The following is a 115,343-nucleotide window of genomic DNA, read 5'->3' as shown; positions in this document are numbered from 1 at the left end:
GCACCGCTCGGCATCGTCGGCACGTCGCCACCCAGGCACGAGTCGCTCGCAGTTCGAACACTTGGTGCTGCCGAAGTAGCGACATATCGCTGGCATTCGCACACTCCATCTTCGCTTTGCCGTCTTCGCTCTTTCGTTCGGAGTGATTCCGATGATGGCTGCGGCACAGTCGACCGGTAACGCTGCCGTCCTCTGCCTTGCATGCCGCATAAGCATTTCGATGTCCTTCGGCGTGGAATGCGTACGTCTCGGCCCCAACGCCCAGTGATGTCGGCGTGTCTACCTCGGCGCGTCGACATCCCGAGACGGCACGTCGCCTCGGGCATCCGGCGACGACCGCCCCTGTCTCCGCCGCAGCCACCACCACCCCCCCGCGCCTAACGCCACCAGCACCACCGCGATCGGTGCCTCGAACCTTCGCACCTCGCCCACCACCAGCACCGCCGCCTCACCGAAAGCCCACCCCAGCCCGGCCAGCAGCGCCGCCCACACCACCGAGGCGATCGCCGTCCCGGTGAGGAAGATCCACGGCGGGACGTGGGCCGCTCCGCAAGCCAGCGGGAGGGCGATGCGCCCGCCGAAGACGAAGCGGGCGATGAAGGTGCTGCGCCACGGATTCCACCGCATCGCGCTCAGCACCTTGCGCACCAGCGGGGGCGAGTTCCGCAGCTTGAGCCGCACCCACGCCGCGCGCCATCGCCCCACGAAGTACAGCACCGCCGAGAGGAAGAAGACGCCGGTCGCGCACGCCAGCACGACCCCCGCCAGCTGCACATGCCCCTGTTCCGCCGCGAACCCCCCCAGCAGCGGCGCCAGCTCCTCGGTCAGGATCGACGAGATCCCGAGCGTGAGATACGCCCACCCCTCGCCCATGGTCTCGAGCGAGAGCGAAGCGACGAGGGCGAAGGGCGACGGGTGCATGGTTGGGCGACGCCGACGCCATGGGCGGGCGCGATCAAGATCAGGAGGCCGGCGTCATGACGCCGGAAGGGTGAATGCGACGCGTTGGCCCAACCGTTCCATTCAGGGCGTGACGCCCCAGGACCGGTTTGGGGTCCGGGAAGGATAACGCGACGCGCCCCCCTCCGGTTGCCCCGCCCGGGGAAGGAAATGCCCCCGGCCGCACCGCGCGGCCGGGGGCACCCCCGTCTCCCCTCTCCCGTCCCCCGTCTCTCGCCTCAATCCCCGGCCGCCGTCGCCACCCCCTCCGGCACCGGGTGCTCCGCCGTCTTCTGCGACACCCCGAAGCCGAAGCGGCGCGCCAGCGCGGTCCGCATCTGGTCCAGGATCTCGTAGAAGGTCGGGATGGCGACGAGCGTGAGCATCGTCGAGGTGATCACGCCGCCGATCACCGCGATCCCCAGCGGGGCCCGGAACTGCGACCCCTCCCCCCGCCCGAGCGCGACCGGGAGCATGCCGGCAATGAGGGCGAACGTCGTCATCAGGATGGGACGCAACCGGATGGCCCCCGCCTCGATGAGCGCCTCGCGCAACCGCATCCCGCGCCGCTCGCGCGCCCACTTGGCGAAGTCGATCAGGAGGATCGCGTTCTTGGCCACGATCCCCATCAGCAGGATGACGCCGATGAGCGACATCAGGTTGATGGTGTTCCCGGTGATCGCCAGCCCCAGCATCACCCCGATCATCGACAGCGGGAGCGACATCATGATGGCCAGCGGGTCGAGGAACGACCCGAACTGCATCACGAGGATGAGGTACATCAGCAGGAGGGCGGTCCCGAGGGCGAGGAAGATCTGCCCGAAGACCTCGTTCTGCTGCTGCGCCTCGGCCCCGAGGGTGATGCGGACGGATGGATCCAACCGCAACGCCGCGATGGCCCGCTGCGCGTCGTTGGTCACCTCGCCCTGCGAGCGCCCGGCGACGTTGAACTCCACGTTCACCACGCGGTCGCGGTCCAGGTGGTTGATGACCGCCGGCCCCACACCGCTCTCGATCCGCGCCACCTGCCCGAGCGGGAGGGTGCTGGGGACGCCGTTGCGCCCCTGCACCACCAGCGGGAGCTGGCGCAGGTCCTGGGCACGGCGCCGCGCCTCGGGGGCGAGTCGCACCACCACGTCGCGCATCTCGCCGCTCGGGTCCTCCCAGTCGCCGGCGTCGATCCCGGCAAACGCCGGGCGCAGCGCCTGCGCCACCTGTCCCACGGTGATCCCCAGCGACCCCGCCAGTCCGCGGTCCAGCTCGACGTTGAGCTCGGGCTTCTGTCCCTTGGACGAGAGCCCCACGTCCACCGCGTTCGGCACCTGGCGCACCGCCGCCAGCGCCCGCTCCGACGCCTCGGCCAGCTTCTGCGCATCGTTGGAGCGCATCTCGATGGCCACCTGCTTGCGCCCTCCACCCCAGTCGGTCGGGAAGACGGCGATCGTCGCCCCGCCCACCTGCGTGAGCTCCTCGCGGAGCATCGTCGTGAAGGCGTCCACGCTCTGCGTGCGCTCGTCCTTGGGCACCATCTTCACGTAGATGCTCGCCACGTCGACCGCCGAGCTGCCGTCGGCGCCGAGCGACGACATCGAGTAGCGCACCAGTTCCTTGTGGCGCGCGATGATGCGGATGACCTCCTCCGCCTTGAGCCGCGTGTAGTCGAGGTTCGATCCCGGCGGGGTCTCGACCTTGACGTTGAACTCGGCGTTGTCGTCGGAGGGGAAGAAGGCCACTCCCACCAGCGTCCGGTTCCCGATCTTGATGGCCGGCATGGCCAGCGCGAAGACGAACGTCCCGAGCGAGATGGCCACCATCGACTTGCGGTGGTCGAGCGCCCAGGCGATGACCTGCCGGTAGCGCCCCGACAGCGCGTTGAACCAGTCGTTGAACCGGTCCAGCGCCTTCGTGATCACGCTCTTCTGGTGCTCCTCCAGGTGCGGGTCGGGCCAGTAGGCCGACAGCATCGGGTCGAGCGAGAACGAGACGAAGAGCGAGACGAGCACCGAGCAGGCGATGGTGAGGGCGAACGGCTGGAACCACTGCCCGCCCACTCCCGGCATGAAGGCGATGGGGACGAAGACGGCGAGGATCGAGAAGGTCGTCGCCGCCACCGCGAGCCCGATCTCGTCGGTCCCCTCGCGCGCGGCGGTGTAGTGATCCTTCCCCATCTCCACGTGCCGCACGATGTTCTCGCGCACCACGATCGCGTCGTCGATCAGGATGCCGATGGCCAGCGAGAGCCCGAGGAGCGACATGGTCTCGAGCTTGAAGCCGAGGGCCCACACCGCGATGAACGACGCCAGCACCGACACCGGGAGGGCGAGTCCCGTGATGACGGTCGACCGCCAGGAGTTCAGGAAGAGGAAGACGACGAGCACCGTGAGGAGCGCTCCCTCGACGAGGGTCTCCTGCACGTTGCGCACCGAGTTGGTGACGTTGTGGCCGGAGTTCTTGATGACGTCGATCGTCGTCCCGGCGGGGAGCGTCTTCTCGATCTGCTCCACGCGGGCCAGGATCTGCGACGCCACGTCGGTGGTGCTGTACCCCTTCGACTTCTTGACGTTGATCCCGACCGACTCGCGGATGCGCCCGGTGCTGTCGGCATAGAGCGCCAGCGTGCGCTGCTCCTCGGTCCCGTCCTTCACCGAGGCCACCTGCCCCAGGCGGATGAGCTGCCCGTTGCGCTCGGCGACCACGATGTTCTCGAACTCCTGCGGCGACTGGAGGCGTCCCTTGAGGCGGATGGAGCGCTCATCCAGCGCCCCCTTCACGCTCCCCACCGGCGCCGCCAGGTTTTGCAGCTGCAGCGCCTGCACCACCTGCGACACCCCCACCCCCGCCGCCTGCAACGCCTCGGGCCGGAGCTCGACCGTCAGCTCGCGCTCCAGCTTGCCCGGGACCGTCACCTCCGCCACCCCGGCAATCGACCGCAGCTCGCGCGTGATCCCGGGGTCGGCCAGGCGCGTCAGCTCCGCCGGCGACAGCGTCGACGAGTTGAGCGACAGGACCACGATGGGGAGGTCGGTGTCGTTGAACTTCTTGATGATCGGCTCCTCGAGCTCCGTCGGGAGGTCCTGGCGGATCCCCGAGATGGCGTCGCGAATGTCCTGCGTCGCCTCCGTCAACGGCTTGTCGAAGTTGAACTCCACCATGATGAAGCCGAAGCCGTCCTCGGCACGCCCGTTCACGTGCTTGACGCCGGCAATCGCCGAGATCGCCTCCTCGATGGGGTCGAGAATCTCGCTCTCGACGCCATCGGGCGACGCCCCGGGATACACGAGCCCCACCGTCACCACGGGGGGGGCGACGTCGGGGAACTCGTCGGTCTGCAGCTTGAAGAGGGCGACCAGCCCGAACGCGACCAGCGTCACCATCGCCACGACGGTGATCATCGGCCGCTTGATCGCGAAATCCGAGATGAACATGGGTGGTGTCGCCTAGTTGCTGGTCTTCGCCGAGTCGTTCGGTGCGCCCACGCGCACCGGCGTCCCCGGGGTGATCCCCTGCGCGGCGCCGACGAGGAGCGTGTCTCCGGCGGCGACCCCCTTCAGCACTTCGTACTTCTCGCTGGCCTCGTCCTTGAGGCCCAGCTCGATCTCGACCTTCTCGGCCACGCCGCCCTTGAGGCGGAGCACCCAGGGGCGCACCCCGCGGACGTCGACCGCGCTCGCCGCCACCACCGGCGCGTCGTGCGACTCGGCCTGCGTGCGCCCTTCGGCGAAGAGCCCGGCCACCAGGGCGCTTCGCTCGTTAGGGATCGAGACCACGATGCGGACCTGTCCCGTGGTCGGGTCAGCCGCCGGATTGATCCTCGAGACCCTGCCCGCGAATGTCTTGCCGGGGTAGCCCGTGACCGTGAAGGTGGCCGGCGCCCCGATCTTCACGCTCGCCAGCTGCGCGGCGGGGACGCTGGCCTCGAGCCGCATGCTGCGCGGGTCGATGACGGTGTAGAGCGCCGTCCCCGGCTGCACCACGTCGCCCGCCGAGACGGAGCGCACGCTCACCACCCCGGCGAACGGGGCGCGGACCTGCGCGTCGTCGAGCTGCTTCTGCGCCAGCGTGAGGCGCGCCTTGGCGTCGTCGAGTTGCGCCTGCGCGGCCGCATTGGCGCGCCGCGCCCCCTCGAGGTCGCGATCGGCGATGGCGCCGGCCTCGGCCAGCTTCTCGGCGCGCCCCAGCTCGCGGGCCGCGATGTCGGCGGCGGTCTGCGCCGTCGTGACCCCGGAGCGCGCCCCGAGGAACTGGTCGCGCAGGGTGCGGTCGTCGATGCGCGCGAGGAGGGTTCCCGCGCCCACCCGGCTCCCCTGGTCGGCGTGCGTGGAGAGGACGGAGCCCGACACCTGCGCACGCACCGTGGCCTCGCGCTCGGCCGCCAGCGCCCCGGAGATGGCGGGGCCGGTGGCGATGCGTTCGACGGCGACCACGGCGACGTTCTCCGCGCTGACGGTGGTGGCCGCCGGGGCGGCCGCCTCGCTCTTGGCCCTGGCGTCCGCCTCGCTTCCCCCGCACGCGGCGGCGAGGAGAAGCGCCCCGATCGCGGGCACACGCTGCGTGAACTGCTTCGATATGACTGACATGGGAGGAATTGGCTCCGCGATTTATTGAGGGACCTGGGAAGTCGATGCCTGCTGCGTGGTGATGCGCGTGCCCTGCGGTGCGCTGCCGCCCATGCCGCCGCCCAGCCCGCCGCCGGTGACGCCCGGGGCGGCGAAGCCGCCTCCCGTGGCGGCACCGCCGAGCGCGCCGCCGCCGCCTAACGGGAGGTCCTGGAGCAACGCCAGCCGCATGCGCGCCACCTGCAGGTTGCGCGCGGCCTGCGCCCGGTTGATGCGGGCCTGCTCGAGGTTGAGCCGCGACTCGGAAAGCTCGATCTGCGTCGAGATCCCCTCGCGGTAGCGGACGTCGGCGATGGTGTAGGCGCGGGCGGCCTGCTCGACCGTCCCCGCGCTGGCCGCCAGCGCGGCCTCCGCCTGCTGCAACTGGGCGAGGGTCTGCTGCGCGTCGAGCGCCGCCAGCTCGCGCGCCTGGTCCAGGCGGGCGCGCGATTCCTCGACGCCGGCCCGCGCCACCAGCTCGCCGCCGCGGATGCGCCCGCCGGCGAACAGCGGGAAGCTCGCGCCTAACGAGACGGTCCAGTTGTTGAGCCAGTTGCCCCACGCCGGCGGGGCGCCGCGCCCGAACGCCACCCGGCTGTACGCCGACGAGACGCTGATGCTCGGCACCCACTCGCGGCTGGCGATGGTCAGCTGCGCCTCCTGCGCCAGCAGCGCCTGGTCGAGCTGGCGCACCGCGGCGCGGCTGGAGACGCTGGTGTCGGCCTCGCCCGCCAGCGCCGACGGCGCCACGTTGGCGGCCGAGCGCAGCGTGGCCGGCTCGGCCGGCTCGTCGATCCCGCTCGTCAGCTGCAGCCGCTCGCCCTGCGGCAGGTTGAGGAGCTGCTTGAGGCGCAGGTACGCGAGGTCGCGGTCGGTGCGGCGCTGCAGCACCACCGGGACCTGGTTGTCGCGCGTCACCCGCGCCCGCAGCAGCTCGAACTCCGACTGGTTCCCCACCTGCCGGGCCAGCGTGGTCTGCCGCAGCGTCCCCTCGGTCCACACCAGCGACGACTCGGCGATCGCCACCAGCCGCTCGGCCAGGACCGCGTCGTAGTACGCCTGCGTGACGTCGAGGGCCAGCTGCGCCTTCTGCGAGGTGAGCTCGATCTCCGCCGAGCGGCGCCCCGCGCTCGCGGCGCGGTTCTGCGCCTGCACGCGCCCGCCGGACCAGAGCGTCATGGAGCCGGTGGCTGCCAGCTGGTACTGGTTCTGGGCGCCGAAGCCGACCTTGGAGAAGTCGATCCCCCCGCTCGACGAGCAGCGCGAGAAGAGCTCGAGCCCGGCGATGCGCGCGGCATCCGCCGCCCCCGCAGGGGCGAGGTAGCGCGAGCAGGGCTGGAAGTACGTCACCGTGTCGTGCGGGGGGACGGGGGGCACGGTGGGGGGCGGCGCGGGCGAGCTGCCATCGGAGAGCGCCGAGAACTGCGTGGCGAGGGTCCGCGTGTAGCCAATCGAGCCGTTGACCTGCGGGAGGTACTGGGCGCGCGCTTGCAGCTGCTGGCCGCGGGCGCGCATCACGCCGGCCCCGGCGATGCGCAGCGCCTCGCTTTGCGCCTGTGACAGCCGCAACGCGTCTTCGAGCGACAGGGGGCGAGCCGCCTGGCCCGCGGCGCGGCCGGACACCGCCATCAGCGCCGCCGCCAGGGCAACGCCCAGGTGCAAGGACTTCATGGAATCGGGAAGGATGGAGTCGAGTCGCATCTCACGCCGCCTCGCCGGCCGAGGGCGCGCCGGTGGCGCGGACGGACGCGAGGGGCGACGGCATCGGAACACCGAGGGCACGCACGAAGGTGCGGACGTAGCGCACCGGCGCCTCGTGCTCGGGCTGGGGAAAGACACCCGGGACGATCTCGCGCCCCATGGCATCGGAGAACAACGCATTGAACAGGAAGGAGCACGCCGCCACCACGTCGCCCCCCTCGCCCTCGGGGTGGCGCTCGACGAGCCGGGTGGCGTACTGCACCAGCTCGTTGAAGTGGGGCGTCTGCCCGCGACAGAGGTGCGGCCCCATCTCGGGGTGCTCGTCGAGATCCGCCATCGTCTGGCGGATCATCGATCGATGCTGTCGCAGGGCGTGCAGGTGCGCCTGGCACCACGCCGTGAGTTCGTGCTCCACATCGCCGGGCTCCTCGGGGAGAGTGACGTGCCCCATCGGATCCTGGCAGGTGACCGCTTCCGCGATCAGCTGCGCCTTGGAGCCGAAGAGGCGAAAGAGCGTCACTTCATTGACTCCCGCCTCGTCGGCAATTCGTCGGGTCGTTGCTCCCCGGAAGCCAAGTTCGGCGTAGACCCGACTCGCGGCCTGGAGGAGCTTTTCTCGGTTATCCATCGGCATAATCGGCGAGAATTAGTCGGCGCTAACCGGATGTGCAAGCAAGCACTTGCATGTAACGGATCGCGGGATGCGGTAGTTTCGGAAGTTTCCGACGCGGCTGGCTCGCACGAGTCTGCGGCGATTCACCGCCGGGCGTATCGGTCGAATGACCCATACGGCGCGCGACTCCCGAGGCGCCGGCGCGCCGGGGCAGGATCGGGGGGGGTCCGGGAGCGCGGTGGGCGCGCTGGGGGCGCGGGGTAGGCGCGCGGTGGGACGCGATGCGACGCGATGCGACGCGGTGCGACGCGGTGCGACGCGGTGCGACGCGGTGCGACGCGGTGCGACGCGGTGCGATCACGGATGGCGACAGCGTATACATCCGTTTGTCGAAATAGCACAACTGCAAGACGCACAATTACTTGCGCGCAACTAACGCCTGCTTGAACTTCGACCAGTGATGCCGCGGCGTCGCACTACTGCCGGCTCAAGGGCGGCGCCCGCATGGCGCTCGCTCGGCGTCCGCACGGCGCCCGCGCCGGGATCATCGCTCGCTGCGTGGGATCACCAACCGCTCCGCCGTATGAGTCGCCGAAAACGCCACCACCTTGTTGTCCACCAACCCGGCCCGGCGCCCGGCAGCAAAGACGTCGACGTCCCGCAACGTCGCCTCCTTCCCCTTTCGGTGCACCACCCAGATGGCCCCATTGGGCACCAGCACCGCACGAAGCGCCGCCAGGCGAGCCAGCTCGTCCGTCGACTCGGCCCCCAGCAGGATGACGTCGGACGGCGTCGCCGGCTGCGTCGCGTAGCGCCCCACACGCCGCTCCAGCTGCTGGAGAAAGTCTCCATCGGTGACGCCGAGGACCACGACCGTCATCCCCTCCTTCACCCCGAGCTTGTCCATGAGCGACCGCGGGTTGCGGATCCGGGCGAGCCAGGTCATCGCCATCCCGGTGGCCAGGTGCAGGCGCACCGGCCCTGCCTCGTATTCGAGCACGAGCGCATCCCCCTGCACCTCCACGCGCAACACCTCGGTCAGGGCGAGCGTGATTCGCTGCGTCCGGCCGCGAAAGGCGATATGGTCGGTCTCGAGCAGGGCCTTGCCCGCGACCTTCCGGCGATCGCGCTCGAGGGTGCAGTTGGTCTCGAGACCCATGATGTCGAGAAGACGAGAAGACGAGAAGACGAGAACGCGGGGAATCATGGGGCGGGCGCGGGCGGTTCGGAACCTCCTCGCGGCAGTGGCATAGCACGCTCGACGAGTCGCGTTAGCTTCCGGGACTTCGGCCTCCCCCTCGTGAACCAACTGAGAGAACGCGTTCAGGCAGCTGTCGGAAGCGGGTACCGCATCGAGCGCGAGCTGGGAGGCGGCGGGATGAGCCGTGTCTTCCTCGCCACCGAGGTGGCCCTCGACCGCTCGGTCGTCATCAAGGTTCTCGCCCCGGAGCTGATCAACGAGGTGATGGCCGCCCGGTTCCGCCGGGAGTTCCAGGTCACGGCCGTCCTCGGACAGCACCCGCACATCCTCCCCGTCCTCTCCACCGGGACGAACCAGGGGCTCCTCTACTACACCACCCCGTACATCGAGGGGGAGTCGCTGCGCCTCCGGATGCAGCGCGAGGGGAAGCTCCCGATCGAGGAGGTCGTGCGCATCCTCTCCGAGCTCGCCAGCGCCCTCGCGTTCGCCCACGAGAAGGGGATCGTCCACCGCGACCTCAAGCCGGAGAACGTCCTCCTCTCCAACGGTCACGCCATCCTGGCCGACTTCGGGATCTCGTCGGTCCTGAGCGGCCCGCGTACCCCCCCGCCCGGCGGCGAGGGGGTGCGCCTCACCGAACTCGGGATGGCGGTGGGGACGCCGGGCTACATGTCGCCCGAACAGGCGGCGGGCGACTCGCAGATCGATGGGCGTTCGGACCTGTACTCGCTGGCCGTGATCGGCTACGAGATGCTGGCCGGCACCCCCCCCTTCGTGGGCGACTCCGCGCTGGCGGTCATGAGCGCCCACCTGAACGCCACGCCGAAGGCGGTCGAGGCGCTGCGTCCCGACACGCCGCCGCCGCTGGCCGCCGCGTTAGGCAGGGCGCTGCGCAAGGACCCCGCCCACCGCTTCCAGTCGGCAGACGAATTCCGCGCCGCGCTGGGGGGGACCACCTCGGGGGCCGCGGTGGCGCCGCCACGCGCGCGGCGCCGGTGGGGCGCGATCGCGGCCGGCGCGGCGTTGCTCCTGGCGGGAGGAACCTGGCTCGCCTTCCGCCGCCACGAGCGGCTCGAACGCTTTCCCAACCTCGTCGCCGTCGCCCCGTTCGAGGCCATCGGCCCCGAACTCGAGGTCTGGCGCGAAGGGCTGGTCGACCTGATCTCCACCAACCTCGACGGCGCGGGCCCCCTGCGGGCGGTCGCCCCGTCGGTCGTCATGCGCCGGGCCCCCGCGCGCACGGACCGCAGCGGCGCCCGCCTCCTCGCCGAGCGGACGCACGCCGGCATCGTCGTCTATGGGAGCCTCATCGCCTCGGGGAAGGACTCGGTGCGCGTCACCGCGACCATCCTCGAGACCACCACCGGCCGATCGACCGACGTGCAGCTGCGCGACGAGGCCTCGCGCATGGATCGCCTGGCCGATTCGCTCTCCGTCGCCATCCTCCGCGAGCTGGGGAGCACGCGCGCCATCGGCGCGACCCGCCTCGCCTCGCTCGGCTCGTCCTCCCTCCCCGCCCTCAAGGCCTACCTGCAGGGCGAGCAGTTCTATCGGCGCAGCGACTGGGACTCCGCCGCCTTCCACTACCAGCGCGCCGTCGCCCTCGACTCGACCTTCGCCCCGGCCCTGCGCCACCTCAGCAATGCGCTCAGCTGGAAGCTGACGCCGGGAGTGGAGGTGTCGCACGAGGGGTACCAGTACGCTCTGCGTGCCGGGGCGCTCAACCACGGGCTCGCCCCGCGCGAGAGCGTCCTCGTCGCCGCCGACTCGATCTTCGCCGCCCTGATGCTGTGGAAGCCGGGCGACCCGCTGCCGACCCGGACGCGTCTCGTCAGGCGCGTGACGGCGCTGCTCGACGAGGGGGTCCGCCGCTTTCCCGACGACCCGGAGATGTGGTTCAAGTTCGGCGACGTGCACCATCACTTCGCACGCTTCACCTTCCCGTCGCGCAGCTCCATGCGCACGGCGCGTGAGGCATTCGAGCGAGCCATCGCCCTCGACTCCGCCTTCGCCCCCGCCTACATCCACCAGCTCGAGCTGGCGGCCAACGACCAGGACCTGGCCGCCGTGCGCGCGTCGGCCGCCGCCTACCTCGCCCTCGACCCGCACGACGTGCAGGGGCAAGGGGTCCGCCTGATGCAACGCCTCCTCGCCCCCGATCGCCCCTCGGGCGACGAGGCCGACTCGCTGGTGGCCAGGGCCTCGCCGGAGGTGCTGCAGGCCGCCTTCAGCATCGTGGTCCCGGTGATGGACTCGGCCGAGACCCAGGTGGCGATGGCGCGCGCCCTCGTGGCGTCGGTGCGCGCCGGCCGGATTCCCCAGGAGCTCGCCCGCGGCATCTCGGCGACCTACGTCAGGGCGCTCCTGCTGCGCGGGCACGTGGCGGGCGCGCTGGCGCTGGCGGACAGCGGCGAGTCGATCCCGTTCCTCGAAGCCGCCTTCCTGCGCGTCATCCCCCCCGACAGCGCGGGGCGCATCTTCGATCGCTGGTTCGCCGATTCCCTGGCGGCGCGCCGCGTCGCGGCCGGCGCGGTGTACTGGTCGCTGGGGGGCGACAGCGCACGCTTCCGCCGCGCGGTGCAGCTGGCGGCCAGCAACCGGCTCCCCGGCGTCCCCGCGGCGCTCGTCCCGGGGTGGCAGGCCCTCGCCCGCGGCGACACCGCCGCCGCCATCGCCGCGCTCACGCTCCCGGATTCCAGCTGCACCTCGTGGTGCTGGCAGGCGCGCCTCCCCCTCGCGATGCTCCTCTCGAGCACGCGGCGCGACCGGGAAGCGGCCGCGGTCCTCGACCAGGACTTCCTGGCCTGGCCCTCGCTCCGGGTGATGTGGATGCTGGAGCGCGGGCGCGTGAACGAACGGCTGGGCGTGCGGCCCAAGGCCATCGATGCCTACCTCTACGTGGCGAACGCGTGGCGGAACGCCGACCCGCTGTTGCAGCCGTACGTCGAGGAGGCCCGGCGCGCCCTGTCGCGCCTGAACACCGACCCCACGCGTAGCTGACGCCCGGGTCCGCGCGTTGCGCCTGCGCGATCGCGGTCCCCGCGGTGCAGGATTCACCTGACGTCGCTGGCTCGCTTCTCCCGACTTGTGGGCGCCCCTCTGCCGCGTGCATGATGCCGCCATGACGCCGCGCGACCTCCGACGGCGCGTGTTGCGGCCGCTGGTGGCCGCGCTCGCGATGCTGGCAACCCTCCACGGGTTGTCGGGGATGTCGTGCCCGCACGTCGCCGCCGCCGCGCATGATGCGTCGCGCGGTGCGAGCGCCGCTCCATCGCACGCCGAGGCGAACCACGCCGAGGCGAACCACGCCGGGGCGAACCACGCCGAGAGGGGGCACCACGGCGCATCGGCCGCACACGCCACCGACACGGACGAGCACGAGGGCAACCCGATGCCGGGGTGCCAGTGCCCCGGTGCCTGCCTGTGCACCCCGCTCGCCGTCGCCGCCTTCGTCCCGCGCGAAGCATGGACGGCGGATCCCGTGCACGAGACGGCGTCGCGGCCGGTCGAGGTCGTGGTCCCGGCGACGCGCATCACCTGGCGCCTCCCTCCCGCCACCGCACCACCCATCCTCCTGGCCGCCGCCTGACGACGACGCCGGCATGGGGCCGGCGTCTCCCGTGCCTTCCAGGAGACTTCATGTTGCCGCTGATTCCTCGCGGGCTCGCCCCCGCGCGTGGGGGCGTGTGCTCCCGCATTCCTGCCGCTTTCCTCGCCCTCGCCACCCTCTCCATTGCGCCCGCGCTCGTCCCGCTCGGGGCGCAGCCGCTCGAACGCCGGTCGGGCACCGTCGTCGCGGCCGATTCCCGCCTCCCGCTCGCCGGCGTCCTGGTGGGAAGCGGGGGATTCCACGTCTACTCCGATTCCGCCGGCCGCTTCGCCGTTCGCGTCGCCGACGACACCGCCCTGGTCACCTTCCAGCGGCTCGGCTACCGCACCCTGTCGGTGGCGGCGCACGCCCTGCCGCCGGTCGTGACGCTGTCGCCGCGCCCGACCATGCTCGATGTCATCACCGTCGCCGCGGCCTCGCCCCACGACCTGGGCGAGGGATCGGCGTTAGGCACGGCGCTCATCCGGCGCGCGGCGGTGGGCGAGCGGGGCGGCTCGTCGCTCGCCGAGCGCCTGGAGGGGGTGGAGGGGCTCTCCCTGCAGCGGATGGGGGAATGGGGGTCGCGCGCCCTGCTGCGCGGACTCGGGGGCGAGCGGGTGACGGTGATGGTCGACGGGGCCCGCGTGAATCGCGCCTGCACCTTCGGGATGGACCAGGGGCTCGCGACCATCGACCCGTCGACCGTCGATCGCGTGGAGGTCCTGGCCGGCCCGGGCTCCACGCTGTACGGATCGGGGAACATCGGCGGGGTGATCAACGTCGTCACGCGCCGCCCCGCGCGCGGCGACGGGTGGTCGGGGGAATTCCGCGCCGGCGGGGCATCGGCGGCGCCAGGGGCCTCGTTAGGCTCCACCGTCGCCCTGCGCCAGGCACGCCTCGACGCCACCCTGTCGCTCGACGTGGCCGACTACGCCGACTATCGCTCGCCCGAGGGGCGCGTGGACGGCTCGGCCTATCGCGACGGGACGGCGGCGCTCACCGTCGGCGTCGCGCCCACCGCGGCGCAGCGCCTCGCGCTGGCGGCATCGTCGTACCAGGGGCGCGACATCGGCTGGCCGGCGATGGCGGGGACGACGATCCCCAGCGAGGGGAGACACTCCGTGGCCCTCGATTACGGGTGGCAGGCGGGGCGCCGCCGCCTCGACGCCGTGTCGGCGCGCGCCTACCTGCAGCGCCTCGACCACCACATGACCATCGACATGACGATGCCGATGACGATGCCCAACGGGATGCCCACCTCGATGCGGTCGCAGACGGATGCCCGTTCGCACTCCGTCACGTCCGGTGCCCGCGCGCAGCTCCGACTCGTCCCCCTCGCGCGCAGCCGCGTGGATCTCGGCGTCGACGTGACGCAGTGGGACGCCGAGGCGACGCGCTGGAACGAGTCGCGCCGGGTGAACTCGTCAGGCGGGACGATCGGGACGCCCACGTCCTTCGTCTTCCGCACCTGGCCCGGAGTCCGGGTCGTGGACGCCGGGGCGTTCGGCCAGGGAGAGTACTCCCTCTCGCGCGCCCTCATCGCGAGCGCGGGCGTGCGCGTCGACCGCGCGTCGCGCCAGGCCGATGGGGAGCGTTCCGCGCGCGACTGGATCACCACCGGCAACCTGGGAGCGCGCCTCGACCTGGGCGGGGGATTCGACGCCCGCACCTCGTTGGGGTGGGGCTACCGCGTCGCCGATCCCACCGAGCTCTATGGGATCGCCCTCCGTCCCGACGGGTTCGTCTATCGTGGCACTCCCACGCTCGCCCCGGAAACGAACCGCAACCTCGAGGCAACGCTCGGCTACCGCGCCCCGCGCCTGCTGGAGGGCTTCTCGGCCTCCGTCACCGCCTTCCGCAACGACCTCCATGACCTCATCGCCCCCAGGCTGGCCGCCGGCGATTCCGTCAGCGGCAAGCCGGTGCGCGAGTACGCCAACATCAGCGAGGCCCGGTTGCAGGGCCTCACCGCGGCGAGCGACCTCGGCGTCGGTGCCGGGGTGCGGGTGCGAGGGGCGATGACGTGGGTGCGCGGCGAGAACCGCGTGACCTCGACCCCCCTGGCGGCCACCCCGCCGCTCGAGGGGACGCTCGCCGTCCGCTTCGTCCCCGGCGTGTCCAGGCGCTGGGTGGAGCTGGAGGGGCGCGCCGCCGGCCGGCAGGAGCGCATCGCACGGGAGGCCGGCGAGAAGGTGGCGCCGGGGTACGGCGTCGTGAACGTGCGCGGCGGCTTCGAGGTGGCGTCGGTCGGCGTCGTGGCGGGCGTGGAGAATGTGCTGGACCGTGCCTACCGCGCCCACGTCGACCCGCAACTCCTTGTGCGTCCCGGGCGCAACGTGTACGTGCGGCTGGTGCGCAGCTTCTGACGGGATCCCGCCGCTCCCCTGCACCCCGGTGACGGGGGGCGGCCGGCGGGGAGCGCGGCGCGGCGGGGCGTCACGCCCCGCGAGTCGCGCCCCCCACGCGGCGTCCCGGGAGTGCCACCGCCCATCGGTGCAAGTCATCTTTGGTCCCATGATCCCCGCCCCCCGCGTCGTGCGCTTCGCCGTCCGGCTCCTCCGCGTCGTCCCCATCGCCCCGGTGCGATGGGTGGCGCGCGCGGCGGGAGCGGTGGCGTTCACCGTGGCGCGGGGGCGGCGCGCGACGCTGCTCGAGAACCAGGCCCACCTCTCGCCTAACGTGTCCCCGGCCGCGCGGCGGCGCCTGGCGCGGCGCACGTTGATGAACCTCCTCGACGCGGCGGTGGACCTGTTCCGCGTCCCCTCCATGCGTCCCGGCGAGCTCGCGGCGCTCGTGGCGGTGAGCGGGCGCGAGCACCTCGACGCCGCCCGTGCCCGCGGCAAGGGTGTGGTGGTGGTCACCCCCCACCTCGGGCCGTACGAGCTGGGGGGAGCCTGGCTGGCGGTGATGGGGTATCCCGTGCATGCCATGGTCGAGGAGATCGATCCCGAGACGAATGCCGCGCTCGCCCTCTACCGCGAGGCGACGGGGATGAAGCTCATCTCCCGCAGCCGCGGGGTGCGCGGCGCGTTGCGGCTGTTGCACGAGGGCCAGCTGGTCCTCCTCGTCGCCGACCGGGTGGTGGGGGAGGGAGGCGAGGGAGTGCCTGTCTTTCTTGGCGACGGGGTGCGGGCGGTCCCGACGGGCCCCGCCACGCTCGCGCTGGCCACCGGCGCCCCGATCGTGGTCGGGCACATTGCACGGGCCACATCGGGGAAGGCCCGCTACCTTGTCCAGCTGGAACCCCCGATCATCGCCGAAGGCACGGGCCACGCGTCGCGCGACCGCGAGGCGCTCACACGACGCGTGGCCGAGCGGCTGGCGGCGGCCGTGCTCGCACACCCGGATCAATGGTACGTCTTCCAACCCAAGTGGCTGCCGCGTGACGCCCTCGCCTGACGCTGACATCGTCGCGGCGTTGCCGCGCGATGCGTCCCCTGCGCGCCCGGCGCCGGTGCCATCCTCCGCCGAGTCGCCGTCGCTCCACACGGTGCTGCGCAAGCCGCGGTTTGGCTTCCTGGTGGCCGGTCAGACCGTGTCGCAGCTGGGTGACAAGCTGCATCACATGGCGCTGATCGCCCTGGTCGGCGCCAGCGCCACGGGAAACCGCGGGGGGCTCGACCTCGCGGCGCTCTCGGTCGTGTTCACGGCACCGGTGATCCTCTTCGGCCCCATCGCGGGGGCCCTGGTCGACCGGTGGAGCAAGCGCGCCACGATGATCGCCTGTGACGCGTTGCGCGCGCTTCTGGTGACGATCATCCCATGGCTCTTCGCGGCAACCGGGAGCCTCTGGCCGGTGTATGCGGTCGCGTTCGTCGTCTTCCTGCTCGGCGTCTTCTTCAACGCGGCCAAGATGGCGCTCATCCCCGAGCTGGTCCCGCGCGAGCAACTCCTCGCCGCCAATGCGGCGCTCACCTTCGTGGGACGTTTCGCGACGGTGCTGGGGATCGTGGGCGGGGGGGTCATCATCGGGCTCGCCTTCTGGGGCCGCTTCGGGTGGAGCGACTTCGCGGCCGGCTTCTACCTCGATGGCGCGTCGTACCTGGTGTCGGTCCTGACGCTGCTCGCCATCGTCCTTCAGGGTCGCGGCGTCGCCGACCGCCCTGCCGCGATCCCCGTCCCCCCTGATCTCGTCGTGAAACGGGGGCTTTCGACCATCGTAGGGGACGTGGGGCGGACGCTGGGCGTGGTGTGGCGCGACCGTACCATGCGCTTCACGTTCACCTCGCTGGCCTCCCTGGCCCTGTTCGCGAGCACCGTCTACGTCGCGATGACCTATTCGGTCCAGACCGTCCTCGGACGCGGGACGAAGGGGGTCGGCTACCTTGGGGGGACGCTGGGCGCGGGGATGATCGTGGGCTCGCTCCTGGTGGGGACGATCGGGAGCCGGTGGGACAAGCGCCAGACGATCATGGTGGGGAGCGCGGTCATCGGCTTCCTGATGATCCTCGGCGGGGTTTTCTTCTCGTTCGCGATGTTCGTGCCGGTCGCGTTCGTCGGCGGGGCCCTCCTGGCGCCCGTGATGGTCTCGCAGGACACGCTGTTGCACGAGGGGGCGCCGCCAGCTGCACGGGCGCTCATCTTCTCCACCAAGGACCTCATCCTGGGAGGGGCATTCATGCTCTCGGCGCTCGCGGTTGGCGGGACGATCTACGTGCTCGGCCGCCTCGGCGTCGACGAACCGTATCGCCTGTCGCTGTCCGCGGTTGGGCTGGCGATCCTCGTCACCGGCGTCGCCGGGACGCTCTCGCTGGTCGCCGAAAAGCGTGGCGCCCGCAGCGGCTGAGCTCGGCAACGACTCGCGCATTCGACGCGTCCCCCCTATCCTCCTGACCGCATGCGGATCATCCAGGTCTCACCCTACAGCTGGGATGCCCCCGGGGGCGTGCAGATCCACATCCGCCAGCTGACCCGGCACCTCCAGGAGCGCGGGCACGAGGTCCTCGTGCTGGCGCCGGGCGACGTCCCCGGACATCGGGGTGACACCCTGATCGTCGGTGGGACGTTCACCGTCTGGTCGAACGGGTCACTCGCCAAGATCTCCCTCGCCCCGCGCACACTCGCGCGGCTGTCGCGCGCCATGCGCGACTTCGCCCCGCACGTGGTGCACGTCCACGAGCCCTTCGCCCCAGCCATCGGCCTCAAGGCGGTGATGGCATCACCGGCGCCGGTGGTGGGGACCTTCCATTCGTACTTCGCGCGCGAGACGCTGGAGGGGCGGGTCTACACCGCGATCGCCCCCCTCCTGCGCCCGGTCTGGCGGCGCGTCGACCGGCGCATTGCCGTGAGCCAGGCCGCGCGCCACTCCGCCAAGGGGCGGCTCGGCAAGGGCGACGTCACGATCCTGCCTAACGGCGTGGAGGTCGAGCGCTTCGCGCAGGCCACCCCGGCGCACGACGTCCCCGCCGGCCGCAAGCTCCTCTTCGTCGGCCGCCTCGAGCCGCGCAAGGGGCTCCCCTTCGCCATGCGCGCCTTCGCCCAGCTGGCCAGCCGCTATCCCGACCTCAGCCTCATCGTGGTGGGCGACGGACCGGAGCGCGACGCCATCAACCAGCTGCCGCCGGACGTGCGCCGGCGGGTGCACCTCAAGGGAAAGGTCTCGTACGAAGCGCTCCCGACCTACCACCGCGCCGCCGACGTGTTCATCTCCCCGGCCACCGGCGCCGAGTCGTTCGGGATCGTGCTGGTGGAGGCGATGGCCGCCGGGCTCCCGGTGGTGGCGAGCAACATTCCCGGCTACCGCGAGGTGGCGCGCGATGGGCGCGAGTCGCTCCTCGTGAAGCCGTCCGACGCCGACGCCCTCGCCGAGGGGATCGCGCACCTCCTCGACCACCCCGCCGAGGCGGCGAGGCTGGGAGCCAGCGGGGCCCTGCGGGCGCTGGATTACGGCTGGGACCAGATCATCGGTCGCCTGGAGGGGGTGTACGAGTCGCTGGCGGGAGTGCCACGGCGCGAGGCGCTCCCGGTCGCCGTCTAGGCGGCAGGCGCCGTCTGGGCGGCAGGCGCCGCGACGACGGCCGCGCGAACTCAGCGACCGACGGCGGCGGCGAGCATCGTCTGCAGTCGCTCGGTCATGACGTCCCAGGTCCAGGCGTCGTGCACCCACTGGGCGCCGCGGCGCCCCATGGACTCGGCGCGCCCCTGGTCGATGAGGAGCGGGGCGATGGCCTCCGCGATTGCATCTGGCGACTCGGGGTCCACCACGACGCCGGTCTCGCCGTCCCGGACCGCCTCGGGGGCGCCCCCGGAGTCGCCGACGACGACCGGGCGCCCCACCGCCTGCCCCTGCAGGAAGACCGCTCCCAGCGCCTCGATGTCGAGCCCCATCCGCCGCGCGCGGCAGGGCATGGCGAAGACGTTGCCGGCGCGGAAGTAGGCCGGAAGCTCGGCGTACGGGACGGCGCCGGCGAAGGTCACCGCCCCCTCCACGCCCGTCGCGCGCGCCAGCGCGCGCAGCGACCGGTCGTAGGGGCCGCTCCCGACGATGAGCAGGCGCACCCCGGGGACGGCGCGCGCCAGCCGGGGCATCGCCCGGATGAGCATGTCCTGTCCCTTGCGGGGCACCAGGCGCGAGACGCAGCAGACGACGGGGGTGTCGCCTAACGAGTGACGGGCGCGGACGGCGGCGTCGCCGACCCCCGGGTGGAACGCCGCGGTATCGATGCCCGAGGGGAGGAGCCCCATGCGCCCCGTCCAGCCGAAGGCCCGCTCGAGCCGGTGCCGGGCCCAGTCGCTGACCGCGGTCAGGAGCGAGGCCCGGTGCCCGATGTGGCGCAGCACCCCGGGGACGAGCGCCCCGGTGAGCTCGAGCCCGTGGGCAAAGCCGCCGTAGGGAATGTCGAGCTTGCGCCTGACGGCGGGCCCCATGTGCCCGAGCGGCCACACCGCGCCGAACAGCACGACGTCGGGACGCCGCGCGCGCAGCAGCGCATGCAGCTGGCGGCGAACGCCCGGCGTGGGGAGCATCATCTCCGTCGGCAGCCGGACCACCTCCTGCGGGAAGTCCCGGTCGTGCCCGGCCGCCCCGCGGTACGTCGACGCCAGGACCGTCACGTCGCCCGGGGGAAGGCGGCGGACGAGCTGCGCGACGTAGTCGTTGATCCCCCCGATGCGCGGGGGAAAGTCGTTGGTGACGACGAAGACCTTCACGCGCGCGTCAGCCGGCGAGGTTCGCGTTGACGTACGCCGCCTCCCCCGTCACCTCCCGCACCACCGCGGGCGCCAGCCACGAGGGGAGGTCGGGGACCACCTCGGCCGACGGCAACTCGACCTCGGCCAGCACCAGGTCGCGGTCGGTGAACTCGTCGATCTCCCACTGCAGCGCGCCGTCGCTCACCACGTGGCGGCGCTTGGTCACGCGCCGCCCCTCGGTCAGCGGCCAGAGCGCCTCGAAGGTCAGGGCCCCGCACTCCTCCTCGACCTCGGTGCGGGCCACGCCGCTCCCCACCTTGATCGTGCGGAAGTAGCGCTCCTCTCCCTCGTCGCGCACGCGGCGGACCCGCTCCACCAGCCGGGTGCCCGGCAGGTATCCCTGCGCGATCTCCTTGACCCGCGCCCCGGGGAGGACTTCGGGGAGGGCGTCCAGCAGGTACTTCCGCTCGATCTCCACACCGCTCCTCGCGCGGGCGTCGAGGGCGTCGGCGATTGCTTCCACCCCCGCGACCAGCGGATCCAGCGCCGCGCCGGCAAAGTCGCGCTCCACCACCCGGAAGGCCTCGAGGGCACGCTCCTGCACGTGGCCGATCATCGCAACGACGCCGGGACGCGGGCTCCGCTTGCGCGGAGGAACCACCGGCGAGCCCGCCACGGCGGGCGGCGGCGCCACGAGCGCCGCCGTCTCCTCGCGCGCGGCCCGCTCCAGGGCGCTGGCCATCACCTGCTGCCAGGCGTGCGCATCGTGGAAGTCGCCTAACGCGTCCTGCAGCGCCTTGAGGCGCTCGAGGGTCTCCTTCCCCCCCTCCACGTGCGGGACGATCGGCTCCAGCTGGTACCGGAGCCGCTTCCCGGCGATGCGCGCCCGGTGGGCGGCCTCCACGTCGTGCGGGGCCCGCACGAGCTCGAGCCGGCGCCGCAGCGTCGACAGCTGCGCGCGCAGCGTCGCCGCCATGGACCCGGCGAAGCGGGTCACCTGCGCCCCGTCGTGCACGTGCATGCGCAGGCGGTAGCGCGGAAGCCGCGCCTCGAGCAGCTCGCGGGCCCGCTCGAAGTCGCGCGACACCTCGGCCAGGACCTCGACATCGGCCGCCGCCTTCCGCTGCGCCAGGCGCTGCAGGAGCCAGACCGCCCCCACCCGCTGGCGCGACGTCAGCTTGGTCCGCTCCCCCTCCAGCCACCCGGCCAGCACCTCGGCGTCGCGGCTCTCGTTGGTGGCGCGCGCCAGCCGGCGCAACCACTTCTGCGCCCGTCGAGGGGACGAATCACCGAGGACGTCGCCCTGGGTGCGCAGCCAGCTGCGCAGGCGCCGGATCGCCACCCGGAAGTCGTGCAGGGCCTCGGGGTCGTCGGGCGGCGAGAGGCGCTCGCGCTGCGCCGCTGCATCGTCGAGGAGGGCCAGCGCCACCAGGCGCACCGCCCGCCCCTCGTGCTCGTCCAGCAGCTCGTCGGGAAAGGACGCCACCGCGGCTACCCTGCCAGGTCGCGCAGCTGCGCCGGGGTCAGGAGCCAGTGCAGCCTCGCCTTCCCCGCCGCCGGCTTGCGATCGAACTCGAGGAGCGCCACCCCGCCCTTCTTGAAGACCACCACCGGCTCGTCGCTCCCGGCAAGGGACCACAGCACCAGCGACGACACGTGCGGGTCGTGCCCGACCACGGCGACCGTTGCATCTGCCGGCTGCCTGGACAGCCAGGCGAGCAGCTCGCGCGGGTGGTGGTCGGGGCGCAGCGCCTCGACCACCTCCACGTCGGGAATGCGATACTCGTCGGCCACGATGCGCGCCGTCTGCTGCGCGCGCACCAGCGGGCTCGAGGCCAGGACCTCGATGTGCGTGGCCGCGTGGCGCAGCCCCTTGGCGTTGCGCCGCATGCGCCGCTTCCCGAACGGCGTCAGCGGGCGGTCGTCGTCGTGGCCACCGGCGGCCGCGTGCGCCTCGCGCTCCTCGGCGATGGCGTGTCGGATGACGAGCAGTTGCATGGTCGCTCTCCGTTGCGTTACGGCTTGGGCGCCGCCGGCGGCTTGCGCGTCACGATCACGAAGTCGGCGCGCCCGGCATGCTCGGCCGGCGACGCCGTCGCCGGGTCGTCGACCGGGATCGCCGTCAGCACCACCGTCCGGGCCCCGGGATCCCGCCGGGAGACACGCGCCGCCGTCCCGAGACCGAAGTCGCTGTGGAAGGCGCCATCGACATGGAGGACGACCGCGCCCGGATGCCGCGCGCGCGCCGCCACGATCGACTCCGCCATCGCCTCGTCCTTCACGCACTGCGCCTCGTAGAAGCGGTCGGTCATGGCGTGCATCGCCGCCGAGTCGGCGGCATTCGGCGGCCCACCGCCGGCGCCGTGCCCCTTCATGGTCTCGGCGAAGCGCGCGTAGTACGCGTCATGCGGGCACAGGTTCTCGCGCGCGGCGAAGGCGCGCTCGCCGGCGGCCAGGGTGTCGAGGACGGCCAGCCCCTTGCGGCTGACGGCACTGGCGATGCGGCGCGGGACGTTCGACGCCACCACCGGCCACCCGCGCGCGCGCGCCAGCTCCACGAGGGCCCGGTAGTCGGTCGTGTACCGCTCCCACGGGCGCGACCGGGCCAGGAAGTCCGCTTCGGAGATCCGCCCCGCCAGGTAGTCGTCGAGGATGGCCTGGACGTCCCGCTCGAACATCTCGAGGGAGAGCACGACCGGGCGCCCCCCATTCCCCAGCCCGGCGAGAACGGCGAGCTCGGCGCGGTGCGTCGCCGGGTCGTCGTGCTGCTCGCCGAAGAAGACGACGTCGGCCCGGGCGGCCGCGCGCAGCATCGCCTCGAACGAGACGTCGCGCCGGGCGGCCGAGGCGTAGAACCGGCTCTCGGAAACGGGGGCAGGGGCCACGTTAGGCGCCGGCGGGCGGGCACAGGCGCCGGCCAGGGCGGCAACGACCACGAGGGCGGCGCGAGGCGCGCGAACAGGCATGGACGAGGAGTCGGAAGGAGTGAACGCACGCCAGGGCCAGGCGCGCGACGGCAGTCTCGCGCCGCAACCCGGCGCGGTCAATCGGGTCAATGCCCACCGGCCAGGAGCGCCGTCAGGAGCAGCCCGCCCAGCGCGAAGGCGTAGTTCCACTTCCCCCGCCCCGGCGCGCCGTTGCCGCGCCGGGACACGAGGATGGCCGCCGAAAGATACAGGAAGTTCCCGGCCGCGAAGGGGACCAGGAAGGTCCCGAACCGCTCGGCGTCGGCCCCGATGAGGAGGGCCGAGACCGCCCCGAGGAGGGCGAGCACCCCGGTGGCGGCGTTCACCAGGATCGCGCGGCGCGGCGACATCCCCCCGTCCACGCAGAGGGCAAAGGTGCCCAGCTCGCGCGGGAGCTCGTGCAGCGCGATCGCCAATCCGGCGAAGACTCCTAACGACGGATCGGCGATGAAGGCGGTGGCGACGAGCGCCCCGTCGATCGTGTTGTGCAACGCGTCACTGGCGATCCCGAGCGGCATCAGGTGGCTCGGGTGCCCGTGCGGATCGTGCACGTCGAGCGGGGCGCCGGCCACCGGGCGCTCGAGGGCGTGGATCGCGCGCTCCATGAGCGCGAGCGCGACGACGCCGAGGGCGACCAGGGCGACCACCCGCACCGGGGAGTCGTCCGCCAGCGCCTCGGGGACCAGGTGGAAGAGCGCCGCGCCGAGGAGCGCCCCGGCGGCGATGAAGATGAGGCGCGGAATCCAGGTGGCGGTCGTCGCCGGGCGCGAGGCGAGCCACCAGGTGGCCGCCAGCGGGATGGCACTGGCGACGCCGACGGCCACGAGGCTGGTGAGCCAGATGGTGGGGCTGCCGATCATGCCACGCACCCCACGCACCGCCCGTACAGCACCACCTCGTGCCCGTCGACCGAGAAGCCCATCGGGGCAAGCGCCGCCAGGTCACCCGGGCACCCCTCAACCTCGAAGACGCGCTCACACACGCGGCAGCGGAAGTGATGGTGGTGATGCGCGTGGGCGAGCTCGTAGCGCGGCGTATCGCCCGGGAGCTCGACAGTGACCACCTCTCCCGCTTCGATCAGCGACCGGAGGGCGCGATAGACCGTGGCGAGCCCGATCGCCGGGACGTCGCGGGCGGCGGCGTCCCGGACCTCCTGGGCGCGCATCGGCATGCCATGCGCCTCGAGGGCGCGTCGCACTGCCGCGCGCTGGCGCGTGTTCCGTTCGGAGGCCATCGTCCATAATGATAATGGATTCTCAACTCTCCGCGAGGGTGGAAGAATCATCCCCTCCTGCGGGGCTCGACAGGGCGGGCGGCGACCGTACCGTAGTATGGGTGAGCCTTCGCCTCCCCCACTCTCCGCTGCAGGGCATATGAGACAGTCCGCCGACGTCGTGACCGGCTGGTCTGCGCGCGTCCGAGCGCTCGCCCATGCGCGAAGATCCGTGCGCGAATGCGTGCGCGGAGGCGCGCGCGGATGTGTGCGCGGGCGTCGCGCCAGGATGGCATGTCTCTGCGTGGCGCTGCTTGCGTGCGACCGGGGGACGGAGATCGCGCCGCCGCCGCCGGACGTGGTGGAGGACATCGACGAGGGGAGCCAGCCCCTGCCGGCATCGGTGGTGGAGTCCCAAGTGCGCTACGAGCTCGCCCCGGCGCTCTCGGCACTGGAGCGTGCGGTGCCGAGGAGCTTCGGCGACATCGAGCAGCGCCTCCCCGTGGCGAGCAACCGGCGCGTCCACGTGGCATACGCCGCGCGGCGGTCGCCGTTCACCATCACGGTGGACTCGTCGCGGGTGACGATCGGCAGCGTGGTGGAATACGAGGGGCGCGGGTGGTACAAGCCGCCGATCGGTCCCGAGGTCAGCGCGGCCTGCGGGACGGGGGACGTCGAGAAGCCGAGGGCGCGGGTGCGGCTGCAGACGACGATCCACCTGTTGGAGACGTGGTCGCTGGAGGCACGTACGCGGGTGACGCGGGTGGAGCCCTACAGCGCGATCGGGCGCGACAAGTGCGCCGTCACCATCTTCCGCATCGACGTGACCGACCGGGTGATGCGAGCCACGCGCGACGTGCTGGAGCGCCAGGTGCGGACGCTGGACCAGGCGCTGGCGGGGGTCAACACGCGTGCGCGATTCGAGCACTGGTGGCGCGACATCTCGCGCCCCATCCGGTTGGGCGACTCGATCTACCTCACCATCCGCCCCCGCCGAGTGCAATTGGGGCGGGTGACGGTCGACTCGGGCTTCGCGGTGGCGCACGTGCGGCTCGAGGCGGCGCCGCGGATCGTGACGGGGAACCGTCCGAACGACTTCGCCCTCTTCACGCCGCTCCCCCCGCTGGTGACCGGCCCCCTCGAGGGACGCGGGCTGCGGGTCTCGCTCGAGGCGCGCTTCGGCTACGACGTGGCCACCGACCTGCTGCGCAAGGCGCTGGTGGGGCGCACCTTCGCGCGCGGCACCCGGGCCATCCGCATCCGCGACGTCTCGCTGGCGGGGATCGGGGGCGGGCGTGTCGCGTTAGGCGTGCGCTTCGACGGGGCGGCGCGCGGGCTGGTGTACCTCACCGGGACGCCGCGCTACGACAACGCGGCGGACCAGCTGCTGATCCCCGACCTCGACTACGACCTGCACACGTCGTCGCTCCTGGTGAAGGGGTTCGCCTTCCTGAGTGACGACCGGTTGCGGGAGCTCCTGCGACAGAATGCGCGCTTCCCGGTGCACGGCCAGCTGGACCGGCTGCGGCAGCTGGCCGTGAAGGGGATGAACCGTGACCTGGCGGAGGGGGTGGCGCTCGCCGCGACGCTGGACCGGGTGGAGAACGTGGGGGTGCGGGCCACGCGCGACGCGCTGCTGGCCCGGGCCGACGCCGGCGGGTCGTTGCAGCTGCAAATCGCGCGGCCGGTGGCGGTGGCCGGCGCCGCCCCCCCTCGCCAGGCGCAAGGAGGGGTGCGCTGACGAGAAACGCCCGCGGGCCGGATGGGCGCGCGGGCGTCTCGATGTCCATGGCACTGGGGCGGCTGGATTCGAACCAGCGACCTCCTGATTAACAGTCAGGCGCTCTGCCAACTAAGCTACACCCCAATCGTCCCTCGCCCGCGTCACGAACGGCGCCGGCGGCGGGAGGCGAAAGATGGCCCCGAACGCAGGGGAAAATCAACTCGGCGCCGCGCGGGCGCACCACGCGGCAGCCCGCCCGTAACGCGCGGGCACCGGCTCCCCGCGTGGCGCACCTGGATGAGATTTTCTTCAGCCGCGGATCGGCGTCGTCACGCGGCGGCGCGAAGCGCACCCACGCGCCCGAACGCGCCCATCCGCGCACCCGCTTCGCCGCGCACCCACCCTCACGCCCCCTCCGCCATCCGCGGCGCGAAGTGCTTGCGGAACTTGGCGAGCTTGGGGGCGATCACGAAGGCGCAGTAGGGCTGCGTGGTGTGCTGCCGATAGTAGTTCCGGTGATAGTCCTCTGCCGGGTAGAACACGGGGAGCGACTCCACCCCGGTCAGGATCGGGGCATCGAAGACCTGCTCGTCGGTCAGCTCCCGGACGATCTCGCGCGCCACCGCCGCCTGCTCGTCGTCGTGCGTGAAGATCACGGAGCGGTACTGCGGTCCGATGTCGTCGCCCTGGCGGTTGGGCGTGGTGGGATCGTGGATGGCGAAGAAGACCTCCAGGAGGGTGCGGTACGACACGCGCGCGGGGTCGTAGGTGAGCTGCACGACCTCGGCGTGCCCGGTCTCCTTGCCGCACACCTGCTCGTAGGTGGGGTTGGGAACGTGCCCCCCGGCATAGCCGGGGGCGATCGCGGTCACGCCGTCCACCTCCTGGTACACGGCCTCCAGGCACCAGAAACAGCCACCGCCTAACGTCGCCTTCCGGGTCGCGTGCGTCACCCTCATCCTCCGTCGCTCGGGTCGTCTGATGGAAGAATACCGAAACGCGCGCGATTGCTCCCGGATTACGGTTCCCTCACGAGGGCGGGAGTCGCACGGCCCGGCCCGGCGCGCGAGGCATGGGAGCGGGAGGGTGCCCCCCTTAGCTTTCGGCCATGACTTCGACCCCACGCGGCCGGGCCGCTCGCCGGCCGGCCTGGTACCTCCTCCCCCGGCCGCACGCCCGCGCGGGCGCGCGGTTCGGCGCCCACTTGGGCGCCCTTGCGACCGCCCTCCTGATCGCCCTGGCGGCCAGCGCCGCCCCCGCCGGGGCGCAGATGATCCAGCGCATGCTGGTGAAGCTGGGCGACAAGACGGTCGCCCTCGACGGCGTGGGCTATCCGCGCGGCAATCCGGCGGCCGACGTCTGGGTCGTCGAGTTCGCCGACTTCGGCTGCCGCTACTGCGAGAAGTTCTGGCGCGAGACGCTCCCGGTCTTCGACTCGCTCTACGTCGACCGGGGGCGCGTGTACTGGAAGTTCGTCCCCTTCACGATCGGGAGCTTCCCGCACTCGACGGAGGCGGCCGAGGCGGCGATCTGCGCGGCGGAACAGGGGAAGTTCTTCCCCATGCACGACATCCTGTACGACAAGCGCACGGAGTGGATGAAGGCTGCGGACGTACGTCGCCAGATGGCGACGTACGCCGCCCGCATCAGGCTCGACGCCGCGCGCTACGAGCGGTGCGTGAAGGGGCCAGGCGTGAAGGAGCAGCTGCGCCGCAACAACGCCCTCGCGCAATCGATGTACGTGCGCGGGACGCCGACCTTCTTCATCAACGGCGAAGTGGTCCCCGGAGCGCTCCCCACCGACCTGTTCGTGAAGGGGATGGACGCCGTCCTCAAGGCATACGGCGGCAAGGGCGGGCGCTGACGGCGACGCCACGTCGACGCTATGGCGCGACGCTATGGCGCGGCGCTACGGCGCCGCCCCCTTCAGCTTGCGGTCGAAGTAGGACGCGATGGCCGCGTTGACGCGCCGCTGGTTGGCGTGGCGCATCCAGTGGTGCGTGTCGTCGACGATCACGATCTCCTCGTAGTCCACCCCCTTCGCCGCCAGGCGCTGCACGAGGTCGACGGTCTGCGAGAAGCGGACGTTGCGGTCGTCGTCGCCATGGATGAGGAGGACGGGCGAGGTCCACGTGCCGACGCTCGAGACGGGAGAGGACTGCCACGCCACCTCGGCGGCCCGATCGCGATCGGTGGGTTCGAAGCGCGTGGCCCCCGCCGTCGCGGCGGCAAGCGCGGCCCCCGCCCCCGAGGTCGGGGCCGCCATGTTGTGGACGCCGTGGATGTCGACCCCGGCCGCGAAGAGGTCGGAGTTCCTGCCTAACGCGAGCGCGGTCAGGTAACCGCCGTACGAGCCGCCGTAGATCCCGACCTTCGCCGGGTCCACCTGCGGGAGGGTGCGCAGGTACAGCGCCGCCGCCTTCACGTCGAGGTACTCGCTGGCCCCCCGCGCCCCGGCGTTGGGGGGCTGGTGGAACTCGTAGCCGTACCCGATGCCCAGCCGGTAGTTGATCGAGAGGACCACGTACCCCTGCGAGGCGAGGTACTGGTTCATCGCGTAGGCGTTGGTGTAGTAGTCGGAGTAGTGCCATCCCAGCAGCATCTGCCGCGGCGGGCCGCCGTGCACGTAGACGATGGCCGGGCGGCGTTTCCCGCTCGCGCCCCCGGCGTCGAACAGGGTGGCGTGGACCACGACGCCATCCTCGGCGTTGTAGCTGACGGCCCTGGGGGTCACCAGCCGCGCCGCCGGGAAGTCGGCGGGAATGCGGTCGCCGGGAAGCGCGCGCGCCCGGCCGCCACCCAGCGGCACCAGCATCGGAATGGGGGGACGCTGGGCGGTGGCGCCGAGGAAGGCGACCGTCGCCCCGTCGCGCAGCAGGACCGGGGTCCACTCCACCCCGCTCCCCGGGGTCAGCACGCGCGGCGCGGCCCGGTCCACGGGGACGGTGACCACGTGCCGCCGGTGCAGGTCGTCGCCCGAGGGACCGGTGTTGGCCGAGAACACCAGCGTCCGTCCGTCAGGGGCAAGCCGGACGTGCTCGACCATGAAGTCGCCCGGGGTGAGCAGCAGCGGCGCCCCGCCCCCCTCGGCGATCGAGTACAGGTGCGGCCACCCGTCCATGTACGAGGCGAAGACGATGCGCCCCCCCGCCGCCCAGTGCAGGTTCACCCCACCGTGGGTGTTGGGGACGGAGCCGCGCAGCGTCTTCGGCGACGTCCAGAGCACGCGCCCCTGGCCGGTGCCCGCATCGGCGGTCCACAAGGCCCACTCCGTGGGACGTTGCTCCAGGACGTTCTGCGCCGGGCCACCGGCCCCCGGCCGCCGCACGAAGACCAGCCGCGTCCCGTCGGGCGACCAGCGGGGCGAGCCGTCGCGGTTGGTCGACGGCGCGACGTAGGTGATCGGCGTGTCGGGACCGTTGTAGATGCCGATGAACGCGTGGTCGCCACGCCCCGAGACGAAGGCCAGCCGGCTGCCGTCGGGGGACCAGGTGGGGGAGCCGTTGTTTCCCCGCGCCGTGAAGAGGCGCCGCGCGGGCGCCGAGCCGTCGAGCGGGACCACCCAGAGCTGGCTCTGCCGCTCGAAGGCCACCACGTCGGAGCGGGGCGAGACCACGGGGGCATCCCCCTCGCCTAACGACTTCGGCTCCCCGCCCTCGAACGGGATGCTCCAGAGCTGCACGGTCACCGGCGAGGGCATCGCCAGCGGGTTCACGGGCAGGGCGTCGTCGAAGTTGGAGCCATGGTCACCGCCGCGGACGTACACCACGTACCGGCCGTCGGGAGAGAGCTGGACCGACGTCAGCTCCTGCCCGTCGTCCTGCGTGTAGTTGGTGAGGCGACGCGGCGTGTACGCCGGCCCCTCGGCCACGTACACGTTGCGCACCCCCGACTCGTTGAGCGTCCAGGCGATGCGATCGGCCTGCGCCGCGGCCCCCAGCTCGCCGGGAAAGGGGTAGCTCGTCACCTGGTCGAGCGTGAAGCCGCCAGCTGCAGCGGCGGGACGCTGGGCGGCGAGCGGCGCGGCGCCGAGCGGGAGCGCAGCGATGGCGCACGCGAGGACGAGGTGACGCATGCAGATCCCCCTGGCTGGAGAGAATGACGACCGTTCGGATACGGTGCAGGCGCGCCCGGCGTTGCGGAAGCCGGGGCCCGCCGGCACCGCCCCCCAGGGTGCGCCGCGGGCACGCCGGCGCCATCACCCCCGCGATGCCCCGGCACCGCGAGCGGGCGCCTCCCCGCGGTCGCCCCCGTCAGCGCGCGTTAGGCGCCGGCTCGTCCAGCAGGCGGCGCACCGCCAGCTCGAGCGTGGCGGGGGCGAGCGGTCCGATGACCTCGTGGCGCACCACGCCGCCACGGTCCAGCAGGAACGACGTCGGATAGCCGCGCACCCCGCCGAAGGCCGCCTCCACGGTGGGACCGACGATGGCGACCGGATACGTCACCCCGCGCTCGCGCACGTAGTCGCGCACGACCTGCTCGCCCCCGCGGTCGACGCTCAGCCCAAGCAGGACGAGCCCCTCGCCGCGGTGGCGCTCGTACATCGCTTGCAGCGCCGGCATTTCCATGCGGCAGGGACCGCACCACGTCGCCCAGAAGTTGACGAGCACGACCTTCCCGCGCAGCTCGGCGGGCGACAGCGCTTCGCCGGTGAGCGTGGCGACCTCGTACGACGGCGATCGCCTTCCCCCGGACTCGACCCCGACCACCGCCCCCAGGTGCGGGAGGAGGCGCGGCGCGAGCCACAGGAGGATCGCGATCGTCGCGAGGTTCCACGGCGACAGCCAACGGCGCCAGCCGGAGTACTGATTCTCCATGGCCGAAGGATAACGGGGGACGAGACGCCCGAGGGGCCACCCGCACAGGCGGATGGCCCCTCGATCGCTGCCGCGATGGCGTCAACCGTTCGCGAAGAGGTTACCGCGCGGCCGGCTCCTCGCCCTCCGGGCGCGGGGGGAGCGGCGCGCGCGGGCGGCGGCCGGGGCGCGCGTCGTCACGGAAGCCGCGTGGCCCCATCCCGTCACGAGGGGCGACGCCACCGCGCTGCGCTCGCCCGTCGCGCATCTCCGACACGTTCCGGTCGAGGAGCTTCTGCTGGTCCGGCGTCAGCACGGCGCGCAGCTCCGACACCGGAGAGCGCTGCGAGCGCAGGGAATCCAGCCTCGTGCGGGCGGCCTGCAGCCGGGCGGTGGCAGCGTCGAGCGCCTTCTGGTCGCCGTTGATGCGCGCCAGCTGCACGTCGGCGCGCGCCGACGTCATCTCGACGATGAGGGGCTTGGCGGCGACGAGGTGACGGGCGCGGGAGCTCCGCAGTGCCTTCTCCTGATCGGGGGAGAGCGTGATCCCGCGGAGGAGGGCCATGCGGGCGCCACCGCGCCGCATTCCCGCCCTCATGCCGGGAGCCCCCTGTTCAAAGCCACGCCCCGCCCCGCGGCCTGGCCCCTGGACGCGCATCGCCCCCGGGGAACGGCCGGCCCGGTCGCCCGGGCGCGGGGCGACGCCACGGTTCATGCGGGCTCCGTCGCGCAGCATCGGGCGGCGCGCCGTGTCCTGACGCGTGGTGTCGGTGGCCTGCGCGGCGACGGACGTCGTGGCCAGAACGGTCAACGCCGCCGACACGGCGGCCAGGTATCGAGTAGTGCGAAGCATGGTCCCTCCTGAGACAGTCGCGCGCCCCTACCGCTGCGCCGACGGGTTGTAATCCCTCACACCCGGTTTGATGCCGAGCCCGCCCCGATGTTAAGGGAAGCAGGGGCCGCACCCGGGGGACGATGACGCGGCTGGCGCGCGCGACGCGCCGACTCGGCACCGGTGCATTGACAGCGCGGGCGATGGTCGCCACGCTGGAGCGTCACATGCGCCCCTTCTTCCTCGCCCTCCTCCTCCTGCTGCATGGACTCGCCCACGCGGGGGCGGGGATCTGGGCGGCCGGACGTGCGCCAGCGTGGCTGGTGACGCCGCTCTGGCTGGTGGCCATGCCGGGCTTCATGGCGGCGGCGCTCGCGATCTTCGGCATGGAGCGCCTGCGCCGACGCGCCGAAGGGGTGACGCTGGCGGCAACGCTCGCCTCGGCGGCGTTGTTGCGGCTGGCGGGAGTCGCGGCCTGGTCGCTCATCGGCCTCATGATCGGGCTCGCCTTCTGCGGGCTGGTGCGATGGTGGGCGCGCCGTGCCCACCCCGAGATCCGCACCCCGACGCTCACCACCGGCGGCCATCCGGTCGTTCCCGAGGTGCCGAGCCTGCGCGAGCGCGTGGGGACGCGCCTGGGGTGGGCGCTACTCGGGTACACGGCGCTGCTGATCGTCCTGCGCCCGTGGTACCAGGCGTGGGGGACGACGGCGGCCGAGCGCGCGTCCCCGGTCACGCGGCTCGCCGGGGCGGGAGCGATGCGCTATCGCGCCGACCACGCGGTGACCGTGCGCGCGCCCGCGGAGCGCGTCTGGCCGTGGGTCGCGCAGATCGGGGTGGATCGCGCCGGCTTCTACAGCTACGGCTGGCTCGAGCGCGCGTTAGGCATCCCGGTGCGGGACACCGACTCACTCGTCTCCGCGTGGCAGGAACGCGCGGTGGGCGACCTGGTACGCGGTGCGCCGCCCGGCTTCCTGGGGGGGCGCTTCGGACGCGACCTGGGGTGGCGCATCACCCGTTGGGACCCGCCGCGGGTGATGGTGCTGGAGCACTGGGGGGTGTTCGTGGTGGAGCCGACCGACAGCACCACGTCGCGCCTCCGCGTCCACACGCGAGGCACGGGGATGCCTTCGGTACGGGCCATCCCCCTCGCCCCGCTGGGCTTCTACCTGTTCGAACCGGCGCACTTCATCATGGAACGGGGGATGCTGCTTGGCATCAAGGCGCGCGCGGAGCGCGGATACCACGCGCCATCTCACACGTAGTCGATGGCGCGCCGGCCCCCGGCGCCGGCCAGCATCCATCGACCGCTTGCGTGACGGCGACTAGTACCGCCAGCTGCGCACGTCGGCGCCGGGCGGCGCCGTCCGCAGCATGCGTTCCACGGCCCACGGGAGGACCATCTGCGGGTAGCGCAGGCGCGAGTAGGCGTTGGCGCGCGCGTGGTCCCCGTTCCAGCAATGCTCGTCGCGGTCGCCGTAGTCCACCACCGCCTCGGCCTCCGGTTTCGTCCGCAGGAAGCTCTCCACCTCGTAGACGGCGTTGTTGAGGTAGTAGTTGTCCATGTCGCCCACATACAGGCGGAGCTTGCCGCGGAGCTTGGGGCCCAGGGTGGCCCAGTCGCGCTGGAGGATGTGCGAGAGGTCGTAGTGCTCCTTCCAGTACGCCGCGGTCACGGGGTCGATCTTCCCCGTCAGGCGATCCCAGATGCGGCGGGGGTACCCATCGTCGCCCACGGGGGAGTAGACGCTCTCCCACACGTCCCACTGGTCGCCCGAGCGCCCCCTGGTGCCTAACAAGTACTCGTAGCGATTCATCTCCTCGAGCGTCGCATCCACGTGCCCCAGCCAGTTGCGGTGACCGGGGCGCGGGGTGCGCTTCCAGCGCGAGCCGATGTAGTAGGCGTTGGTGTCGCTGTAGATGTTGACGACGGTGTAGTGCCGGAAGTCGATGGGATCGGGGCAGGCGATCCAGGCGCCGTTGTACTCGTCGGGATAGAACATCTGCACGGCCATCGACTCCCAGCCGCCGGTCGAGCCGCCGAAGACGAAGCGCGCCCACCCCTGGCCGATGCCGCGGAAGCGACGTTCGATCTCGGGGATCAGCTCGTACTGGATGGCATCGCCATAGGGCCCGTTGTTGGCGGAGTTGACGGCGTAGGAATCGTCGTAGAACGGGGTGGCGTGCTGGAGCTGGACCAGGAGGACGCGGGGGAAGCCGGGGCCGGTCCACTCCTTGAAGAACTGGTAGGAGTAGTCCTGCTGGATGCGGTTGTAGCCGACGAGCGAGAAGCGCTCGCTGTAGTCCGGTGCGAGGTTGGGGTCGGGCGGGACCTCGCGCCAGTTGTCGGGGACCGTGGAGAAGTGTCCGTGGTTGATGACCAGCGGGTAGCGCGCGTCGGGGTGCGACTCGAACCCGTCGGGGAGGGTGACGAAGGCGGCGAGGTACATGTCGCGCCCCCAGAAGCGCGACAGGCGCTCGCTACGGATGCGGACGTGCTTGACGTACCGGGTCTCCTGGAAGGGCGGGATGGGCGGGATGACCTGGTCGATCACGAGGCGCAACGCCTCGCCGCGCGCCGGGTCGACCGCGACGGTGCGCGGGACCGAGAACAGGTTCCCGGGCTTGGCGTTCCAGCGTTGTCCCTCCCCCTGGTCGGGCGGGAGCGAGACCACCTTCCCGTCGCTCCGCCTGAACGTCTCGTAGCGGTTGAGGATGGCCTGCACGCGGTAGCTCCCGCGCGGGAGTGCGCCTAACGACGCGAGCGGGAAGCCGAAGGCGGCGGCGTCGATGGTGCGGGTTTCCCCGGGCTTCCAGCCGGTGACGTCGACGGCGAAGGCCGGCTGGGTATTGGCGCCGTACCCCACCTGGAAGCGCGGCTCGGCGCTGGAATCCGCCGAGAAGACGACGAGCAGTCGGCCGTCGAGCCCGGCCGCCCCCGCGGGGATGCCGCCGGGGATCGTCGCCGGGAGCGAGACGACGACGCGGAGGCGCGCCAGCGGCTGCGCCCTGGCCGGCGTCGCGGCGGCGGCGAGGAACGCGGTGAGCGCGCCGAGCAGGCCGAACGTGGCGGAGATGGCGCGCGCGCGCAGGGCGCGCGTGCTGCGCACGCTGCGCATGCTGCGCGGAATCGCTCCCACGCGCGCGGGGTGAAAGAGCCGCATGACGGGTCCTCGGTGTGAGATCGGGCCGCGGCAACGTGCACCACTCCCGTCCGGGCGTCAAATCGCCCCGCCACCGGGGCGGCGGGACCGGGCGGCGAGCGCATCCGCGCCCCGCCCGTCAGTCGCGTCCGTCGCCCGCGGGGCGGGTGGAGATGCGGACGCCGGCCGAGAGAATCCGCCCCTCGGTCGGGGCCCACGGTGCCACGGCCCAACGTCCGTCAGCCGCACGCGACGGGAGGACGACCGGATCCCACCTCCCCAGGCGGCGGTCGGTCAGGTTCTCGACGTTGAAGAAGAGCTTGTAGCGTCCCACACGCTGCGTGGCGAGGAAGCCGACCGCGACATACGGACGCCCCTCCGCGCGGTAAGGGTTGTCCTCGAGCGCCTGACGCCCCGTGTAGAAGCCCTCCAGCGCGACCCACGTCCCGCGCGCCGGGTCCTCCCACGTCGCGTCGACCCCCCAGGTGTGACGTGGCGCGTACGGCGCCTCCCGGCGCGATGCCCCGGTCGCCAGCTGCGGCTCGCGCGCGTCGGTGTAGGTATACAGGGCCGTGAGGAAGATCGGGGCCAGGTCGTAGACAGCGTACGTCTCGATGCCGCGCGACGTCGCGTTCGCCGTCGCATTCGCCAGCCCGATCGCCCCTGCTCCCGGCGTCGCCACCACCGGGTGCCGCACGCGCGACGCGAAGATCGTGGCATTGAGCTCGACCGCCTGCACCCGGCCGTTGAGGTCCACCGAACCGTAGGTCGCCGACTCCGCGCGCAGGGCATCGAAGCCGCGCACGCCACGGACACCGACGGCGTCGGTCTCCTCCACGAAGGGGGTGGGCGCGTAGTACCCTCGCGTGGCGGAGGCCCGCAGCGACCAGCTGCCGCCGAACGAGTAGAGGAGCGACGCGCGCGGCGAGAGCTGCGTCCCATAACGCGAGTGGTGATCGGCGCGGGCGCTGGCCGTCAGGGCCAGCGGGGTCGCCAGGTGCCAGGTGTCCTGCGCGAACACGGACGTGGTCACGAAGGTGAAGTCGAGGGAGCCGCGCTCGTCGACCTGCGCCGCGTCGCGCTGCACGGCCCCCCCCGCCACCACGTCGTGGCGCCCGAGGTTCGAGGAGAGCGACAGCTCCCCGAAGGCCGTCGAGCGCAGCACGTGCTCGGGCTCCGTGCCGAACGTGCGGGCCTTGCGGTCGACATTCGCGGCCCCCCTCAGCTGCAACAACGTGCGCGACCCGATGAGCCGCTGCGCCACCGCGCCGGCATCGCCTCGGCGGGTGTCGGCCGACTCTCCGTACGCGGTCCCGTCGGGGGCGCGCTGGCCGGTGACGAACCCTCCCTCGCGATCCTCCGCCGTCGCGCCGACCGTCACGAAGAGCGAACTCCCATCTTTCCCTTCGCGGAAGAGGCGGGGGCGCGCTTCCACGCGACGATATCCCGGGAGGTCGGCCCATCCGTCGCCATCGACGTCGGTGCGCGCCTGGGTGTGCGCTCCAGCCACTGCGGTCACCCCGAACCGATCGTTCACGCGACGCGAGAACCACCCGAGCGCATTGCTCCCGTCCCGGCTGGTGGCCTGGACGAGGAGGTCGCCCTCGTGCCCCGGACGCTTGGAGACGAGGTTGATGGTCCCCCCCAGGGCCGACGCACCATACAGCGCCGAGGCCGGCCCCTTGATGACCTCGATCTGGCGAAGGTCGGCCGGGGGGAGTTGCAGGAGGTCCAGCCCTCCCCCGCTCGTCCCGCCATACAGGGGGAGGCCATCCGCCAGGAGCAACGTGTAGCGCGGCCGCAGCCCCTGCATGCGCACCGCCGTCGCACCGCTCCCCGCCGACGTCTGCTGCACCCGGATCCCGGCCATCTCCGAAAGGAAGCCGCGCAGGTCGTTGGGGCGCATCTCGGTCTTCTCGGCGACGTCGTCACCCCCCAGGACCTCGATGCGGGTCGGCTCGCGCTCGATGCGCTTGGCCCCGCGCGCCGAGGTCACGACCACCCCCTGCAACTCTTCGGCGGCCGGCGCGAGGGCAAACGAGATCGACGTGTCGCGTCCCGCCACGAGCGTCAGGAGCGTCGAGTCGGGCCGGTAGCCGAGCAACGTCACGCGAACGGTCACCATGCCGGCGGGGAGGGTGAGGCGCGCCAACCCTGCCGGGTTGGTCGCCGCGCCACGCGCCGCAGCGCCGCGCGGCCCCGCGCGCACCACGGCGTTCTCCAGCGGGACCCCGTCGCCGGTGACGCGCACGGTGAGGATCGCCGTCCCTTGCTGCGCGAGTGCCCGACGGGCCGACCAGGGCATCGCGAGGACGAGGATGGCAACGGCGGAGACGACGAATGGACGAGGCATGGACCCTGGACGGTGTGGCTGACGGATCGGGGCCCCTCCCCCGTCCCCCCGCTCGTGAATGCTACCGGCGGCGGTGGAACTCGAGGATATTGGGAAACGCTAAGGTTCGCCTCGCCCCGCGTCTCGCCCCGCGTCTCGCCCTGCGTTCGGGACGCCTCCGCTGCGGCGCGCGATACCGCGCCGCAGCACGCGCGCCGCATCACGCGCGCAGCCGCGCGCAGGAGAGCGCACGCAGCACCGCGCGCCGCCTTCCGTCGGGGTGGTTACCTTCCCGCGTCGCAGCACCGCGCCATGGCGGCGCGTTAAGGACGCGAACGCGCCGTCTCCATCTCCCCAGATTCCCGCAATGCGCTTGCCCTTTCCGACTCCCGGAGTCGCCCTGACCCCGGGCGCCGTGCTGTGCCTGCTCGTCGCCGCCCCGCTCGTGGCGCAGGAGATCACCCCTCCCCGCGCCAATCGTGCGCTCGTGGCCCCGCGCGTGGGGCGCGCCCACGTCATCACCAAGGCACCGGTGATCGACGGGCGGCTGGACGACGCCGAATGGCGGGACGGCGAGCCGTTCCGGGGGTTCGTGCAACGCGAGCAGAGCGAGGGGGCGCCGGTGTCCGAGCGCACGGAGATTCGCCTCCTCACCGATGGCGAGGCGCTGTACGTGGGCGCCTGGCTCTACGACCGCGAGCCGTCGGGGATCGTCCCCGGCGAGAAGATCCGCGACGTGACGCTGACCAACAGCGACTACATCGCGATCATGCTCGACACGTACCAGGACAAGCAGAACGGCTTCCTCTTCGCCACGACGCCGGCGGGGATCGAGTACGACGGGCAGATCGTGCGCGAGGGTGAGGGGGGCGGGGTGATGCAGACGGGGCAGAACCGGGCCCAGGCCGGCGCGATGGGCGGGTTCAACCTCAACTGGGATGGCAGCTGGCGGGTGGCGACGTCGCGCGACTCGGCGGGGTGGTATGCGGAGTTCCGGATCCCGTTCTCGACGCTGCGCTACGGCGGGGCGTCGGTGCAATCGTGGGGGCTCAACATCGCCCGCATGATCCGCCGCAAGAACGAGGAATCGTTCTGGTCGTTCATCCCCCGGCACTTCAACCTGTACCGGATGTCGATGGCGGGGACGCTGGAGGAGATTGCCGTCCCGGTGCGGAAGGTCGCCACCATCACGCCGTACGTCCTCGGATCGGCGACGCGCGACTTCGTGACGCAGTCGGAGGCGAAGTTTCCGGCCGAGTGGGGGGCCGACATCAAGTACGGCCTCACGCCGAGCCTGACGCTCGACCTCACCTACAACACCGACTTCGCGCAGGTGGAGGTGGACGAGCAGCGGACCAACCTCACGCGCTTCCCGATCTTCTTCCCGGAAAAGCGTCCCTTCTTCCTGGAGAACGCGGGCGTCTTCTCGGCCGGGACGCCGCAGGCGGTCGACCTCTTCTTCAGCCGGCGCATCGGGATCGACAACGGGACGCCGGTGCCCATCATCGGCGGCGGGCGCCTGACGGGGCGCGTGGGGAGTACGACGGTGGGGGCGATGCAGATCTTCACCGACGACGCGCCGGGGGGGACGCAGGCCGGGCAGTCGTACACCGTGCTGCGCGCGGTGCGCGAGGTGTCGCGCCGCTCGCGCGTCGGGGTGATGGGGGTGCAGCGGATGACCACCGACAGCTCCGCCAGCTACAATCGCACCGTGGCGGTGGACGGGCGCCTGGGGCTCGGCGACGCGTGGACCGTGGACTGGTGGGGGGCGGCCACGAAGACGCCCGGGCGCACCGGGAACGACCTGGGTTACAGCGCGCGCGCCGCGTACACCACGCGCGACTGGAACAACAGCCTCCGCTACCTGGAGGTGGGCGGCGACTTCAATCCCGAGGTCGGCTTCATGAGCCGCCCGGCGGGCTATCGCTTCTACGACATCAGCTTCATGCGCTACGTGCGCAAGCCGGAGTGGGCCTGGTTCCGGCAGTGGAACCCGCACACGAGCTATCGCGGCTACTACGGCATGGACGACTTCTACCAGAGCGGGCAGTTCCACATCGACCTGAGCGAGATCGAGTTCTCGTCGGGGGCGCGCTTCGGACCGGAGCTCAACGTCTACCACGAAGGGCTGCAACAGGACTTCGCGATCGCCGACAATGTGATCCTCAAGCCGGGCGGCTACGACTGGGCGTCGGTGGGACTCGACTGGTCCACCGATCCCAGCAAGGACCTCTCGATGGTGTTGCGCGGTGACTTCGGGCCGTTCTACACCGGGACGCGCAACGGCGGGTCGGTGACCGTGACGGCGCGCAAGGGGGCGACGATCTCGTCGTCGCTGCTGCTCGACTACCAGGACGTGACGCTCGACGAGGGGGCGTTCACGCGGTCGCTGGTGGGGCTCAAGGCGGCCTACTTCTTCACGCCGCGCATCTTCATCCAGACGCTGACGCAGTTCAACAACCAGCAGCAGGTCTGGACCGCCAACGCCCGCTTCGGCTGGCTGAACACCGCCGGGACCGGGCTATTCGTCGTGTTCAACGATGGCGAGCAGGCCGACTCGTTCTTCAGCTGGCAGCGGCCGCGCTCCCGATCGCTGGTGGTGAAGTACACCAAGCAGTTCGGGACGGGGGGGTAGGATTGGAGACGGGAGACGGGAGACGGGGGTGGTGGCCAGGGTGCGCGACGCGCGTGTCGGCTGGCAGCCGCCGGGCCGTCAGGGGCAAGACGAACGGCGCCGTGAGGCGCCGTTCGCACGTCCGGTCTCCCGATTTCCTATCCCCCTTGCGTGGCAATGATGGACGCCGCGGCGGGCGTCCCCGGCGCGGCGCGCAGCACCGCCGGTTCGGTCGCGCTCGCGTCCTCGTCGGCGCGCGTCGGGCGCCGCAGGCGCCCGCCGAAGTCGTCGAAGTACGTGTAGATCACCGGGGTCACGTACAGCGTCACCAGCTGCGAAAAGGCGAGCCCGCCCACCACCGCGATCCCCAGCGGGCGGCGCGACTCCGCGCCGGCGCCGTGCCCCAGGGCGATGGGGAGCGTCCCGACCAGCGCTGCCATGGTCGTCATGCTGATGGGGCGGAAGCGCACCATGCACGCCTCGAAGATCGCGTCGAAGGCGCTCTTCCCCCGCGTGTGCTCGGCCTCCTGCGCGAAGTCGATCATCATGATGGCGTTCTTCTTCACGAGGCCCACCAGGAGGATCACGCCGACCCAGGCGTAGATGCTCAGCTCCGTGCGCGTCAGGAGCAAGGCGATGAAGGCGCCGAAGGCGGCGAACGGAATGCCGGAGAGGATCGTGATGGGGTGGATGAACGACTCGTAGAGGATCCCCAGCACGACATAGATGACGAAGATGGCGACGATGAAGAGGAGCCCGAGCCCGCGCTGCGTGTCCTGGAAGGCCTGCGCCGCGCCGGCGAAGCCGGTGCTGATCCCTTCCGGGAGGAGCTCCCGCGCGGCCGCCTCGACCTCGCTGACGGCCTCCCCTAACGACGCCCCCTCGCGGAGGTTGAACGAAAGCGTGACCGACGGGATCTGCCCCGTGTGGTTCACCAGCTGCGGCCCGATGCCCCGCTCGGTGCGCGTCACCGTGGACAGCGGCACGAGGACGCCGCTCTTCGACCGCACGTACAGCAGGTCGAGCGCGCTCAGGTCGGTCTGGAACTCGGGCAACAGCTCGAGGATGACCCAGTACTGGTTGTTCGGGGTGTAGATGGTGGAGACCTGCCGCGAGCCGTACGCGTTGTACAGCGCCTGCTCGATCTGCTCGGCGGTGACGCCGAGGCGCGAGGCCCGGTCGCGATCGATGGCGACGGTCGCCTGCGGGTTGCGGATCTGCAGATCGGTGGAGATGTCGGTGAGGGCGGGGAGGGTGCGCATCTTCGCCTCCATCGCCTGAGCTGCGGGATAGAGCGCATCGAGGTCGGCCCCCTGCAGCGTGTACTGGTACAGCGACTTGGCGGCCCGCCCGCCGAGCTGGATGATGGGCGTGTTCTGCCAGTAGGCCGAGATGCCCGGAATGTCGGCGGTCTCCTTCGAGATCATGCGAACCAGTTCGTCGGCGCTGGGACGCTCGTCCCGCGGCTTGAGGCGGAGGGTGAGCCGCCCCTGGTTCACCAGCCCCGTGGTGTTGCCCGAGCCGGTCCCGAGGTTCGAGAGGACCGCCTCGACGTACGGGTTCTTCCGCACGCGCTCGGCCACCTGCTTCTGGTGCGCGACCATCTCGGCGAACGAGGTCCCCTGCGCGGCCTCGGTGGAGGCACGAATCATCCCGGTGTCCTCGGTGGGGATGAATCCCTTGGGGACGATGCGGAAGAGCGCGACGGTCGCGACCAGGGTGGCGAACGAGAAGGCCATCACGGCGGGGCGATGGTGCATCGCCCAGCGCAGCGTGCGCTCGTAGAAGCCGAGGACCTTCTGGTAGCCGCGCTCGAAGGCATCGAAGAGCCGGTTGTGGATCTCCTGCTCGCCGTGGTGCCCCCCCTTCAGGAAGCGCGCGCACAGCATCGGGGTGAGCGTGAGCGAGACGAAGCCCGAGACGAGGATCGCGGCGGCGATCGTCACGGCGAACTCGTGGAACAGGCGCCCGACGATCCCGCTCATGAAGAGGAGCGGGATGAAGACGGCGGTGAGCGAGATCGTCATCGACAGGATGGTGAAGCCGATCTCCTTTGCGCCGTCGAGCGCGGCTTGCAGCGGCGGCTTCCCCATCTCCATGTGCCGGACGATGTTCTCCAGCATGACGATGGCATCGTCGACCACGAAGCCCACGGCCAGGGTGAGCGCCATGAGCGAGAGGTTGTCGAGACTGTAGTTCAGGCTCCACATCACCGCGAACGTCCCCACCAGCGACATCGGGAGGGCCAGCGACGGGATGACGGTCGCGGGAAGGTTGCGCAGGAAGAGGAAGATCACCATCACGACGAGCGTGAGGGTGAGGACGAGCGTGAACTTCACGTCGGCGACGGAGGCGCGAATCCCCGCCGACCGATCGAAGAACGTCTCGATCTCGACCGATGCCGGGAGCTGGGCGCGAAGTGCCGGGAGGAGCGCGTTGACGCGCTCGGCCACGGCCACCGTGTTGGTTCCCGGCTGCTTCTGCACCGCAAGGGTGATGGAGCGGGTGTCGTTGAACCAGGCGGCGACGCGGTTGTTCTCGACGTCGTCCTTCACGTGCCCCAGGTCGCGCAGGCGCACGGGGTTGCCGCTGCGGTACGCGACGATGAGGTTGGCGAACTGGGCCGCGTTCTCGAGCTGGCCGTCGGCCTTCACCGTCCAGGCGCGATTGGGGCCCCAGAGCACGCCGGTGGGGAGGTTCACGTTCCCCTGTGAGACGGCGCTGGCCACCTCGTCGATCCCGATGCCGCGCGACGCCAGCGCGCGAGGATCGACCTGGATGCGGGCGGCATACTTCTGCGTCCCGTACACCGTCACCTGCGCCACGCCGCTGATGGTCGAGATGCGTTGCCCCAGCAGCGTCTGCCCGTACTCGTCCAGCGTCGACAGCGGCAACGACTTCGAGCGAAGGTTGAGGTACAGGAACGGCTGGTCGGCCGGGTTGGTCTTCTGCAGCGACGGAGGGACGATTCCCGGCGGGAGTTGGCGCAGCGTCTTGGAGATGGCCGCCTGGACGTCCTGGGCGGCGGCGTCGATGTCGCGGTCGAGCGTGAACTGGATGGTGATGCTCGTCCCGCCCAGCGACGACGAGCTCACCATGTTGTCGATCCCGGCGATGGTCGTGAACTGCTTTTCCAGCGGCGTGGCCACGGCGGAGGCCATCGTCTCGGGGCTGGCCCCCGGGAGCGACGCGCTCACGGTGATGGTGGGGTAGTCGACGTTGGGGAGGTCGCTGACCGGCAGCTGCCGGTACGACATCGTCCCGAACACGAGGATCGCGACCATGACCAGCGTGGTCATGACCGGGCGCCGGATGAAGAGCGCCGTGAAGTTCATGACGCCCCGCCCGTTTCGCCCTTGATGTCGACCGTGGCCCCCGGGGCCAGCTTCCCCTGCCCATCGGTCACGACGCGCTCGCCGGCGTCGAGCCCCTGCGCGATGACGGTGAGGTCGCCGATCTGCCGGCCGGGGGTCACCGGCTTCATCACCGCCTTCCGTTCGCCATCCACGACGAACACGAAGGCGCCGTCCTGCCCGACCTGCACCGCCTGGCTCGGGACGAGGACCGCCCCCGCTTCGCGGAACAGCTCCAGCTCGACCTGCACGAACTGCCCCGGCCACAGGCGGCGATCGTCGTTGGCGAGGCGCCCCTTGAGCACGACCGTCCCCGTGGTGGTGTCCACCTCGTTGTCGAGGAAGCTGAGCGATCCCTCCACCGGGGCATCCGGCTTCGCATCGTTTGGGGCATGGCGCACGCGCACCGGGAGCGCGCGCTTGGCGGCGTAGCGTTGCACCAGCGGGAACGCGCGCTCCGGGACCGAGAAGCGGACGAGAATGGGACGGATCTGGTTGATGACCACCAGCGGGGGCGCGGCGCCGGGGCGCACGAGGTTTCCCTCGCGCACCAGGAGGGCGCCGGTCTTGCCCGCGATGGGGGCGCGGACCGTCGCGTTGTCGAGGTTGAACGTCGCGTTGGCCACCGCCGCGCGATCGGCCTCGACGACGGCGGCCAGCGCGGTCGCGTTCGCCGCGGCCTGGTCGGCCTGGGCGCGCGTGACGTAATCCTTCTGCACGAGGGCGGCGAAGCGCGCGGAGTCGCGCCGCGCGTTCTCCGCCTGCGCCACGTCCCGCGCGAGCACCGCCTCCGCCTGCCGCAACGCCGCCTCGTACGGGCGCGGGTCGATGGTGAAGAGCAGCTGCCCGGCCTGCACCTCGTCGCCCTCGCGGAAGTGCACCCGCAGCAGGACGCCGCCCACCTGCGACTGCACCGCTACCGCCTGCATCGGCTCGACCACCCCGTTCGCCGACACGAGGTACGGCGCCTCGCCGCGCGTCGACGCGGCGACGGTCACCGGCACCGGCGGTTTGGGGGGAGCCGCGGGCTTGCTGCATGCTCCCACCGCGCCGAGCAGCAGCGCGTGGGCCATGGCGTGACGCAGGAACGTCGTTTCACGGAGCGCGGGGAACATCATCGCGGCAATCCACCGGTTGAGTCGGGCGAGAAGCGCAGGGAGCTCGCTCCCGCGGGAGTGAGGGCGCCCGCATCGCGCGCCAGCTGCGCGAGGACGGAGAACCAGGTCCAGCGCGCCGTCACTGCCTGCGCGCGCGCGTCGGCGAGCGCCTGCTGCGCGGCGAGGACATCGAGCATGCTCCCGACCCCCTCGGCGTAGCGACCGCGTGCCACCTCTTCGGACTGCGTCGCGCTGGCGAGGAGGCGGGCGGCCGTGGCCACGCGCTGCGACGCGGTGCGCAGCGTGTGGTACGAGGTGTACACCTGCGCCGCCGCCTGCAACCGCGCCTGCTCCGCGCGCGCCAGCGCGGCGGCGGCGTTCTCGCGGGCGACGACGACGTCGTACTGCCGCGCCAGCCCGCTGAAGAGCGGGATGGAGAGGCCAAGGGTGAGGGCGTACGTCTGCCCCTCGAGCGCCGGAGCGTTGGAGAGGCTACGCCCGGCGGAGCTCCCCATCGTGAGGCTGGGAAGCGTCGCGGAACGCGCCACCCGCACCTGCGCCTCGCCCTGGCGTGCCAGGGCCCGCGCGGCGGCGAGGTCGGGGCGTTCGCGCTCGGCGCGGGCGATGAGCGAGTCGACCGACTCGGCCAGCGCGCCTAACGGGACCGGGCTGCTGTCGGCCGCCACCTCGAACGGGCGGTTGGCCTCGAACCCCATCGACGCCGCCAGCGTGGCGCGCGCGCCCTGCAGCGCGCCGTCGGCCCCCTGCAGCGCGAGCTCGGCCTGTGCGAGCGCGGTCCTGGCCTGCAGCACGTCGGCGATGGTGGCGAGCCCCACCTCGTGGCGGCGGTCGGCCGCCGCCAGGTTCTGCCGAGCGGTGGCGACGTTGGCCTGCGCCGCGGCGAGCCCGCCGCGCGCCGCCTGATACGTGAAGTACGCCTGCTGCGTCGCGAGCATGACGTTCTGCACCTGGGCATTGTGCGTGAAGTCGGCCGCGAAGAGCCCTTCACGCGCGGCCGCCGACGTCCCCCCTCGCGCCCCGAAGTCGAACAGGAGGTACTGCAGGGCGACCGACGGCACCCAGGTAGTCCGGTTGGCGGGGAGTCGCGCCGGGTTGGCCGAGATGGCGCGCGATGGTCCTCCGTTCACGTCGGCGGTGACCGTCGGGAACCAGCGCCCCCTGGCCGAACCGTAGGCGGCGGCCGCGGCACGTGCCTGCGCCCAGCTGGTGCGCGTGACCGGCGAGTTCCCGAGGGCAAGGTCCACGACGTCGGCCAGGGTGAGCTCGTGCATGCGGAGGGCCACATCGGACGGGACGCCCCCCGCGCGACTGGCCTGCGCCCGCTCGGCGGCGGTGAGGGGGGAGGCCGCCTCCGCCGGCGGCGACCACGTGCGCCCGGGGGCAGGGCTCGTACTCGGGACGCCGGACACCGAATGCGGAGGAGCCGACGCGCATCCTCCCAGCAACACCATCCCTGCCAGGGCGAGACGGGCGGGCGCCGCACGGCATCTCCCCGGTGCCGGGGCGCCGAGGCGTACGGTGCTGCCCTGCACGGCGCCCGGATGCGCGGCGCGCCTGGTGGAGCCTACAGATCGGAAGGGGTGCTGCATGGAGTACGGTTGGATCGGAAGGCTGCTCCTCCACCAACCGCATGCACGTCCCGGCCTGGAGGGCCCTTCCTGCTACGCGGTCTGCAAAGTGAGCGTTGCGACTCGGCATCATGCCCGCACGCGCAGGCGGACACAACGGATCCGATGAAAAGCCGCGGCAAAGATGAAAAGTGCGGGAGGCGCCGCCGGCGCCCCCCGCCCTCCCATCTCCCGTCTCCCACGTTCCGTCCCTACTCCGACACCGGCTTTTGCTCCTTCAGCGGCTTCTTCTCTCCCTCCTTCACGTACACGTCGAGCCAGGCCGTCCAGCGCGCCCACTGGTCGAGGAGCGTCTCCCTGGTGGCCGGGCCGTGGTCCTCGTATGGGTACATGTACAGCGACGCCGTCTTCCCCAGCCCTTCGAGGGCGTGGAGCATCCGCTCCGACGAGATCGGCGCCGTCCCCACGTTCTGGTCCTCGATGCTGTGGTACATCAGGAGGGCGCCGGTGAGCTGGTCGGCCTTGAAGAAGGGCGACATCTCGAGGTAGGTCTGCTGCCCCTCCCAGAAGTCGCGCCGCTCGCTCTGGAAGCCACTCGGCGTCAGCGTGCGGTTGTACATCCCGTCGCCGGCAATCCCCGCCTTGAAGTACGGCGTGTGCACCAGCGCGTTGACCGTGGTGAAGGCGCCGTAGCTGTGGCCGCCGATGGCGAGCTTGGTACGGTCGATCCACCCCTGCCGGTCGAGTTCGTCGATGACGGCGGCGAGGTTCTTCTGCAGGTCGGTGACGTAGTTGTCGTTCATCCGCCCCTGGCTCCCGATCACCGGCGGGGAGAAGTTGGCCACCAGGTACCCCTGGGTGACGAGGTATTCGATGGTCCGCGGCCCCGCCTGCGGGAAGCGATTGATGTTCTCGGTGCGTAGGGTCCGGTCGTAGCCCGACTGGTCGGTGAACTCGTACGGGTACAGCCAGAGCATCGCCGGGAGCCGGGTGCCGGCACGGTAATCCTGCGGCAGCGTCACGTTCACCATGAAGGTGATCCCGTCGGCGCGGGTGACCTGCACGCGCTTGCGGATCGCGTTGGTGAACTCCGGGGTGAGGTCGGTATTGCGGGTCAGCGGGGTCAGCGTGCCGCGGGCGATGTCGCGCACGTAGGTGTTGGGGACCATCGTCGGCGACTCGCGGGTGATGACCGCCCTGGTGAAGTCGTCGTCGAGCGACGCGGTGACCGACTCGTACACGTCGGCCGCCCCCTCGAACAGGCGGGTCTTGTTCCCGGTCCTGATCTCGACCTTGTCGACGAAGCCACGCGGGGCCTGCGACTGCCAGTCCTTGAAGTGGCGGGTTCCCTCGAAGAAGGCGTATGCGCCGTCGCTCGAGATCATCGCCACGTCGCCGCCCAGCTTGCCGCGACGCACCATGAGGTCGCCGGGATTCTGGTAGAAGGTGAGGGAGTCGGCGCCCGTCCCCCCGCGCCCGCCGCCGAAGAAGCCACCGCGGCGCCCCACGCTCGCGGTGAGCCCGCGCAGGCGCCAGAGCGTGTAGCGCTTCCCGGGCTCGTCGAAGTACGTGGCGTACACGTGGCCGAAGCCGTTGGCGTTCTCGGCGATGAAGGCCAGCTTCGCGTCCTCGGCGAAGAGGACGCCGGCCATGCGCGTGTCGCTCTCGTGGAGGAGCTTCTCGCTCCCCGCGGTGAACGGCGGGGCCCAGGCGAAGAGCCGGTCCTTGCGCCGCGCGTTCGCCTGCGGGCCTCCTCGGGGGGCGTCGGCCGTGTCGGCGCCGTTGGTGCGCGCCGGTGCCGGGTCCTGCTTGAGGAAGTAGAGGCCGCCGCCGTTAGGCAGCCACCCGAAGTTCCGCCGCGCCGTGTCCGACGCCTCGGAAGCGGTCGGCCCGTCGGCGACCGGCGTGTCGCCCTCGCGCAGCGCGCGCGTGACGAGCGTGGCCACCACCGCCCCCGAGGCATCCCACAGCTCCTCGCGCTGGGCGAAGTTGTTGTACTGCACGATGTACGAGAACGGCTTCTCCAGCTTCGTGACGCGGAAGTACTTCCCGTCGCCCGACGGATCGACGGCGGCGATCATCGCCGGCGCGCCGAGCCGGTTCACCGCTCCCGACTTGACGTCGATCGTGGCCAGCTGCCCGGTGACGTAGTACTCCATCTGGTCCTTCTCGAACTGGTCGCGCAGGAGCGAGGCATAGGTGCGCGTCTTGTTCTTCTGCGCGTCCGTCAGGCGCACGAGGGGGCCGGTCTCGATGGGCGGGCGCTTCGGCTCCGCCTTGCGCCCGTCGGGGATGAGGACCGCGGCCACCCTGGCCCCGTTGGCGGTCCAGTCCACGGTGGTCACCAGCGTCGCGAGCAGCGGGGCCGCCGTCAGCTGCCGCGCCTTTCCCGTGGCGACGTCGGCCACGTACAGCCGCGTGGCATCGGGGAAGAGGGCCAGGAAGGCGATGCGCGACCCGTCGGGCGACCACGCGGGCGAGGCGATCGTCGCGCCGCGCGGCGCCTCGATGGTCGTCGTCTTCCCGCTCGCCGCCTCGACCACGGCGATGGCCGCCGCCCCCCGGTTGGTGAGGGCGCGCGCGCGGTTCGCCTGGTAATCCACCTGCAACCCGGCGAAGTAGTAATGCGGCTTCCCGAACAGCTGCACCGAGGGGAGCCCATCGGACACCAGGCGCATGAAGTGCGTCCGGTCGGGGCTCAGGTCGGTCAGCGGCGTCTGGTTCTGCCGCGGAGCGGTGACGAGCTTCGCGATCGACGGCGGCGGGGTGACGTACGTCTCCTTGGCCAGCACCTCGCGGGGGTGCCAGGACTGGTCCCCTCCCTGCTGCGCAGCGACGGCGAGGGGCGCCGCCAGGGTGAGGAGTGCGGCGGCGGCGCGCCGACGGAGGAAACGAACGGGCGAGTGGGGCATGGTGGCTCCGGTCTGGCAGTGACGGGCGAGAGGACACGCCTCGGGGGGGCGCACCCGGCAGATTATACGCGCCGGCGGGGGAAAGCGCGGCGGGAGGACGGCGAAGTGCACTGCGTCGCAGGCGAAGGGTCATGCGAAGGGTGGCGCGAGGGGCGGAGCGAGGGGCGAAGCGAGGGGTGGCGCGACGCGTGGCACACGGGATGGCGCGAGAGATGGGGCCGGGGATGGCGCAAGGGGGGTGGAGCGAGGTGCGAAGGTGCGCCAGGCGCGATGGTCCGGGGCGATGACCGACTAACTTTGGTGGATGTCCTCTGTCGCTCCCGCCGACCTCGCCGCGCAGGTCGCCCGCCGGCGAACCTTCGCCATCATCAGCCACCCCGACGCCGGAAAGACGACGCTCACCGAGAAGCTCCTGCTCTACGGTGGGGCGATCCACCTGGCCGGCTCGGTCAAGTCGCGCCGCGCCGAGCGTCACGCTACCTCGGACTGGATGAAGCTGGAGCAGGAGCGCGGGATCTCCGTCACCTCGAGCGTGATGCAGTTCGAGTACGAGGGGTTCGCGGTCAACCTGCTCGACACGCCGGGGCACGAGGACTTCTCGGAGGACACCTTCCGTACGCTCGTCGCCGCCGACAGCGCCGTCATGCTCCTCGACAACCGCAAGGGGGTGGAAGAGCGGACGCGCCAGCTGTTCGAGGTCTGCAAGAAGCGCCGGACCCCGATCTTCACCTTCGTGAACAAGTGCGACCGGGTGGGCGAGGATTCGCTCAAGCTGGTGAGCGACGTCGAGAGTGACCTCGGGATCCGGTGCCACCCCGTCACCTGGCCGATCTTCGACGGGAACGCCTTCGTCGGGGTGTACGATCGGCGTCGCGACCGGATCCACCTGTTCGGCAAGGACGAGCACCACGGGGCGACGCGTGCCGTCGAACGCGTCCTCTCGCTCCATGGCGAGTCGACGCGCGAGGCGTTGGGCGATACCCCTTACGCGCAACTCCTGCACGACATCGAGTTGCTGGACGCCGCCGGCCACCCGTTCGACCGTGACGCCATTCTGCAGGGCGAGCTCTCCCCCGTCTTCTTCGGGAGCGCGCTGACCAACTTCGGCGTGGAGCCGTTCCTGCGGGAGTTCTTGGAGCTCTCCCCTCCTCCGCTCCCTCGCGAGAGCAGCGAGGGCCCGATCGAGCCCACCGACCGGCGCTTCACCGGTTTTGTCTTCAAGATCCAGGCGAACATGGACCCGCGGCACCGCGACCGCGTGGCCTTCGTGCGCGTCTGCTCCGGACACTTCGCGGCCGGGATGGAGGTGGGGCTCGTGCGCACCGGGAAGCGCTTGCGGCTGTCGGCCCCGCAGCAGTTCATGGCGCGCGAGCGCACGGCGGTGGAAGAAGCGTGGCCCGGCGACGTGATCGGCGTGATCGACCGCGGGAACCTGCGCATCGGCGACACGCTGGCCGAGGAAGGGACGCTCGAGTTCAAGGGCATCCCGCGCTTCCCCCCCGAGCACTTCGCCCGCGTGATCCTCATCGACCCCATGAAGCGCAAGCAGCTCGACGCCGGGCTGCGGCAGCTCACGGAGGAAGGGGCGGCGCAAGTCTTCTTCACCTCCCCCACCGAGGTGTCCGGCCCCACGCCGCTGATCGGAGCAGTGGGGATGCTGCAGTTCGACGTCATGCTCCACCGGCTCGAACACGAGTACGGCGTGCGCTGCCGGCTGGAGAAGATCGCCGGACGATATCCGCGCTGGGTGACGGGTCCCAAGGAGGCGATCCAGCGCGTGGGGAGCGAGCGCGGCCGCACGATCCTCTACGACGCCGCCGGCAATCCGCTCGTCCTGTTCGAGGACTCCTGGGGGATGCGATGGGCGCTGGAGCGGGAGTCGTCGGTGACGTTTTTCGAGACACCGAGGTAGGAGAAGACGAGAAGACGAGAAGACGAGAAGACGAGAGTGGGAAGTCTCACCCTCGCGTAGCGCTTTGGACGACTGCGCCGCGGCGTGCAGCGGTCCAGTTTGTATAGGCGACAGTGCCGTTGGCGCACCACCGCTCACCTGTGGGGGGCGGCGCGGCGGCGAGAGAGTGAACCCCTTCCACCATGAGGAGCGCATGAAGACCATCCTCGTCCCGATCGACGGCTCCAGCCTGTCCGAGACCGCGCTCCCCATCGCCTTCGCCATCGCCCGACGGCGTGGTGCGGCAGGGGTCGAGACTGTCACCGTCAGCGCGCCGGCGCTGGATCCGCTCCGGATCGGTAGTGCCCCGGTGCGCGACACGCGCCTGGACCACGACCGGCTGGCCTGGGACAAGGCGCTGGTCGAGTCACTGGGCGAACGCCTGGCGGCGATGTCGGGTGGCATGCCGACCAGGGCCACGTTGCTCGAAGGCGACGCGGCCGAGCGCATCGCGGCACAGCTCAAGGGGGGCGACTACGAACTGGTGGTCATGACGACGCACGGCCGTTCGGGGGCGAGCCGCATGTGGCTCGGGAGCGTCGCCGATCGGCTGGTCCGCATGTCGCCCGTCCCGGTCCTCCTCCTCCGCGACCTGTCGAGCGCGACCCCGCTCGAGGAGGAGGCGTTATTCGGCGACGTCCTCATCCCGATCGCCTCGTACGAGGAGTTCGACGAGAGCGAGGTGATCCTCTCGGACGCGCTGGCACTCGCCGGTGACCAGGCCACGTACCACCTGCTCACCGTCGTCTCGCAGGCGCATCTGCTCCCTCCCCCCTCGGCGCTCGACGTCGCGACGGCGTCGGCGGCCGCGCGGGCGTACGCGCCATCGCCCGACCTGCTCGACGCCACGCGCGACGCGGCGACGCGGAGCTTGCACGAAGTGGCGAGGCGCCTGCGCGAGCGCGGCGTGCGCGTCACGACCCACGTGGTGGTGCACGACAGCCCCGCCGGGGGGATCCTGGAGTACGCGCATGCCATCGACGCACGGCTCATCGCGATGGCATCGCACGGGCGTGGCCCCGCGCGCCGGGCGCTCCTGGGGAGCGTGACCGACAAGGTCGTGCGGGGAGCCGCCGTCCCCGTGCTCGTGTACGTGCCGTAGGCCACATTGGAGCCAGCGCTCGTGACCCGCGCCCTGCGCGACATCTAATCGAGGAATGCCGACATGATCGTTTGCGGAACCGACCTTTCGTCCCATGCAGTGGCGGCGGCGACCGTCGCCGCCCAGCTGGCCATGCGCAACGGGACTTCCCTGGAGCTCATCTGCGCCAGCGGGCGGCGCGCACCGGCACTGGGCGAGTCCGAGTTTCCGCCGCAGCCCATCCCCGTGGGTGAGCTGACGGCGAGCTCGCTCCAGGCGGAAGTCGACCGGCTGCGTGCGCTCGGCGTCTCGGTCACGGGGCACCTCGACCCGTCCGTCCCCGATTTCGCGATCGCGCGCCGGGCCGAGGGCGACGATGTCGAGCTCGTGGTGCTGGGCGCCGTGGGGCGCTCCCGGCTCGAGCGGCTGATCCTGGGGAGCGTATCGGAGCGGGTGGCGATGCAGTCCACCAAGCCCGTGCTCGTGGTTCGCGACGAGGCGCCCTGGCGCGCCTGGGCGGCGGACGAGCGCCCGCTGCGCGTCCTGGTCGCCTTCGATGTCGGCCCCTCGGCGGCGGCGGCGCTCACCTGGGCCAGCGACTTCGCCCGCGCCGGGAACATGCAGCTGACGGTGTGCTGGGTCGTCCACCCCGGGCTCGAGAACCGGCGCTTCGGCGCCGAGGGCGAGGGGGGAGGGGTCGAGCTGCTCCCGAAGACGCGGGCGGGGCTCTGGTACGAGCTCCAGCGGCTGGCCGGGGTGCACGGCGCGCTGCCGACGATGGAGTTGCACCTGGAGCCCAACATCGGGCGCGTCGACGCCGCGCTGGTGCAGCTGGCGCGCACGCAGGGGCACGACCTCATCGTCGTCGGGTCCAACCAGCGCCGCGGCTTCGACCGCCTGTGGAAGGGGTCGGTGTCGCGCGGCGTGCTGCACGACGCGCCGATGAGCGTAGTGGTGGTGCCGGCGCGCGCACCGCTCGATACCGCCGCCTGAATCGCTCGCCCCGACTGGCGCACGCGGGGCCAAGGGGTTGCGACGGTGAGGTGCAGTGTATATATCTCTGCGCAGAGCTATCGGCCGCTTGCGATCCAGACCCGCCGACACCACCATGCCCGACGCTATCGATCGCGCCCTCGACCTGAAACTGTGGACCGTGCTGGTGCGCGCGCACGCGGCGGTGGAGGCGCACGCGTACGCCGACCTCGCTCGGCGGCAGTTCACGCCGGGCGAGTTCGGCGTACTCGAGGCGCTGTACCACAAGGGACCGATGCTCATCGGTGAGGTACAGCGACGGGTGCTCAAGTCCAGCGGAGGCCTCTCCTTCGTCCTCGACAAGCTGGAAGGGCGCGCGCTCATCGAGCGGCGTCCGGTACCGGATGATGCACGTGCCCGCCTGGTCCTCCTCACCAGGGCCGGGCGTCAGCTCATCGCCGCGGCCTTTCCCGCGCACGCGGCCGTGATCTCGCGTGCACTCAGCGGACTCTCACTCGAGCAGAAGGAGGAGGCGGTCCGCCTGCTTCGCACGCTGGGGCACGCAGCCGCGGCGCTTGCCATCGAGCCGCCCGCGCGCGCCTCGTAGGCCGTTTTTTTTCCCGATTTATCTTTGCACAGAGATTATTCCCATGTCACCTGCCCAGTCACCACGCCTCACCCTCCCTGTCGGCAGCGCGAGCCAATATGCCGCCGCCGGCACGTCTCCACATGGTGCGGAACCGGCGAGGGTGACCATCCTGTTCGCCACCGATCCCATCTGCTCGCATTGCTGGGCCATGGAGCCGGCGTGGCGCCGCTTCCTGTATCACTTCGGCGAGCTGATCGAAGTGCGCCACGTGTACGGTGGGCTGCTCCCCTCTTGGAACGGATTTCGCGACCTCGGGGCGGGGATCGCGAGCCCTGCCGATGTTGCGCCGCACTGGGACGAGGTCGTCGCCCGCTATCGCCAGCCCATCGACTCGTCGGTGTGGTTGCGCGACCCGCTGCACAGCTCCTATCCGCCCACCCTCGCCGCGCTCGCCGTACGTTCCCTGGCGCCAGCCCTCGAGGATCGATACCTAAGGCGGATCCGCGAGGCGCTCTTTCTGGAAGGACGCAACATCGCGCGACCGTCGGAGCTGCGCGGATACGCCGTCGAGATCGGGGTCGATGGTGACGCCTTCCACGAGGCGTTCGAATCGCTCGAGATCCAGCGCAGCTTCAGTGAGGACCGGGCGCAGCTCCGCACCCTGGGTATTGCAGGCTTTCCGACGTTGATGGTCGACGCTCCCCAGGCAGAGCGGGCGTGGGTGCTGCGCGGGACGCAGCCATATCATCGCCTGGAGCGCGCACTGCAAGCCGTCCTGGGAGAGCTTCCGCCGCAGCGGCCGATGACACCGGCAACGGTCCTCGCGGAGTATGGCTCGGGCACCACACGCGAATTTGCGGAAGTCCTGGAGCAACCCGAGGCGGAGGTCGAGTTGTTGCTGGCGGCGGCGGGAGGAGTGCGAGAGCCGATCGCCGGGAGTGCCCGCTGGCACGTGCCACGGGAGCGAGCGTGGTAGGGGCGATCTGGTGCGCCTGCCTCGCGTGGCGACTCGGGAAGGGGCGCTGCGCTCGCTAGGGCTCCACACCGACGCGGTCCGCTGAATCCCGATGCAGGAGACGGGCGCGCCACGCGGGATCGAGGCAAACCGCCGCAGCGCGCGCACGGCGAAGGTCGCATCCTGGGACAGCGCGTCTCGCCTGACGCCTCACCCTCGGCGGCGCCCGACACGGCGGTCGACGGCGGCGAGCTCGGCCCGTGCCGCCTCGATCTCACCGAACTCGAGCTCGGCGGTCCGACGCGCGCCCGCCTCAGAGGAACCGCCGCTCAGGAGGTCGGCGATCCGACGCTCTAGGTGAAACCGGATTTCTGCATTGAAGCACCCGGCGCGCAGCGGAAGGAAGCTGATAGCACTTCGCGCGGCGACGGTTTTCCGAGTAGCCCCACTCGCTCTCGACCAGCCCCCGCTCCGCCAGGCGATACAGCGCGAGGTAGAGCGCGCGATCCTCCACCACCAGCGTCTCGTCGGAGGTTTCGCGAATCCGGCGGGCGATGCTGCAACCGTGGCGCGGCCCCCCACTCAGCGTCTTCAAGACGAACGCGTCGAGCGTGCACTTCACGAGGTCCATCTCGGCGTCTTTCGTGGCCGCTCCACAGCGTGACTCTGGAGAACGCGGCCGCCCCCTTGGTGGGTCGTCAACGACACGGCCCCCGACACCAGGCAAGCGAGTTACCCCCCTGCCACGGAGCGGCACGACCTGATACGTCTGTCGGCGTGGTCAGCGCAGCTGCAGCCGCGCGAGGTGCACCATCGGCACCTCACCCCAGTCCACGATCGCCACCGCATCACCGGCGATGGCGGACGGGTAATACCACGACGTCGGTCCCGTGAAGCGCGCGATGCGTTCACACGACTCAGTGACGAAATCCCAATATTGTCGCCCCTCCCGCCCCGTCATCACGGGCACGATGTACGTCGGCGTGCGCTCACCCGGGATGAGAAGGATCCCCGCGACGTGCTTCCATGCGCTCACGTTGCGCACGCCCATGGTGATCCCTCGGGCGAATACGAATTGCGCCGGGTCGTCGGTAGGGTCCGGGTCCATGACGCACCGTCGCCGCTCACGCCCGCGCGCGTCGTAGAAGCGCAGGCGGTAGGGGGACTGGTCGGCGAAGACGAAGCCGCCGTCGCGCCACGGAGCGACGAATCCGGCGAGGAACGAGGTCTGGAAGCCGAGCAACTCCGGGCGGCTGGGGGTCGGGACATACCGGTCCAGGAGCGTGCCATCCAGCGCAAGCGCGTGCACGCCGAACTTCTCCCCGGGGCCGAACCCGGAGGCGAGCAGCCGGTCGGCGGTGGAGTCGTAGATAAGACGGCGAATCGCGAGATGAGGCGGGAAGCGAATCGTCCGCACATAGCGGAGGGCGGCGTCGTAGACGAGCCCTCGTCGATGTCCGGCGTCAAAGACGACGAGGCTGTCGCCGCGGATGTTCGCCACGTACGCGGGCGCGCGCACTTCGCCCGGACCGTCGCCCTTGCGTGCCATGCTCTGCCGGTACCGTCCATCCGGGCCGAAGAGGAGCACCGCCGGGATGGACGGGTCGAGAACAACGAGGGAGCCGTCGCGGCGGATCGCCACCTGGGCGATGCGGCCGAAGGCATCCCACTCCCCGTGCTCGGACCCGATCGAGCGGATCGGGATGAGTGAGATAGCGCGGTCGGCCGTCCGGCGGATCGTGGTCGGCTGCACCGGCGTCCCGGGTCGCGTCTGTGCCAAGCCGACGAACGGCCGCGCGGCGACCACCAGGCAGACGACAACGGACAGCCTGCATGCGGGCGGGATTTCCATGGGCGGGAGGACCAAAGTGCCTGCCATGGGCGCCACGGTGTCGTGAGTACCCATTCCCCGGATGTTCTCCGTGGTCGCTACAGTGCGAATCCTGGCGGCGGGAGTCAAGCCGGCCCGGGTCCGAAATCGTCAGTGCTTGCGTCCGCCGTTCGCCATGCAGCGCTGCGCGGACTTGGAGCGCTGGTTTCATCTCGCTGACCCTCCGACGCGACACACCGTCGGAAAACAACAAGCCACTCTCCCCGAGCGAGATCCCGTTGCACTGCCAATCACCGAAGACGGGTGCCCGATCTCGCCGCGGAAAGGATATTTCCCCTAACTTGCAGCCGCCGCAATCGCAGCGGACTCGTCAGCATCGTCTACTGGACAACAATTGCCGGGCGCCGCTCCGCACGACCAGCGAAGGAGCGGCCTCACGACCGCCGCGCGCTCTTCCGGGAGGGCGGCTCAGAGACGATGACGCATGCATCTTACAGATCGGCGATGACGAGCCATTCGATCGCTCGATCGCTACCACATTCGAGTTCGCCCGCAGGACTCCGGCGGCGCGGCCATGAGCACAGACGACATTGGAGCCGATGCGGGGGGCGCGGAGGCGGTGCCGGCGCCCGAGGCCCCGTACCCAGCCCCCGACCTGACGCGTGAGTACCGGACGGCCGACATCACCGTGCAGTGGTACGCCTCACGCTGCATTCACAGCGGGTACTGCGCGCGGGCGCTCCACGCGGTGTTCGACCCCAGGCGCCGCCCATGGATTGATCCGACGGCCGCGTCACCCGACGACATCGCCACGACAGTGCTACGCTGCCCGTCTGGTGCGCTCCACTTCGTCCGGCACGACGCCGGCGCGCAGGAACAGCCCGACCGGCCGACGACGCTGACGCCGATCCGGAACGGGCCGCTCTACGCACGCGGCGACATCGAGATTCGCGCGCTCGACGGCTCCGTGCTGCGTCGCGACACCCGCGTGTCGCTGTGCCGGTGCGCGCTCAGCCGTCAGGTGCCGTTCTGCGACAATTCTTGCCGGACCTCCAACTGGCGTGAGCCGGTCGGGGCGCAGAACGGCCCCAACGGCACTCCCGACCCGGCTCCGCCGATCAACGACCGACGATAGCCGGGGGAGTATCCGCCTGGACTCACACCGTGGTGTACCCTCCGTCGACCAGGTAGTACCCGCCGGTCATGAACGAGGCTTCCGCCGAGAGGAGAAAGCAGACGAGTGGCGCCACCTCATCCGGCTGGCCGAGGCGGCCCAACGGGTGCTTTCCCACGAGCGCCGCCTTGTGCTCCGGCGGGAGCCCCGCGAGCAACGGCGTCTCGATGTAGGCCGGCCCGACGCTGTTGATCCGCAGCCCCTGCGGTCCGTACTCGGCGGCCGCGTTCCGCGTCAGCCCCACCACGCCGTGCTTTGCAGCCGTGTAAGCCGCGTTGCCGATGGCGGCCACGGCGCCATGAATCGACGCCATGTTGACGATCGCGGATTCGCGTGCCCCCGCCCGCAGCATGGCGGGAATCTGGTATCGCATCCCGTACAGCACGCCGTTCAGGTTGATGTCGATGACGCGGTCCCAATCGGCGAGATCGACCTCGCCCGCCGGCGCCTGCGCACCGCCAATTCCCGCGTTGTTGACGGCATAGTGCAGCGCGCCGTAGGTCTTGACCGCAAAGTCCACGACCTTCTCCGAGTCGGACGCGCGCGCGGTGTCGTGCTGGATCGCGCTTGCCGTACCGCCCGCGCTGGTGATCTCGCGCGCCACGCGCTCGGCCGCGTCGAGCTTGATGTCGGACAGCACGACCTTCACGTTCTCCTTCGCGAACCGCTTGCCGATCGCCTCGCCGAGGCCGGAGCCTCCGCCGGTGACGATCGCGACCTTTCCGGAAAGTCCTTTCATCGTGAGCTCCCTCGTGTGTGGGGGTAACCATGATCGGCGAAGCGGATGTTCTCAGGGCCGCTGCAGGCCAAGGCCCGGCGGGCATCGTCGAGTCGAATGTCCGGCGACTGCCCACGGCCCCAGCGAACACCCACCCGGGAATGAACGCTTCATCCCGCGGCGGTGATCCCTCGCGGTCCATCGCCACGCCGCCGGCGAAAGAAGCAGGCACGTCGCCTCACACCAGCGCCTGGTCGTGACGCGACGCGCCTTCGCTTCGTTCGCGGTATCTATCGGGCCAGATAGCCGCCGTCGATGTTGTAGTAGGCGCCGGTGATGAACGACGCCCGCTCGGAGGCGAGGAAGAGGACGAGTTCGGCAACTTCGTGTGCCTCACCCAAACGGTTCATCGGGTGGAGCGCGGCGAGCGCCTGCATCTCGCTGTCCGCGGTGGCGCCGCTGGTGTCCATCACCGCTCGCTTGCCGAGCAATGGGGTCTTGATGAACCCGGGCCCGACGGCGTTGACACGGATGCCATGCGCACCGTACTCGACCGCTGCGGTCTTGGTGAGGCCAACGACGCCGTGCTTCGCGGCAGAGTAGCCGCTGGCGTGAGCAAGACCGACCGTGCCGGCGATCGATGCCATGTTCACGATCGCGCCGCCACCGGCGGCCAGCATCGCGGGGATCTGGAAGTGCATCCCGTAGAATATGCCCGACAGGTTGGTGGCGATGATCCTGTCCCACTGATCGATAGGGTACTCGCCCACTGGCGCAGTGGGGCCACCGATTCCGGCGTTGTTCACGGCGATGTCGAGTCGGCCGAACTGCGTCACCGCGATGTCGACGAGGGCCTTGGCCGCGTCGGGCTTCGAGACGTCGGTCTTGGCGACTCGCCCGCTACCGCCTCGCTCCTGGATCTGTCGCAGCACGCGCCCTGCACCGTCAGTGTCGACGTCCGCGAGCACCACGGTCGCACCGTTCTTCGCGAACGCAAGGGAAATGGCCTCGCCGAGACCCGAGCCGGCGCCAGTGACGATTGCAATCTTGCCGTCGAGCATGATGCATCTCCTTGATGAAGTGAGTGGGCGCACGCTGTCGAGTGGGTGGAACCCGATCAACTGCCCTTCGGCATCACGAGCTTCCAGCCGCTCATGAATCCCGTGCCGAGGCGACCCTGCAGCGTGATGCCGAGCAGCCCCAGCGCCTCGAGCTGCCGCGCGCGCTCCAGGGCGCCGACGTCGATCGGGATCATGCCGCCGCCGCGAACCAGATCGGCCACCTTGCTCTTTGCGCCGTCGTCGTCGCCCGCGATGAGAACATCGAGCGGCATCCCAGCGACCTCGCCGGCAACGAGCGTCCCGGCAAAGGTGGTGTTGAAGGCCTTGACGAGCTTCGCGCTGCTGGGCAGCACGGCCCGGATCGTCTCAGCCGCGGAGGTTGACGGCGACGTGACGAGGGCGTCGTACGTGGCGTTCAGCGGATTCGAGATGTCGACGACGACCTTGTCGTCGAGTGCCTTGCGGAGTTCGCGGGCGATTTCGAGAGTTCCGTCGTACGGGGTCGCAAGGATCACGACGTGGCTCTCTCGCACAGCGTCCGCCGCGCCTGCGGCGACCGCCACGTTGGTCCCCGGCACAGCGCCCTGCAGCTGCACGGCAAGTGTGCGTGCCGCATCCGGTGATTGGTCGAAGAGCGTGACGTCGTTGCCGCCGGCGATGAGTCGTGTCGCGATGCCGCGGCCCATGCTGCCGGTGCCGATGATGAGGACCTGCATGAGAGGTACTCCTGTGGAAGGGATGGTCGAGCGAGGCGCGGGGCGCGACGATCAGGCGGCGTTACGGAGCGGCCGCGATTCCCGGGACCCGCCGTTCGGGCGGCGCGCGACGAGCACGTCCGCCGCGTAGCGGCCGCCGCCGGTGATGGCCAGTGTGGCAGCGACCGACGCGAGCGTGAGCACGAACTCGATGCCGTTCGGCGCGAAGAATCCCGCCGTGAGGTGCACCATGAAGAGCGCGCCGAGCATCGTGACCGCCAGGCCAAGGCCGACAAGGCGCGTCAGGAGCCCCGCGATGAGCGCGAGTCCACCGAAGAACTCCAGGAGCGCGACGAGCGGGCCGGTGACGCTCGGAAGCGGAACGCCCATCTGGCCGAACGCGCCGACGACGCCGGAGAGGCCGATGACGAAGAGCTTCTGACCGCCGTGGGCGGCGAAGACTATCCCCGCCACGACGCGGAGCAGGAGGAGACCAAAGTCGAGCCTGCGAGTAGCGGTAAGCTGAAGCGGACGCATGATGGGATTTCTGGTATGGGGGATGGCCATGAAGAGATGGCCGAGAGAGGATGAACGTGATGCGTTAATAAGTGTTATCACACCAAGAAGGCCGAAACCGCCTCCCGCCGAAGGACAGCATCGCTGTGTGCTTCCGCGGCTTGTCGCGGAGAACGCGAGCGACAACAGGATAATATGTGTTATAACATTCAATGTCAAGACACTGACATGGGGCAAATATCAGGTGTCTCGGTCACATCGGCCCGAGGACGCCGAATCCGCAGCGGGCCGACCTGCCACCGCTCGCCAGCACCTACAGCCTGGCACGCCGGAGCAGCTGTGCGTTGATGGCGACGATGATCGTCGAGAGCGACATGAGCACGGCGCCCATGGCGGGGGTGAGCAGGATGCCCCAAGGCGCAAGTACACCAGCCGCGAGCGGGATCGCCACGATGTTGTAGCCGGCCGCCCACCACAGGTTCTGCACCATCTTCCGGTAGCTCACGCGCGACAGATTGATGATCCGCGGCACGTCGCGCGGGTCACTCCGCACCAGTACGATGTCGCCTGCTTCCACGGCGACGTCAGTGCCCGCACCGACGGCAATGCCCACCGCCGCGGTCACCAGTGCGGGGGCATCGTTCACCCCATCGCCGACCATGGCCACGCGCTTGCCTTGCCGCTGCAGCCGGTCGATGTGCCCCGCCTTGTCCTCGGGCAGCACCTGCGAGAAGACGGTGTCGATGCCAAGTTCGTGACCGACAGCCTCCGCCACGGCCCTCGCATCGCCGGTCATCATCGCCACCTCGATGCCGGCCTCGTGAAGTTGCCGGATCGCGTCCGCGGATTCTGGACGCACGGCGTCGGCCACGGCGAAGGCCGCGAGCGCTCGTGCACCCTCAACGAGGTAGATCACGCCCTGGCCGCGCCCCGCCGCCTCGCTCGCGAATTGCGCCAGATCGGGCGACGGCGTGACCCCCAGCTTGGCCAGCAGGTTCGGACCGCCCGCTGCCAACTGCCGCCCTGCGACCGTAGCGCGCACCCCATGGCCGGGAATCGCCTCGAATCCGGTCGATGCAGGAATCGTGAGCCCTGCCTCCTGGGCGCTCGTCACGATGGCGCGCGCGACCGGATGCTCAGCATCGCGCTCGACGCCTGCGGCAAGTCGGAGGGCCTCGCGCTCGTCCACGCCCGGTGCAGCGCGGGTGGCGACAACCCGGTGCTGGCCAAGTGTGAGGGTGCCGGTCTTGTCGAAGACGACGGTGGTCAGGTTACGCGCGTCCTCCAGCCCGCGGCGGTTGCGCACCAGCAGTCCGCCGCGCGCGCCGAGCGTCGTCGAGATTGCGAGGACGAGCGGGACCGCGAGGCCAAGCGCGTGCGGGCAGGCAATGACGAGCACTGTTACAAGCCGCTCGACGGCCGTGGCAGCCGTGGCACCCGCGAGGAGCCATGCGACGAGCGTCACCGCGCCGGCGCCGAGCGCGACCCACGTCAGTCCGCTGGCAGCCCGGTCGGCGAGCGCCTGCGCTCTAGAGCGCGATGCCTGCGCCTGCTGTACGAGCCGCATGATGCCAGCGAGAGCCGTTCGCTCGCCGGTGCCTCTGACTTCCACCCGGAGCGAACCGGCGCCGTTCACGGTGCCGGCAATGACCGCCTCACCAGGCGTCTTGTGCACGGGCGCCGACTCTCCCGTGATCATGGCCTCGTTCACACTGCTCTGCCCTGCGCGCACCACGCCATCTGCCGGGATGCTCGCGCCCGGTCGCACAAGGACCGTGTCGCCAATCCGGAGATCGTCGACGGCGACCTCTTCGAACTGCTCATCGGCGCCTTCGCCGTGCACGCGCGTTGCGACGTCGGGGAGAAGCTTGGCCAGTTCGCCAAGCGCCCCCTGCGCCTGACTGATCGAGCGCATTTCCATCCAATGGCCGAGCAGCATGATGGTGACGAGCGTCGCCAGCTCTTCCCACAACGGCATTCCGGGAAAGCCGAGAAGGACGGCGGCGCTGAACGCGAAGGCGACCGTGATCGCGAGCGCGATGAGCGTCATCATGCCCGGCAGCCGGTCGCGGATCTCGCGCGCGGCACCCTGGAGAAAGGGCCGGCCGCCGTAGAGGAACACCGCCGTGCCGAACAGCGGCGGGATGTACCGCGCCCCCGGAACGCTCGGCGCGGTGTAGCCCAGCGCATTCTGGAGCATGTGCCCCCAGGCGAGCGTGGGGAGCGTCAGCACGAGCGACAGCCAGAACTTGTCGCGGAACATCGCCACCGAATGGCCGGCGTGCGCGTCGTGCGCGTCGTGCGCGTCGTGCGCGTCGTGCGCGTCGTGCGCGTCGTGCGCGTCGTGCGCGTCGTGCGCGTCGTGCGTATGCCGTGCATGCGCGCCTGGATCGCCCATACCTCGTCCCTCTGGAAGGTGATGACCTCGCTGGAAGCGCTGCGGGCCGCCTGTCGCCGCGCCCGTCAGTGCCATCGAAGGGCGGACGCCGACGCCTCGCTGCCAGAGGGAAGACCAGGGGAGCTCGCTGTACTCGAGCGCCGAGGGGCCGGCGGTCCCCCCCGGGCGTCCGTTGCGTCTCCCATTATCCGCCGAGGCCAATCTGCTGCAGGAACCCTCCGAGGTCGTAGAAGAGATTCTCCTCGATGATCTGCCCGTCCTCCCCCCAGCGTGCGACGGTGCAGAACTCCACGTCGAATCGCTTGCCCGTCGGCGGGATGTCCTTGCCATCCGGACCCCGCATCGGCCCGCGGAAGGTGCCGGTGAATCGTGCGATGGAGCAGGTCCACTCACCCGACGCGAAGAACACGCGATAGGGCCGATTCTCGAGCTGCTGGTCGGGGAACGCGCGGAAGAAGTCACGCGCTTCCTGATTGTGCGCTTCGATGCCGTGCGTCGGCGGCTTGCCCGGCCAGGAGACCACCACGTCGCGGCGGTGTCGCGCCTCGAAGATTCTCAGGTCCTGCGCGTTCCACGCATCGTCGAGCGTCTGCATGAGCTCCATGTTGCGAGTCGCGTATGTGTCTCGCCCTGCTGACGTGGCGCCCATATTCCCTCCAGCGGTGAATCGACCGGATCGTGCGCGATGCCCTCGTGCCGCGCTGCGTACCGGCCGGCGTCGGCTCGTCGCTCATGACGACGCGTCGGCGGGCGCCGAGCCGCTCGCACGTGGGATCGCCGTGTACACGCGCGTGATGTAGCTGTGGAACTCGTTCATGTAACTCGCGAGGAAGTCTCGCGTCGACACTACCGTGACCTCGCCGTCGTCGGTGACGAGGTTCGGGGTGAACTCGATGTACGCCTCGATGGCGTTGAACATCGGCGAGTTGCAGAAGGCCATGATGCTGCGGACGTGCTGCTGGCCAACCGCCGTGCCGATCTTGCCTGGCGAGGCGCCGATCACCGCGGACGGCTTGCGCGCGAAGGAGTTCGCGCCCCACGGTCGGCTCGCCCAGTCGATGGCGTTCTTCAGTGCCCCGGGGATCGAGCGATTGTACTCCGGCGTCACGAAGAGCACCGCGTCCACGGCGGCGATGGCGTCCTTGAGTGCCCGCCCTTCCGGCGGATAGTTCGCGTCGTAGTCGTACGAGTACAGCGGCAGGTTGCCGATGGGGATCTCGCGGAGCGTCAGCTCTGGCGGCGCGAGCCGCGTGAGGGCTGTCGCAAGCTTCCGGTTGATCGACGCCTTCGCGAGGCTGCCGACGAAGAAGCCCACGGTGAATGCGGTCATGGCGATCTCCTGTCGATGGGAGCTGCGCGGCGGCGCTCGTGCGCGACCTGCAACGGAGAATGGCACGTCACGCGCGAGCGCGCGAGCACTCTCTGCCGTTGAGCACCCCCCTCGTCGGTGCCACCCCCGACAACGTGTGATGTCCGGTCGCCGCCCGAGCATGTGGATGAGTCTCCCGAGGCTTACGCCCGATCCATGACGATTCGGGTACGGGTACTGCGGTCGGCCGGATGTGCCCAACGGAGATCTCGCGCTTCTCGCCTCACGCTACATCACGGTCGCCAGGTGTGGATGACGACGAGGTTGTCCACTGCGACGTAGCAGGCCGAGGGTCGAGTACCAGGATGTGTCAAGTTCGCGTTCTGGGTGGCGAGCACCAGGACGTTAGGCAGCCTCCCGACGTCCGACTACCATCGGAGAGCCGCATCTTGGCGGGCGTCTCCGAGGCGGCCCGCGAACACCTTCTTGGCTGCGTGCGGCGCCAACCCCACTGGTGGGCAGTGTCACCCAGAATATGGACGGCGGCCGTGTCGACTTCGAGGCCGAATCCGCGCCGGCCCCCGAACTACACACATCGCCGCACACGACCGCCCTTCGTCGACGACAATATCGATGAGAAGACGGGCTCTCGTCTTCCCGTCTTCTCGTCTTCTCGTCTTCCCGTCTTCTCCTATCTCACCAACTTCCGGTATGCGATCCGGTGCGGCTGGTCCGCATCCGGCCCCTTTCGCTTCTTGAGATCCTCGATGTACGCCCCGTAGTTCCCCTCGAACCACACCACCTCCGAGTTCCCCTCGAACGCCAGGATGTGCGTGGCGACGCGGTCCAGGAACCACCGGTCGTGGGAGATGATCACCGCACAGCCGGCAAAGTCGAGGAGCGCATCTTCCAGCGCACGCAGCGTATCGACGTCGAGGTCGTTGGTGGGCTCGTCGAGGAGGAGGAGGTTGCCGCCCGTCATCAGCGTCTTCGCCAGGTGCAAGCGGTTGCGCTCCCCCCCGGACATGTTGGCCACCAGCTTCTGCTGGTCGCTCCCCTTGAAGCCGAACGACCCGACGTAGGCCCGCGAGTTCATCTCCCGCTTCCCCACGGGGATCATCTCGCGCCCACCGGAAATCTCGTCCCACACGGTGCGTGCCCCGTCCAGCGTGCGCGTCTGGTCGCCGTACGAGATCTGCACCGTGTCGCCGACCTTGAGCGTCCCCTCGTCCGGCGTCTCGCCTCCCGTGATCATCCGGAAGAGCGTCGTCTTCCCCGCCCCGTTGGGGCCGATGATCCCGACGATCCCGCCGCGCGGGAGCGAAAAGCTGAGGTTCTCGAACAGGAGCTTTTCGCCGAACGACTTCTTCAGCTTGTCGGCGATGACGACGTCGTTGCCCAGCCGCGGCGCCGGCGGGATGACGATCTCGTGCTGCGTCACCCGCTCCTGCGCCGCCTCGCTCGCCAGCTCCTCGTAGGCCTGGATGCGCGCCTTGTTCTTGGCCTGCCGCGCCCGCGGCGCCATGCGCACCCACTCCAGCTCGCGCTCCAGCGTCTTCTGGCGCACGCTGGCCGTCTTCTCCTCCTGCGCCAGGCGCGACTTCTTCTGCTCCAGCCAGCTGGTGTAGTTCCCCTCGTACGGGTAGCCGCTCCCGCGGTCGAGCTCGAGGATCCACTTGGCCACGTTGTCCAGGAAGTAGCGATCGTGGGTGATGGCTACCACGGTCCCGGGGAAGTCGGCCAGGAAGTGCTCCAGCCACGCCACGCTCTCGGCGTCCAGGTGGTTCGTCGGCTCGTCGAGGAGGAGCATGTCGGGCTGCTCCAGCAACACGCGACAGAGCGCGACGCGACGCTTCTCACCCCCCGACAGCGTCGTGACGTCGGCATCGGCCGGCGGGAGGCGCAACGCGTCCATCGCCACCTCGATCTTGTTGTCGAGGTTCCACAGGTCCAGGTGGTCGATCTTGTCCTGCACCCTGGCCTGCTCGTCGAGGAGCTTCTGCATCGCCTCGTCGCTCATCGGCTCGGCGAACTGCATCGAGATCTCGTTGAAGCGATTGAGCAGGTCGCGCTGCTCCTTGACCGCCAGTTCGACGTTCCCCTGCACGGTGAGCGTGGGGTCGAGCTGGGGCTCCTGCGGCAGGTAGCCGATCCGGGTCCCCTGCGCCGCCCACGCCTCGCCGTTCCAGTCCTTGTCCACCCCCGCCATGATGCGAAGGAGCGACGACTTGCCGGCCCCGTTGCTGCCGAGGACGCCGATCTTGGCCCCGGGGTAGAAGGAGAGCCAGATGTCGTTCAGGATCACGCGCGACGGAGGGACGACCTTCGTCAGCGCCTTCATGACGTAGATGAACTGTGGGGCCATGTCGTGAGGCGGGAGGCGGGAGGCGGGAGACGGGAGTGCGCGCGAATCGCGCGCGACGTCACCGAGGGGAATCTAATGGAACGGGGGAGAGGGAGGCGGCGCGGCACAAGCGCACCCTTGCATCTGGTGGCGCCACGGGCCAAATAGCGATGTCTGTGGGCAGGTTTTCACGTCCGCATCCATTCACGAAGGGGTACCATGACCGATCCGGCTGGCGACCGGGAGCGCTTCGCGCTCGTCGATCGCATGACGGCACTCTTCGCCTCCGGCCCGGACGAGGCGACGATCATGCGAGGGGTCGTCGACCTCTTCGTCCCTGAGTACGCGTCGTGGGCGTCGTTCGACGTGCTGGACGAGGGCGAGATGAAGCGCGTCGCGGTCGCCTCGATCGACTTCCCCGGCCACGACGGCTCGCGCTGGGAGTCGGCGCTGGCGCCGGCCGACCTCTTCGGGGGGAGCGATCGCTTCCTGCAGGCGGACGCGGCGCAGGTGATCCACGTCGACTCCCGCGAGGCGCTCCCTGCCTTGCCGGAGGGGGTGGACGCGACACACTACCACCCCCTCCTCCCGCTCTCCGTGATCTTCGCGCCGCTCCGGGCGCACGGCGAACGGCTCGGCCTCCTGCAGGTCCTGGCCACGCACGGCCGTCGGCGGTACGTGGAGTCGGACCTGACCGTGGTGGGGGGCGTCGCGCAGCGCGCCGCCTTCGCGATCATCAATGGCCGCCTGATCGCGCAACTGCGCCGCGAGCTCGACCAGCGGACACAGCTCATCGCGCGGCTCGGGGAGTCGGAATCACGATTCCGCAACCTGTTCGCGGCGAGCCCCATCGCCATGTGGGTGCACGACGCCGAGACGCTGCGCATCCTCGCGGTGAATGCGGCAGCCGTCGAGCAGTATGGGTGGAGCGAGGACGCCCTGCTGCAGATGAGCGCGCGCGACCTCGAGCCCCCGGAGGGGCTGCCGGAGGCGCTGCAGCTGGCCCGATCCCAGTCCGGCCTGTCGCACACGGACCGAGTGGCGCAGCACTGGCGCGCGGATGGAACGCGGCTCCTGGTGGAGGTCCGCACCCACGAGGTGGAGATCGGGGGTCGCGGCGCCGTCATCGTCCAGTCGCTCGATGTCACCGATCGGGTCCAGGCGTTCACCGCACTTCGCGCGGCATCGGACCGCCAGCGCCTGGTCTCCCGCGTGACGAAGGAGGCGCTCTGGGAGTGGCGGCCGCGGACGGGGGAGCTGGAGTGGAACCCCGCCTTCTCGGAGCTCTTCCGCTTCGCCCCCAGTGACGCCACGCAGTCGCCCGACTGGCTGATGTCGCGCGTCCACCCGGACGACCGGATGGCATGCGCGGCGGTGCTCTCCGACGCACTCCAGGCCAGGCGCGAGGAGTGCAGGCGCCGCTTCCGCTTCAAGCGCGGCGACGGAAGCGAGGCGCTCGTCGACGATCGCATCGTCATCGCCTATGACGATGAGGGCCCGGCGCGCGTCGTCGGGTCGCTGACCGACATCACCGCACAGCAGAAGCAGGAGGAGCAGCTGGCGGTGGCGCAGCGGCTCGAGGCGATCGGCCGGCTGGCGGGAGGGGTGGCGCACGACTTCAACAACGTCCTCACCGCCATCCACGGCTTCGCCACCTTCGCCCTCGAGGACCTGCCGAGCGACAGCCGGTCGCGCGAGGACCTGGGCGAGATCCTGCAAGCCATCGACCGGGCGGCCACCCTCACCCGCCACCTCCTCGCCTTCTCGCGCCGCCAGGTGCTGCAGCCGCAACTGGTCGAGGTGAACGACTCGCTTCGCGCCTTGCAGAAGATGCTGGCCCGCGTGCTGGGCGAGGACGTCGACCTGCAGACCTTCCTGGCGCCGCAACTCCCGCTGGTCCTCGTCGATCCGGGACAGCTCGAGCAGGTGATCCTGAACCTCGTGGTGAACGCGCGCGATGCGATGCCCGAGGGCGGGCTCCTCACCATCGAGACGTCGATCGCCGTCCTGGACGACGACCACCGCGCGCCGGCAGGCGAATTCGTCGTCATCGCCGTCACCGACACCGGGATCGGGATGGATCCGCACACGCTCGAACACGTCTTCGAGCCGTTCTTCTCCACCAAGGACCGCGACAAGGGGACCGGACTCGGGCTGGCGACGAGCTACGGGATCATCCAGCAGTCGGGCGGGCACATATCGGTCTACAGCGAGGTCGGGCGGGGGAGCACGTTCAAGCTCTTTCTCCCCCGCGCCGTGGAGGAAGGAGTGGTGGCGGCATCGATCGCCGCCGATGCCACGGCGCCGCTCGCGGGCCACGAGACGGTGCTCCTGGTGGAGGATGACGAACGGGTCCGCCGAGTGTCGGTGACCGCGCTCATGCGGCATGGATACATCGTCATCGAGGCGCGGGCCGCGGAGCCGGCGCTGGCGACCTTCCGCGAGGGGGTCCACGCGATCGACGCCGTCGTCACCGACATCGTGTTGCCGCGGATGAACGGGGCGCAGCTGGCGAAGGAGCTGCGCGCCATCCGCCCGGAGCTCCCCATCCTCTTCGTCTCCGGCTTCACGGAGAATGCCTTCACTCGCTCGGGCGACATGCAACCCGGGATCGAGCTGCTGGAGAAGCCGTTCGCCCCCGAGGCCCTGGTGCGACGGGTGCGCACGATGCTCGACCGGCGGCGATGGGGGGACGGGAGCGGCGGGGTGTAGCGACGTCGCCACTTCGCCCCTTCCCGCCGCCGGGGCGGCGCCGCATGATGACGCACCCAACCGCGCCGCCCCCGCCATGCCGAATCCCCCCCTGTCCCGCCGCGACTTCAGCCGTGTCGCCGTCGCCGCCGTCGCCACCGGTGCCCTCCCGCGGGCGCTGCTCGGCGGCGCCTCTCCCGCCTCCCGGCTCCCAGCGCCCGTCTCGCCCTGGCGCTGGCCGGGCTACGACGACGCCATCGTCATCGACATGCTGGCCACCCCGGGGCCGTTCAACGTCCCCGACTGGCTCAAGGGACCGCTCACCCGCGCCATGATCGAGAACGCGCGCCGCTCGGGGATCACGGCGGTCAACTCGACGGTGAGCGCCACGGGCGATGCCAGCACGGCCTTCGAGGCGACGGTGGCCAACATCGCATCCTGGGAGTACGAGCTGCAACGCTCGCCCGACGTCTTCACGAAGGTCCGCACGGTCGCCGACATCCGCCGGGCCAAGGCCGAGCGCAAGCTCGGGGCGATCCTCGGCTTCCAGGACACCACGCCCATCTGGGACCGGCCCGAGCGCCTCGAGATGTTCCATCGCCTTGGCGTGCGCATCGTGCAGCTGACGTACAATGGCCCCAACCTGGTCGGCGACGGGTGCCTCGTGCCGAAGGACGGAGGGCTCAAGCCGTATGGGCGCGACCTGGTCGCGCGCATGAACGAGATGGGGATTCTCGTCGACATCAGCCACACGGGGTGGGAGACCACGCGCCAGGCGATCGTCGCCTCGCGCCGCCCCATCGCCGCCACGCACTCCGGGGCGGCCGCCGTGACCAACGTCCCCCGCAACAAGCCGGACGACGTCCTTCGCGCGCTCGCCGACAAGGGGGGGGTGGTGGGCGTCTTCATGATGCCCTTCCTGCGCGAGCGCGGGCAGCCGACGGCCGACGACTTCGTGCGCCACGTGACCCACTGCGTGAACGTGTGCGGCGAGGATCACGTGGGCGTGGGGAGCGACAACTCGATCACGCCGCTCGACCTCACCCCCGAGTTCCGGAAGGTCCACGCCGACTTCGTGGAAGCGCGGCGCAAGGCGGGGATCTCGGCGCCGGGCGAGGATGCCAACGTCTTCAACTACGTCCCCGACTTCAACTCGCCGCGTCGCATGGAGCTCGTGGCCGACGCTCTGGCCGGGGCAGGACACCCCGCGGCGCGGATCGAGAAGATCCTCGGCGGCAACTGGATGCGATTGTTGGGCGAGGTATGGCGATGACGTGCACGGCGGAACCGCGCGACGGGCGATGAGGTTCACCCCGTATGGATTTCGCCTCCATCACCGACCGCCTGTCCGGCTCCCCCGCGACCGCCCTCCCGCTCCTCTTCCTGGCCGGGGTGCTGACGTCGCTCACGCCGTGCATCTACCCGATGATCCCGATCACGGCGGCGATCGTGGGGGGCGAGGCGGTGGAAGGCTCGGGCACGCGCCGGGCGCGGCTCCGCCCATTCCTCCTGACGCTCACCTACGTCGTCGGGCTCGCCCTCGTGTATGCCGGGTTGGGCCTCTTTGCCGGGATGTCGGGGACGATGTTCGGGCGCGTGAGCACCAACCCGTGGCTCTACTTCGCGATGGCCAACGTCCTCGTCCTGGCCGCGCTCTCCATGCTCGACGTGCTCCCGGTGCGACTCCCCGCCTGGGTGACGCAGCGGGCGGCGACGGCCGGAAACGGCGGGCGTTTCGGTGGCGCCTTCGCGATGGGCGCCATGTCGGGGCTGGTCGCCGCGCCCTGCTCGGCGCCGGTGATGATCGCGGTCCTGACCTGGGTCACCGAAACGAAAAGCGCCCTTCTGGGGTTCATCTATCTGTTCACCTTCTCGCTCGGGATGTGCGCGCTTCTGGTGGTCGTCGGCGTGTCGTCGGGATCGCTGTCGCGCCTCCCCAGGGCGGGGATGTGGATGGTGCGGGTGAAGAAGCTCTTCGGCATCGTGATGCTCGGCGTGGCCGAGTACTACCTCGTGAAGATGGGGCAGTTGTTGATATGATCGCTCGAGTCCTGCGCTCGTTCGTGACCGGAAGCGCGTCCATGGCCCGACGCTCGCGCGTGCTCGTGGCCGCCGCCGTGATGGGCGTCGTGGCCGCTGGCGCCCCTGCGCCGGTGCACGCCCAGCACGCCATCGACCTCCCGCTGGGCGCGACGCTCCCGGACCTCAAGGTCGAGACGCTCGACGGCAAGCCCGCCTCGCTCGCCCCCTACATCGGGAAAACGCCGCTCCTCATCGAGGTGTGGGCGACCTGGTGCGAGAACTGCAAGGCGCTGGAGCCGCGGATCATCGCCGCCAAGAAGAAGTACGGGGGGCAGGTCAAGTTCGTGGGGCTCGCGGTTTCGTTCAACCAGTCGCCGCAGCGCGTGAAGCTCCACATGGAGAAGCACGGCTTCGACGTGGAGACGTTCTACGACCGCAAGGGAGAGGCCGACGCCGTGTACGGGGTGAAGGCCACGTCCACCGTGATCGTGGTGAACAAGGCCGGGAAGATCGTCTACGCCGGCGCCGGGGGCGACCAGGACATCGAGGGGGCAATCCGGAAGGCGTTGTAGGCCAGGAGACGGGAGACGGGAGGCGAGTCGGATTCAGGCTCTCCCATCTCTGCGCGCCCCCAGACGCTCCCACCGCAGCTCCATCACTCCGCCTGCGACGCTCGCGTACGTGTGACGCGTCACGCGTTGGCGATGTCCAGCGCGATCCGATCGATGCCGTCCAGCAGGCGCTGCAGGTGTCCCTCGGTGGTGCGGGGGTTGATGATCGTCACGCGGAGGACGCGCCGGCCGTCGAGGACGGTCGAGGTGATCCACCCCTCGCCGGAGGCGTTGTACCGCTCGCGGGTCAGGCGATTGAGTTCGTCGAGGGCGGTGGCGTCATCGGCGGCGGCCTCTCCCCGGCCCATGGCCGCCGCGGCGCCCGAGGCGCGGGGATTGGCGCCGAGATGGCGGAAGCAGAGGATGTTCGTCTCCGGCAGGTGCAACGCCTCGAAGCGCGGGTGGGCCATCACCATGGCGTGGAATGCCGAGGTCAGCGCGCAGAGATGGTCGTAGAAGCCCGCGATCCCGCTGGCCCCGTATCGGAGGATCGCCGCCCACACCTTGAGGACATCGGCGCGGCGCGAGCACTGCAGCGAGCGCGGCCCCAGGTCGTACGACGGTTCGTCCTCGCACAGGTGAAACAGGTACGGCGCCTGCTGGGCGAAGGCCCCGTCGAGCGCGGATGCGTCGCGCAGCAGCACCATCCCGGCAGACAACGGGACGAGCATCATCTTGTGAGGATCCCAGGCCAGCGAGTCGGCGCGCTCGATGCCACGCAGGCGGGCACGGTGCGACTCGGAGAAGAGCGCCGACCCGCCGTGCGCCGCGTCGACGTGGAACCACGTGCCGTGCCCGGCGCAGGCGTCGGCGACGGTTTCGAGGTCGTCGAACGCCCCGGTCGCCGTGCTCCCCGCGGTCGCGACGACCGCAAGCACCGCCCGTCCCTCGTCCTTCTGGCGCTGCAGCATCCCGGCCACCTGGCGTGCATCCATGCGGTAGCCGTCGGACGGGACCGTGAGGAGGTTGCGCACGCCGAGTCCCATGACGCCGACCGCGCGGCTGACGGCGTAGTGCGCGTGGGCGCCGCAGAGCACGACCGGTGGGGCCGCCCCCACGCCGGTGGCCCATGCCTCGGGCATCAGGCGTCCGCGGGCGGCGAGGAGGGCGGTGAGGGTCGCCTCGGTCCCGCCGGAGGTGAAGGCGCCGCCGCTCCGCTCGCCGAGCCCGGCCAGCTGGCACATCCAGCGGATCACCTGCCGCTCCACGTGGGTCGAGGCGGGTGACATCTCGCGCACCGCCTGCGAGTTGTTGAGCGCGGCGATGACGGCCTCGGTCCACGCGGCAACGGGGAGCGGGGGAGAGACCTGGTGCCCCGCGTACATGGGGTGCGAGAGACGGTTGGCCTCGGCGATGACGTCGTCGCGCAGGCGCTGGGCGACGACGTCCAGCGGGAGGCCGAGGGAGGGGAGCGGCTCGTCGAAGCGCGCCGCCACGTCGCGAGGCGGCGTCCCCCGCGAGACCGCCCCCTCGCCGCCCCCCGCTCGCGCGAGGTAATCGACCGCCAGTTGCACGATGGTCTGCGCCGCCTCGCCGGTGGCATCGGCGCGCAGCGACTCCAGCAGTTCGTCCCTGGTCATCAACAGGCCCTCGGGGTGCCTAACGACATCCGGTGAGCGGGAGCTCGAAGAGGTGGCGTGGCGGGAGCGGCTCGTCGGTGAGCGAGCAGCGGATGTGGTCCACCACCAGTGGCTGTTCCACGCGCACGGCCAGCAGCTCGCGCCGTTGCTGCGCGGTGAGGGTGCGGAAGAACGAGAGGGTGACGTGCGGGGTGAAGGCGAACCGCGCGGGCTGGAAGGCCAGGCCGCTCGCCGAAATACGATCGTGCAGCTCGCGCAGGGGGCCGTGGTGGTCCACGGGGAGGACGATGATGTCGGTCTGCATGAAGCGGATCGGCGCCTTGAACTCGAGCTCCATCGGGGCCGTCTCGCCGGCGACGCGTTCCATCACCTCGCGGAGCCGCTCGCGAGGGGTCGACGGCTCGATGGGGCCCACCCCCGACGATCCGGCCAGGGTGAGGTGGGGGGGGAGATAGTTGGCGAGCTTGGGGTCGTACCGCTGCTGGAGGGCGTGGATACGATCGCCGGCCACTCCGCGGGCATCGACCACGACGAAGATACCGGGGCCTCGTCGCCACTTGTCGGAGAGTTCTGCGTCGATCGAGGAGGACACGCGGGGCAATCGGGGAGTCAGGTTCGGGCGCTACCCCACGAATGATATCGCCCGTGCGCACCCGGTACAGCGAACCGTCGCTCCCGACGTCACCTCCCGCGCGCGTCAGCGCCGCGCCACACGTACGCGCTCCAGGCCGGCCGACCAGCCGACGTGGGGGGGCGCGAGCAACCAGTCGAGCGCCCGCAACACGTAGCCCGACCCCAGCAAGGTGGATTTGAGCGAGTGTCCCGAGAACGGAACGACCCAGCGTCGCGCCATCACGCCGCCAGCCGCAAGCAGCGCAGGATCGGCGTCCGCCAGCTTGTCACGCTCCCCCCGCACGATCGCCACCCGCGCGCGCGAGCGGAGCAGCGCCACCTGCTCCGCCACCGAGAAGCTCCCCGGGCCCGAGGGCTCCGAGGTCATGAGGAGGTCGGACGCCGAGATCTCGAGATGGCTGCGGTTCCCCGGTGACATCGCCAGCACGCCGACCAATCCGTCCAGCGGGAGGTGCGCCGCGGTCCAGAGCGCCAACTCGCTCCCGATCGAGTGGCCGGCCAGCACGAGAGGGATGGCCGGCGCACCGGCCGTCCCCGCACCACCTTCCCGTGCCAGCTCCCGTCGCGCCGCCGCGATGTACCGCGCCAGCCGAACCGCGGCGACCGAATCGCGCACCGTCGGCTCGTCGGGGAGCGATGCGAGGAAGTGCCGGATGTCGAACCCCGCCACGGCATACTGCTCGCGACTGAGCGACCAGGCCAACTGCTGGTGTGGGCCCCAGAATCCCACGTCGTTGCCGAAGAAGAAGACGATCGCACGCGGTGGCCGAGTGCTGTCGGCCGCCGGATAGAGTCTCGCGGGCGCGTCGCGCAGCGCCGCATCGTGAGGGGCGAGGCCGGGGTGTGGAGCCCCGCACCCCGCGAGGGACGCCAGCGCCATCGCACCGATCCACGCGATCGCGCCGACCGTCGCCAACGGGCGCGGCCGAGACAGCAGGAGGTTCGCTTCAGGAGGTGGTCGCAACGGCTACACACGGTGCCTGGTACGCCATGCAAGTTGTGGGCGGCAGGCTGTCGCGCCCGTTAATGCGGGAGCCGACCCCGATGCCGATGCGAAGCTGCAGCCCTGGGGGCATCTTCCCTTCCCTCGCCCCCGCACTCGCCCGTATTCACCGTCTGGTAGCGCGCTCGACCACCGACCGCCTCCAGCGTGACCCATCGACCAATGTCCCTCACCGCCGCTCGCGACCGCCTTCTCGCCCTCCCCCATCTGGCCCTGGGGGCACTACCTACCCCCGTGGACGAGGCTCCGCGACTGCGTGATGCGATCGGGATGGGCGCGCGCCTCGTCATCAAGCGCGACGACGCCCTCCCCTTCGGCTTTGGTGGCAACAAGGTCCGCAAGCTGGGCCTCGTCGCCGCCCGGGCCCAGCGCGATGGTGTCGACACCCTCATCACCTGCGGCGGCGTGCAGTCCAATCACTGCCGCGCCACGGCGGCCACCGCCGCCAGGCTCGGGATGGCGTGCCACATCGTCGCCAACGGTACCCCACCCGACCGCCTCACGGGGAACGCCCTCCTCGACGCCCTCCTCGGCGCGCACGTCCACTACGTCGCGCAGCGCACCGATCGCAATCCCGCCATGGACGCGCTGGCCGGGCGGCTGCGCGCCGAGGGGCGCACGCCGCTCGTCATCCCGTTAGGCGCCTCGACCCCGCTCGGGGGGCTGGGGCTCGCCCTCGGCATCGGGGAAGTCGTGCGCCAGGGCATCGTCCCCGACTACATCATCCACGCCACCTCGTCGGGGGGGACGCAGGCGGGGCTCATCGCCGGGTGTGCCCTGTTCGAGGTGCCGACGCGGATCATCGGGATCAGCGCCGACGACACGGTGGATGAGATCCGGCACGTCGTCACCTCCATCTGCCACGGCATGGAAGGGCTGCTCGAGCTCCCGGCGGGCGCGCTCGGCGCCGAGTCGCGCTTCGAGGCCGACGACGCGTTCATCGGCGAGGGATACGGGATCCCGACCGAAGCGTCGCGCGAGGCGCAGGCGCTCGCCGCCCGCACCGAGGCGATCTTCCTGGACCACTGGTACACGGCCAAGGCGATGGCCGGCCTCATCGCCTACGCGCGCGCCGGTCGCTTCAAGGATGGGCAGACCGTGATGTTCTGGCACACGGGGGGGCAGGTGGGGCTCTTTGCTTAGGGGCAGAAGACGAGAAGACGAGAAGACGAGAAGACGAGAAGACGAGAAGACGAGAAGACGAGAGCGCCCGGCGCACGCCTGGCGTGCGTGGGGCGCTTCCCGTCTGCCGTGACGCGGGTGCTTGCTTCCTCTCCTACCTTCGTGGGCCGGGGTTGGCGGCGCGGAACCTGGATTCGGGGGCGATGTCGAGCTTCAGCTCGGCGGGGGCTCCCTTGGCGTCGAGGATGAAGCTCACGGTCGCCTTGGTCGGGACCGGCGCCGCCATCGAGGCGCGGAAGGTGTCGTAGTGCCAGTGCTCCATGGCGCCGCCCACGCGCCCGAACTGGAAGCTCAGCGCGCCATCCTTCTCGGTGATGACGATGTCACCGTAGAGCGAGTCGGTGTAGGTTCCCGCGTACTTCGCGAGCTCGAGTGACGGCCTTGTTCCCGGGACGCGTGCCTTCCGCTGCGCCTCCTCGGCGGCCCGGGCGGCCTCGCGCATCGGTTGCACGATCTTCAGGTACTCGGCATTCCAGTCGCGCGGCGTGTCGCGCGTGAACAGGTCGAAGACGCGGGGGAAGATCGACAGCGGCGCCGGCGAGCCGTTCATGTTCGTGAGGACCACGACGCCCAGGTTCTCGTCGGGGAGCATGGCCACCATGGCCGACATCCCGTCGATGTTGCCGCCGTGGTGCACCGCCAGCCGCCCGTCGAAGTCCTGGAGGAACCACCCCATCCCGTACGACGACAGCCTGGCCCCCGGGGCGAGGTAGCTGGCGGTGGGTCCCTGCAGGCGGATGTGGATGTTGGGGAGCCACATCTCGCCGTGGTTGCGGGCGGAGATGAGCTGCTTCCCGGCGTACTTCCCGCGCCCCAGCTGCAACCGCAGCCACTGCGCCATGTCGCGCACGTTGGAGTTGATCGACCCTGCCGGGGCGATGTTGTCGATGTCCTTCCAGGGGAGGGTGACGACCGTGTCGTTGACCTCGGCGTGCGGCGTCGCCACGTTCGCGGCCCCGGCCAGCGCGCGGATCGAGGTGGACGACGACGTCATTCCCAGCGGGGCGAAGATCCTCGTCTGCACCAGGGCGTCCCACGAGGCCCCGCCGGCCGCGGCCGCCGCCTCGCCGGCCGCCAGGTACATCAGGTTCTGGTAGCCGAATTGCGCCCGGAATCCCCAGCTGGGCTCGAGGTAGCGCACGCGCCGCAGGATCTCGTCGCGGGGGAAGCCGCTGATGTACCAGGCGAAGTCGCCGCGCGCGAGGCCGCTCCGATGCGACAGGGCGTCGCGGATGGTGAGGTCGCGCGATGCGTACCGGTCGTACAGCTGCAACCCGGGGAGGTAGGCCGTCACCCTCTCGTCCCACTTCATCTTCCCGTCGTCCACCGCCATGGCCACCAGCGCCGCCGTGAAGGCCTTGGACGAGGAGCCGATGGCGAAGAGGGTGTTCTGGTCGACCGGCTCCGCCCTGCCCACGGTGCGGGTCCCGTACCCCTTGGCGTAGATCACGGAATCGTCCTTCACGATCGCCAGGGCGAGCCCCGGGACCTTCCACTCCCTCATCGTCGCGGCCACGTAGGCGTCGAGCTGCGACAGCCGAGCGGCATTGCCCTTGGCCTGCTGGGCATGGGCGGGGAGCGCAAGGGCGGGGAGCGCGAGGGTGAGGGCGAGGGCCGCCGCCCCGGCGGCGCCGAACCGTGCACGGCGGGGGAAGGGACGAGTCGAATGCGGCATGATGGGCATGCTCCGGGGGGTCGGGGCGCGGCGCGTGAACGTCGCGTCGCGCCCCGCGGGTGGAGGGGGGGAATGCCTAACGCTTTCCCGGCCCGTACAGCACGTGGCCGGCGCGCGCCGTGGTGTGCGTCCCGCGGTCGATCGTCACCTGGCCGTTGACCAGGACGTACTCGATCCCCGTGGGATAGGCGATCGGGTCGTCGTAGGTGGCCCGATCGTCGAGCGTCTCGAGGTTGAAGATCGTGACGTCGGCCCAGTTCCCCTCCTTGATGGAACCGCGGGCGGCCAGGCGCATCCGCGTGGCCGGCCACGACGTCTGCTTGCGAACGGCTTCCTCGAGCGACAGGACCTTGCGGTCGCGCGCGTAGCGCGAGAGGACGCGCACCGCGTTGCCGTACATGCGCGGGTGCGGCAGTCCCGTCTGGTCCACGCTCCCAGCGGCGAGCTGGGCCCCCGCGTCGCTCCCGATGCTCGTCCACGGGAAGCGGAGCGCGGTCTCGATGTCCTGCTCGCTCATCATGTGGTAGATCGCCATGACGCGCCCGTTCCCCTGGGCCACCAGGTCCCACGCCGCGTCGGCCGGTTCCTTCCCCATCTCCCGCGCGATCTGGGTGAGCGTCTTCCGCTCGTACTTCGCGTTGGCCGGGTTCCGCGCGTTCACCAGCACCACGCCATCCCAGCCGCCGGCCGCCTCCACGATGTTCCACCATCCGGGGGATCCGGTCTGCAGCTCGCGCTTGAGGCGCTCGCGGATCGCGGGGTCGGCGAGGCGCTTGAGCAGCGAATCGCGTCCGCCGTCGGCGGCCCACGACGGGATCGTGGCCTCGAGCCCCGTGCCACCGGCCGTGTAGACATACAAATCGGCGGCAACATCCACGTTGCGCGCGCGGGCGGCCTCCACCACCTGGCGCACGCTGTCCATCAGCACCCCCCACCCGGGGCGATACGCCACCTTGAGGTGGAAGACCTCGCCGGGGAGCCCCCCTTCCTCGGCGATGCGCACCAGCTCGCGCACCGACTGCACCACTTCCGCGCCCTCACCGCGGATATGGCTCGCGTAGACGCCGCCGTACTTCGCCGCGACCTTCGCCAGCTCGACCAGTTCCTCGGTGGTGCTGTAGGAACTGGGTGGGTAGATGAGCGCCGTGGTCATCCCCATCGCCCCGGCGCGCATCGCCGTGTCCATGCTGGCGCGCATCCGGTCCAACTCGGCGGGGGTGGGGGCGCGGTTGAAGGCGCCGATCACCGCCGAGCGGGCCTGGGTCGCGCTGTAGTAGCTCCCGAAGTTGATGCTGATCCCCTGTCGTTCGAGGGTGGCGAAGTACTCCGGGATGCGCGACGCGCCGACGGGGAATCCGCCCTCGCCGCCGATCGCCGTCGTCACCCCCATGCGCAGCTTGTTCTCGGCCAGCCCGTTGCGCGGGAGGACCCCGCCCGACTGGTCCATCATGTCGATCCACCCTGGGGAGACGTAGAGCCCGCGGGCGTCGATCTCGCGCACGCCTTGTCCGTCGATCTTCCCGATGCGGGCGAACTTGCCGTCGCGGATACCGACGTCGGCCAGGATCCACGGGTTCCCCATCCCGTCGAGGACGCGCCCGTTGCGGATGACCACGTCGTACTCGGCGCCCCCCAGGCGGACGCGGCCGTCAGGCGCATCGCGCGAGGCCTGGGCGACCACCGCGGGGGACGGGGCGGGGGCCGGGCTCGCGCCGCGGCAGCCCCCGGCGGCGAGGGCGAGGGCGAGCGAGAGGGGAGGGGCGATGCGTCCGGGGCGTGCCGTGACGCGGCGAGTCGGGAGGTGCGCGGTGGTGGGCATGCGATAATTGTATACAAATCCGTCCACGCCCGGCAACCGCCGGCGTCCGGTCACCACTGCCCGCGTTCACCCACGCTGGTGATCACGTTCCCCAGCCGTTCGGCGGCGTTGCGCCAGTTGGTCTGGACCGCGTGCTGCGCGACGTCCGCGTTGCCGCCCTTGATGGCGCGGATGATCGCCGCGTGCTCGCCGACCGATGGGGAGAGGTCGCGCGCGAGGAGACTCACGTAGATGCGCTCGTAGCGCTCGGCCTGCGGCTTGACCGCCTCGTACAGGGCGAGGAGGCGCGGCCCGGCGGCCGCCTCCACGTACGTGCGGTGGAAGCGTTCGTCCAGCTCCCACAGCCGGTTGTGGTTGTGCTGCTTCGCCTCCGCCGCCTTGCGGAACTGCTCGTTGATGGCGGTGAGCTCGGCGACCAGCTTCTCGCGATCGGCCACCGGGCGCTGGGCCGCGATGCGGGCGGCCAGCCCTTCCACCTCGGCGACGATGGAGAAGAGCTCGCGCTCGTCCTCGCGCGTGAGGGGGGCGACGGTGGGGCGCGACTGCTGCAACGCGGGCGAGTCGACGATGTACCCCTCCTGCTGCAGGCGCTGGAGTGCGCCGCGGACGGGCGTGCGGCTCACCCCCAGCCGCTGCGCCACGTCGGTCTCGACGATACGGGTCCCCGGCGCCAGCTGGCCACGGACGATGAGCTCACGGAGCTTGCGGTAGACGATCTCGGGGCGTGCGGCGCGCGAGGGCGCGCCAGTCTTCGCTACTCGCTTCACGATTCCTCCCGTCGGGGAAAACTTGCCCTTCCCACTTCCCGAAAATTGTATACAATTCCGTGCTGTGCAACCGCTCGTCCCGCATCGCGACGAGTCCCGAACCTGGGCGGTTCCCACGACTTCACGCTCCGCCGCGCCTCCGCATGATCGATCCGCTCGAGAACATCAGCATTCGCGACCTCCGTACCCTCGAGGAATATGTCGAGTGCTGCGAGATTCAGGAGGAGACCTGGGGGCGCGGATTCTCGGAGCGCGTCCCGGCGGCCATCCTGCGCGTCTCGCAGAAGGTGGGGGGAGTCACGGCCGGCGCCTTCGACGGCAACGGGCGCATGGTCGGCTTCGTCTTCGGCCTCACGGGGCTCAGGAACGGGAAGCCGGCGCACTGGTCGGACATGCTCGCCGTCCGCGTCGAGGCGCGCGGGCGCCACATCGGCGATCGGCTCAAGCACTACCAGCGGCAGCAGGTGCAGGCGCTCGGCGTGGAGGTCATGCTCTGGACCGCCGACCCGCTGGTCGCCCGCAACGCGCACTTCAACATCAACCGCCTCGGCGCCCGCCCGGTGGAGTACGTGGACAACATGTACGGCATCACCGGGAGCACGCTCCACGGCGCGCTCCCCACCGACCGGCTGGTCTACGGGTGGCAGCTGTCGGCAGACTCCCGCCCCGCCCCCGGGGCCGATGTCGAGCGCCCGGGGGACTCCGCGCTCCCCATGGCGAACCCGCTCGCCCCCGACGGCCTCCCTTCCTTCGCGCACACCGGGAGCGCGGACGGCGCCCGCGTCCAGGTGCCGCACGACCACGGCGAGGTGCAGGACCAGTCCGACGACGCGGCCCTCCGCTGGCGCCTGAGCGTGCGCGAGTCCTTCCACACGCTGCTGACGCGCGGCCTCGCCGTCACGCGCTTCGTCCGCCCCACGGGCGGTGCGTCGCCGTACTACGTGTTCACGCGCCAGGCCTGATCCCCGCGCCATCCTCTCCCGTCTCCCGTCTTCCGTCTCGACTCCATGCTCCGCCTCACCGGCATCACCCTCCGCGAGATCCGCCTCCCGCTTCGCGAACCCTTCCAGATCTCGTCGGGGACGATGAGCGAGCGGCGCATCCTCCTCCTCGAGCTGCGCGACGCCGACGGCGCCACCGCCTGGAGCGAGTGCGTGGCCGACGACACACCAAACTACACCTCCGAGACGACCGACACCGCCTGGCTGGCGATCACCAAGTGGGTCGCCCCCCGCGTCCTCTTCCGCGAGTTCGGCGGGCCGGGCGCGGTGCACGCCGCGCTGGAGCAGGACTTCCGCGGGCACAACATGGCCAAGGGCGCGGTCGAGATGGGGATGTGGGGGGTGGAGGCGGAGCGCCTCGGGATCCCCCTCGCCACGCTCATCGGCGGGACGCGCCCGGAGATCCCGGTCGGCATATCGTTAGGTATCCAGCCCTCGCCCGCGCACCTGGTCGAGAAGGCGCGGGCCGCCCTCGCCGAGGGGTACCGCAAGATCAAGATCAAGATCAAGCCCGGCAAGGACGTGGACTACGTGCGGGCCGTGCGCGAGGCCTTCCCCGACGCCCCGCTGATGGCCGACGCCAACAACGCATACACGCTCGACGACATCGAGACGTTCGTGGCCATGGACGACCTCGACCTCATGATGTTCGAGCAGCCGCTCGACTGGGAGGACCTCGTCCGCCACGCAGAGCTGCAGCGGCGGCTCCGCACGCCGGTCTGCCTCGACGAGTCCATCACCACGCTCGCGCGCGCGCAGGACATGGTCACCCTGGGCTCGGGGCGGATCATCAACATCAAGCCGGGGCGCGTCGGCGGCTTCTCGTCGTCGATCGCCATCCACGACTTCTGCGAGGCGAACGGGATCCCGGTCTGGTGCGGGGGGATGCTCGAGAGCGGGATCGGGCGCGCGTACAACGTCGCCCTCGCCTCGCTCCCCAACTTCCAGAAGCCGGGGGACGTGAGCCCCAGCGCGCGCTACTGGGCGCGCGACGTGGTCACCCCCGAGTGGACGATGACCGCCGACGGGACGGTCCAGGTCCCGCTCGGGCGCCCGGGGCTCGGCGTCACGGTCGACACCGACCGCATCGACGACCTCACGGTGCGGCTGGAGCGGCTGGGTGAATAGCGCGCCGGGGGACGGCGCCCCGGCGGCGGGCCAGTCGGGCACCGGGCATATCGACGTCCCCGCCGCCGCCCTCGCACGCTTCACGGACGACGAGGTCGCGCGCCTCCTCGTCCTCCGCCGCGAGCTGCACCGCCACCCCGAGCTGTCGTGGCAGGAGCAGGCCACCGCCGACCGCCTGGCGGCGGCCGTTGAAACGTTAGGCGGCGAGGTGGCGCGGGTGGCGGGCACCGGGGTGGTGGCCCGCTTCCGCGGGCGCGACCCGAAGGGCCCCGTGGTCGCCGTCCGCGGCGACATCGACGCCCTCCCCATCCAGGAGGAGACGGGACTCGCCTACGCCTCGACCGTTCCCGGGGTGATGCACGCCTGCGGGCACGACGTGCACGCCACCTGGGCCATCGGGGCCGCGATGGACCTCGTCCGTCGCCCCGCGCGGGGCGACGTGCTCGTGGTGTTGCAGCCGGCGGAGGAGGTGGGGGCGGGCGCCCCCGCCATCCTCGCCAGCGGCGCCCTCGACGGCGTGGCGGCCATCTTCGGCGGCCACGTGGACCGGCGCTTCGCCGTCGGCCAGGTCGTCGCCGAGCCCGGCCCCCTCGCCGCCTCGGCCGACACCTTCACCATCACCCTCACCGGGCGCGGGGCCCATGGGGCACGGCCGCACGAGTCGGCCGACCCGGTGGTGGCGGCCGCTGCCGTCATCACCGCCCTCCAGACCATCGTCGCGCGCCGCCTCGACCCCGCCTTCCCCGCGGTCTGCACCGTCGGGAGCGTGCACGCCGGCGTGGCGCCCAACGTGATCCCCGAGACGGCGACGCTCACCGGGACGCTGCGGGCGATGGATCCCGCCACCCGCCGACGCCTGGGCGAGGAGCTCACGCGCCTCGCCACCGCGATCGCGGCCGCGCACGGGGTACGCGCCGACGTCGCGGTGGAGCTGGGGACCCCGCCCATCGTGAATCCGGAGCGCGAGGCCGCCTGGGCGCGCCGGGCGGCAACCGCTGTGTTGGGCGAGGGGGCGGTCGTCCCCTTCGGGATCACGAACATGGGGGGCGAGGACTTCGCCTTCTACATGGAACGCATCCCGGGGTGCTTCATGCGGATCGGGGCGCGCGAGGCGGGAGGCGAGGCGGTGGCGGCGCACTCGCCGCGCTTCCATGCCGCCGACGGGGCCATCCTCGTCGGAGCCTCCGTCCTGGCGGAGTGCGCGCGAGTGGCGAGCGAGGAACTGGCGAGCGGCCGCTAGCGGCGCCCCGCGCCCCCTGGCGCCGCGCCTAACGCTGCCAAGGCCCGAGGTCCCGCGCGATGGCCTGCAGCATCGCGGGGGGGAGGGTCAGCGCCACCCGCCGGTTCCGGTCGGCGTCGACGATCTCCATCTGGTAGGTGGCGCCGGCGTTCGCGAAGTCGGCAGGGTGGAAGACGTAGATGCCGGCGTTGGGCACCGCCTTCCGGTCGCGCCGGTATGCATCGGGATTCCCCACCGCATGGATGCGCTGGCTCTCCAGCGGGACGAGCGGCGTCCCATCCCGCGTGAGGCGCATCGAGAAGAAGTCGCCCTTCCTCGCGTCGAGCGGCTTGTCGGGGCGGGCGGGGAAGGCCGCGGCGGCAGGCGAGATGTCGAAGACGACCACCGCGCGGCGTTCATCGCGATAGTCGCGCGAGGCACGCCACTCGAGGAGTGGATCGGGGATGGACGGCGTCTTGCCCGTGGGAATGGCGAACGGGTTGTTCTCCTCGGGTGACGGGGCCGACTTGGCCAGGCGCCACGCCAGCACCGGCGGGGTCATCGCCAGGACGTCGAACCCCCCCTGCGCCACGCGATACGGCTGCAGGTCGAGCGCGCGCCCCTCGGCGGCGGCCAGGTCGGACTCGCTGAAAGGGCGCAGCGGGTAGGCGCGATACACCGTGTCGTTGGGGGCGAGGCGTGCAGCTGCCGGCGCCGCGGCGGCCACCAGGGCCCGGATGGCCGACGCCGGCACCACCCCTTGCCGACCGCGCACGCGGGCGACGACTCCCGCCACCCCCCCGGTCCGGGCGTTGAACAGCGGCGCTCCCGTGGTCGAGGACGGGAGCGTCCCCGACGTCGCCAGCGTCCCGCCACCCACGCGCGACACCACCGCCGCATGCGGCGTGACCACGGTTCGGCGTGCGACGGGAAGGACGACGAGCGAGTCGCCCGTTGCCACCGTCGTCACCGCCGTGTCGCCCCGCCCCACGTCGAGGGGGCGGCACCGCCGGCAGTGGTCGCGAGGCATGAGGAGCGCGGCAACGCCGGCGGCGCTGTCCACCCGCACGACCGTCGCCCGCACCGTGTGATCGGCGTCCACGAACAGATCCACCCGCTGGTCGCGCGGAATCAACGCAGCGGCCGTGATCAGGAGCCCCGTGGAGTCGGCCAGGAAGGCGCTCCCCTGTCCCGCGCTCGACGTGAGGGCGAGCACCCCTCGCCGCGCCTGCGCCACACGCGCCGCCGCGACCGCACTGTCGCCTGCCCCGGCGACCGCCGCCAGCGAGTCGCTGGCGGAATCCTGCGCGGCAGCCGCGAGGGAGTCGGCGGTCAGCTGCGCCTGCGAGGTGGTGCTGGGGGCCGCGTCGCCGCCTCGCGTCGCCAGCCACCCGATGGCGACGATGCCCAGCACCGCGGCGGCGGCGATGGGGACGACGCGACGACGCGCCCCGGAACCGGCCGCCGGCGCCGGGGCCAATGCGCCGGGTGGCGCGGTCTCGTGCGCCGCCTCGTGCGCGGCCTCGTAGAAGGCGTGCGGAGCGGCGGGCGTGGCTATTCGGGCCGGGGGGAGGTCCACGCCTGTTCCCTTCCCTTCGTCAGCTGCATCGCGCGACGCCGGCTCCCGCTCCCCCTCGACCGTCCCCCCTCCGGCACTGCGCGGTGACTCGGCGGAGGGCGTCGGCGGGCGCACCATCGGACGCGATTCGCTGGGGGGGGTCACCACCCCGGTCGAGGCACGAGGGACGGTCGGTGTCGGCGTCGCCCCATCGATGCTGCGCATGGCCCGTACCGGCGTCGCGGCGTCGATCACCATCCCGCCGCGGCTCGGTGTCGCCATGCGCTGAGACAGGAGGACGAGGTATTCCTGCTCCTCCTCGGTCAACGGGAGCGAGGCAATCGCCCCATCCAGCTCGGCCGCGAACTCCAGCGCGTCGGCGTGGCGCTGGGCCGGGTCGGAGTTCAGCGCCTTGTCGAACGCCGCCTGCAGCGCCGCTGGCCACGGGATCTCGGGATGCGCCTCGGCCAAGGTGCGCGGCTGGCTCGTGAAGCGCGCCACCAGGGCGTCGTTCCCCGACTTGAAGGCGCCCTGGCCGGTGAGAAGGCGGAAGGCGATGAGCGCCAGGGCATACAGGTCGGATCGCTCGTCCAGCTGGTCACCCGTCAGCTGCTCCGGGCTCATGTAGTCCGGCGTCCCGACGATCATCCCCGTGGAGGTGAACTGCTGCGTCCCACGGTTCATCGCCCGCGCGATCCCGAAGTCGACCAGCTTCACGATGTCGGTCCCCGCACGCGACCGGGCGATCATGATGTTGTCGGGCTTCAGGTCGCGATGGAGGATCCCCATCGCGTGCGCGGCCACCAGCGCTTCCGCGGTCTGGCGCACGATCTCCGCCGAGCGAACGGTGTGCAGGCGCTCTTCACGGTCCAGGATCGACGAGAGCGGCTCGCCCGGGACGAACTCCATGGCGAGGTAGATCATCCCGTCGGAGGTCTCGCCGAAGTCATAGACCTGGGCGACGTTCGGATGCGAGATCTGCGACGCGTTCTCGGCTTCGCGATGGAAGCGCGACACCGCCACCGGATCGCCCACCATCCACGTGCGCATCAGCTTGATGGCGACCTTGCGCTTGATGCGGATGTGCTCGGCCAGGTAGACCTCGCCCATCCCCCCCTCGCCCAGCCGCTCCTGCACCAGGTAGCGGTCGGCGATGACCGTTCCGAGGAGGGCGTTGGTGCCCCCGGCCGCGATCAGCGCGGCCCCGTCGACCGTGCAGAAGCGGTCGTCGGCGCCGTACGTCTTGCCGCACTGGGGGCAGGTGCGTTCCAAACTCAGAAGACGAGAAGACGAGAAGACGAGAGGGCCCCCGGGGGGCGCGGGGCTCCGCGAGGCGCCTCCCGGGAATATCCGAACCCGATTACGGGATTCCAACCAACATACTACAACACGGACCGACTCGCCGGGGACGGACGACGCTCAATCTGCCGCCGGAACCGCGGTGCGCCAGACTGGGGGAGCGGGCGTCAGCGCCCGGTCGGCGAGGGCGGATGGACGAGGCTGAGCAGGACGGGGGGAGGGCGTGGACCAACCGTGGTGCCCCCGACCAGTAGCTCGTCGCCCCCGCCCCTATCGCACCGATCCGTCCCACCCGGGGCCGCGCAGGGCCCGACCCGGCTTGGCGTTGGTGTGGCGTCCATCCCGCAGCACACGGACGCCGTTCACCCAGACCTGCTCCACCCCCCGGCTCAACTGATGCGGCTTCTCCGCCGTCGCGAGGTCGATGATCGTCGCCGGGTCGAAGACGATGACGTCGGCATACATCCCCCGGTGCAGCGAGCCCCGGTCGCGGAGCGCCAGGCGCGAGGCGACGGCGGACGACATGCGGCGCACGGCGTCCTCCAGCGTCAGGAGCTTCTGCTCGCGCACGTAGCGCCCGAGGATGCGTGGGTAGCTCCCGTAGGCGCGAGGGTGGACGATCCCGGTGGCGCTGTCCGGATCCACGCCGCCGGCATCGGTCCCGATCGAGACCCACGGCGACTTGAGCTGCATGCGCACGTTCTCCTCGGACATCGTGAAGTTGATCTTCGAGAGATCGTGCCCCTCGGCGAGGATCAGGTCGATGATGGCCTCGGCCCACGGCCGGTTCATCGCGGCGGCGATGTCGCCCAGGAACTTCCCCTCGTACGGCCGGTGCTCCGGCTTCTCGAAGCCGGCGATCATGTACGCCGACGGCCCCTCGAGCTGGCAGAGCGGCGCGCCATTCATGTCCGTCATCTCGCGCACGATGCGCGCGCGCGTGTCTGCATTTCGCAGGTTGTCGAACAACTTCCCCTCGGCAGCGGCCCAGTCGGGGAAGCACTCGCCCAGGTTGTTTCCCGAGAAGGGATACGGGTACATCGTCGCCGCCACGTCGAGGCCCGCGCCACGCGCCGAGTCGATCCTCGCGACCATCCCCGGGGCCTTGCCCCAGTTGCGACGGTTGGACGCCTTGAGGTGATAGATGTCGACGCGCACCCCTCCCTCGCGCCCGATGCGGAAGGCCTCGTCCATCGCCTCGTAGAGCGAGTCGTCCTCCGAGCGCATGTGGGTGATGTATCCCCCCTGGAAGGGGGCCATGGCCTTCGCCATCTCGACCAGCTCCCCGGTGCCGGCGTACGAGCCCGGCGGGTAGATGAGGGCGGTGGAGATCCCGAAGGCGCCGTCGCGCATGGCGTTGGCGACCACGGCGCGCATGGTGTCGACCTGCGTCGCGTCGGGCGTGCCCGGCGACTGCCCCATCACGTAGGCGCGCACGGTCGTGGCGCCCAGGTACGACCCGGCGTTGACGGAGATCCCGTTGCGCTCCATGGCCGAGAGCCAGGCCCCGAAGCCGTGCGTCCCCCGGAAGGCGCGCTGCAGCTCGGCGCGGCGGGGGGCCATCCGGTCGATCTCCTCGAGCGCCTCCACCTTGTCGTTGGAGGGGGCCGGCGTGGTCGCCTCGCCCAGGATCTCGCTGGTGACCCCTTGCGTGACCTTGGAGACGACGCGCCCGTCGCGCCACAGGAAGGGGTCCCACGAGTGCGACTGGATGTCGATGAATCCCGGCGCCACGACGCGGTGGCTGGCGTCGACGCGCTCCCTCGCCGAGGCGTGGCGCAACCCCCCGGCGATGGTGATGGCGGCGATGCGGTCGCCCGTGATGGCGAGGTCGCCGGCAAACCAGGGATTGCCGGAGCCGTCGACGATGCGCCCGTTCTCGATGATGACGTCGTAGGGGCCGCGGTCGGGGGTGAGGGCAAGGGACGGCGCCCGGCCGCACGCCATGACTGCGACAGCCAGTACGGCGATCCAGCGGGTGCCGCTCATCGTCCCTCCAGCGTGGCGGACACCCTCGCGACGTGCCCCGCCCCGCGCTCGATGGCCGCCGACAGGCGCGTGACCTCCCGCGCGGCCTCGTCCCACGACTCCTGCTCCACCGCCTCGCGCACCCCGGGGAGCGTCTTGACGCCGTAGCCCGTGTAGTAGCCCGGCGCGTACAGCAGGTGCTTGTACCAGGGGCGGCGCGGGAGGCCGGCGTCGTCGGCGAACATGCGCTCGGCATCCTTCAGCATCGCGTTGGCCCGCGCCATCGCCGAAGGTGATGCTCCGCCACGCAGCGCTGCGCCTAACGCCGCCTCGTACCTGGCCGCCGCCCGGGTGAGCGAGTCGACCGCGTTGTCGAGCGGGGCGAAGTTCAGGTGCGGCGGGAGCGACTTCGCCGACGGGAGCGCGAGGGGCGCCTTGGGGTCGTTCGTCGCCGCGAAGACACCGTCCTGCAGCTGGCGATTGTGCTCGGCGGCGCGGGCCGCCAGGTCGTCGCGCACGCCCTTGATCTCGGTCACGTAGCCGCGGAGCGTCTCGGCCAGGTTGTTGAAGCCGTACGGGAGCACGTCGGCGCTGGCCAGGCGCATCACCGCCGTCCCCACCGTCTGTGCCAGGGCGCGCCCATAGAGGTAATTGCCGTCGCTGAAGCGCTCGTACCACTGCCACGTGTCGTAGATGGAGTGGTAGATCCCGCCCCCATCCTCGCCGCCATAGCCCAGGTTGAGCGAGGCGATCCCCAGGTGCTGGATGAACGGGGTGAAGTCGGAACCCGAGCCCAACGCCTCGATGCGGAGATCGGCGCGCTCGCGCGCCTCGCGCCGTTCGGTGGCGCTCCCGTTCCGGACGAGCGCGGCCTGCGAGCGCTTCCAGACCGAGAGCCCGGTCTCCGGATCCTCGATGTCCTTCGTCACCTCATTGATGAACGACTCCAGCGAGTGCGAGCCGCCGGCGCCGAAGTAGCCACGCCCGTTGCCGTCGGTGTTGATGTACGCCACCGCCTTCTCCCTGAGCTCGGGGCCATGGTCCTCGGCCCACTCCGTCGAGCCCAGCAGCGCCGGCTCCTCGGCGTCCCATCCCGCGTAGACGATGGTGCGCCTGGGGCGCCACCCCTGCTTGTACAGCTCGCCCATGGCGCGTGCCTCCTCCAGCACGCTGATCATCCCGGCAATGGGGTCCTCGGCGCCGTTCACCCACCCGTCGTAGTGGTTCCCGCGCACCACCCACTCGTCGGGGGTCGTGCTCCCCCGGAGCGTGGCGACCACGTCATAGGCCGGGGTGAGCTTCCAGTCGTTCTGCACCACCAGGCGCACCCTGGCGGCGCTGGGGCCCAGCTTGTAGGTGAGGGGGAGCGCCCCGCGCCACGACGGGGGGGCCACCGGGCCGGCGAGGGCGGCCAGGAGTGGCTGCGCGTCCTCGTAGGAGATGGGGAGGACCGGGATCTTCATGATCGTCGCCGCGTCCTTGCGGTCGATGCGCGGCGCCCCGGGGGTGGCGCCGTGCCCCACGGTGAGCGGGTCGCCAGGCGCAACCGGCATGTCCAGGACGGAGCCGCGCTGCACGCCATCGCGCGGGCGCCACGCTCCCTTGGGATACACATCGCCCTGCGCGTAGCCGTCGTCGCGCGGGTCCGAGTAGATGAGGCACCCCACGGCGCCGTGCTCGAAGGCGACCTTCGGCTTGATCCCCCGCCATGAGCCGCCGTAGCGGGCGATCACGATCGCCCCCTTGACCGAGATCCCGTGCTTCTCGAGCTCCTCGTAGTCGGCCGGCACGCCGTAGTTGACGTAGACGAGCGGTGCGGTCACGTCGCCGTCACCGGAATAGGCGTTGTAGGTCGGGAGCTGCTCCGACGTGTACGCCGTCGAGGGGTCGTCTTTCAGTGCCGGTTCGGCGAGCCGGGCGACGTAGCGGTTGGGGCCGAGGAGCTCGAGGCGCCGCACCTTGGGCGTGGGGAAGAGGACGTCGTAGCGCTCGAGCTTCGCGTCCCACCCCCAGCTGGCGAAGAGCTCGCGCAGGTAGTCGGCATTCTCCTTCTGGTACGCCGACCCCACGTGGTGCGGGCGGGCGGAGAGCCGGCGCATGTAGGCGCGGAGGCGAGCGGTGTCGGGGAGGGCGCGGAACTTCGCCTCCCACTCCCGCTGGGTGCGGGCCGACTCGGGGGTGAAGCCGCGCAGCGCCCCTCCGTCCTGCGGCTGGGCCAGGGGGGAGAGGGCGAGGAGGGTGGCCGGGAGGAGGGTGCGGCGGACGCCGGGAAGCATGTGGAGCCTCGTGAGTTACGCCCCGCTCTCCCGGAGTGGAGGGGCAGGGACGGATCGCGAATCGGGCGGAGGATATCCGGGTTTATCGGGAGATGCGGAACTGGCAACCGAACTTGCCGGTGGTGCATTTCTTCGTCCAGAGGGGTACGATGACTGCTGCCTGCCAGCCATCACCCCCAGGATGCTGCGCACCCGCCACGGCGGGGGAGGTTCTCGTGAGGTACCACCGTCCGATCCACACCGTCTCGCGCCGGTCATCGGTTGCCGTCGCGGCGCTGTTCACGTGTTTCACGGCGAGCGCCGATGCGCAGGAAGGGGCGATCGGGACGGGGGGGGTGAAGGGGACGGTCCGGGACTCGTCAGGCACGCCCATCGAAGGGGCGCAGGTCTCCGTGGCCGGTTCGCCGATGCGCGGCGAGAGCGGGGCGGGAGGGGAGTTCGTCCTCACCAAGGCCAACGCCGGACAGCTGAAGATCCACGTCCGGCGCATCGGCTTTCGCCCCGACTCGGTGACGGTGAACGTCCTGGCCGGGGAGAGCGTCCCGGCGGAGATCCGGCTGCGGCGTTTGGCGGTGGAGCTGACCCCCGTGGTGGTCCTCGGGCGCAAGGAGCTCACCGGGCGCATGGCGGGCTTCTACCAGCGCATGTCGCGCGGCGGCGGGACCTTCATCACGCACGAGCAGGTGGAGAAACGCAACCCGATGAACATGACGGACCTGTTCCGCATGGTGCCGGGGGCGCGGGTGGAGACGCGCGGCTTCAACACGGCGGTGCGGTTCCGCGGGTCGCGGTGCGCGCCGCTCACCTGGCTGGACGGCTCGCCGCTGTACGCCGGAGAATTCGACCTCGACGCGGTGGACCCGCGCTCGTTCGAGGGGATCGAGATCTACAACGGGGCAGCAGGCGTCCCGGCCGAGTTCCAGGGGAACCGCAACCTCAGCAGCGCGTGCGGGACCATCATCCTCTGGTCGCGGCAGGGCGAGCTGCGCCCCAAGAAGCGGAAGAAGGGAGAGCCTTCGCCCGCGGCGCAGATCGCCCAGCTGGTGCAGCAGTTCTCGGTGTTCACGGCCGACCAGGTGGACCAGCAGGCGCGCGTGGACTCGTCGCAGCTGTCACGCCCCGTGTATCCCGACTCGCTGTACCAGAACCTGGTCCCGGGGCGGGTGCTGGCCGAGTTCGTAGTGGACGCGCAGGGCGACGTGAACCTGGACACGTTCAACGTGGTGACGGCGAGTCATCCGGCCTTCGCGGACGCGGTGCGCGCGTCGCTGCGCACGCAGCAGTTCGTCCCGGCGATGCGGAAGGGGATCACGGTGCAGCAGGTGGTGCAGCTGCCGTTCACGTTCGTGCCGGATTCGAGCGCGAGGCGGCACTAGGCACGTCGGGCGGAGCGGGGGCTCACCCCCCCTGCGCCGCCTCCTCGTCCTTCATCCACTGCGGGATCGCCACCGCCATCCCCATGGCGTGGTACCCCTTGTCGACGTAGATCGTCGCCCCGGTGATGGCGCTCGCCAGTGGCGAGGCCAGGAAGGCCGCCGTGTGCCCCACCTCCATCGCGCTGAGGTCGTCGGTGAGCGGGGCGTTGAGGCGGTAGTAGCTCACCATCTTCTCCACGATCCCGATCGCGCTGGCGGCACGCGAGGCGAGCGGGCCGGCCGAGATGGTGTTGACCCGCACCCCCCAGCGACGCCCGGCCTCGAACGACAGCTGCCGCGTGTCGGCCTCCAGCGCCGCCTTGGCGGTCGACATCCCGCCGCCGTAGCCGCGCACCACCCGCTCCGACGCCAGGTACGAGAGCGACAGGAACGACCCGCCCGGCGCCATGAGCGGGGCGAGCGACCGCACCATCGACGTGAGGGAGTAGGCGCTGACGCCGATGGCGGTCAGGTAGCCATTGCGCGAGGTGTCGACCAGCGCCTTCCTGACCTCGGGGCCGTTGGCCAGCGAATGGACGACGATGTCGATCCCCCCCTGCCCGAAGTCGGCGGCGACGGAGGCAGCCATCCCGGTGATCGTGAAGTCGCCGACCTCCTTGTAGCGCTTGCTCGTCCGGATGTCCTCGGGGACGTCGTCGAGCGTGTCGTACGCGGCGTCGAGCGGATAGATGCGCTCGAACTGCAGCAGCTCGCCGTTGGAGAGCCGGCGGGAGTCGTCGATCTTGCCGCGGTCCAGGAGGTTGCGGAAGATGTTGAGCGCGGGGGGCCAGGTGGCCACGCACACCGAGGCGCCAGCTTCGGCCATGGCCTTGGCGATGGCGAACCCAAAGCCGTTGTCGTCGGCGACGCCAGCCACGAGGGCGCGCTTGCCGGTGAGGTCGATGGAGAGCATGCAGGGTATATCGCCTTGTCCGGGGGGGTGTCGCAAGACGTCGCACGAACCCCCGCTCCCCAACCGGCGTGCGCGTACGGGGGGCGGGAACACGCCCCTTCTCCGGCATTCGATGCGGCGCTAAGGTGAGGGACCTCCCGTCGTCCACATGACCACACCCGCCAGGATCGCCACCCCCACTCCGCTCTCGCTCACGGCGCTCTACGAGGCCCCCCCCTCGGCGGAGCCGACGTCGGACGAGGACGTGGTCCACTTCATCGCGGTGACGGCGCGCGCCCAGGCGGCGGTGGACGAGATCCCCGCCCGCACCGAGGAGACGCTCGAGTTCCTGGCGGGCCGGTTCGGCTTCACCGCCGACTGCACGGCGACGGCGACGTCGATCTTCATGACGCTGTCCAAGGGGGCTCGCAGCTGGACGGAGGTGATCCGCGTCCGCGCCTCGTCGCCCGACTACACGCGGGCCGTGGCGCTGCACCGCGTCCTCGAGCGTGTAGTGGGGGGCGAGATCTCGCCCCGCGACGCCGCCGAGCGCCTGACGACGCTCCTGGCATGGCGCGCCAAGCCATCGGTCCTCCTCGACGTCGGGGCGGGGGCGCTCCTGACGGCATCGGCGGCGCTCCTCCTTCGGGCCGACCGCACCGAGTTGGGGCTCGTGGCCCTGCTCGGCGCCATGGTGGGGATCGTGTTGCACCTGGTGGGGGGGCGGCAGGGGCTGGCCCCCCTGGCCACGGTGATGCTGGCGGCGTTGGCCTCGGCGGCGGCGTTCGGGTTCCACCGGCTCGGGATCGGGATCGTGCGCCCCGTCCCGGTCATCGTGGCCTCGGTCGTGATCCTCCTCCCCGGGTGGCGGCTGACGGTGTCGATGAGCGAGCTGGCGGAGGGGCACTGGACGGCGGGGTCGGGGCGATTCCTGTCGGCGGTCGTCACCTTGCTGCTGTTGGTGGTTGGGGTCGTGGTGGGGGTGGAGGCGGTGGACATGTCGCGGGACGTGCGCCTGGTGCTCCCCTCGGCGGGGAGCATCCCGGCGTGGATCCGCGTCCTGTCGCCGCTGGCGGCCGGGCTCGCGCTGGCGCACCTGTTCGACGCCAGGCGCAAGGACACGGTCTGGATCATCCTCATCTGCATCCTCACGTCATTCGCGTCGTACGTGAGCGGGAACGCCTTCGGGACCACCGCCGGCGCCTTCGTCGGCGCCTTCACGGCGACGGCGCTCGGGACGCTGCTGGCCCGCCGGCTGCGCCTCCCGTACGTGGTGTTGCAGCAGCCGGCCACGGTGCTCCTGGTCCCGGGGACGATCGGCTTCCTGAGCTTCGGGTCGCTCCTCGACCAGAACGTGAACGGGGCCATCCAGACCGGATTCCAGATGCTGCTGGTGGCGCTGTCGCTGGCCATCGGGGCCCTGCTGGCGCGGGTGCTGTTGCGCCCGGTGATGTCGCGCGAGTACGAGCGCTGATGCGCGGCGACGGCGAGGTGGCCCTCACCCCCGATGGCGGCGAGCGCGAGGCCGGCGAGGTGGACGCGGGCGGCTTCCCTGCCCTGCCCCGGGTCGAGCCCCGGCCGCCCCTCCTCGCCACCGCGCAGCGCACGCGCACCTTCGCCCGCGGGTTGTGGCGCATCGCGGCGGCCGACGTCACCTGCGACAACCGGGTGCAACTCCTCCGCGATGGCCCGGCGACCTTCGACGCGATGCACGCCCTCATCGACGAGGCGCGCGAGCGGCTCGACTTCGAGGGGTACATCTTCCGCGACGACGAGGTGGGGGAACGGTTCCGCGAGGCGCTGATCCAGGCGGCGATGCGCGGGGTGCAGGTGCGGCTCCTGGTGGACTGGGTGGGGCGGATGGGGACGCCGTACCGGTTCTTTCGCGTGATGGAGCGGGCCGGGGTCAAGGTGAAGATCTTCAACCCGCCGGGTTTTCATCGTTGGGGCGGGCTCCTCCCGCGCGACCATCGCAAGCTGGTGGCGGCCGACAAGCTGGCGGGGATCACGGGGGGGATCGGCGTGGGGAAGGAGTGGAAGCACGGCGTGCTCCGGCGCCGCCGGTCGCCGTGGCGCGACACGGCGGTCCGCATCGCCGGCCCGGCCGCCGCCGACATGCACGAGTCGTTCGACCGCATGTGGACGGTGGCCCACGAGGGGCGCGCAAAGGAGATCCGCCTCGTGCGCCGCCCCAGCGCCTCGCACCTCGACCCATCGGTCGACCCGCCGTCGCTGGTGGGGATCGTCGAGGGCGTGCCCGGGCGCATGCGCGCCTCGCGCGCGCTGCAGATGCAGTCGCTGAGCGCCGAGCGGTCCATCTGGATCGCCAGCGCCTACTTCGCTCCCTCGTTAGGGCTGGTGGAGGCGCTGGCCGGGGCGGCGCGCGACGGGGTCGACGTACGCGTCCTCGTCCCCAGCCGCTTCGACCACCCGTGGCTCCGCACGCTGATCGCCCCGTTCTACCAGCGGCTCCTGAAGCACGGAGTGCGGGTGTGGGAGTGGCGGGGCGAGATGATGCACGCCAAGACGAGCGTGGTCGACGGACGCTGGGTGCGCGTGGGATCGACCGACATCAACCTCCTGGGGGTCGCGCTGAACTACGAGCTCGACGCGATCATCGAGGACATGGCGATCGGGGCCGAGGCCGAGCAGATGTTCCTGGAGGACCTGGAGCGGTCGCGGGAGCTCAGGTGGTGGAGGAGCGCGCCGGGCTAGGGGAAGAGAAGGGGCCCGGCCACCCGGCCGGGCCCCCTCCCGTCTCCCCTCTCCCGTCGCCCGTCTAGCCGATCAAGACACCACGTTCGGCTTGTTCGGCTTGATCTCCTCCGTCGACGGCTTGAGCTCCTCCAGCCCCGCCGCGCGCAGGATCGCGTTCAGCTTCGGCAGGTTCGTGTCCATCGACGACTTGATCGCCTTGAGCTGCTTGTCGAGCTCCACCTTCAACTCCTCGAAGACGGCGTAGGCCTGCTTGGTGGGGCGATACTCGCCCTGCCCCACGTAGGTCGCCACGCCGGCAATCTCGTTGTTGAGCTTGATGGGGAAGTTGAGCGGATCCTGGTTGGACTCGTTCCGCGTCTGGTACACCTCCTGCTCGCCCGAGGTCAGCTCCTTCATCATCCCGTCGGCAATGGTCCTGAACTCGCCGACCTTGTCCCCCGGGAGCTTGCCGGTCCGGTCGTTCACGTTCCAGCGCATGTTGCGCACCATGCGCACGGCATTGTTGGCCTCCGTGGTCTTGTCGCGGATGGCGATGAGGAGGCGGAACTGCTCCTGCAGGTCGGCGTCGGTCGCGGTGCCGCGCGGGTCCTTCTTGACCAGGAAGCGCTGCGACTGGCTCTCGCCGTTCACCGTCAGCTTCACGGCGTAGGTCCCCGGCGGGGCGACGGGGCCGGTGGTGCTGGCGGCCCACATGATGAGGTTGTCGAACGAGACCGCGTCGGGGTAGCGCAGGTTCCACGAGAACGTGTTGAGCCCCGCGCGGTTGGGGACGCGGGGGCGCGCGCCGCGGCCGAAGCCGCCGGCGCCTCCCGGCGCGCCCGGGGCGCGCACGAGGCGCGTGGCGCTGTCGCGCGGCACGCCGGCGCGCACCAGCGAATCGAGGCGCGCGGCCCGCAGTTGCTCCTGGCGGACGCTGTCGGCGGCCGCGTCGGGGTCCAGCTCGCTGGTGAACGACTGGATCACCTCGCCCTTCGCGTCCATGAAGTCGAGCGTCACCTTCTGGTTGGGCGACTTGAGCGTGTAGTAGACGATGGCCCCCGAGGGCGGGTTGGCCCCGACCTGCGAGGCGCCGCCACGCCCGCCCCCCCCGAAGCCGCCGCTCCACTGCGTGCGGTAGGCGTCGGCCGGCTTGAACAGGTGCGCCCCCTTGTCGGCGAGGGCCGGCTGGTACTGCCGGAGCGCCGAGATGTCGTCCATGACCCAGAACGACCGCCCGTGCGTCGCCAGGATCACGTCGTTGTCCTTGACGGCGATGTCGTGCACGGGGACGAGCGGGAGGTTCTTCTGCAGCCACTGCCAGTCCTGCCCGTCATCGAACGAGACGTACACGCCGCGCTCGGTCCCCGCGAACAGGAGGCCACGACGCACGGGATCCTCGCGGATGGTGCGGGCGAAGTGATCGGGCTTGATCCCGTTGACGATCTTCACCCACGTCTTGCCGTAGTCCGTGGTCTTGTAGAAGATCGGCTGCTTGTCGCCCAGCGCGTAGCGGTTGGCCGCCACGTACGCCGTCCCCGCCGCGTAGCGCGACGGTTCGATGATGCTGATGCGGGTGAAGTCGCCGATGTCCTTCGGCGTCACGTTCTCCCACTTCACCCCGTTGTTGTGCGAGATCCAGATGTAGCCGTCGTCGGTCCCCGCCCAGAGAAGCCCCGGCGTGACCGGCGACTCGTCGAAGGCGAAGATCAGCCCGTACGTCTCGACGCCGGTCTGGTCCCTGGTGATCGGGCCGCCCGAGGGGCCCATGGTCTTCGGGTCGCGCCGCGCCAGCTCGGGCGAGACGGCGGTCCAGCTCTCCCCCTCGTTGGTGGAACGGAAGAGCTGCGAACCGGCGGCGTAGAGGACGTTCGGGTTGTGCCGCGAGAAGACGATGGGGAAGGTCCACTGGAAGCGGACCTTGATGTCCTCGGACGAGTGCCCCATCGGGTTGCGCGGATACACGGTCACGTCGCGCGTGAAGCCGGTCTCGCGATCCTTGCGATCGAGGTTGCCGCCATAGCAGCCGGCGAACGTCACGTTGGGCTTGAGCGGGTGCGCCGCGATGTACCCCGACTCGCAGCCGCCCGCGTCGTACCAGTCGGAGATCTCGATGGTCCCCTGCTTGCGCGACGGGCCGCAGAGCGTGGAGTTGTCCTGCTGCGCCCCGCAGATCTTGTACGGCCACTCGTTGGTGGTCGAGACATGGTAGAACTGCGCCGTCGGGAACTCCTGGTCGGTCCACGTGCGTCCCGCGGTGAACGACACATTCGCCCCGCCGTCGTTTCCCTGCACCATCCGCTGGTTGTCGTTCGGGGCGATCCACAGGTCGTGGTTGTCGCCGTGCGGCGGGTTGATCGACGCCGGGAACGTCTTCCCGCCGTCATTCGACCGGAAGAAGCCGACGTTGAGCCCGTAGACGATGTTGGTGTCCTTGGTGTCGGCGTAGATCTGCGAGTAGTACCAGGCGCGCTGGCGCAGCTTCCGCTCGCGGTTGATGTACTGCCAAGTGGCCCCGGCGTCGCTCGACCGGTACACGCCCCCCGAGTCGTGCTCGATGAGCGCCCAGACCAGCCGCGGGTTCACCGGCGACACGGCCAGCCCGACCTTCCCGATGACCCCCTGCGGAAGTCCCTTGGACTCCTTCACGAGGTTGTGCCACGAGGCGCCGCCGTCGGTGGTCTTGTAGATCCCCGAGTGCACGCCCCCCGACGACATCCCCCACGGCGCACGCCACGCCTGCCACATGGCGACGTAGAGCACCTCGGGGTTGGTCACGTCCATGGCGATGTCGATCACCCCCGCCGAGTCGTTGACGAAGAGGATCTTGCTGAAGGTCTTCCCGCCGTCGGTGGTCTTGTAGATGCCGCGGTTCGGGGTCGCCTTGAAGACATCGCCGAAGACGCCGATGTAGGCGACGTCGGGGTTGGTCGGGTGAATGCGGATGGTGGAGATGTACTCGTCGCGGAAGCCGAGCATCTGCCACGTGCGTCCGCCGTTGGTCGTCTTCCAGAGGCCGTCGCCGTGGGAGGTGTTGCCGCGAATGTCGGTCTCGCCCCCTCCCACCCAGACGACGTCGGGATCCTGGTGGTCGACGGCGATGGCGCCGATCGTCCCGCCGAAGTAGCGGTCGGTGACCGGCTGCCAGTTCATCCCGCCATCGGTGGTCTTGTAGACGCCACCGCCGGTGGTCCCCATCCAGTATTCCAGCGGGCGCTGCGCCGAGCCGGCCACGGCCACCGAGCGCCCGCCGCGCGCCGGTCCCACCTCACGCCAGCGAAGCGCGTTGAAGAGCGACGAGTCGACCGTCATCGCCGGGAGCGGTGGAAGCGGGGCCTGGGCGCGAACGCCGGCGGGGCGCGCCTGGGCGCCGCCCGCGAGGGGCGTCAGCGTCGAGGCAAGGAGGGCAGCCGCGAGGGAGGCGCGAGCGACGTCGCGCCATCGCGAAGTGCCGGACCTGCGAACGTGAGAATACATGCGAAGGTGGGGGTTGGGGTGGGGGGGTGAGTCGAGGGAGATGCCTTGGGGGCCTTCTAGACTACGCAGGGATGCGGAGAGACGTTCTCCCCCGGGGGTGGCGACGGTCGAGGGATGAGCGCGCGCTGACGTGGCACCCGGCGGGAGCCGGGATGCCGGTCAGCGCGAATCTGGATCAGGACCTCGGCGATTGGGCGGCTTCGCGCGTTCGCGGCTTCGCGCGTTCGCGGCGTTGTGCGTTCGCGGCTCTGCGCGTTCGCGGCTCTGCGCGTTCGCTCACTCCTCGCGGCCGATCCGCTCCAGCAGCTCGCCCAGGCGCCGCATCTCCTCGCCGTAGCGTGCCCAGTCGCCCTCGCGCTGCGCCTCGATGGCACTCTGGTACAGCCGCCGCGCCTCCTGCAGCATCTGCTGGAGTGCCGCGCTCGCCTGCGACGGCGCCCCCGCGGGTGCGGCCGCCTCGGGGGTGACCGGGACGGCGCGTGCCACCGGGACATCGCCACCGCCGGCGAACAGCGCCTGCAGCGCCTGCTCCAGCGTCTCGCGCATCACCACCTGGTTCTCGTACGCCACCAGGACGCGCTTGAGCTCGGGGATGCGCCCCCCCTCGGCCTGCAGGTAGAGCGGCTGCACGTACAGCAGCGCCTCCTCGATCGGGATCACGAGCAGGTCGCCCCGGATGACCTGCGACCCGCGCTGGTCCCACAGCGAGACCTGGCGCGCGATCTCGGTGTCCTGGTTGATGCGGTTCTCGATCTGCCGCGGACCGAAGACGAGCGACTGCCGCGGGAAGCGGTACACGCGCAGCTTTCCGTAGTTTGCCCCGTCGTTCCGCGCCACGATCCACGCTGCCAGGTTGTCCTTCCCCCGCGGGGTGAACGGCGCCATGTAGATGAACTCGGCGTCCGGCTCGTCGGGGAGGCGCATGACGATGTGCCGCATGTACGGCACGCTCTCCTCGCCCGGGTTCACCACCGGGATCTGCCACTGGTCCTCGCGGTGGTAGAACTCCTCCGCCTGGTCCATGTGGTAGGTGGTGTAGAGCGCCGCCTGGGTGCGGAACAGGTCGTCCGGGTAGCGGATGTGGGCGCGCAGGTCGTCGCCCATCTCCGCGAGCGGGCGGAAGATCCCGGGGAAGGCGGCGCTCCAGGTCTTGAGCACCGGGTCGTCCGGATCGGCCGCATAGGCCTCGAGCGTCCCGTCGTAGGCGTCGACCACCACCTTGACGCTGTTGCGCATGTAGGTGGCGTTGTCCGGGCCGCGGTACGAGTAGGGGTAGCGCGACGTGGTCGTGTAGGCGTCCTGCATCCACTTGAGCGTCCCCTCGGGGGTCACGACGAGGTACGGATCGCGGTCGAGGGTGAGGAAGGGGAGCGCCTTCCGCACCCGTTCGCCGATGTTGCGATGGTACAGGATGCGGCTGTCGCCCGTGATGTCGCCCGAGAGGAGGATCTTCGCCGACCCGAAGTGCATCGCGAGGACCAGGCGGCGGAGGACGTTCCCCACCCGCACGCCACCTTTCCCGTTGTAGGTCGCGTAGACGTTCTCGTCGCCCGCCGGGTAGTCGAACTCCCGCTGGCGGGTCCCGGTGAAGACGTACTCGTTGGCCATCTCGCCGTAGTAGATCTGCGGGCGGGTGACCTTGAGCGACCCGGTGGCCGACGGCGGGAGGTCCTTGATGAAGAGGACCGGGAGCCCCTGCGTGGTGACCTGGTTGACCGGGCTCATGGTGAGCCCCATGCCGTGGGTGAAGGTCAGGTGCTCGTTGATGAAGGTGCGGGTGGGGAGCGAGGCGACGTTGAGCTCGCGCGGCGAGAGGAGGACCTGCCGGTAGCGCCCGTCGATCCAGTAGCGGTCGTCGTCCACCTGGACGAAGTCGTAGTAGGTGCGGATCTCTTGCAGCTGGCCGAAGGTGCGCAGCAGGGGGCCGCGGTCCCAGAGGCGGACGTTCTCGATGGTGGCGGCGTTGGCGCGGATCTTCTCCATCGTCAGGTTCGGCTCGCCCTCCAGGTCGCGCACCTCCACGCGGTCGAGCCCCCAGGCGCGGCGCGTCGCCTCGATGTGGCGGGCCAGGAAGGGGGTCTCGCGCGTGAGCTCCGTCGGGGCGACGACGAGCTTCTGGACGAGCGCCGGGACGACCCCGCGCCCCACCACCGCGACCAGGAGGTAGCTCCCGATCGCGAGGAAGCCGAACCACCCCAGCTGTCGCCGGAGCGCGCCGACGACCAGGAGGATCGCCGCCGCCACGGCGGCGAACGCCGAGACGCGGAGGGCGGGGAGCGTCGCGTGCAGGTCGGTGTAGCTGGCGCCCACCAGCGGGCCGGTCGTCGACTGGAGGAGGGCGGCGCTGTCGACCAGCCAGAGGCGGAGCGCGGCCAGGACGAAGTAGGCCGCGAGGAGGATCGCCAGGTGCAACTGGGCCGACGGCTCGATGCGGAGCCGGTTGGGGAGGACGATGATGTCGCGGCGGAAGAAGTAGGTGGGGACGACGACGAACAGGGTGAAGACGACGAGGCTCGTCAGGACGGCGAGGAGCGTCGCGATGGCGGGGAGGGTGAAGACGTACCACCCGATGTCGCGCCCGAACACCGGGTCCTGCGCGGCGAACGACGTCCCGTGGATCGCCTGCAGCACCGTGCTCCACGTCCCGCTCACGCCGATGCCCGTGAAGAAGGCGAAGAGGAGTGCGATGGGGCGGCGCATCCGGAGCCCGACGGCGCCGACATCGATGGTGCGGACCGAGTCCCCCGCCTGCACCACCATCGGTTCGGGGGCAACGCCGCGGAGGGCGATCGTGAGGTTGAGGTACATCATCGCCCCCGCCAGCAGCGCGCCGGCGAGGAAGAGGAGGAGCCGGGTGACGAGGGTCCGGACGAAGACGACGTCGTACCCCACCTCGCGGAACCACCAGAGGTCGACGAAGAAGCCGGCGAGGGTGGGGGCGAGGATGAAGACGACGAAGGCGATCGCGATGGCGATCACCAAGGGGGCGCGGCCTCGTGGCACGGGGAGCCTCGGGGTGTCGGGACGCGGGGCGCGCCCGCGGCATCCGGGCGCAGGCGTGGAGCAGTCCGTTCAGCATCGCCCCCCGTGCGCGGAAGCTCAAGGGTTGACCGGGGACGGAGTCATGACTGTCGGAGCGCCGGCTTTGCGCAATGCGGCGCGAAGAGAGTCGCTCGAATGGCTCGGACATCCCGGCAAACCCCACCACACCCCACCAGGAGGCCCCATGCATTCCCTTGTGATGTCCCCTCGCGCCGCCGTCCCCATCATCGCCCTGGCCGCCGCCGTCCTGACCTCCTCGCTCGGGGCACAGGGGGCGGGGGCGGGGGCTGGCGCCTCGCCTCGTCACTTCACCAGCGGCTACACCGACGTGGGTCCGACCATCGGGCTCGGGGGGATCGGTGAGGCGGGCATGGCCATCGGCGGGCGCTTCGAACGCGCCGTGAAACAGCTCCCCGACCTGGGCAACGGCGTGCTGGGAATTCAGGCCAGCGTCGATTTCTGGAACTACAACAACCGCTATGTCGGTGTCGACTACGACTTCCGTTACATCAACATCGGCGTGACGGCCAACTACCACTTCAACGTGGCGGGGAATCCGAAGATCGATCCGTTCCTTGGGCTCGGGCTCGGCAACAGCAGCGTGAGCACCGACTGGGCCGGCGACTACTCGAGCGGGATCTACTTCATTGGGCGGGCTGGGATTCGCTACTTCTACAAGCCGCGCCTAGCGCTGTACGCCGATGCTGGCGCCGGGGCGTCGACGCTCAACCTGGGCGTGACCTTCGGCTTGGCGGGAGGGAAGTAGGCGGGAGGGAAGTGGGCGGGAGGGGCCTGGGCGGGGAGGGGGGAGCGCCCGGTGGGGGGGACACCGGGTGAGGGTGAGGCGCCAGGCGCGGATCGTTCGCCCTGGCGTCTTCACTTCGCCGCGGGCCTGGGGAGATACCGCTCTCGCTCGGCTCGGTAGCGTGCGGCCTCCTCGCCCCTGCCTAACGAATCAAGCGCCAGCGACAGGTCCAGGCGTGCCGCCTGCAAGTAGCTCACGTCCGGACTCGCGATCTTCGCCACGATCGCGAAGCCGCGCTCGGACTCCGAGACCGCCGCGGCAAACCGCCCGCTGCGGAGCAGGCAGCGCCCCAGCTTGATGTAGCCGATGCCGGTGTTCAGGTGCGCCGGTCCCTGCGAAGCGATGTAGATGTCCAGCGCCTCGCGGTAGAGCGCCTCGGCCCGACGGTAGTCCTTCCGGTAGAGATACGTGTCGGCAAGGTTCCCCGTCGCCACCCCCGTGCGGTAGTTGCGCCCCGGATAGGCACGCTGGTAGATGGCGCGGACCCGCGTGAAAGCCCTGGCCGCGACTTCGTAGCGTTCCTCGCGCATGGCCAGGCTCCCCAGTTCGTTCAGCGTGTTGGCCACGTTCGGGTGCCACGCGCCAAAGACCCGTTCACGGATGGCGAGGGCCCGTTCGAACGGCTGGCGTGCGTCGGCGTAGCGGTTCTGGAAGAGAAGCGATCGTCCCAGGTACGTCAGGTTGCCCGCCGTCCGGTAGTGGTCTTCGCCATAGAACGCGCTGCTGATGGCCAGCGCCTCGCGGAAGTACTGCTCCGCCTCCTTGTAGTGGCCGCGTTCCTGCTGGGTCGCCCCGAGATTCATGAGGTCCTCGGCCACGCGCGGGTGGCGTTCGCCGTAGAGGGCGCGTGTCATCGCCAGCACCCGGCGATTGAGCGAATCGGCGACATCGTAGTCTCCCGCATAGAAGTGGGCATTCGCCAGCTCGCCAAGGGCCTCGTGCAGCTCCCGCCGCCCATCGGGACGATCGCGCAACCGCGCCACCACGGAGTCGAGCGCAGCGATGGCGCGGGTGTGTTCTCCACGCTCGACCAGTGCCCTACCCAGTGCCGTGTGGGCCTCGACCAGGTCCGGAGCGCCGGAATTGCGCGAGCGCGCCAGTGTTGCGATCCCCGCGCGCAGCAGCTGCTCTCCCTCGTCGTAGCGCGCCTGCGCGGTCCTGAGATCGCCCAGCGCCACCATCGCCCGCCCCGCCTCCGCGCTCGCTTCCCCGGCCACGCGCCGCCATTGCGCCAGTCCGGTGGACAGGAGCGAGTCGGCGCGCCCGAGCTTCCCCAACTGCCGGTAGATCCCGCCGAGCGTCTGGTAAAGGTCGGCCTGCACTCGGGGCTCCAGGTCGAGGGCGCGTGCCGCCGCCACGCCCTGGTCGAGCAGCGTGACCACGCGCAACGACTCGGCGGGTCCGGCGGCCTCGTCGCCTCCCTGGAAGAGCGTCGACATGAAGCGCTGGATCCGCTGGGCTCGTACCGACTCGACGAGCGCGGCGTCACGCGCCTGCGCCAGGCGCAACGTGTAGAAGCCGACCAGGGCCACCAGCGCGACGGCTGCGGCGCTGGTCGCGGCGACCGTGCGGGCGTTGCGTCGCAGGAACTTCGCGGTGCGGTAGCCGAGTGAGTCGCCACGCGCCTCCAGCGGCTCACCGGCGAGGAAGTGGTCGATGTCGCGCAGGAGCGCTTCCACCGACCGGTAGCGACGGGCGGGATCGTGGTGCATCGCCGTCAAGCACAGCACGTCCAGCTCGTCCCATTCCGCCCGCGTCGCCGCCACGCGGCCTGGCGCCTCGCGCTGCGAGGGGCGCACGGGGTTTCCGGCAACGATGACCGCCTCGGCGCTGGCCGGCGTCCGTTGCGCGAGGTCGAATGGGAGTACTCCCGCCAGCAACTCGTACAGCATCACGCCCAGTGAATACACGTCGCTGTGGACGCCGACACGCTCCCCGGTCACCTGCTCGGGTGCCGCGTAGGCCGGCGTCATCGGGGGGGCCACCGTGCGCGTCACGTCGTCATCGCCGTCGTCCGCCAGCTGCTTGGCGATCCCGAAGTCGAGGAGCTTCACCGTCCCATCGCCGCGCACGAAGACGTTCGACGGCTTGAGGTCGCGATGGATCACGAGATGCTGGTGGGCATGGAGGACCGCCTCGCTCGTGGCGCGGACGAGTTGCAGCCGCTGGCGCAGCGTACAGCGCTGCCGGCGGCAATACTCGTTGAGGGGGGCACCGTCCACCCGCTCCATCGCGATCCATGGCGTCCCGTCGGCGAGCGTTCCCGCATCGTAGAGCCGGGCGATGGCGGGGTGATTCAGCTGCGCCAGGGTCCGCTGCTCGGCGACGAAGCGCTGGCGGCGGGCCGGCGACAGCCACGCATCACGGAGCACCTTGACCGCCGCCTCGCTGCCCAGGTCTGCGCGATTCGCCAGGTAGACGACGCCCATCCCGCCCTCTCCCAGCAGCCGCACCAGTCGATAGGGTCCGAAGGCATGCGGCGGAACCGGTGCGGAGCGAGCGGGTGGGAAGAGGGCGACCGCGACGCGCCCCACGTCGCCATCGAGGAGCGACGCGTCGTCCGCGTCGCCATGCAGCAGCGACGCCACCTCCGCGCGCAGCGAGGCGTCGCCACCGCATGCCTTGGCGAGAAAGGCCTCCCGGTCCGGTACCGGCAGGTCGACCGCCTGGTGGAAGAGCTCCTGGACGCGTTCCCAACGCGCACGATCCATCGTGCCTCCTTGCGACCCCTGCCTAACGGGATCGGCGCAGCTCCGTCGCCAGCCAGGCGCGCGCGGCGCGCCAGTCGCGCACGATGGTCGCCTCCGAGACACTCAGGAGCTCGGCCGTCTCGCGCAAGTCCAGCCCGCCGAAGAACCGGGCCTCGACCAGCATTCCCTGCCGGGGGCTCAGGCGCGCGAGCTCGCCCAGCGCCTCGTCGAGGGCGAGGAGATCATCGACCGCGGTCTCCTCCTCTCCCAGCGATTCGTCGAAGGTCACGAATGCCGCTCCACCTCCGCGCTTCTCCGCCTGCCGGCGCCGCGCGGCCTCGACGAGGACCTGCCGCATGGCCCGCGCCGCGATGCGCTTGAAGTGAAGGCGAGTCGTCCTCGCCACGTGCGGGGTGCGAGCGAGCTTGAGCCAGGCCTCGTTGACCAGTGTGGTGGGGGTCAGCGTCGCGTTGGGATCGCTGGCCCGTACCGACGACGCCAGGCGTCGCAGTTCCTGATAGGCGTCGCTGAAGACGGCGTCGAGGGCACGACGGTCGCTCTGCGACATTGCGGCATCGATGGGGTCGGGCGACGACCAGGGATCAGGCACCGCTCGCGGCATTGAAGCGCCCCCGAACGCCAGGGATTGGAGGATGTTGACGAGTCCGGCATCGCCGATGCTGGGGTTCGCTGTAGCGAAAGTCGTGCCCGGCGCGGCGCGGCGCCAGTGGCAGCGACGGAGCGTGACCGTCCGCGCCCTCGTTCTGCGCAAGGCGAGGAGCGCACCAGACCCTCCGACCCTGTCCCCTCTCCCGACGGCACTCCGGCGCCTCGAGTCTCGAGCGATGCATCCACCAGCCTTCGTCCAGACACCCTTGGTTTTCCCGCACCGCGCATCGCAGCTTCCGGCAACCGGGCACGAATGCGCTCACCCTCGTGGGACGGCGTGCGAATCCACCCGCCCTGCGTTGCACGAACGCCCGTCGGTCGCGTGGCGCGGGCTCGTGCCGTTGGTGGTTGCGCTTGCTGCGGCGTGCCTGGGCGCATGCGGCGGTGGAGAGGGCGGCGGCGGGACGCCCACACAACCCGGGGGGCAGGGCGGGACGCTGACCCTCTCCATCCCGACCACGGCTGCCACCGTGAGCATCGCCGGGAGCACCAGCATCACCGTTACCATCGTGCGCGGCGGGAGCTTCAGCGGGACGGTCGCCCTCTCAGCGAGTGGGCTCCCCGGTGGGGTGACGGCCTCCTTCGCCCCGGCCACCCTCGACCCGGCGACATCGAGCGCGGTCCTCACCATCACCGCCTCGGCGAACGCGTCGGCGGGAAATGCCACCCTCACGATCTCGGCCAGCGGGACCGGCATCGCCACCCAGACGGGAAGCGTGTCGCTCACCGTCACCGCGACCGCCGCTCTCCCGATCGGTTTCACCATTTCCGTCGATCCGGTGGAGTTTGACCTCCCCGCCGGGAAGGGGTGGAGCGGGTATGGCGTCGTGAACATCACGAGGACGAATGGCTTCACCGGGGCGGTGAACGTCGCCGTCACGCCGCTCCTCGGCTCCGTGGGCTCGGCCATCGTCGCCACCCCTGCCACTGTCGGAGCCGGCGATGCGGCCACCAACCTGTTCGCCCTCGCGGCTGACGGCACGGTGCCCGGGGTGTACGCGGCCACCGTGCGGGCCACTGCTCCCGGCTTCGCCGAGCAGCAGGCGCAGGTGCGGTTGCGCGTTTCGGCGCCGAGTACTGGCGCCATCGCCTGGACGTTCTGCAGTGCCAGCCGCGTGCCGAGGTACTTCGCGGTGCGCGACGGAAACGGGGCGTGGCAGCACGTCATTCCCGACGGGCCGGCAGCCGCGACGGCCACCACGCCGACCGCGTTCCGCTTCTCCCTCAGCCAGCCCACCGGCGCGGTGGCGATGGTCAACCTCGGCGAGAAGACCAGCACGTCGCCGCTCATCCAGGGGTTCCGGTGGGAGGTGTACTACATGACCGCCGCCGAGATCGCCGACCGGGCGTCGAGGGAGTGTACCCTTCACCCTGACGCCACCACCCGCCGGGCCACCGGGAGCCTGACCGGATACCAGTCATTCGACGCCGTTGTCGTCTCCGCCAGCCGCAAGGCGATCGGATTCGCCGGGAGCACGGGCGGGGCATCCACCACCGTCACCGTCCAGAACCTCCAGCCCGGGCCATTCGACCTCTTCATGACGCGGTCGTCGTTCAGCAATGGCGGGAGCGTCCCCATCGTGCCCCAGCGGCTCCTCCTGCGCCGCGGGCTCGACCCGACCAGCGGCGGAACCCTTGCCCCGATGGACTTCACGACGGAGGGGGTGGCGCCGGTGACGGGCGTCATCACGATGGGGAACACCAATGGCGAGACGTTCTACAGCATCTCGAACTTCCTGACCGCCGACGGATTGAATGCCCTGTTCCACGCGGCGGGGACATACACCGCCACCAGCCGCGCGTGGTACGGCGTCCCCGCCAACAAGCTCCTCGCCGGTGACCTGCACCAGTTCGTCGCCACCACCAACAACGTGAGTGCCAGGCGCGCGGTGATCGCCTACGGCGCCACCGTGACCAGTCGCTCGCTCGACTTCGGACCGGCGCTGTCGGCGCCGAACGTCGCTGCCGGTACGACGACCGCCCCCTGGCTCGTTCGCGCCACCGGGACACTTTCCAGCGACTACGCGAACCGCGCGTCGATGTACCTGCGTGAGTCCATCGCCGATCCGCGAGCCATGATGATCACCGCCACCCGCGGCTGGCTGGGTGCCGGGAATGCCTACGACGTCGCCCTCCCCGACCTCTCGGCCGCCACCGGCTTCACCGCGTTCTGGAACCTGCGGCGCGGAGCCGCGGTGCGTTGGACGGTGACCGGAGGCGAGGGCGACCCCGGGTCGGCCGACGAGACCTTCTGCATCCTCACCGGCTACTGCGCGGTGAAGGCCGTCGACGGGGCGGTCTACAAGTCGGCACAGGCGACGGGGACGGTGACGATTCCCTGACGGGTCGCGCGGCGGGATCGTCGCGGCCCGGGGGCCCGACGGCGTCGAAGAGAGCGCGTTCACGACGCGTGAGCGCGACGCGCCGGCGCGGGCCGGCAGCGGCAGGGCGACGGTCTGGCGGACGGGTCAACGAGCCGGTGCTCTCGCCGTCCTCTTCGTGCTGGCCGCCGAGACGGAGGCGGCCGGGTGCAGCGGCAGAGCGGGGAAATGGGAGGCGCGTGAACAGTGCGCCGAATAACGAGAACGGCCCGCGACGGTTGGTCGCAGGCCGAATGGCACGCAAGACAGACGGCTGACCACGACAACGAAGCTGCCGCGCCGCGTGGCCCGTCACGTCGGGAAATCGCCACGCATCGTGATGCTTCGCCGACTTTCCCAGGTTGGTCAAGGGGACATCCGGTCCCCCTGTCGGTCTTCCGCGACCTGCCCGGGAGGAGGCCTCCCGGGCGCGCTGGGCGCGAAGGGGCGCCTAACGCAACGAGCGCTGGTGGCGGACGGCACCTAGTGAATCGTCAGCCCGAGGCCGATCTGTCCGAAGTTGGCTCCATACCCGTCGAAGCTCCCGCCGATGCCATTCCAGAAGGGAGTGAGACTCACGTTCTGGCCAACGCGAATGTCATAGCCGATTCCGAGGAGGGCGCTCACGCCCGTGTCCGACGCAGATCCGTATCCATCGACGCCAAGGTCGATGGTCGCGATCCCCAACCCACCGGTGAGATAGAATCCGCCCGTGGTGGACGGGTAGAATCGAACCAGCGCGGCGAGGCTCCCCATCGTCAGCGTGACCCCATCCTCATTCTTGGTCCAGCCGTTGGTCCCGGCGCCGAGGAGGAGCCGAGGAGTGATCGTCCCTCCCAAGGAGAGCTGGCCGGAGAGTCCGTTCGTGCGCGAGCCGCAGTCATCGCAGCCAAGGCTGCCGGCACCGAGACCGACATTGAACCAGAAGCCTTGGCGCGTCTGCGCGTGCTGGGCCCCTGCCGTGCTCGTGAACACCAGCGATGCGAGACCGATGGCGGCAAGTGTCCTGATGGTCGTTCGTACCATGTTCCCCTCCCAGACCCTTGATGAGGTGTGAGCGCCTGACGTGTCGCGAGAATCGCGACCTGGCATCCACAGTCTGCGGAGGGGGTCTGACATCCTAACGTCGCGATGTGCCTATCGCTTGCCCGAATCGGGAAGCACATAGATCGCGATCGCCCGCCCCTTCCGCTGCGTGCCCGTCCCGAAGATCGCGGCCGCAACCTTTGCCCCGGCGCTCGCTTCGTTCACGGCATCCAGGATCACCCCATTGGCGCCGAGTTCCCCGGCCTTCTTGCGCATCGATTCGAACAGGTCGTTCTCGTCCGTCAAGTTCGATTCGCCGGTGGAATTGAGGAGGGCGATCTCCTCGAAGGGACGTCCGACCTGATCGGCGGTGCGGTAGATGCGGACGGCGGACGGAGCAACCTTGGGGCGGGCGACCGGCGAGGGGTTGAGCAGGGTGGCGTTGGTCCGGACGCAAGCGGTCGTCAGGAGCAATGCGGCCAGCAGGAACAATCGACGTGCCATCGAAGTGGCCTCCAGGTGAAGGTGTCCAAGACACCCGGAGACAGTACGAAGGGGCTCTGACACCCCGTTACTGCTCGCCCTCCCCCGTTTACCTCTGGCGCGCCATCTCCTCCAGCCGCACCCTTAGCCGTTCCCGCATCTCCGCCGGCGCCAGCACCTCGGCCTCGGCGGCGTATTGCAGGACATGGCGCATCCCCCATTCCCAGTCGGCAAGGGGATGGTCCATGACCAGCGATCCGTCAGGTGCAAGCGCACGCCCCTCACGCTCGGCGATCCAGCGGGCGATGCGCGGCGAGTAACGCACGCGCATCGTCGCCGCCCCGTCGTGCTGGAACGGGCGACCATCCTGGAAGATCTCCTCGATGTCGAATCCCTCGACGCGTTCGAAGCCCTCGCCGGTGCGCTCGGCCGACTCCAGCCGGTCCATCCGGAAGATCCGCATCCCCGCCTCCCGATCACAGTGGGCCACGATGTACAGCATCCCGTGCCGCGACACGAGGACGTACGGACAGATGACACGATCCCCCGGCTCCGCACTCCCCGACTTGCGATAGGTGATGCGCAGCTTGCGCCGCTCGCGCAGCGCCTCGCGGACCGTGGCCAGGAGCGCGGTGTTCCCGACCTCGCCGAGCGATGCCCCGTGGAGCCCGTCGGGGATGGGGTCGTTAGGCAGGCGGGCGATCACGGCGCGCAGCCGGTCGCGCGCGCGATCGAGCACCTGGTGCTCGTCCGGCGGGCGATGCGTCCGCAGGAGCGCCAGCCCCAGCTCCAGCGCGCACAGCTCGGCGACCGTGAGCCGCATGGGGCGCAGGAGGTTGTTGGTCACCGCCGACACGCGGTCGGCCTCGACGAAGAGCTGTACCCCGTCGACGAAGCCTGGCGGGGTGTCGTAGCGGGTGACGAGCGAGTAGAGGTCGTGCTGGAGGACCTCGAGGGTGGTCCCGATGCGGTGGGCGACGTCCTGCAGGGGGACTTCGTCGCCGTTCGCGATCTGGGGGACGAGCTGGAGGATGCGCCGAAGCTGAGCCGCGGCCCCCTTGGGCTCCCAGGGGCGCGAGGCGGCGTCCTGTCGGGCGCCCGATGGGGCCTCACCGGGTGACGCGCCCGACTCCGGCGCCCCCGCGTTCGCTCCAACATTCTCCCCCGCGCTCGCTCCCTCGTACAGCCGCGCCGTCGCCTGCACCTCCGCGCGATACCGCGCCACCACCTCCCCCGGCGATACCGGACGCGCCTCGCCGGCGAACGACATCACCCACCGCACGAAGGCGTCGGGACGCCGCACGTCGAAGGCGCGCTGCGTCGGCGCCCCGTCCACCGCGCGCCCCAGCTTCATTGCCGCCACGGTCGGCCCCGACGTCCCGGTGAAGTCCACGACCGCCTCGTTCGCGTCGCCGCTCCCCAGCTCCCAGGCGTGACGCGAGCGGGCGTGCTCGCGCAGGCGAAAGGTCGCCGGGACCTCGTAGTCGGGGGTCTGCGGCTGCTTCGCATTGACGGCCACCATCCCCATCCGGTTGAGCCGGAAGTTGCGCAGCTCGCCGCGCGCGCGGTCGCGCCCCGCCAGGTACCAGTGCCCGGTGAGGAAGAAGAGCCCGTAGGGCTCCACCGTGCGCCCCTCGTCGCGGTCGGTGCTCATCGCGTGATAGGCGAAAGTCACCACCTTCCGCCGCCGCAACGCCTCGCCTAACGACTCGAAGGTGGCGGCATCGGGACGTTCGCGCGAGCGCAGCACGCGCGGCGTGTCGGGCGAGGGGAGCGCGGCGTCGATCGGGAGGTCGACCGCGAGCTTGCGCATCGCGCTCTCGACGTGCGCCGCCAGGAGCGGTTCGCCCAGCCCCCGCACCCCCGCGGCGGCATCGACCACCGCCTGCAGCTCGTCGGCATCGAAGGTGAGCGATGCCAGCGCATGGTACCCCCACGCATCCACGGTCGCCGGGCGCGAGATCTCGCCCCCGGGGACGGCGAAGCAGAGGTACGGGAGGTAGAAGTCGGCCCGCTTCAGCCGGTACTTCCCGCTCGCGTTCCCATCCTCGTCCTCGTGCGTGGTGATCGGGATGCCGAACTCCTTCAGCTCGTCCTTGTCGCGCTCGAACGCACGCTTGAGCGACTCGACCTTCGTGCGGCGCTTCGCCTCGTCCGGCTCCCGCTCCGCCTCCGCCAGCTTGAGGGCGTACTCGGGGACGTCGTGCGCCAGTTCGGCGAAGGTCGCCGGCACGCTGCGCGTCAGGAGCGCCGCCACCAGGTCGACCCAGCGTTGCAGCTTGGCATTCCCCCGCGCCGTCGGCGGGAGCGCTCCCACCTCGTATTCGCGCTCGTCAGGCATCGTCGCCCCTCCCCATGGCCTCCTTCAGCCGCGCCTCGAGTCCGCTCGTCCGCCCTGTCACGCGCGCCAGCGCCGCGCGAATCGCCGTCGGGCTCCCCACCAGCGTCACCCCGCGCCGGGCCCGCGTGGCCGCCGTGTACAGCAGCTCGCGACTCATCACCCGGCTGTCGTAGTCGGGGACCACCACCATCACGTCGTCGAACTCCGACCCCTGCGACTTGTGCACGGTCATCGCCCACGCGGTCTCCACCGCCGGGAGGCGCACCGGCGCGATGGCGCGGATCGTCCCGTCGTTGGCGCGGAAGTATGCGAGCGCCCTCCCCCCTCCCCCCTCGCGCCACACCACGCCGACATCGCCGTTGAAGACGCCCGTCACGTAGTCGTTGGCCGTCACCAAGATGGGGCGTGCATGATACCAGTGCTCATGCACGGCGTGCCCGCGCCGCGCCAGCCACCGCTCCACGGCCGCGTTGATCCCGTTCACCCCCATCCGCCCCTCCCGCTCAGGGGCCAGGATGCGGAAGGCGTCGAGCGCGTCGAGCAGCTCCGCGGGAGACTGCGCCGCCAGGCAGCGCTCCAGGCTCGGCAGGAGCGGCTCCAGCAGCGCATCCGTGCTGGGCGCCGGCGGGCGTTGCTGCACCTCGCTCGTCTCGCCATCGCCACACACCCGCAGCACCTCGTCGCCGTCGCCACGCAGGATGGCCTCGGCGAGCCTCCCGATCCCCGGGTGCGCCTTGAAGCGCCAGCTCTCGGTGAGCCACTCGACGCTCTCGCGCAGCGGCGCCCCTTCGGGGAGGGCGTTCGCCGTGCGACAGAGCGCCCCCAGCACGTCTCCCGCGTCCACGCTCGCCAGCTGGTTGTGGTCGCCGACGAGGGTCAGTGCGGCACCGGGCTTGAGCGCCTTGAGGAGCGCGTCGAGCAGGAGGACGTCCACCATGCTCGCCTCGTCGACGATCACCAGGTCGTCGTCGAGCGGATCGCTCGCGTTGCGGCGGAAGGTGTCGGTTTGCGGCGAGTAGCCCAGCAGGCGATGCAGCGTTCGCGCCTCGCCGGGGAACTCGGCCCGCCGTCCCGTCTCCCGCGCCAGGGCGTCGAGCCGCTGGCGGATCGACTCGGTGAGGCGCGCCGCCGCCTTTCCCGTGGGCGTCGCCAGTGCCACGCGCACTCCCGGCTGCGACTCGCGCAGCAGCACCAGCCGCTCGGCGACCCGTGTGGTCTTTCCCGTGCCGGGGCCGCCGGTGATGATCGAAAACGCCTTCCCGCCAGCGGCAGCGTCGGCGCCCACCAGCTGCTGCACCCGCGTCGCGATGCGCGCCTCGGCGTCGAAGTAGCGACGGAACTGGAGCACGTCGCCGTCGAGCACCAGCGGCGTGAGCCCCTTCCCCTCCCCCATCAGCGAGGAACGCCCGAGCACCTCGCGCCACCAGTCGGCGTCGCCGTCGGGGAGCGCGTCGGCCTGCGCCCCCGCGACCGGCGCTCCATCGGCCGCGGCCAGCACCGCCGCCACCGCCGCCATCGCCGAGTGCGCCTGGCGGGCCAGCTGGGGGAGCGTGATCGCGCTGTGCCCCTCGCGCCGCACGCGGCTGGCGATCGCCGTGGCCACCGCCGCCGCCATCGCCCAGTCGGCCGCCTCGTCGCTGCGCCGCACGCAGAGCTCCGCCAGTTGCACGTCGATCGGCTCGCAGAGGCGCGCCGCGTGCATCGCGGCGAGGAGGTCGCGCACCCCGAACGGACGCGCCGCCTCGCCCCCCGTCGTCGTCAACGCCGGCGCGCTCATGCGCGCCTCCCCAGCGCCGCATCCAGCGCCTCCAGCAGCTCCGGCGTGGGCGCGTCGCGGAACCACCCGCACTCGCTCACCCCATCCACCCCCCGCAGGAAGACATACGCCACCCCGCCCCAGTCCCGCGCCGGGTCGTAGCCTGGGTGCCGCAGCTGCAAGTGCCGGTGCAGCGCCAGCAGGTACAAGTGGTACTGCAGTGTGTAGTGAGCCTGCATCATCGCCTTGGAGAGGGCCGCAGGGTGATAGGCCTGGTCGCCTTCCCCCAGGTCGTTCGACTTCCAGTCCATCAGCCACCATCGCCCCTGGTGCTCGAAGGCGATGTCCACCACGCCGCTCAGGTATCCCCCCACGCTGGAATCGCGCAGCGTGCGCAGCAGCGGCGCGTACTCGCGCGCGTGCGCCGAGCCATGCCGGGCCAGCGTGTCGGCAATGCGACGCACCGATGCCGACCGTATCGAGAGGTCGAAGCGCCACTCCCGCAGCGAGTCGCGCACCGGGACATCGGCGAGGGCGAAGGTAGCGCCGGGGACGGGCGCCGTGGAGACCACCTGCAGCATCTGCATCACGTCGTCCACCCGCTGCGCGCCCTCGGGCGTGTCCGCGAACAGCCCGTGCCGCGCGAGGGTGCGCTGCACCATCTCGTGCGTGCGCGGCTCCCCCGCGCGCCTGAAGTCGAGCGACTCGAAGACGTCGTGCAGCGCGATCCCCCCCTGCCGTCCGGCGGGAAAGGCGCGGAACCCGGTGGCCACAGGACGTTCCCCCGGGAGCGCCGGGACGAGGAGCGGGTCCGCGACGTCGCGGCTCTCCTCGCTGTGAACGTCGGCGACGAGGCCGGTGAACGAGGTGAGGCGCCAGGTGTCGAGCTGGCGCGGCCCCAGCTGCAACGCCTGGGGCTCGGCGACGACAGCCACCTCCCCGGCGCGCGGCGCCTCGCCCCACGGCGCCCCCCGCTCCACGTCGCGCACCCCCATCGTCCCGCCAGCCGCGGCCACCAGGGCACGCAACGCCTCGCGCTCCACCTTGCCGCTGTCCGTGCGCATGAGGTGCCCGAGCGGCGAGTGCACCGACGACGACTCGCCGGTGCCGATCACCCCCCACACCACGTAGCACCGATGCACCGCGCGCGTGAGCGCCACATACGCCAGGCGCAGCTCCTCGGCGTCGTCCTCCCGGTCTTGCGCCTGCCGGCGCTCCGCGCGCTGCGGGGTCCCCAGGTCGAGCACGGCCCCGCCGTCCTCGCGGGCGAGCGCGTAGTCCACGCCCAACGGCCCCTTCTGCTCCCGGCTTGCCCCCCACAGCGTGGG

The 115,343-nt window shown here is 70.8% G+C and carries 78 protein-coding genes, 1 tRNA gene and 2 pseudogenes; 29 read left to right on the top strand and 52 right to left on the bottom strand.

Annotation, left to right across the window (positions count from 1 at the left end; genetic code table 11):
* Window positions 1–279 precede the first annotated feature (279 nt).
* The 6 genes from ABS52_07460 to ABS52_07435 all read right to left on the bottom strand — a co-directional run bounded on the left by ABS52_07460 (window position 280) and on the right by ABS52_07435 (window position 9,007).
* Window positions 280–921, bottom strand: coding sequence for a hypothetical protein (locus ABS52_07460; GenBank protein ODT03915.1), 642 nt, complete (start codon window positions 919–921; stop codon window positions 280–282).
* A gap of 257 nt (window positions 922–1,178) precedes the next feature.
* A complete protein-coding gene (locus ABS52_07455; GenBank protein ID ODT03914.1) occupies window positions 1,179–4,364 on the bottom strand; it encodes an acriflavin resistance protein in 3,186 nt (1,061 codons plus the stop codon).
* Between the two features lie 12 nt (window positions 4,365–4,376).
* A complete protein-coding gene (locus tag ABS52_07450; GenBank protein ID ODT03913.1) occupies window positions 4,377–5,516 on the bottom strand; it encodes a hypothetical protein in 1,140 nt (379 codons plus the stop codon).
* A gap of 21 nt (window positions 5,517–5,537) precedes the next feature.
* The gene (locus ABS52_07445; protein ODT03912.1) at window positions 5,538–7,235 is read right to left on the bottom strand and encodes a hypothetical protein; all 1,698 of its coding nucleotides are present in this window, start codon (window positions 7,233–7,235) and stop codon (window positions 5,538–5,540) included.
* Between the two features lies 1 nt (window position 7,236).
* Complete coding sequence (locus tag ABS52_07440) at window positions 7,237–7,755, bottom strand: hypothetical protein (protein ODT03911.1); 519 nt, start codon at window positions 7,753–7,755, stop codon at window positions 7,237–7,239.
* Between the two features lie 637 nt (window positions 7,756–8,392).
* A complete protein-coding gene (locus tag ABS52_07435) occupies window positions 8,393–9,007 on the bottom strand; it encodes a hypothetical protein (protein ODT03910.1) in 615 nt (204 codons plus the stop codon).
* Window positions 9,008–9,226: 219 nt separating this feature from the next.
* Here ABS52_07435 and ABS52_07430 point away from each other — a divergent pair, with 219 nt between their 5' ends.
* The 6 genes from ABS52_07430 to ABS52_07405 all read left to right on the top strand — a co-directional run bounded on the left by ABS52_07430 (window position 9,227) and on the right by ABS52_07405 (window position 18,615).
* Window positions 9,227–12,049: a hypothetical protein gene (locus ABS52_07430; GenBank protein ID ODT03909.1), complete on the top strand. Its 2,823-nt coding sequence runs from the start codon at window positions 9,227–9,229 to the stop codon at window positions 12,047–12,049.
* A 106-nt stretch (window positions 12,050–12,155) separates the two neighbouring features.
* Window positions 12,156–12,638, top strand: coding sequence for a hypothetical protein (locus tag ABS52_07425; GenBank protein ID ODT03908.1), 483 nt, complete (start codon window positions 12,156–12,158; stop codon window positions 12,636–12,638).
* A 50-nt stretch (window positions 12,639–12,688) separates the two neighbouring features.
* On the top strand, window positions 12,689–15,004 hold the full coding sequence (locus ABS52_07420; GenBank protein ID ODT03907.1) for a hypothetical protein: 2,316 nt from the start codon (window positions 12,689–12,691) through the stop codon (window positions 15,002–15,004).
* A gap of 148 nt (window positions 15,005–15,152) precedes the next feature.
* Window positions 15,153–16,037, top strand: coding sequence for a hypothetical protein (locus tag ABS52_07415; GenBank protein ID ODT03906.1), 885 nt, complete (start codon window positions 15,153–15,155; stop codon window positions 16,035–16,037).
* The gene (locus tag ABS52_07410; GenBank protein ODT03905.1) at window positions 16,021–17,424 is read left to right on the top strand and encodes a hypothetical protein; all 1,404 of its coding nucleotides are present in this window, start codon (window positions 16,021–16,023) and stop codon (window positions 17,422–17,424) included. The genes ABS52_07415 and ABS52_07410 overlap by 17 nt, the downstream gene beginning before the upstream one ends.
* A gap of 51 nt (window positions 17,425–17,475) precedes the next feature.
* Window positions 17,476–18,615: a hypothetical protein gene (locus tag ABS52_07405; protein ID ODT03904.1), complete on the top strand. Its 1,140-nt coding sequence runs from the start codon at window positions 17,476–17,478 to the stop codon at window positions 18,613–18,615.
* A gap of 50 nt (window positions 18,616–18,665) precedes the next feature.
* On the opposite strand, the gene ABS52_07400 is transcribed toward ABS52_07405, so the two are convergent.
* The 6 genes from ABS52_07400 to ABS52_07375 form a co-directional block, all read right to left on the bottom strand.
* The gene (locus ABS52_07400; GenBank protein ID ODT03903.1) at window positions 18,666–19,787 is read right to left on the bottom strand and encodes a hypothetical protein; all 1,122 of its coding nucleotides are present in this window, start codon (window positions 19,785–19,787) and stop codon (window positions 18,666–18,668) included.
* A gap of 7 nt (window positions 19,788–19,794) precedes the next feature.
* Window positions 19,795–20,247 (bottom strand): hypothetical protein, encoded by a 453-nt coding sequence (locus tag ABS52_07395; GenBank protein ODT03939.1) that lies wholly within the window; start codon window positions 20,245–20,247, stop codon window positions 19,795–19,797.
* Between the two features lie 1,013 nt (window positions 20,248–21,260).
* Complete coding sequence (locus ABS52_07390) at window positions 21,261–21,767, bottom strand: phosphohistidine phosphatase SixA (protein ODT03902.1); 507 nt, start codon at window positions 21,765–21,767, stop codon at window positions 21,261–21,263.
* 17 nt (window positions 21,768–21,784) lie between these two features.
* Window positions 21,785–22,705 carry a hypothetical protein gene (locus tag ABS52_07385; protein ID ODT03901.1) on the bottom strand — a complete coding sequence of 307 codons (921 nt, stop codon included), beginning with the start codon at window positions 22,703–22,705 and terminating at the stop codon, window positions 21,785–21,787.
* A 116-nt stretch (window positions 22,706–22,821) separates the two neighbouring features.
* Window positions 22,822–23,613 carry a hypothetical protein gene (locus ABS52_07380; protein ID ODT03900.1) on the bottom strand — a complete coding sequence of 264 codons (792 nt, stop codon included), beginning with the start codon at window positions 23,611–23,613 and terminating at the stop codon, window positions 22,822–22,824.
* A complete protein-coding gene (locus tag ABS52_07375; protein ODT03899.1) occupies window positions 23,592–23,969 on the bottom strand; it encodes a transcriptional repressor in 378 nt (125 codons plus the stop codon). The genes ABS52_07380 and ABS52_07375 overlap by 22 nt, the downstream gene beginning before the upstream one ends.
* A 283-nt stretch (window positions 23,970–24,252) precedes the next feature.
* Between ABS52_07375 and ABS52_07370 the strand changes: the two genes are divergently transcribed.
* Complete coding sequence (locus ABS52_07370; protein ODT03898.1) at window positions 24,253–25,689, top strand: hypothetical protein; 1,437 nt, start codon at window positions 24,253–24,255, stop codon at window positions 25,687–25,689.
* 53 nt (window positions 25,690–25,742) lie between these two features.
* Here ABS52_07370 and ABS52_07365 read toward each other — a convergent pair.
* Both ABS52_07365 and ABS52_07360 read right to left on the bottom strand, forming a co-directional pair.
* Window positions 25,743–25,815 (bottom strand) — tRNA-Asn (locus tag ABS52_07365).
* A 260-nt stretch (window positions 25,816–26,075) separates the two neighbouring features.
* Complete coding sequence (locus tag ABS52_07360; GenBank protein ODT03897.1) at window positions 26,076–26,630, bottom strand: peptide-methionine (S)-S-oxide reductase; 555 nt, start codon at window positions 26,628–26,630, stop codon at window positions 26,076–26,078.
* A gap of 245 nt (window positions 26,631–26,875) precedes the next feature.
* Here ABS52_07360 and ABS52_07355 point away from each other — a divergent pair, with 245 nt between their 5' ends.
* Window positions 26,876–27,535, top strand: coding sequence for a hypothetical protein (locus tag ABS52_07355; protein ODT03896.1), 660 nt, complete (start codon window positions 26,876–26,878; stop codon window positions 27,533–27,535).
* A 45-nt stretch (window positions 27,536–27,580) separates the two neighbouring features.
* Here the strand turns inward: ABS52_07355 and ABS52_07350 are convergent, their stop codons facing one another.
* The 3 genes from ABS52_07350 to ABS52_07340 form a co-directional block, all read right to left on the bottom strand.
* A complete protein-coding gene (locus ABS52_07350; GenBank protein ID ODT03938.1) occupies window positions 27,581–29,719 on the bottom strand; it encodes a peptidase S9 in 2,139 nt (712 codons plus the stop codon).
* Between the two features lie 205 nt (window positions 29,720–29,924).
* Window positions 29,925–30,488: a hypothetical protein gene (locus ABS52_07345; GenBank protein ODT03895.1), complete on the bottom strand. Its 564-nt coding sequence runs from the start codon at window positions 30,486–30,488 to the stop codon at window positions 29,925–29,927.
* 100 nt (window positions 30,489–30,588) lie between these two features.
* Entirely contained in the window at window positions 30,589–31,290 is a 702-nt protein-coding gene (locus tag ABS52_07340) for a hypothetical protein (GenBank protein ODT03894.1), read from the bottom strand.
* A gap of 212 nt (window positions 31,291–31,502) precedes the next feature.
* Between ABS52_07340 and ABS52_07335 the strand changes: the two genes are divergently transcribed.
* Complete coding sequence (locus tag ABS52_07335; GenBank protein ODT03893.1) at window positions 31,503–32,564, top strand: hypothetical protein; 1,062 nt, start codon at window positions 31,503–31,505, stop codon at window positions 32,562–32,564.
* Between the two features lie 60 nt (window positions 32,565–32,624).
* Here the strand turns inward: ABS52_07335 and ABS52_07330 are convergent, their stop codons facing one another.
* Entirely contained in the window at window positions 32,625–34,430 is a 1,806-nt protein-coding gene (locus ABS52_07330; protein ODT03937.1) for a hypothetical protein, read from the bottom strand.
* Between the two features lie 151 nt (window positions 34,431–34,581).
* Window positions 34,582–36,795, bottom strand: coding sequence for a hypothetical protein (locus ABS52_07325; GenBank protein ODT03892.1), 2,214 nt, complete (start codon window positions 36,793–36,795; stop codon window positions 34,582–34,584).
* A gap of 346 nt (window positions 36,796–37,141) precedes the next feature.
* Between ABS52_07325 and ABS52_07320 the strand changes: the two genes are divergently transcribed.
* A complete protein-coding gene (locus tag ABS52_07320) occupies window positions 37,142–39,409 on the top strand; it encodes a hypothetical protein (GenBank protein ID ODT03891.1) in 2,268 nt (755 codons plus the stop codon).
* Between the two features lie 137 nt (window positions 39,410–39,546).
* Here ABS52_07320 and ABS52_07315 read toward each other — a convergent pair whose 3' ends face one another.
* From ABS52_07315 to ABS52_07300, 4 genes are all read right to left on the bottom strand, one after another.
* A complete protein-coding gene (locus tag ABS52_07315; GenBank protein ID ODT03890.1) occupies window positions 39,547–42,723 on the bottom strand; it encodes an acriflavine resistance protein B in 3,177 nt (1,058 codons plus the stop codon).
* Complete coding sequence (locus ABS52_07310) at window positions 42,720–43,856, bottom strand: hypothetical protein (protein ODT03889.1); 1,137 nt, start codon at window positions 43,854–43,856, stop codon at window positions 42,720–42,722. Before ABS52_07310 ends, ABS52_07315 begins: the two co-directional genes overlap by 4 nt.
* Window positions 43,856–45,310 (bottom strand): hypothetical protein, encoded by a 1,455-nt coding sequence (locus tag ABS52_07305; GenBank protein ODT03888.1) that lies wholly within the window; start codon window positions 45,308–45,310, stop codon window positions 43,856–43,858. Before ABS52_07305 ends, ABS52_07310 begins: the two co-directional genes overlap by 1 nt.
* A gap of 368 nt (window positions 45,311–45,678) precedes the next feature.
* On the bottom strand, window positions 45,679–48,339 hold the full coding sequence (locus tag ABS52_07300; GenBank protein ODT03887.1) for a hypothetical protein: 2,661 nt from the start codon (window positions 48,337–48,339) through the stop codon (window positions 45,679–45,681).
* A gap of 304 nt (window positions 48,340–48,643) precedes the next feature.
* On the opposite strand from ABS52_07300, the gene ABS52_07295 reads away from it, so the two are divergent.
* The 5 genes from ABS52_07295 to ABS52_07275 all read left to right on the top strand — a co-directional run bounded on the left by ABS52_07295 (window position 48,644) and on the right by ABS52_07275 (window position 53,908).
* Window positions 48,644–50,251 (top strand): peptide chain release factor 3, encoded by a 1,608-nt coding sequence (locus tag ABS52_07295; GenBank protein ID ODT03886.1) that lies wholly within the window; start codon window positions 48,644–48,646, stop codon window positions 50,249–50,251.
* 193 nt (window positions 50,252–50,444) lie between these two features.
* Window positions 50,445–51,392, top strand: a complete 948-nt coding sequence (locus ABS52_07290; protein ODT03885.1) for a hypothetical protein — start codon at window positions 50,445–50,447, stop codon at window positions 51,390–51,392.
* A gap of 99 nt (window positions 51,393–51,491) precedes the next feature.
* Complete coding sequence (locus tag ABS52_07285) at window positions 51,492–52,364, top strand: hypothetical protein (protein ODT03884.1); 873 nt, start codon at window positions 51,492–51,494, stop codon at window positions 52,362–52,364.
* A 115-nt stretch (window positions 52,365–52,479) separates the two neighbouring features.
* A complete protein-coding gene (locus ABS52_07280; GenBank protein ID ODT03883.1) occupies window positions 52,480–52,950 on the top strand; it encodes a hypothetical protein in 471 nt (156 codons plus the stop codon).
* Between the two features lie 142 nt (window positions 52,951–53,092).
* Window positions 53,093–53,908, top strand: coding sequence for a hypothetical protein (locus tag ABS52_07275; GenBank protein ID ODT03882.1), 816 nt, complete (start codon window positions 53,093–53,095; stop codon window positions 53,906–53,908).
* Window positions 53,909–54,200: 292 nt separating this feature from the next.
* On the opposite strand, the gene ABS52_07270 is transcribed toward ABS52_07275, so the two are convergent.
* A complete protein-coding gene (locus ABS52_07270; protein ODT03881.1) occupies window positions 54,201–54,518 on the bottom strand; it encodes a hypothetical protein in 318 nt (105 codons plus the stop codon).
* A gap of 150 nt (window positions 54,519–54,668) precedes the next feature.
* On the bottom strand, window positions 54,669–55,694 hold the full coding sequence (locus tag ABS52_07265) for a hypothetical protein (protein ODT03880.1): 1,026 nt from the start codon (window positions 55,692–55,694) through the stop codon (window positions 54,669–54,671).
* A gap of 598 nt (window positions 55,695–56,292) precedes the next feature.
* On the opposite strand from ABS52_07265, the gene ABS52_07260 reads away from it, so the two are divergent.
* Window positions 56,293–56,853 (top strand): hypothetical protein, encoded by a 561-nt coding sequence (locus ABS52_07260; protein ODT03879.1) that lies wholly within the window; start codon window positions 56,293–56,295, stop codon window positions 56,851–56,853.
* Window positions 56,854–56,875: 22 nt separating this feature from the next.
* Here ABS52_07260 and ABS52_07255 read toward each other — a convergent pair whose 3' ends face one another.
* From ABS52_07255 to ABS52_07220, 8 genes are all read right to left on the bottom strand, one after another.
* Complete coding sequence (locus tag ABS52_07255) at window positions 56,876–57,631, bottom strand: short-chain dehydrogenase (protein ODT03878.1); 756 nt, start codon at window positions 57,629–57,631, stop codon at window positions 56,876–56,878.
* 269 nt (window positions 57,632–57,900) lie between these two features.
* Window positions 57,901–58,671, bottom strand: coding sequence for a short-chain dehydrogenase (locus ABS52_07250; GenBank protein ID ODT03877.1), 771 nt, complete (start codon window positions 58,669–58,671; stop codon window positions 57,901–57,903).
* 56 nt (window positions 58,672–58,727) lie between these two features.
* The gene (locus ABS52_07245; protein ODT03876.1) at window positions 58,728–59,387 is read right to left on the bottom strand and encodes a hypothetical protein; all 660 of its coding nucleotides are present in this window, start codon (window positions 59,385–59,387) and stop codon (window positions 58,728–58,730) included.
* A 51-nt stretch (window positions 59,388–59,438) separates the two neighbouring features.
* Entirely contained in the window at window positions 59,439–59,903 is a 465-nt protein-coding gene (locus ABS52_07240; GenBank protein ID ODT03875.1) for a hypothetical protein, read from the bottom strand.
* 292 nt (window positions 59,904–60,195) lie between these two features.
* Window positions 60,196–62,145: a copper-translocating P-type ATPase gene (locus ABS52_07235; GenBank protein ODT03936.1), complete on the bottom strand. Its 1,950-nt coding sequence runs from the start codon at window positions 62,143–62,145 to the stop codon at window positions 60,196–60,198.
* 319 nt (window positions 62,146–62,464) lie between these two features.
* On the bottom strand, window positions 62,465–62,929 hold the full coding sequence (locus ABS52_07230; protein ID ODT03874.1) for an ester cyclase: 465 nt from the start codon (window positions 62,927–62,929) through the stop codon (window positions 62,465–62,467).
* 81 nt (window positions 62,930–63,010) lie between these two features.
* Window positions 63,011–63,610: an ACP phosphodiesterase gene (locus tag ABS52_07225; GenBank protein ID ODT03873.1), complete on the bottom strand. Its 600-nt coding sequence runs from the start codon at window positions 63,608–63,610 to the stop codon at window positions 63,011–63,013.
* 670 nt (window positions 63,611–64,280) lie between these two features.
* On the bottom strand, window positions 64,281–65,954 hold the full coding sequence (locus ABS52_07220; GenBank protein ODT03872.1) for an energy-dependent translational throttle protein EttA: 1,674 nt from the start codon (window positions 65,952–65,954) through the stop codon (window positions 64,281–64,283).
* A gap of 198 nt (window positions 65,955–66,152) precedes the next feature.
* On the opposite strand from ABS52_07220, the gene ABS52_07215 reads away from it, so the two are divergent.
* The 4 genes from ABS52_07215 (at window position 66,153) to ABS52_07200 (ending at window position 71,218) form a co-directional block, all read left to right on the top strand.
* On the top strand, window positions 66,153–68,645 hold the full coding sequence (locus tag ABS52_07215) for a hypothetical protein (GenBank protein ID ODT03871.1): 2,493 nt from the start codon (window positions 66,153–66,155) through the stop codon (window positions 68,643–68,645).
* A 76-nt stretch (window positions 68,646–68,721) separates the two neighbouring features.
* Window positions 68,722–69,897 carry a hypothetical protein gene (locus tag ABS52_07210; GenBank protein ODT03870.1) on the top strand — a complete coding sequence of 392 codons (1,176 nt, stop codon included), beginning with the start codon at window positions 68,722–68,724 and terminating at the stop codon, window positions 69,895–69,897.
* Between the two features lie 44 nt (window positions 69,898–69,941).
* Complete coding sequence (locus ABS52_07205; GenBank protein ID ODT03869.1) at window positions 69,942–70,664, top strand: hypothetical protein; 723 nt, start codon at window positions 69,942–69,944, stop codon at window positions 70,662–70,664.
* Window positions 70,661–71,218 carry a hypothetical protein gene (locus ABS52_07200; GenBank protein ODT03868.1) on the top strand — a complete coding sequence of 186 codons (558 nt, stop codon included), beginning with the start codon at window positions 70,661–70,663 and terminating at the stop codon, window positions 71,216–71,218. Before ABS52_07205 ends, ABS52_07200 begins: the two co-directional genes overlap by 4 nt.
* 119 nt (window positions 71,219–71,337) lie before the next feature.
* On the opposite strand, the gene ABS52_07195 is transcribed toward ABS52_07200, so the two are convergent.
* The 3 genes from ABS52_07195 to ABS52_07185 form a co-directional block, all read right to left on the bottom strand.
* The gene (locus ABS52_07195; protein ID ODT03867.1) at window positions 71,338–72,837 is read right to left on the bottom strand and encodes a hypothetical protein; all 1,500 of its coding nucleotides are present in this window, start codon (window positions 72,835–72,837) and stop codon (window positions 71,338–71,340) included.
* Between the two features lie 19 nt (window positions 72,838–72,856).
* The gene (locus ABS52_07190) at window positions 72,857–73,429 is read right to left on the bottom strand and encodes a hypothetical protein (GenBank protein ODT03866.1); all 573 of its coding nucleotides are present in this window, start codon (window positions 73,427–73,429) and stop codon (window positions 72,857–72,859) included.
* Between the two features lie 105 nt (window positions 73,430–73,534).
* Window positions 73,535–74,386: a hypothetical protein gene (locus tag ABS52_07185; GenBank protein ODT03865.1), complete on the bottom strand. Its 852-nt coding sequence runs from the start codon at window positions 74,384–74,386 to the stop codon at window positions 73,535–73,537.
* A 249-nt stretch (window positions 74,387–74,635) separates the two neighbouring features.
* Here ABS52_07185 and ABS52_07180 point away from each other — a divergent pair, with 249 nt between their 5' ends.
* Entirely contained in the window at window positions 74,636–75,616 is a 981-nt protein-coding gene (locus tag ABS52_07180) for a hypothetical protein (protein ODT03864.1), read from the top strand.
* Between the two features lie 133 nt (window positions 75,617–75,749).
* Here the strand turns inward: ABS52_07180 and ABS52_07175 are convergent.
* From ABS52_07175 to ABS52_07165, 3 genes and pseudogenes are all read right to left on the bottom strand, one after another.
* Window positions 75,750–77,267: pseudogene (locus tag ABS52_07175) on the bottom strand (hypothetical protein).
* A 139-nt stretch (window positions 77,268–77,406) separates the two neighbouring features.
* Window positions 77,407–79,011 (bottom strand): D-aminoacylase, encoded by a 1,605-nt coding sequence (locus ABS52_07170; GenBank protein ODT03935.1) that lies wholly within the window; start codon window positions 79,009–79,011, stop codon window positions 77,407–77,409.
* A gap of 188 nt (window positions 79,012–79,199) precedes the next feature.
* Complete coding sequence (locus tag ABS52_07165; protein ID ODT03934.1) at window positions 79,200–79,919, bottom strand: hypothetical protein; 720 nt, start codon at window positions 79,917–79,919, stop codon at window positions 79,200–79,202.
* A 140-nt stretch (window positions 79,920–80,059) separates the two neighbouring features.
* Here ABS52_07165 and ABS52_07160 point away from each other — a divergent pair, with 140 nt between their 5' ends.
* The 3 genes from ABS52_07160 to ABS52_07150 are packed head-to-tail and all read left to right on the top strand — an operon-like array spanning window position 80,060 to window position 83,285.
* Window positions 80,060–80,878: a hypothetical protein gene (locus ABS52_07160; protein ODT03863.1), complete on the top strand. Its 819-nt coding sequence runs from the start codon at window positions 80,060–80,062 to the stop codon at window positions 80,876–80,878.
* Window positions 80,879–80,923: 45 nt separating this feature from the next.
* A complete protein-coding gene (locus tag ABS52_07155; GenBank protein ODT03862.1) occupies window positions 80,924–82,045 on the top strand; it encodes an o-succinylbenzoate synthase in 1,122 nt (373 codons plus the stop codon).
* A gap of 49 nt (window positions 82,046–82,094) precedes the next feature.
* Window positions 82,095–83,285 carry a hypothetical protein gene (locus tag ABS52_07150; GenBank protein ID ODT03933.1) on the top strand — a complete coding sequence of 397 codons (1,191 nt, stop codon included), beginning with the start codon at window positions 82,095–82,097 and terminating at the stop codon, window positions 83,283–83,285.
* 28 nt (window positions 83,286–83,313) lie between these two features.
* Here the strand turns inward: ABS52_07150 and ABS52_07145 are convergent, their stop codons facing one another.
* The 3 genes from ABS52_07145 to ABS52_07135 form a co-directional block, all read right to left on the bottom strand.
* Window positions 83,314–86,094, bottom strand: a complete 2,781-nt coding sequence (locus tag ABS52_07145) for a hypothetical protein (protein ODT03861.1) — start codon at window positions 86,092–86,094, stop codon at window positions 83,314–83,316.
* 297 nt (window positions 86,095–86,391) lie between these two features.
* Entirely contained in the window at window positions 86,392–88,068 is a 1,677-nt protein-coding gene (locus ABS52_07140; GenBank protein ID ODT03860.1) for a dihydroorotase, read from the bottom strand.
* Window positions 88,069–88,106: 38 nt separating this feature from the next.
* Window positions 88,107–90,365: a folate hydrolase gene (locus ABS52_07135; protein ODT03859.1), complete on the bottom strand. Its 2,259-nt coding sequence runs from the start codon at window positions 90,363–90,365 to the stop codon at window positions 88,107–88,109.
* 215 nt (window positions 90,366–90,580) lie between these two features.
* On the opposite strand from ABS52_07135, the gene ABS52_07130 reads away from it, so the two are divergent.
* Window positions 90,581–91,741, top strand: a complete 1,161-nt coding sequence (locus ABS52_07130) for a hypothetical protein (protein ID ODT03858.1) — start codon at window positions 90,581–90,583, stop codon at window positions 91,739–91,741.
* Between the two features lie 22 nt (window positions 91,742–91,763).
* On the opposite strand, the gene ABS52_07125 is transcribed toward ABS52_07130, so the two are convergent.
* Window positions 91,764–92,693 carry an enoyl-[acyl-carrier-protein] reductase gene (locus tag ABS52_07125; protein ID ODT03857.1) on the bottom strand — a complete coding sequence of 310 codons (930 nt, stop codon included), beginning with the start codon at window positions 92,691–92,693 and terminating at the stop codon, window positions 91,764–91,766.
* Between the two features lie 148 nt (window positions 92,694–92,841).
* Here ABS52_07125 and ABS52_07120 point away from each other — a divergent pair, with 148 nt between their 5' ends.
* Both ABS52_07120 and ABS52_07115 read left to right on the top strand, forming a co-directional pair.
* Window positions 92,842–94,146, top strand: coding sequence for a hypothetical protein (locus ABS52_07120; protein ID ODT03856.1), 1,305 nt, complete (start codon window positions 92,842–92,844; stop codon window positions 94,144–94,146).
* A complete protein-coding gene (locus ABS52_07115; GenBank protein ID ODT03855.1) occupies window positions 94,146–95,387 on the top strand; it encodes a hypothetical protein in 1,242 nt (413 codons plus the stop codon). Before ABS52_07120 ends, ABS52_07115 begins: the two co-directional genes overlap by 1 nt.
* A 72-nt stretch (window positions 95,388–95,459) precedes the next feature.
* Here the strand turns inward: ABS52_07115 and ABS52_07110 are convergent, their stop codons facing one another.
* A complete protein-coding gene (locus tag ABS52_07110) occupies window positions 95,460–98,678 on the bottom strand; it encodes a hypothetical protein (protein ID ODT03854.1) in 3,219 nt (1,072 codons plus the stop codon).
* A gap of 441 nt (window positions 98,679–99,119) precedes the next feature.
* On the bottom strand, window positions 99,120–101,846 hold the full coding sequence (locus ABS52_07105; protein ID ODT03853.1) for a hypothetical protein: 2,727 nt from the start codon (window positions 101,844–101,846) through the stop codon (window positions 99,120–99,122).
* 238 nt (window positions 101,847–102,084) lie between these two features.
* On the opposite strand from ABS52_07105, the gene ABS52_07100 reads away from it, so the two are divergent.
* Window positions 102,085–102,651, top strand: a complete 567-nt coding sequence (locus ABS52_07100; GenBank protein ID ODT03852.1) for a hypothetical protein — start codon at window positions 102,085–102,087, stop codon at window positions 102,649–102,651.
* 110 nt (window positions 102,652–102,761) lie between these two features.
* Here the strand turns inward: ABS52_07100 and ABS52_07095 are convergent, their stop codons facing one another.
* Complete coding sequence (locus ABS52_07095; protein ODT03851.1) at window positions 102,762–105,401, bottom strand: hypothetical protein; 2,640 nt, start codon at window positions 105,399–105,401, stop codon at window positions 102,762–102,764.
* Between the two features lie 22 nt (window positions 105,402–105,423).
* Window positions 105,424–106,002, bottom strand: a complete 579-nt coding sequence (locus ABS52_07090) for a hypothetical protein (GenBank protein ODT03850.1) — start codon at window positions 106,000–106,002, stop codon at window positions 105,424–105,426.
* Between the two features lie 517 nt (window positions 106,003–106,519).
* On the opposite strand from ABS52_07090, the gene ABS52_07085 reads away from it, so the two are divergent.
* The gene (locus ABS52_07085; protein ODT03849.1) at window positions 106,520–108,391 is read left to right on the top strand and encodes a hypothetical protein; all 1,872 of its coding nucleotides are present in this window, start codon (window positions 106,520–106,522) and stop codon (window positions 108,389–108,391) included.
* A 501-nt stretch (window positions 108,392–108,892) separates the two neighbouring features.
* Here the strand turns inward: ABS52_07085 and ABS52_07080 are convergent.
* From ABS52_07080 to ABS52_07060, 5 genes and pseudogenes are all read right to left on the bottom strand, one after another.
* Entirely contained in the window at window positions 108,893–109,384 is a 492-nt protein-coding gene (locus ABS52_07080; GenBank protein ID ODT03848.1) for a hypothetical protein, read from the bottom strand.
* Between the two features lie 162 nt (window positions 109,385–109,546).
* On the bottom strand, window positions 109,547–109,927 hold the full coding sequence (locus ABS52_07075; GenBank protein ODT03847.1) for a hypothetical protein: 381 nt from the start codon (window positions 109,925–109,927) through the stop codon (window positions 109,547–109,549).
* A gap of 100 nt (window positions 109,928–110,027) precedes the next feature.
* The gene (locus ABS52_07070; protein ID ODT03846.1) at window positions 110,028–112,259 is read right to left on the bottom strand and encodes a hypothetical protein; all 2,232 of its coding nucleotides are present in this window, start codon (window positions 112,257–112,259) and stop codon (window positions 110,028–110,030) included.
* Window positions 112,252–114,036 (bottom strand): exodeoxyribonuclease V subunit alpha, encoded by a 1,785-nt coding sequence (locus ABS52_07065; protein ID ODT03845.1) that lies wholly within the window; start codon window positions 114,034–114,036, stop codon window positions 112,252–112,254. The genes ABS52_07070 and ABS52_07065 overlap by 8 nt, the downstream gene beginning before the upstream one ends.
* Window positions 114,033–115,343, bottom strand: a pseudogene (locus ABS52_07060) (hypothetical protein). Before ABS52_07060 ends, ABS52_07065 begins: the two are co-directional and overlap by 4 nt.

Source organism: Gemmatimonadetes bacterium SCN 70-22 (assembly GCA_001724275.1).
Taxonomy (GTDB): domain Bacteria; phylum Gemmatimonadota; class Gemmatimonadetes; order Gemmatimonadales; family Gemmatimonadaceae; genus SCN-70-22.
The sequence above is the reverse complement of the archived record's forward strand: the minus strand, read 5'-3'. Positions and strand labels throughout refer to the sequence as shown.

Excerpts from the sequence above, each read along its gene's own strand:
- ABS52_07065 (ODT03845.1), bottom strand. The coding sequence starts at position 114,036 with ATGAGCGCGCCGGCGTTGACGACGACGGGGGGCGAGGCGGCGCGTCCG.
- ABS52_07120 (ODT03856.1), top strand. The coding sequence starts at position 92,842 with ATGACCACACCCGCCAGGATCGCCACCCCCACTCCGCTCTCGCTCACG.
- ABS52_07160 (ODT03863.1), top strand. The coding sequence starts at position 80,060 with ATGATCGATCCGCTCGAGAACATCAGCATTCGCGACCTCCGTACCCTC.
- ABS52_07205 (ODT03869.1), top strand. The coding sequence starts at position 69,942 with ATGGATTTCGCCTCCATCACCGACCGCCTGTCCGGCTCCCCCGCGACC.
- ABS52_07220 (ODT03872.1), bottom strand. The coding sequence starts at position 65,954 with ATGGCCCCACAGTTCATCTACGTCATGAAGGCGCTGACGAAGGTCGTC.
- ABS52_07140 (ODT03860.1), bottom strand. The coding sequence starts at position 88,068 with ATGGCGTGCGGCCGGGCGCCGTCCCTTGCCCTCACCCCCGACCGCGGC.
- ABS52_07240 (ODT03875.1), bottom strand. The coding sequence starts at position 59,903 with ATGCGTCCGCTTCAGCTTACCGCTACTCGCAGGCTCGACTTTGGTCTC.
- ABS52_07155 (ODT03862.1), top strand. The coding sequence starts at position 80,924 with ATGCTCCGCCTCACCGGCATCACCCTCCGCGAGATCCGCCTCCCGCTT.
- ABS52_07125 (ODT03857.1), bottom strand. The coding sequence starts at position 92,693 with ATGCTCTCCATCGACCTCACCGGCAAGCGCGCCCTCGTGGCTGGCGTC.
- ABS52_07375 (ODT03899.1), bottom strand. The coding sequence starts at position 23,969 with ATGGCCTCCGAACGGAACACGCGCCAGCGCGCGGCAGTGCGACGCGCC.
- ABS52_07280 (ODT03883.1), top strand. The coding sequence starts at position 52,480 with ATGCCCGACGCTATCGATCGCGCCCTCGACCTGAAACTGTGGACCGTG.
- ABS52_07195 (ODT03867.1), bottom strand. The coding sequence starts at position 72,837 with ATGACCAGGGACGAACTGCTGGAGTCGCTGCGCGCCGATGCCACCGGC.
- ABS52_07255 (ODT03878.1), bottom strand. The coding sequence starts at position 57,631 with ATGAAAGGACTTTCCGGAAAGGTCGCGATCGTCACCGGCGGAGGCTCC.
- ABS52_07460 (ODT03915.1), bottom strand. The coding sequence starts at position 921 with ATGCACCCGTCGCCCTTCGCCCTCGTCGCTTCGCTCTCGCTCGAGACC.
- ABS52_07090 (ODT03850.1), bottom strand. The coding sequence starts at position 106,002 with ATGCCGCGAGCGGTGCCTGATCCCTGGTCGTCGCCCGACCCCATCGAT.
- ABS52_07360 (ODT03897.1), bottom strand. The coding sequence starts at position 26,630 with ATGAGGGTGACGCACGCGACCCGGAAGGCGACGTTAGGCGGTGGCTGT.
- ABS52_07445 (ODT03912.1), bottom strand. The coding sequence starts at position 7,235 with ATGCGACTCGACTCCATCCTTCCCGATTCCATGAAGTCCTTGCACCTG.
- ABS52_07215 (ODT03871.1), top strand. The coding sequence starts at position 66,153 with ATGACCGATCCGGCTGGCGACCGGGAGCGCTTCGCGCTCGTCGATCGC.
- ABS52_07245 (ODT03876.1), bottom strand. The coding sequence starts at position 59,387 with ATGCAGGTCCTCATCATCGGCACCGGCAGCATGGGCCGCGGCATCGCG.
- ABS52_07315 (ODT03890.1), bottom strand. The coding sequence starts at position 42,723 with ATGAACTTCACGGCGCTCTTCATCCGGCGCCCGGTCATGACCACGCTG.
- ABS52_07270 (ODT03881.1), bottom strand. The coding sequence starts at position 54,518 with ATGGACCTCGTGAAGTGCACGCTCGACGCGTTCGTCTTGAAGACGCTG.
- ABS52_07415 (ODT03906.1), top strand. The coding sequence starts at position 15,153 with ATGATCCCCGCCCCCCGCGTCGTGCGCTTCGCCGTCCGGCTCCTCCGC.
- ABS52_07430 (ODT03909.1), top strand. The coding sequence starts at position 9,227 with ATGAGCCGTGTCTTCCTCGCCACCGAGGTGGCCCTCGACCGCTCGGTC.
- ABS52_07455 (ODT03914.1), bottom strand. The coding sequence starts at position 4,364 with ATGTTCATCTCGGATTTCGCGATCAAGCGGCCGATGATCACCGTCGTG.
- ABS52_07180 (ODT03864.1), top strand. The coding sequence starts at position 74,636 with ATGTCCCTCACCGCCGCTCGCGACCGCCTTCTCGCCCTCCCCCATCTG.
- ABS52_07230 (ODT03874.1), bottom strand. The coding sequence starts at position 62,929 with ATGGGCGCCACGTCAGCAGGGCGAGACACATACGCGACTCGCAACATG.
- ABS52_07405 (ODT03904.1), top strand. The coding sequence starts at position 17,476 with ATGCGGATCATCCAGGTCTCACCCTACAGCTGGGATGCCCCCGGGGGC.
- ABS52_07100 (ODT03852.1), top strand. The coding sequence starts at position 102,085 with ATGTCCCCTCGCGCCGCCGTCCCCATCATCGCCCTGGCCGCCGCCGTC.
- ABS52_07295 (ODT03886.1), top strand. The coding sequence starts at position 48,644 with ATGTCCTCTGTCGCTCCCGCCGACCTCGCCGCGCAGGTCGCCCGCCGG.
- ABS52_07300 (ODT03887.1), bottom strand. The coding sequence starts at position 48,339 with ATGCCCCACTCGCCCGTTCGTTTCCTCCGTCGGCGCGCCGCCGCCGCA.
- ABS52_07390 (ODT03902.1), bottom strand. The coding sequence starts at position 21,767 with ATGCAACTGCTCGTCATCCGACACGCCATCGCCGAGGAGCGCGAGGCG.
- ABS52_07450 (ODT03913.1), bottom strand. The coding sequence starts at position 5,516 with ATGTCAGTCATATCGAAGCAGTTCACGCAGCGTGTGCCCGCGATCGGG.
- ABS52_07420 (ODT03907.1), top strand. The coding sequence starts at position 12,689 with ATGTTGCCGCTGATTCCTCGCGGGCTCGCCCCCGCGCGTGGGGGCGTG.
- ABS52_07320 (ODT03891.1), top strand. The coding sequence starts at position 37,142 with ATGCGCTTGCCCTTTCCGACTCCCGGAGTCGCCCTGACCCCGGGCGCC.
- ABS52_07260 (ODT03879.1), top strand. The coding sequence starts at position 56,293 with ATGAGCACAGACGACATTGGAGCCGATGCGGGGGGCGCGGAGGCGGTG.
- ABS52_07070 (ODT03846.1), bottom strand. The coding sequence starts at position 112,259 with ATGCCTGACGAGCGCGAATACGAGGTGGGAGCGCTCCCGCCGACGGCG.
- ABS52_07095 (ODT03851.1), bottom strand. The coding sequence starts at position 105,401 with ATGGATCGTGCGCGTTGGGAACGCGTCCAGGAGCTCTTCCACCAGGCG.
- ABS52_07250 (ODT03877.1), bottom strand. The coding sequence starts at position 58,671 with ATGCTCGACGGCAAGATTGCAATCGTCACTGGCGCCGGCTCGGGTCTC.
- ABS52_07310 (ODT03889.1), bottom strand. The coding sequence starts at position 43,856 with ATGTTCCCCGCGCTCCGTGAAACGACGTTCCTGCGTCACGCCATGGCC.
- ABS52_07325 (ODT03892.1), bottom strand. The coding sequence starts at position 36,795 with ATGCCTCGTCCATTCGTCGTCTCCGCCGTTGCCATCCTCGTCCTCGCG.
- ABS52_07210 (ODT03870.1), top strand. The coding sequence starts at position 68,722 with ATGCCGAATCCCCCCCTGTCCCGCCGCGACTTCAGCCGTGTCGCCGTC.
- ABS52_07110 (ODT03854.1), bottom strand. The coding sequence starts at position 98,678 with ATGACGGTCGACTCGTCGCTCTTCAACGCGCTTCGCTGGCGTGAGGTG.
- ABS52_07345 (ODT03895.1), bottom strand. The coding sequence starts at position 30,488 with ATGGAGAATCAGTACTCCGGCTGGCGCCGTTGGCTGTCGCCGTGGAAC.
- ABS52_07135 (ODT03859.1), bottom strand. The coding sequence starts at position 90,365 with ATGCTTCCCGGCGTCCGCCGCACCCTCCTCCCGGCCACCCTCCTCGCC.
- ABS52_07235 (ODT03936.1), bottom strand. The coding sequence starts at position 62,145 with ATGTTCCGCGACAAGTTCTGGCTGTCGCTCGTGCTGACGCTCCCCACG.
- ABS52_07225 (ODT03873.1), bottom strand. The coding sequence starts at position 63,610 with ATGACCGCATTCACCGTGGGCTTCTTCGTCGGCAGCCTCGCGAAGGCG.
- ABS52_07115 (ODT03855.1), top strand. The coding sequence starts at position 94,146 with ATGCGCGGCGACGGCGAGGTGGCCCTCACCCCCGATGGCGGCGAGCGC.
- ABS52_07335 (ODT03893.1), top strand. The coding sequence starts at position 31,503 with ATGGTCGCCACGCTGGAGCGTCACATGCGCCCCTTCTTCCTCGCCCTC.
- ABS52_07305 (ODT03888.1), bottom strand. The coding sequence starts at position 45,310 with ATGGTGTTGCTGGGAGGATGCGCGTCGGCTCCTCCGCATTCGGTGTCC.
- ABS52_07290 (ODT03885.1), top strand. The coding sequence starts at position 50,445 with ATGAAGACCATCCTCGTCCCGATCGACGGCTCCAGCCTGTCCGAGACC.
- ABS52_07200 (ODT03868.1), top strand. The coding sequence starts at position 70,661 with ATGATCGCTCGAGTCCTGCGCTCGTTCGTGACCGGAAGCGCGTCCATG.
- ABS52_07435 (ODT03910.1), bottom strand. The coding sequence starts at position 9,007 with ATGGGTCTCGAGACCAACTGCACCCTCGAGCGCGATCGCCGGAAGGTC.